This is a genomic window from Geodermatophilus sp. SYSU D00815, assembly GCF_054050035.1.
Genome location: NZ_JBJGYO010000005.1, coordinates 109,901 through 223,020 on the forward strand (window position 1 = coordinate 109,901; position 113,120 = coordinate 223,020).

General features: G+C 75.5%; 106 protein-coding genes, 1 pseudogene and 1 riboswitch (2 of these 108 running past the window's edge). Of the genes and pseudogenes, 49 read left to right on the forward strand and 58 right to left on the reverse strand.

The annotated features are described in order from the left end of the window. Both ACI78S_RS07910 and ACI78S_RS07915 read right to left on the reverse strand, forming a co-directional pair. Positions 1-197, reverse strand: partial view of a TFIIB-type zinc ribbon-containing protein gene (locus ACI78S_RS07910; protein WP_456971919.1) — the 5' portion only. Its footprint begins 190 nt before the window's first position; 197 of the gene's 387 nt are visible here — the first part of the coding sequence; the start codon lies at positions 195-197; its stop codon lies beyond the left edge, outside the window. Positions 198-580: 383 nt separating this feature from the next. Continuing rightward, positions 581-5,233, reverse strand: coding sequence for a cation-translocating P-type ATPase (locus ACI78S_RS07915; protein WP_456971921.1), 4,653 nt, complete (start codon positions 5,231-5,233; stop codon positions 581-583). Positions 5,234-5,365: 132 nt separating this feature from the next. Here ACI78S_RS07915 and ACI78S_RS07920 point away from each other — a divergent pair, with 132 nt between their 5' ends. Then, positions 5,366-8,080, forward strand: coding sequence for an ATP-binding protein (locus tag ACI78S_RS07920; RefSeq protein ID WP_456971923.1), 2,715 nt, complete (start codon positions 5,366-5,368; stop codon positions 8,078-8,080). Here the strand turns inward: ACI78S_RS07920 and ACI78S_RS07925 are convergent. Beyond that, positions 8,068-8,898 carry a MaoC/PaaZ C-terminal domain-containing protein gene (locus ACI78S_RS07925; protein ID WP_456971925.1) on the reverse strand — a complete coding sequence of 277 codons (831 nt, stop codon included), beginning with the start codon at positions 8,896-8,898 and terminating at the stop codon, positions 8,068-8,070. The two genes, ACI78S_RS07920 and ACI78S_RS07925, sit on opposite strands and share 13 nt — an antisense overlap. Next, positions 8,895-9,137: a PIG-L deacetylase family protein gene (locus ACI78S_RS07930; RefSeq protein WP_456971927.1), complete on the reverse strand. Its 243-nt coding sequence runs from the start codon at positions 9,135-9,137 to the stop codon at positions 8,895-8,897. Before ACI78S_RS07930 ends, ACI78S_RS07925 begins: the two co-directional genes overlap by 4 nt. Before the next feature lie 137 nt (positions 9,138-9,274). On the opposite strand from ACI78S_RS07930, the gene ACI78S_RS07935 reads away from it, so the two are divergent. The 4 genes from ACI78S_RS07935 (at position 9,275) to ACI78S_RS07950 (ending at position 12,766) form a co-directional block, all read left to right on the forward strand. Next, a complete protein-coding gene (locus ACI78S_RS07935; RefSeq protein WP_456971929.1) occupies positions 9,275-9,847 on the forward strand; it encodes an OsmC family protein in 573 nt (190 codons plus the stop codon). 63 nt (positions 9,848-9,910) lie between these two features. Beyond that, a complete protein-coding gene (locus ACI78S_RS07940) occupies positions 9,911-11,170 on the forward strand; it encodes a flavin-containing monooxygenase (RefSeq protein ID WP_456971931.1) in 1,260 nt (419 codons plus the stop codon). Next, complete coding sequence (locus tag ACI78S_RS07945; protein WP_456971933.1) at positions 11,167-12,333, forward strand: FAD-dependent oxidoreductase; 1,167 nt, start codon at positions 11,167-11,169, stop codon at positions 12,331-12,333. Before ACI78S_RS07940 ends, ACI78S_RS07945 begins: the two co-directional genes overlap by 4 nt. A gap of 142 nt (positions 12,334-12,475) precedes the next feature. Beyond that, a complete protein-coding gene (locus ACI78S_RS07950; RefSeq protein WP_456971935.1) occupies positions 12,476-12,766 on the forward strand; it encodes a hypothetical protein in 291 nt (96 codons plus the stop codon). Here ACI78S_RS07950 and ACI78S_RS07955 read toward each other — a convergent pair whose 3' ends face one another. Beyond that, complete coding sequence (locus ACI78S_RS07955) at positions 12,767-13,195, reverse strand: ester cyclase (RefSeq protein WP_456971937.1); 429 nt, start codon at positions 13,193-13,195, stop codon at positions 12,767-12,769. It abuts the gene before it with no gap. Between the two features lie 182 nt (positions 13,196-13,377). On the opposite strand from ACI78S_RS07955, the gene zwf reads away from it, so the two are divergent. Beyond that, positions 13,378-14,865, forward strand: coding sequence for a glucose-6-phosphate dehydrogenase (gene zwf, locus ACI78S_RS07960; RefSeq protein WP_456971939.1), 1,488 nt, complete (start codon positions 13,378-13,380; stop codon positions 14,863-14,865). 12 nt (positions 14,866-14,877) lie between these two features. On the opposite strand, the gene ACI78S_RS07965 is transcribed toward zwf, so the two are convergent. Further along, complete coding sequence (locus ACI78S_RS07965; protein ID WP_456971941.1) at positions 14,878-15,324, reverse strand: winged helix-turn-helix transcriptional regulator; 447 nt, start codon at positions 15,322-15,324, stop codon at positions 14,878-14,880. A gap of 83 nt (positions 15,325-15,407) precedes the next feature. Between ACI78S_RS07965 and ACI78S_RS07970 the strand changes: the two genes are divergently transcribed. Both ACI78S_RS07970 and ACI78S_RS07975 read left to right on the forward strand, forming a co-directional pair. Continuing rightward, on the forward strand, positions 15,408-15,908 hold the full coding sequence (locus ACI78S_RS07970) for an N-acetyltransferase family protein (RefSeq protein ID WP_456971943.1): 501 nt from the start codon (positions 15,408-15,410) through the stop codon (positions 15,906-15,908). Positions 15,909-15,928: 20 nt separating this feature from the next. Further along, positions 15,929-16,072 carry a hypothetical protein gene (locus ACI78S_RS07975; protein ID WP_456971945.1) on the forward strand — a complete coding sequence of 48 codons (144 nt, stop codon included), beginning with the start codon at positions 15,929-15,931 and terminating at the stop codon, positions 16,070-16,072. A 62-nt stretch (positions 16,073-16,134) separates the two neighbouring features. On the opposite strand, the gene ACI78S_RS07980 is transcribed toward ACI78S_RS07975, so the two are convergent. Next, on the reverse strand, positions 16,135-17,553 hold the full coding sequence (locus ACI78S_RS07980; RefSeq protein ID WP_456971947.1) for a pyridoxal phosphate-dependent decarboxylase family protein: 1,419 nt from the start codon (positions 17,551-17,553) through the stop codon (positions 16,135-16,137). Positions 17,554-17,657: 104 nt separating this feature from the next. Between ACI78S_RS07980 and ACI78S_RS07985 the strand changes: the two genes are divergently transcribed. From ACI78S_RS07985 to ACI78S_RS07995, 3 genes are all read left to right on the forward strand, one after another. Continuing rightward, positions 17,658-18,401, forward strand: a complete 744-nt coding sequence (locus ACI78S_RS07985; RefSeq protein ID WP_456971949.1) for a Clp protease N-terminal domain-containing protein — start codon at positions 17,658-17,660, stop codon at positions 18,399-18,401. A 24-nt stretch (positions 18,402-18,425) separates the two neighbouring features. Further along, complete coding sequence (gene pdxY / locus ACI78S_RS07990) at positions 18,426-19,277, forward strand: pyridoxal kinase PdxY (RefSeq protein ID WP_456971951.1); 852 nt, start codon at positions 18,426-18,428, stop codon at positions 19,275-19,277. Positions 19,278-19,360: 83 nt separating this feature from the next. Next, positions 19,361-19,573, forward strand: coding sequence for a hypothetical protein (locus ACI78S_RS07995; RefSeq protein ID WP_456971953.1), 213 nt, complete (start codon positions 19,361-19,363; stop codon positions 19,571-19,573). Positions 19,574-19,626: 53 nt separating this feature from the next. Here the strand turns inward: ACI78S_RS07995 and ACI78S_RS08000 are convergent, their stop codons facing one another. Both ACI78S_RS08000 and ACI78S_RS08005 read right to left on the reverse strand, forming a co-directional pair. Further along, positions 19,627-20,079, reverse strand: coding sequence for a DUF5709 domain-containing protein (locus ACI78S_RS08000; RefSeq protein ID WP_456971955.1), 453 nt, complete (start codon positions 20,077-20,079; stop codon positions 19,627-19,629). Positions 20,080-20,116: 37 nt separating this feature from the next. Then, complete coding sequence (locus ACI78S_RS08005) at positions 20,117-20,401, reverse strand: DUF1905 domain-containing protein (protein WP_456971957.1); 285 nt, start codon at positions 20,399-20,401, stop codon at positions 20,117-20,119. A gap of 131 nt (positions 20,402-20,532) precedes the next feature. On the opposite strand from ACI78S_RS08005, the gene pgi reads away from it, so the two are divergent. From pgi to ACI78S_RS08030, 5 genes are all read left to right on the forward strand, one after another. Next, entirely contained in the window at positions 20,533-22,164 is a 1,632-nt protein-coding gene (pgi, locus tag ACI78S_RS08010) for a glucose-6-phosphate isomerase (RefSeq protein WP_456971959.1), read from the forward strand. A 228-nt stretch (positions 22,165-22,392) separates the two neighbouring features. Further along, positions 22,393-22,908 (forward strand): hypothetical protein, encoded by a 516-nt coding sequence (locus tag ACI78S_RS08015; protein ID WP_456971961.1) that lies wholly within the window; start codon positions 22,393-22,395, stop codon positions 22,906-22,908. A gap of 101 nt (positions 22,909-23,009) precedes the next feature. Further along, positions 23,010-24,464, forward strand: coding sequence for a selenium-binding protein SBP56-related protein (locus tag ACI78S_RS08020; protein ID WP_456971963.1), 1,455 nt, complete (start codon positions 23,010-23,012; stop codon positions 24,462-24,464). A gap of 80 nt (positions 24,465-24,544) precedes the next feature. Next, positions 24,545-25,381 (forward strand): VOC family protein, encoded by an 837-nt coding sequence (locus ACI78S_RS08025; RefSeq protein ID WP_456971965.1) that lies wholly within the window; start codon positions 24,545-24,547, stop codon positions 25,379-25,381. A 6-nt stretch (positions 25,382-25,387) separates the two neighbouring features. Then, positions 25,388-26,188: a hypothetical protein gene (locus tag ACI78S_RS08030; protein ID WP_456971967.1), complete on the forward strand. Its 801-nt coding sequence runs from the start codon at positions 25,388-25,390 to the stop codon at positions 26,186-26,188. A 15-nt stretch (positions 26,189-26,203) separates the two neighbouring features. On the opposite strand, the gene ACI78S_RS08035 is transcribed toward ACI78S_RS08030, so the two are convergent. Beyond that, complete coding sequence (locus ACI78S_RS08035; protein ID WP_456971969.1) at positions 26,204-26,545, reverse strand: hypothetical protein; 342 nt, start codon at positions 26,543-26,545, stop codon at positions 26,204-26,206. A 29-nt stretch (positions 26,546-26,574) separates the two neighbouring features. Between ACI78S_RS08035 and ACI78S_RS08040 the strand changes: the two genes are divergently transcribed. Continuing rightward, positions 26,575-26,955: a nuclear transport factor 2 family protein gene (locus tag ACI78S_RS08040; RefSeq protein WP_456971971.1), complete on the forward strand. Its 381-nt coding sequence runs from the start codon at positions 26,575-26,577 to the stop codon at positions 26,953-26,955. A 48-nt stretch (positions 26,956-27,003) separates the two neighbouring features. Then, positions 27,004-27,993 carry an LppW family protein gene (locus ACI78S_RS08045; RefSeq protein ID WP_456971973.1) on the forward strand — a complete coding sequence of 330 codons (990 nt, stop codon included), beginning with the start codon at positions 27,004-27,006 and terminating at the stop codon, positions 27,991-27,993. A 201-nt stretch (positions 27,994-28,194) separates the two neighbouring features. Here the strand turns inward: ACI78S_RS08045 and ACI78S_RS08050 are convergent, their stop codons facing one another. Next, positions 28,195-29,370, reverse strand: coding sequence for a cysteine--tRNA ligase (locus ACI78S_RS08050; RefSeq protein ID WP_456971975.1), 1,176 nt, complete (start codon positions 29,368-29,370; stop codon positions 28,195-28,197). A 79-nt stretch (positions 29,371-29,449) separates the two neighbouring features. Between ACI78S_RS08050 and ACI78S_RS08055 the strand changes: the two genes are divergently transcribed. Further along, positions 29,450-30,121: a hypothetical protein gene (locus ACI78S_RS08055; RefSeq protein ID WP_456971977.1), complete on the forward strand. Its 672-nt coding sequence runs from the start codon at positions 29,450-29,452 to the stop codon at positions 30,119-30,121. 93 nt (positions 30,122-30,214) lie between these two features. Here ACI78S_RS08055 and ACI78S_RS08060 read toward each other — a convergent pair whose 3' ends face one another. Continuing rightward, entirely contained in the window at positions 30,215-31,882 is a 1,668-nt protein-coding gene (locus ACI78S_RS08060; RefSeq protein WP_456971979.1) for a CocE/NonD family hydrolase, read from the reverse strand. Between the two features lie 66 nt (positions 31,883-31,948). Here ACI78S_RS08060 and ACI78S_RS08065 point away from each other — a divergent pair, with 66 nt between their 5' ends. Then, positions 31,949-32,218, forward strand: a complete 270-nt coding sequence (locus ACI78S_RS08065) for a YciI-like protein (protein WP_456971981.1) — start codon at positions 31,949-31,951, stop codon at positions 32,216-32,218. Between the two features lie 21 nt (positions 32,219-32,239). Here the strand turns inward: ACI78S_RS08065 and ACI78S_RS08070 are convergent, their stop codons facing one another. Further along, entirely contained in the window at positions 32,240-33,169 is a 930-nt protein-coding gene (locus ACI78S_RS08070; protein WP_456971983.1) for a LysR family transcriptional regulator, read from the reverse strand. Between the two features lie 106 nt (positions 33,170-33,275). On the opposite strand from ACI78S_RS08070, the gene ACI78S_RS08075 reads away from it, so the two are divergent. From ACI78S_RS08075 to ACI78S_RS08115, 9 genes are all read left to right on the forward strand, one after another. Further along, the gene (locus ACI78S_RS08075) at positions 33,276-34,286 is read left to right on the forward strand and encodes a cyclase family protein (RefSeq protein WP_456971985.1); all 1,011 of its coding nucleotides are present in this window, start codon (positions 33,276-33,278) and stop codon (positions 34,284-34,286) included. An 8-nt stretch (positions 34,287-34,294) separates the two neighbouring features. Next, a complete protein-coding gene (locus ACI78S_RS08080) occupies positions 34,295-35,425 on the forward strand; it encodes an FAD-dependent oxidoreductase (protein WP_456971987.1) in 1,131 nt (376 codons plus the stop codon). A gap of 92 nt (positions 35,426-35,517) precedes the next feature. Then, the gene (locus ACI78S_RS08085; protein ID WP_456971989.1) at positions 35,518-36,456 is read left to right on the forward strand and encodes a VOC family protein; all 939 of its coding nucleotides are present in this window, start codon (positions 35,518-35,520) and stop codon (positions 36,454-36,456) included. Then, positions 36,456-37,424, forward strand: a complete 969-nt coding sequence (locus tag ACI78S_RS08090; RefSeq protein ID WP_456971991.1) for a fumarylacetoacetate hydrolase family protein — start codon at positions 36,456-36,458, stop codon at positions 37,422-37,424. The genes ACI78S_RS08085 and ACI78S_RS08090 overlap by 1 nt, the downstream gene beginning before the upstream one ends. 74 nt (positions 37,425-37,498) lie before the next feature. Then, the gene (locus ACI78S_RS08095; protein ID WP_456971993.1) at positions 37,499-38,245 is read left to right on the forward strand and encodes an SDR family NAD(P)-dependent oxidoreductase; all 747 of its coding nucleotides are present in this window, start codon (positions 37,499-37,501) and stop codon (positions 38,243-38,245) included. Between the two features lie 18 nt (positions 38,246-38,263). Further along, on the forward strand, positions 38,264-39,436 hold the full coding sequence (locus tag ACI78S_RS08100) for an alpha/beta hydrolase family protein (RefSeq protein ID WP_456971995.1): 1,173 nt from the start codon (positions 38,264-38,266) through the stop codon (positions 39,434-39,436). Between the two features lie 85 nt (positions 39,437-39,521). Beyond that, entirely contained in the window at positions 39,522-39,914 is a 393-nt protein-coding gene (locus ACI78S_RS08105) for a VOC family protein (RefSeq protein WP_456972221.1), read from the forward strand. A 189-nt stretch (positions 39,915-40,103) separates the two neighbouring features. Beyond that, positions 40,104-40,811 (forward strand): hypothetical protein, encoded by a 708-nt coding sequence (locus tag ACI78S_RS08110; RefSeq protein WP_456971997.1) that lies wholly within the window; start codon positions 40,104-40,106, stop codon positions 40,809-40,811. A gap of 83 nt (positions 40,812-40,894) precedes the next feature. Further along, a complete protein-coding gene (locus tag ACI78S_RS08115; RefSeq protein ID WP_456971999.1) occupies positions 40,895-41,956 on the forward strand; it encodes a hypothetical protein in 1,062 nt (353 codons plus the stop codon). Between the two features lie 87 nt (positions 41,957-42,043). Here ACI78S_RS08115 and ACI78S_RS08120 read toward each other — a convergent pair whose 3' ends face one another. From ACI78S_RS08120 to ACI78S_RS08275, 32 genes are all read right to left on the reverse strand, one after another. Beyond that, positions 42,044-43,156 (reverse strand): FAD-dependent monooxygenase, encoded by a 1,113-nt coding sequence (locus tag ACI78S_RS08120; RefSeq protein ID WP_456972001.1) that lies wholly within the window; start codon positions 43,154-43,156, stop codon positions 42,044-42,046. Next, on the reverse strand, positions 43,153-43,929 hold the full coding sequence (locus ACI78S_RS08125; protein WP_456972003.1) for an alpha/beta hydrolase fold domain-containing protein: 777 nt from the start codon (positions 43,927-43,929) through the stop codon (positions 43,153-43,155). The genes ACI78S_RS08120 and ACI78S_RS08125 overlap by 4 nt, the downstream gene beginning before the upstream one ends. A gap of 33 nt (positions 43,930-43,962) precedes the next feature. Next, positions 43,963-45,231 (reverse strand): ROK family protein, encoded by a 1,269-nt coding sequence (locus tag ACI78S_RS08130; protein WP_456972005.1) that lies wholly within the window; start codon positions 45,229-45,231, stop codon positions 43,963-43,965. Positions 45,232-45,241: 10 nt separating this feature from the next. Then, positions 45,242-46,159 carry a ThuA domain-containing protein gene (locus ACI78S_RS08135; RefSeq protein ID WP_456972007.1) on the reverse strand — a complete coding sequence of 306 codons (918 nt, stop codon included), beginning with the start codon at positions 46,157-46,159 and terminating at the stop codon, positions 45,242-45,244. Then, positions 46,156-46,932: a TIM barrel protein gene (locus tag ACI78S_RS08140; protein ID WP_456972009.1), complete on the reverse strand. Its 777-nt coding sequence runs from the start codon at positions 46,930-46,932 to the stop codon at positions 46,156-46,158. The genes ACI78S_RS08135 and ACI78S_RS08140 overlap by 4 nt, the downstream gene beginning before the upstream one ends. A 2-nt stretch (positions 46,933-46,934) precedes the next feature. Beyond that, positions 46,935-47,987: a sugar phosphate isomerase/epimerase family protein gene (locus ACI78S_RS08145; protein WP_456972011.1), complete on the reverse strand. Its 1,053-nt coding sequence runs from the start codon at positions 47,985-47,987 to the stop codon at positions 46,935-46,937. Further along, positions 47,984-48,397: a C-glycoside deglycosidase beta subunit domain-containing protein gene (locus tag ACI78S_RS08150; protein ID WP_456972013.1), complete on the reverse strand. Its 414-nt coding sequence runs from the start codon at positions 48,395-48,397 to the stop codon at positions 47,984-47,986. The genes ACI78S_RS08145 and ACI78S_RS08150 overlap by 4 nt, the downstream gene beginning before the upstream one ends. Beyond that, positions 48,397-49,284, reverse strand: coding sequence for a ThuA domain-containing protein (locus tag ACI78S_RS08155; protein WP_456972015.1), 888 nt, complete (start codon positions 49,282-49,284; stop codon positions 48,397-48,399). Before ACI78S_RS08155 ends, ACI78S_RS08150 begins: the two co-directional genes overlap by 1 nt. After that, a complete protein-coding gene (locus tag ACI78S_RS08160) occupies positions 49,277-50,293 on the reverse strand; it encodes a sugar phosphate isomerase/epimerase family protein (protein WP_456972017.1) in 1,017 nt (338 codons plus the stop codon). Before ACI78S_RS08160 ends, ACI78S_RS08155 begins: the two co-directional genes overlap by 8 nt. Then, a complete protein-coding gene (locus tag ACI78S_RS08165; protein ID WP_456972019.1) occupies positions 50,290-51,237 on the reverse strand; it encodes a sugar phosphate isomerase/epimerase family protein in 948 nt (315 codons plus the stop codon). The genes ACI78S_RS08160 and ACI78S_RS08165 overlap by 4 nt, the downstream gene beginning before the upstream one ends. Next, positions 51,234-52,205, reverse strand: coding sequence for a sugar phosphate isomerase/epimerase family protein (locus ACI78S_RS08170; protein ID WP_456972021.1), 972 nt, complete (start codon positions 52,203-52,205; stop codon positions 51,234-51,236). The genes ACI78S_RS08165 and ACI78S_RS08170 overlap by 4 nt, the downstream gene beginning before the upstream one ends. Next, a complete protein-coding gene (locus ACI78S_RS08175; RefSeq protein ID WP_456972023.1) occupies positions 52,202-53,170 on the reverse strand; it encodes a sugar phosphate isomerase/epimerase family protein in 969 nt (322 codons plus the stop codon). Before ACI78S_RS08175 ends, ACI78S_RS08170 begins: the two co-directional genes overlap by 4 nt. 100 nt (positions 53,171-53,270) lie before the next feature. Beyond that, positions 53,271-54,674 (reverse strand): MFS transporter, encoded by a 1,404-nt coding sequence (locus ACI78S_RS08180; protein WP_456972025.1) that lies wholly within the window; start codon positions 54,672-54,674, stop codon positions 53,271-53,273. Beyond that, positions 54,675-55,457, reverse strand: a complete 783-nt coding sequence (locus tag ACI78S_RS08185; RefSeq protein WP_456972027.1) for a nuclear transport factor 2 family protein — start codon at positions 55,455-55,457, stop codon at positions 54,675-54,677. A gap of 117 nt (positions 55,458-55,574) precedes the next feature. Next, entirely contained in the window at positions 55,575-56,870 is a 1,296-nt protein-coding gene (locus tag ACI78S_RS08190; RefSeq protein WP_456972029.1) for a C-glycoside deglycosidase beta subunit domain-containing protein, read from the reverse strand. A gap of 2 nt (positions 56,871-56,872) precedes the next feature. Then, a complete protein-coding gene (locus ACI78S_RS08195; protein ID WP_456972031.1) occupies positions 56,873-58,381 on the reverse strand; it encodes a GMC oxidoreductase in 1,509 nt (502 codons plus the stop codon). After that, a complete protein-coding gene (locus tag ACI78S_RS08200; RefSeq protein WP_456972033.1) occupies positions 58,378-59,883 on the reverse strand; it encodes a GMC oxidoreductase in 1,506 nt (501 codons plus the stop codon). The genes ACI78S_RS08195 and ACI78S_RS08200 overlap by 4 nt, the downstream gene beginning before the upstream one ends. After that, positions 59,880-60,908 carry a sugar phosphate isomerase/epimerase family protein gene (locus ACI78S_RS08205; protein ID WP_456972035.1) on the reverse strand — a complete coding sequence of 343 codons (1,029 nt, stop codon included), beginning with the start codon at positions 60,906-60,908 and terminating at the stop codon, positions 59,880-59,882. Before ACI78S_RS08205 ends, ACI78S_RS08200 begins: the two co-directional genes overlap by 4 nt. Continuing rightward, the gene (locus tag ACI78S_RS08210) at positions 60,905-61,315 is read right to left on the reverse strand and encodes a C-glycoside deglycosidase beta subunit domain-containing protein (protein WP_456972037.1); all 411 of its coding nucleotides are present in this window, start codon (positions 61,313-61,315) and stop codon (positions 60,905-60,907) included. The genes ACI78S_RS08205 and ACI78S_RS08210 overlap by 4 nt, the downstream gene beginning before the upstream one ends. A gap of 12 nt (positions 61,316-61,327) precedes the next feature. Then, entirely contained in the window at positions 61,328-61,714 is a 387-nt protein-coding gene (locus ACI78S_RS08215) for a C-glycoside deglycosidase beta subunit domain-containing protein (protein ID WP_456972039.1), read from the reverse strand. Next, positions 61,714-62,718 carry a sugar phosphate isomerase/epimerase family protein gene (locus ACI78S_RS08220; protein ID WP_456972041.1) on the reverse strand — a complete coding sequence of 335 codons (1,005 nt, stop codon included), beginning with the start codon at positions 62,716-62,718 and terminating at the stop codon, positions 61,714-61,716. Before ACI78S_RS08220 ends, ACI78S_RS08215 begins: the two co-directional genes overlap by 1 nt. A 10-nt stretch (positions 62,719-62,728) precedes the next feature. Next, positions 62,729-63,940 (reverse strand): ABC transporter ATP-binding protein, encoded by a 1,212-nt coding sequence (locus tag ACI78S_RS08225; RefSeq protein WP_456972043.1) that lies wholly within the window; start codon positions 63,938-63,940, stop codon positions 62,729-62,731. Between the two features lie 9 nt (positions 63,941-63,949). Continuing rightward, positions 63,950-64,828 (reverse strand): redoxin domain-containing protein, encoded by an 879-nt coding sequence (locus ACI78S_RS08230; protein WP_456972045.1) that lies wholly within the window; start codon positions 64,826-64,828, stop codon positions 63,950-63,952. A 13-nt stretch (positions 64,829-64,841) separates the two neighbouring features. Next, the gene (locus ACI78S_RS08235; protein WP_456972047.1) at positions 64,842-65,225 is read right to left on the reverse strand and encodes a hypothetical protein; all 384 of its coding nucleotides are present in this window, start codon (positions 65,223-65,225) and stop codon (positions 64,842-64,844) included. Then, complete coding sequence (locus ACI78S_RS08240) at positions 65,222-66,214, reverse strand: hypothetical protein (RefSeq protein ID WP_456972049.1); 993 nt, start codon at positions 66,212-66,214, stop codon at positions 65,222-65,224. The genes ACI78S_RS08235 and ACI78S_RS08240 overlap by 4 nt, the downstream gene beginning before the upstream one ends. A 1-nt stretch (position 66,215) precedes the next feature. Continuing rightward, entirely contained in the window at positions 66,216-67,292 is a 1,077-nt protein-coding gene (locus tag ACI78S_RS08245; RefSeq protein WP_456972051.1) for a Gfo/Idh/MocA family protein, read from the reverse strand. A 191-nt stretch (positions 67,293-67,483) separates the two neighbouring features. Beyond that, a complete protein-coding gene (locus tag ACI78S_RS08250; RefSeq protein WP_456972053.1) occupies positions 67,484-68,317 on the reverse strand; it encodes a carbohydrate ABC transporter permease in 834 nt (277 codons plus the stop codon). Between the two features lie 29 nt (positions 68,318-68,346). Then, entirely contained in the window at positions 68,347-69,288 is a 942-nt protein-coding gene (locus ACI78S_RS08255; RefSeq protein WP_456972055.1) for a carbohydrate ABC transporter permease, read from the reverse strand. A 43-nt stretch (positions 69,289-69,331) separates the two neighbouring features. Next, positions 69,332-70,636 (reverse strand): ABC transporter substrate-binding protein, encoded by a 1,305-nt coding sequence (locus ACI78S_RS08260; RefSeq protein WP_456972057.1) that lies wholly within the window; start codon positions 70,634-70,636, stop codon positions 69,332-69,334. 218 nt (positions 70,637-70,854) lie between these two features. Further along, on the reverse strand, positions 70,855-72,123 hold the full coding sequence (locus ACI78S_RS08265) for an ROK family transcriptional regulator (protein ID WP_456972059.1): 1,269 nt from the start codon (positions 72,121-72,123) through the stop codon (positions 70,855-70,857). Positions 72,124-72,222: 99 nt separating this feature from the next. Beyond that, positions 72,223-73,458, reverse strand: a complete 1,236-nt coding sequence (locus ACI78S_RS08270; RefSeq protein ID WP_456972061.1) for an ROK family transcriptional regulator — start codon at positions 73,456-73,458, stop codon at positions 72,223-72,225. 54 nt (positions 73,459-73,512) lie between these two features. Continuing rightward, entirely contained in the window at positions 73,513-74,973 is a 1,461-nt protein-coding gene (locus tag ACI78S_RS08275; protein WP_456972063.1) for an MFS transporter, read from the reverse strand. Between the two features lie 81 nt (positions 74,974-75,054). Between ACI78S_RS08275 and ACI78S_RS08280 the strand changes: the two genes are divergently transcribed. From ACI78S_RS08280 to ACI78S_RS08290, 3 genes are read left to right on the forward strand one after another with little or no spacing between them, the layout of a single operon-like run. Continuing rightward, positions 75,055-75,639, forward strand: a complete 585-nt coding sequence (locus tag ACI78S_RS08280; RefSeq protein WP_456972065.1) for a sugar O-acetyltransferase — start codon at positions 75,055-75,057, stop codon at positions 75,637-75,639. Further along, on the forward strand, positions 75,636-76,187 hold the full coding sequence (locus ACI78S_RS08285; RefSeq protein ID WP_456972067.1) for a TetR/AcrR family transcriptional regulator: 552 nt from the start codon (positions 75,636-75,638) through the stop codon (positions 76,185-76,187). The genes ACI78S_RS08280 and ACI78S_RS08285 overlap by 4 nt, the downstream gene beginning before the upstream one ends. 25 nt (positions 76,188-76,212) lie before the next feature. After that, positions 76,213-77,406 (forward strand): MFS transporter, encoded by a 1,194-nt coding sequence (locus ACI78S_RS08290; protein ID WP_456972069.1) that lies wholly within the window; start codon positions 76,213-76,215, stop codon positions 77,404-77,406. A gap of 87 nt (positions 77,407-77,493) precedes the next feature. Here the strand turns inward: ACI78S_RS08290 and ACI78S_RS08295 are convergent, their stop codons facing one another. Further along, positions 77,494-79,119, reverse strand: a complete 1,626-nt coding sequence (locus ACI78S_RS08295) for an MDR family MFS transporter (protein WP_456972071.1) — start codon at positions 79,117-79,119, stop codon at positions 77,494-77,496. Then, positions 79,116-79,586 (reverse strand): MarR family winged helix-turn-helix transcriptional regulator, encoded by a 471-nt coding sequence (locus tag ACI78S_RS08300; RefSeq protein ID WP_456972073.1) that lies wholly within the window; start codon positions 79,584-79,586, stop codon positions 79,116-79,118. Before ACI78S_RS08300 ends, ACI78S_RS08295 begins: the two co-directional genes overlap by 4 nt. Positions 79,587-79,694: 108 nt before the next feature. Between ACI78S_RS08300 and ACI78S_RS08305 the strand changes: the two genes are divergently transcribed. Beyond that, positions 79,695-80,303, forward strand: coding sequence for a TetR/AcrR family transcriptional regulator (locus ACI78S_RS08305; RefSeq protein ID WP_456972075.1), 609 nt, complete (start codon positions 79,695-79,697; stop codon positions 80,301-80,303). 233 nt (positions 80,304-80,536) lie between these two features. After that, a riboswitch (cyclic di-AMP (ydaO/yuaA leader) is annotated at positions 80,537-80,699 on the forward strand. 309 nt (positions 80,700-81,008) lie between these two features. Beyond that, the gene (locus ACI78S_RS08310) at positions 81,009-81,647 is read left to right on the forward strand and encodes a hypothetical protein (RefSeq protein WP_456972077.1); all 639 of its coding nucleotides are present in this window, start codon (positions 81,009-81,011) and stop codon (positions 81,645-81,647) included. 223 nt (positions 81,648-81,870) lie between these two features. Here ACI78S_RS08310 and xylB read toward each other — a convergent pair whose 3' ends face one another. Together xylB and xylA are read right to left on the reverse strand one after the other, a co-directional pair. Next, positions 81,871-83,295, reverse strand: coding sequence for a xylulokinase (gene xylB / locus ACI78S_RS08315; protein WP_456972079.1), 1,425 nt, complete (start codon positions 83,293-83,295; stop codon positions 81,871-81,873). A 2-nt stretch (positions 83,296-83,297) separates the two neighbouring features. Next, on the reverse strand, positions 83,298-84,464 hold the full coding sequence (gene xylA / locus ACI78S_RS08320) for a xylose isomerase (protein WP_456972081.1): 1,167 nt from the start codon (positions 84,462-84,464) through the stop codon (positions 83,298-83,300). Positions 84,465-84,541: 77 nt separating this feature from the next. On the opposite strand from xylA, the gene ACI78S_RS08325 reads away from it, so the two are divergent. Continuing rightward, positions 84,542-85,774, forward strand: a complete 1,233-nt coding sequence (locus ACI78S_RS08325) for an ROK family protein (protein ID WP_456972083.1) — start codon at positions 84,542-84,544, stop codon at positions 85,772-85,774. Between the two features lie 188 nt (positions 85,775-85,962). On the opposite strand, the gene ACI78S_RS08330 is transcribed toward ACI78S_RS08325, so the two are convergent. Then, positions 85,963-86,322: an MmcQ/YjbR family DNA-binding protein gene (locus ACI78S_RS08330; protein ID WP_456972085.1), complete on the reverse strand. Its 360-nt coding sequence runs from the start codon at positions 86,320-86,322 to the stop codon at positions 85,963-85,965. A gap of 244 nt (positions 86,323-86,566) precedes the next feature. On the opposite strand from ACI78S_RS08330, the gene ACI78S_RS08335 reads away from it, so the two are divergent. Then, positions 86,567-87,832, forward strand: coding sequence for an MFS transporter (locus ACI78S_RS08335; protein WP_456972087.1), 1,266 nt, complete (start codon positions 86,567-86,569; stop codon positions 87,830-87,832). A 3-nt stretch (positions 87,833-87,835) separates the two neighbouring features. Here the strand turns inward: ACI78S_RS08335 and ACI78S_RS08340 are convergent, their stop codons facing one another. Continuing rightward, positions 87,836-88,627, reverse strand: coding sequence for an IclR family transcriptional regulator (locus ACI78S_RS08340; RefSeq protein ID WP_456972089.1), 792 nt, complete (start codon positions 88,625-88,627; stop codon positions 87,836-87,838). 176 nt (positions 88,628-88,803) lie between these two features. Between ACI78S_RS08340 and ACI78S_RS08345 the strand changes: the two genes are divergently transcribed. From ACI78S_RS08345 to ACI78S_RS08385, 9 genes are all read left to right on the forward strand, one after another. Then, positions 88,804-90,477, forward strand: a complete 1,674-nt coding sequence (locus ACI78S_RS08345) for a phytoene desaturase family protein (protein WP_456972091.1) — start codon at positions 88,804-88,806, stop codon at positions 90,475-90,477. Further along, complete coding sequence (locus tag ACI78S_RS08350; protein ID WP_456972093.1) at positions 90,474-91,214, forward strand: SDR family NAD(P)-dependent oxidoreductase; 741 nt, start codon at positions 90,474-90,476, stop codon at positions 91,212-91,214. The genes ACI78S_RS08345 and ACI78S_RS08350 overlap by 4 nt, the downstream gene beginning before the upstream one ends. A 43-nt stretch (positions 91,215-91,257) precedes the next feature. Continuing rightward, on the forward strand, positions 91,258-93,123 hold the full coding sequence (locus tag ACI78S_RS08355; protein WP_456972095.1) for a PEP-utilizing enzyme: 1,866 nt from the start codon (positions 91,258-91,260) through the stop codon (positions 93,121-93,123). A gap of 73 nt (positions 93,124-93,196) precedes the next feature. After that, positions 93,197-94,261, forward strand: a complete 1,065-nt coding sequence (locus tag ACI78S_RS08360; RefSeq protein ID WP_456972097.1) for a PEP/pyruvate-binding domain-containing protein — start codon at positions 93,197-93,199, stop codon at positions 94,259-94,261. Next, complete coding sequence (gene accB, locus ACI78S_RS08365) at positions 94,258-94,749, forward strand: acetyl-CoA carboxylase biotin carboxyl carrier protein (RefSeq protein WP_456972099.1); 492 nt, start codon at positions 94,258-94,260, stop codon at positions 94,747-94,749. Before ACI78S_RS08360 ends, accB begins: the two co-directional genes overlap by 4 nt. Beyond that, complete coding sequence (locus ACI78S_RS08370; RefSeq protein ID WP_456972101.1) at positions 94,746-96,095, forward strand: acetyl-CoA carboxylase biotin carboxylase subunit; 1,350 nt, start codon at positions 94,746-94,748, stop codon at positions 96,093-96,095. Before accB ends, ACI78S_RS08370 begins: the two co-directional genes overlap by 4 nt. Further along, the gene (locus ACI78S_RS08375) at positions 96,092-97,600 is read left to right on the forward strand and encodes a biotin carboxyl carrier protein (protein WP_456972103.1); all 1,509 of its coding nucleotides are present in this window, start codon (positions 96,092-96,094) and stop codon (positions 97,598-97,600) included. Before ACI78S_RS08370 ends, ACI78S_RS08375 begins: the two co-directional genes overlap by 4 nt. Beyond that, on the forward strand, positions 97,597-98,475 hold the full coding sequence (locus tag ACI78S_RS08380) for an HAD-IIA family hydrolase (protein WP_456972105.1): 879 nt from the start codon (positions 97,597-97,599) through the stop codon (positions 98,473-98,475). The genes ACI78S_RS08375 and ACI78S_RS08380 overlap by 4 nt, the downstream gene beginning before the upstream one ends. Beyond that, a complete protein-coding gene (locus tag ACI78S_RS08385) occupies positions 98,472-100,442 on the forward strand; it encodes an acetoacetate--CoA ligase (RefSeq protein ID WP_456972107.1) in 1,971 nt (656 codons plus the stop codon). Before ACI78S_RS08380 ends, ACI78S_RS08385 begins: the two co-directional genes overlap by 4 nt. Before the next feature lie 135 nt (positions 100,443-100,577). Here the strand turns inward: ACI78S_RS08385 and ACI78S_RS08390 are convergent, their stop codons facing one another. Further along, positions 100,578-101,228, reverse strand: a complete 651-nt coding sequence (locus ACI78S_RS08390) for an HAD-IA family hydrolase (protein ID WP_456972109.1) — start codon at positions 101,226-101,228, stop codon at positions 100,578-100,580. 120 nt (positions 101,229-101,348) lie between these two features. Between ACI78S_RS08390 and ACI78S_RS08395 the strand changes: the two genes are divergently transcribed. Beyond that, positions 101,349-101,948 carry a TetR/AcrR family transcriptional regulator gene (locus ACI78S_RS08395; protein WP_456972111.1) on the forward strand — a complete coding sequence of 200 codons (600 nt, stop codon included), beginning with the start codon at positions 101,349-101,351 and terminating at the stop codon, positions 101,946-101,948. 72 nt (positions 101,949-102,020) lie between these two features. After that, positions 102,021-103,700, forward strand: coding sequence for an MDR family MFS transporter (locus tag ACI78S_RS08400; protein ID WP_456972113.1), 1,680 nt, complete (start codon positions 102,021-102,023; stop codon positions 103,698-103,700). Between the two features lie 55 nt (positions 103,701-103,755). Here ACI78S_RS08400 and ACI78S_RS08405 read toward each other — a convergent pair whose 3' ends face one another. After that, entirely contained in the window at positions 103,756-105,972 is a 2,217-nt protein-coding gene (locus ACI78S_RS08405; RefSeq protein WP_456972115.1) for a SpoIIE family protein phosphatase, read from the reverse strand. 11 nt (positions 105,973-105,983) lie between these two features. Next, positions 105,984-106,334: an STAS domain-containing protein gene (locus ACI78S_RS08410; RefSeq protein ID WP_456972117.1), complete on the reverse strand. Its 351-nt coding sequence runs from the start codon at positions 106,332-106,334 to the stop codon at positions 105,984-105,986. A gap of 51 nt (positions 106,335-106,385) precedes the next feature. Here ACI78S_RS08410 and ACI78S_RS08415 point away from each other — a divergent pair. Then, positions 106,386-106,775: pseudogene (locus ACI78S_RS08415) on the forward strand (ATP-binding protein); the annotation flags it as partial. Positions 106,776-106,819: 44 nt separating this feature from the next. Here the strand turns inward: ACI78S_RS08415 and ACI78S_RS08420 are convergent. After that, a complete protein-coding gene (locus ACI78S_RS08420) occupies positions 106,820-107,404 on the reverse strand; it encodes a DUF1349 domain-containing protein (RefSeq protein WP_456972119.1) in 585 nt (194 codons plus the stop codon). Positions 107,405-107,554: 150 nt separating this feature from the next. Here ACI78S_RS08420 and ACI78S_RS08425 point away from each other — a divergent pair, with 150 nt between their 5' ends. Beyond that, a complete protein-coding gene (locus tag ACI78S_RS08425) occupies positions 107,555-107,800 on the forward strand; it encodes a hypothetical protein (protein WP_456972121.1) in 246 nt (81 codons plus the stop codon). A 26-nt stretch (positions 107,801-107,826) separates the two neighbouring features. On the opposite strand, the gene ACI78S_RS08430 is transcribed toward ACI78S_RS08425, so the two are convergent. The 3 genes in view from ACI78S_RS08430 to ACI78S_RS08440 are tightly spaced (at most 37 nt apart) and all read right to left on the reverse strand, a layout consistent with a single transcriptional unit that may run on beyond the window. Then, positions 107,827-110,442 carry a family 78 glycoside hydrolase catalytic domain gene (locus ACI78S_RS08430; RefSeq protein ID WP_456972123.1) on the reverse strand — a complete coding sequence of 872 codons (2,616 nt, stop codon included), beginning with the start codon at positions 110,440-110,442 and terminating at the stop codon, positions 107,827-107,829. A 37-nt stretch (positions 110,443-110,479) separates the two neighbouring features. Then, positions 110,480-111,397: an alpha/beta hydrolase fold domain-containing protein gene (locus ACI78S_RS08435; protein ID WP_456972125.1), complete on the reverse strand. Its 918-nt coding sequence runs from the start codon at positions 111,395-111,397 to the stop codon at positions 110,480-110,482. After that, on the reverse strand, positions 111,394-113,120 hold the 3' portion of the coding sequence (locus ACI78S_RS08440) for a family 78 glycoside hydrolase catalytic domain (RefSeq protein WP_456972127.1). The gene runs 928 nt beyond the window's last position; 1,727 of the gene's 2,655 nt are visible here — the last part of the coding sequence; its start codon lies beyond the right edge, outside the window; it ends in the stop codon at positions 111,394-111,396. Before ACI78S_RS08440 ends, ACI78S_RS08435 begins: the two co-directional genes overlap by 4 nt.

Sequence of the window (113,120 nt, forward strand, 5' to 3'; positions counted from 1 at the left end):
TGCTCCGACGAGGAGTGCGACGAGGAGTGCGCGGACGACGGGTCCTTGCCGTGCCAGGCGTTCTCGGCGTCGATCAGCCGCTCGAGCTCACCGCGGTCGAGGAAGATCCCGCGGCAGTCGGCGCACTGGTCGACGTGGACGCCGTTGCGCTCGTAGGTGCGCATCGGGCCGTGGCACTTCGGACAGGTGAGATCCATGCCGCCTGAACGCCCGGGCTCCCCGCTCGGGTTCCGGGCCGTCGGGCGCCCCGGGCCGGGAACCGCGCGTAGCGGCCCCGGCCGGTGGCCTCGCGTGCGCAGCGAGATCGGCGATCTCGTGGCCTTCCAGGGCTGGAAGGCCACGAGAGCGCAGAAGTCGAAGCCGATCGAGCGGTCGCACCCGGGGCCGCGGGCTTTCGCGCGTGCGTCCCGATGCCCCGCGGCCGGCCGGCGGCCGGCGACCGTGACGCGTCCTGGACGGCCTGCGCTGGTGCGCGGCCGGGGAGCGGCCGTCGCGCGGACACGCACGGGTGCGCATCCCACGTCGTGGTCACCGCATCGCTGCGCACGAGGGCGCTGGCACCGACCGGTGCACGCGCCGGTCAGTCGCCGCGGCCGAGGTCGTCGTCGACGGCGGTCTCGCCGGAGGTGCGCCCGCCGCCGGCGTGGCGGACGTCGCGCTCCTGCTCCTCGGTGCCCTCGGCGCGGTCGGGCGTCGGCTCGGGCTCGGTCACGTCGTCTCCTCCCCTCGCACGCCTGCGGTGCAGCAGGGCCGGCACCACCTCGGCGCCGGCGGTCCCGGCCGCCGCCCAGCCGAGGACGACGGCCCAGGACAGCGGGTCCAGCGGCGTGCAGCCGAAGAACCGGGACAGGCCCGGCGTCTGCACGACGACGCCGAGGACGGCCAGCGACCCGGCCGCCGTGGCCAGCACCAGCGGGCTGCGCCGGCCCATCCACGCCGTCTGCCCCAGCTGGGTGGCGATGAGGGCGGCCAGGCCCATGGTGCCGGCCCGCCCGCGCAGCCCGGTGAGCCGGCCGACCGCCCAGGCACCGGTCGCGCCGGCGGTGGTGGCGGCGCCGCGCACCAGCACGATCCGGCGCAGCTCCGCGGTGAAGTCGCGGTGCGGCCCGGCGCGCAGCACCGCCGCCAGCGGGTGCCCGGCCAGCGGCCCCTCGCCGTCGTCCTCGGCCGCCGTGCGCGGCGAGGCGACCGCCACCGCCAGCGCGGGGAACATGTCGGTGAGCAGGTTGACCAGCAGCAGCTGCCGGGTGTTCAGCGGCGCCCGGCCCCCGAATGCGGTGCCGAGCACCGTGAACGACACCTCGCCGGCGTTGCCCCCGACCAGCACCGAGACCGCGTCGCGCACGCGCGACCACATGGCCCGGCCCTCGGCGATCGCGTCGACCAGCCGGGTGAGGTCGAGGTCGGTGAGCACCAGGTCGGCGGCGGTGCGCGCGGCCGGGGACTCGGCGCCGGAGACGCCCACCCCGACGTCGGCCAGCCGGATCGCCGCCGCGTCGTTCACCCCGTCGCCGGTCATGGCCAGGGTCGCCCCGGTGCGGCGCAGCGCGCTCACGAGCAGCACCTTCTGCTCCGGGGACAGGCGGGCGAAGACGGCGGCCTCCTGCACCATCCGCGTCCGCTCGGCCTCCGACGCGCGGGCCAGCCGGCCGCCGGTCACCACCCGGTCGGCGTCGGGGATGCCGGCCTGCGCGGCGATCGCGCTCGCCGTCTCCGGGTGGTCGCCGGTGGCCACCAGCACCCGCACCCCGGCGGCCTGCAGCTGCTCGATGGCCGCGACCGAGGAGTCGCGCAGGGTGTCGGCGAGCGCGACCAGCCCGCGCAGCGTGAGCCCGTCGACCGCCTCCTGCAGGTCCTCGGGCTCGCCGTCGAGCTCCCGGTCGGCGACCGCGAGCACCCGCAGCCCCTCGGCCGCCAGGCCCTGCACCCGGTCGCGGACCTCGTCGGCCGCGCCGCAGCGGCGCAGCACCACCTCGGGCGCGCCCTTCACCACCAGCCGGCCGTCGCGCAGCGCCGCGGAGAACCCGCGCCCCGCGGCGAACGGCAGGCTCGCGGTGGGCTCGTCGGACGGCAGGACGCCGCGGTCGCGGGCGGCCTCGAGCACGGCGCGGTCGGTCTCGTGCGCGGCGTCGTCGCCGTTGCCCATGCCGGCGGCGGCCAACCGCAGCAGGCCCTCCTCGTCGAGCCCGTCGCACGGCACCAGCCGCGTGACGGCGAGCCGGTTCTCGGTGAGCGTGCCGGTCTTGTCGAAGCAGACCGTGTCCACCCGGCCCAGCGCCTCCAGCACCCGGGCGCTGCGTACCACGGCGCCGCGCCGCGACAGCCGCTGGGCGGCGGCCTGCTGCGCCACGGTCGCGACCAGCGGCAGCCCCTCCGGGACGGCGGCCACGGCGACGGCGACCCCGTCGCGGACGGCGGCCCGCAGCGGCCGGCGCCACAGCACCCCGAGCGCGGTGACCGCGGCCCCACCGGCCAGGGTCAGCGGCAGCACCTTGCGGGTCAGCTCGCCGAGCCGGGCCTGCACGCCCGCGGGCGGAGCGGCCGCGCCGGCCGCGCGCGAGGCCCGGCCCGCCTGGGTGGCCTGGCCGACGGCCACCACCACCGCCCGGCCGGAGCCGGCGACGACGGTCGTGCCGTCGAAGAGCATGCAGGTGCGGTCGCCCACCTCGGCGCCCGGCGTCGCGGGGACCGACTTGGCGACGGCGAGCGACTCGCCGGTCAGGTTGGACTCGTCGACCTCGAGGTCGGCGGCCTCCAGCAGGCGGGCGTCGGCGGCCAGGACGTCGCCGGCCTCGACCCGCAGCACGTCGCCCACCCGCACCGCGCTGCCGGGCACCTCCTCGGTGCCGCCGTCGGTCTCCCGGCGCACGCAGACGTCCTGCTCCAGCAGCAGCGACTCCAGCGTGCTCTCCGCGCGCAGCCGCTGCAGCCCGCTGACCAGCGCGTTGGCCACGGTCACGCTGCCGACCAGGACGGCGTCGGTGGCCTCGCCGAGCAGCGCCGTGGCCGCGGCGCCGGTGCCCAGCACGGGCGTGAGCGGGTCGCTGAGCTCGGCGGCGACCGTGCGGGCGTAGCGCAGCGGGGTGCGCAGCGCCGGCCGCGCGGCCAGCCGGCGCAGCGGCTGCGGCACGGTCGAGCGGTGCTCCTCCCGCCGGTCCGGCAGGTCGGCGAGGCGGCGCCGCACGTCGTCGGGGTCGAGCGCGTGCCACGGCGTGTGCACGCCGGCCGGGGGCGGCGGGCGGTGCGCCACCCGCGCCGCCGTCCAGGTGCCGGCGGCCATGGTGAGCGCGGTCGCCGACTTGCCCGGGGTGGTCGCCTTGCGCTGGCCGTAGGCCGCGCTGCCGACCGCGGCGAGCAGGGCGCCCAGCACGTTGCCGGTGAGCGCGCTCTCGACCGCGCGCCGGCTCACCGCGCGGGCATCCGCGGTGGCGGCGACCAGGTGGCAGGCGTCGACCAGGCCGGGGCCGGTCACCAGGTCTGCGCCCCAGGCCGGGGCCCGCCCCGGGCGCACCGGCGCGACGGCGACGTCGGCGGCGAGCAGCGCCGGCCCGTCGGCGGCCGAGACCAGCAGCACCCCGCGCCCGTCGGCCTGCGCCCGGCGCACCGTCTCCACCAGCGGCTCGTCGGCGTCGGCGACCTCGTCGGCCATGCCCGCGATCTCCCGGGTGCCGGCGTGCGCGCCGAGCACCAGCCGGGAGCCGGCCCGCCCGGCCGCGGTGAGCAGCGCCTCGGCGTGCGGGTCGAGCTCAGGGGCGACGGTCACCTCACCGATCCGCCGGCGGCCCTCCAGCAGCGAGCGGCGCTCGCCGCCGGGCAGGTCGGCGGCGCGCGGCGGGCCGAGCCGCAGCGCCCGCCCGTCCGCGATCGCGGCGTCGTCGGTCCCGAGCAGCCGGGTCGCGGCCGTCCAGACCGCCGCGTCGTCCCACCCATCGGCCTCGGCGGTCGCCTCCAGGACGACCGGCGGGCCGGTGCACAGGGCGTCGCCGTCGACGACGACGGTGTCGACGCGGTCGAGCCGGCGGTAGGCCGAGCCGTCCATCGGCAGCACGCCGCGGCGGCACATGAGCAGGTCCAGGGTCGCGGCGAACGACTCCCGGCCCTGGGTCGCGGCCTTCGGGGTGAGCGCCTTCATCAGGTCGGCCGACCGGCCGGGCCGCCGGGTGAGCGGCACCAGCGCCAGCGCGGCGACCAGCTCCGTGGGACCGAGCCGGGCCCGGTACCGCTCGATCGGCCCGGGCGGCAGCGGGCGGGGGCGCTGGCCCGGCGCGGGCACCTCGCCGTCGTCGGCCGGCTCGGGCCCGGGGCCGCACAGCTCGTGCTCGCGGCGCCGCCACACCTGCCGGCGGGCGCGCATCTCCAGCGCCTCCTGCACGGCGGCGGCCGCGTTCAGCGCCGGCACGGTCGGGCTCTGGGTCATGGCGTGCAGCAGCGCGCTGGTGCCGGTGAAGACGAGGTCGGTGCCGATGGGCCCGATGCGGTCGCTCAGCCGGGTCTTGATCCACTCCTGGCTGTCGAGCAGCGCCACGGCCAGCGTGGCGTGCCGGGTCAGCGCCGGCACGGGCAGCCGCTTGGCCGCCGTGGCCACGGCGAGGGCGGCGAGGTCGACCGCCGCGCTGACCCAGGCGGCCAGCACCGGCTCGAGGTCGGCCGGGTGGTCCTCGCGCAGCGGGTACAGCCGCGTCGCCCCGCGCGCCTGCTCGACCGCGGTGACCACCTCGACGACGTCGCCGACGCCCACCCGGCGCTCGTCGACGGCCACCAGCACCCGCCCGGCGACCTCGTTGACGGTGGCCCAGGAGACCCCGTCGAGCCGCTCGAGCGCCTGGCGCAGCGAGCGGCGGACCTGCGGCGCCTCCTCGGCCGCCGGCGCGCACAGCTCGACCTGCACGTGGCCGCGGTCGGCCCACACGCGGGGGGTGTGCCGGGCCGTGGGCGGCTCCACCATCGCCCTGGCCGCGTCGACGAGCGAGTGCACGTGCCCGTCGGGCATGGGGTCGGCTCCGGTGAGCACGGTGCCGACGGCGCGGGTGGCCGACTCGGCGACCGCGCGGGCGGTCTCGACCGAGCCGAACGTCAGGCGGGCGGCGGTGCGGACGCCGGCCCGCGCGGTGTCGCCGACCAGCCCGGCGGTGACGACGGCGGGAGCCAGCGCGAGCGCGGCGCCGCCCGAGGCCAGCCCGGCCGCCGCCCGCAGCATGCCGCGGGCGGGAGCGAGGCGGCCCAGCAGTGCCATCGGCGTCCCCCCGAACGATCGTGCGCCGACCGTACGCCCGATCGGGTTCCGCCACCGGGTGGGACGGCCTCTTTACCGGTCCCTGCGCACGCGGCAGGGTGCACCCGTCGGGGACAGCCACCGGGAGGCGCGATGCGGGTCGCCGTCCGCCTGCTCGGCGGGTTCGACGTCGTGGTCGACGGCCGCCCGGTGCCCGCCGAGGACTGGCGCCGCCGCTCCGCCGCCGCGCTGGTCAAGCTGCTCGCCCTCGCGCCGGGGCACCGGCTGCGCCGGGAGCAGGTGCTCGACGCGCTGTGGCCCGACCTGCTGGTGGACGAGGCCCTGCCGCGGCTGCACAAGGCCGCGCACTACGCCCGGGGGGCGCTCGGCGCGCGCGACTCCGTCGTCCTGGCCGACGACGCCGTCGCGCTCTTCCCCGCCGCGGAGGTCACCGTCGACGTCGAGGAGTTCGAGCGGGCCGCCGACGCCGGGGCGGCGCTCGGGCACTGGCGCGGGGAGCTGCTCCCCGACGACCCCTACGAGCCGTGGACCGGGGAGGCCCGGGCCCGGCTGCGGCTGCGGCACCTCGAGCTGCTGCGGGCGGCCGGGCGGTGGGGCGAGCTCGCCGCCGCCGACCCGCTCGACGAGGAGGCCGCGCTGCAGGTCGCGCGCGAGCACGTGGCCGCCGGCCGCCGGTCCGACGCGCTGCGCCGGCTGGAGCACCTCGACCGGACCCTGCGGCGGGAGCTCGGCACCGCGCCCGGCCCGGCCGCCGCGGCGTTGCGGGCGCAGGCCCTGCGGCTGCCCGCCGAGGGCGGACCGCGGCCGGCGCGGGGCACGCCGGTGCCGCTGCCCGCGACGCCGACGGTCGGGCGCGACGCCGACCGCGCCCGCGTGCTGCGCCTGCTCGAGTCCGCCCGGGTCGTCACGCTCGTCGGCCCGGGCGGCGTGGGCAAGACCCGGCTGGCCACCGAGGTGGCCCTGGAGCGCACCCGGGCGACCGGCGTCCCCGCCGCCTTCGTCGACCTCACCCGGGTGCGCGACCCGGGTGAGGTCGCCGACCTGGTCGCCGGGGCGCTGGGGCTGCACGTCGGGACGGCGGGCGATCCCGAGCGGGCGCTGGCCGAGGTGCTGCGCCGGCGGGAGCTGCTGGTCGTGCTGGACAACTTCGAGCACGTGACGCCCGCCGCTCCCCTGGTCGGCCGGCTGGCCGCGGCGGCGCCGGGCGTGCGCTTCCTGTGCACCAGCCGGGCGCGGCTGCAGATCGCCGGCGAGCGCCTGCACGACGTCGCCCCGCTCGCGGTGGCCGGGGACGCCGACGCCCCGGCCGTCGCCCTCTTCGAGCAGGCCGCGGCCGCCGTCGACCCCGGCTTCGACCTGGCCGCGCACCTGCCGGAGGTGGTGGCGATCTGCCGGCAGGTGGACGGGCTGCCGCTGGCCATCGAGCTCGCGGCCGGGCACGTGCGCACCCTCACCCCGGCGCTGCTGCGGGCCCGGCTGGGCGCCCGGCTCGGCTCGCCGGACGGGGCACCGCGGGACAGCCCGGCCCGCCAGCGCACCATCCCGGCGACGATCGACTGGAGCCTGCAGCTGCTCGGCCCGGCCGAGCGCGAGCTGTTCGCCGCGCTGGGCGTCTTCGCCGGTCCCGTCCCGGTGGAGGCCGTGGAGCAGGTCTGCGCCGGCGTCGCCCCCGACCCGCTCGTGTCGCTGGGCCGGCTGGTCGACCAGAGCCTGGTGCGGCGCGGCACCGGCCCCGACGGCGCGCCGCGCTTCCGGCTGCTCGAGCTGCTCCGCGAGCGCGCCCGGGAGCTGCTGCCGGGGCCGGCCGCCGCCGAGCTGCGCGCCCGCCGCGCCGCCTGGGTGGCCGACACCCTGGAGGAGCTCGACGCGCACCGGTGGACCGCGCCCGACGCGTGGCTGGACCGCATCGGCGAGCTGATGCCCGAGATCCGCGCCGCGCAGGCCGACACCACCGCGCGCGGCGACCTGCGCACCGCCGCCCGCATCGCCGGGCAGCTGGGCACGTACTGGCACCGGGAGGGGCGGCACGCCGAGGGCCGCCCCTGGGTCGGCGCCCTGCTCGCGGCCGCCGACCGGCTCGACGCGCCGCTGGTGGCCCGCCTGCAGGTCGCCTCGGGCTTCCTCTGGTGGACCGTCGACGTCCTGCGTGCCCGCACGCACCTGGCCGCGGCGGCCGAGCTGTTCCGCGGCCTCGGGCCGGACCGCTACCTCGCCTACGCGCTGGGCCTCACCGCCGTCACCTTCATCGGCGACGGCGCCGCGTACCCCGACGCCCTGCGGCAGGTGGACGAGAGCATCGCGCTGGCCCGGCGGGTCGGCGAGGGCGGGCTCACCGCCCAGGTCCTGTGCATCCGCGGCGAGCTGACCCGGGTGCACGGCGACGACGACGCGGCCCGGGCCGCCTACGAGGAGGCGCTGGAGCTGAGCACCGAGGTCGGCGACGGCATCCTGCAGAGCATGCTGCTGGGCAACCTCGGCTACCTGGCCGAGCACCGCGGGGACCCCGCGACGGCGCTCGCGCTGCACCGCCGGGCGGTGCACCTGTCCTGGTCCACCGGGCGGCGCCTGGTCGCGGCGTGGTTGCTGGGCGAGGCGGCCGGGCCGGAGGCCGCGCTGGGCCGGGTGGGCCGGGGCGCGGTGCTCGTCGGCGCCGCCGACGCGGCGCTGCGCGAGCTGGGCACCGACCGCGCCCCCGGCGACCGGCCCGAGCACCAGCGGGTGGTGCGGACGCTGCGCGCCGCCCTCGGCGACGCCGGCTTCGAGCGGGCGGCCGCGGAGGGGGCGCGGCTGTCGCTCGACGAGGCGGTGGAGCTGGCGCTGACCGAGCCGGCGGCTCAGCCGGCCTGAGCCGCGGCCGCCACCACCGGGTCGCGCCGCACGACCGCGGTCCCGTCCAGGACCACGAGGCCGTCCTGGTTCGCGATCGTCGTGGCCGGCGTGCAGACCGGCTCGTCCGCCCGCGCGCCGGTCACCTCGGCCGTCGCGGTGAGCACCTCGCCGGGCCGCACGGCCGCGCGGAAGCTCCGGTGCACGGCGAGGAGGACGCTGCCCGGGCCGGGCAGGTCCTCCGCCACGAGCGCGTCGAGCAGGCCGCTGGTCACCCCGCCCTGGACGACGATCCCGCCGAACCGCGACCGCGTCGCGAGCTCCGGGTCGTGGTGCACCGGGTCGCGGTCGCCGGCGAGCCCGGTGGACAGCTCGATGTCGCGGGCGGTGCGCCACCACTCGCGGTAGACCTCCTCGCCGACCCGCGCGATCAACCCGGCCGTCTGCGACCGGTGCGCCCGCAGCGCGGCCAGCTTGCGGTCCAGCAGCCGGCCGGAGAGGACGGCCACGTGCTCCGGGTCGGCCGCAGGCGCCGGCGGGCCGGTCATCCAGACGCCGGTCGCGGCGCACAGCGGGCCCCAGCGGTCCAGCCACCCCGCGGTGAGCGCCGCCCACCACAGGCGCGCGCCGGTGCCGGCGACCGCGCGCGTGGTCCACGCCGACACGGCGCGGTGGTCGGGGTGCCCGGTCAGGCCGTCGGGGCCGAAGGTGAGCACCAGGTCGGGGCGGACGTCGCCGACGACGGCCGCGACGGCGGCGGCCCCCGCCTCCTCGGGCACGTCGGCCAGGTGCCCGTCGCGCAGCGGCCGGCCGGCGCGCAGCCAGCGGTGCTCCGTCACGCCGACGGCGGCCAGGCTCGCGGCCAGCGGTGCTCCGTCACGCCGACGGCGGCCAGGCTCGCGGCCAGCTCCCGGGCGCGCACGACGTCGCCCGCCGGGTCGTCGAGCCCGCCCTCGCCGCGGGTGGCGGTGGCCACGACCACCCGGTCCCCGGTGGCCACGGCGGCGGCGAGGAGGCCGGCGGACAGGTAGGCCTCGTCGTCGGGGTGGGCCCAGACCCCCAGCACGGTGCGTGCCATGCCCCGACCGTGCGGCGCGCGCCTTCCGCCGGCCTTCCGCGGCGCCGCGACCGCCGCCCGACGGCGGAAGGCCGGGGGAAGGCCGGCTCCCTAGCGTCCGCGGCGTCCTGCACCGCCCTGACGAAGGAGCACCCGCCATGACCTCGACCGTGAGCCGGCCGGCCCGCAACGGCGTCGACGTCCCCACCCTGTTCGCCACGCTCGACGCCGTCCGCGGAGCGCCGCAGCTGGCCGACTTCCAGTTCCGCGCGACCAACACCTGGGTCCGCGGCACCCACAGCCGCAGCACGATCCAGGGCTTCCACGGCGCCGGCCAGGAGGACACCAGCCGCACCGAGCCCTTCACCTTCGACGCCGACCACCCGGCGGTGCTGGTGGGGACCAACCGGGGACCGACGCCGGTGGAGTTCCTGCTGCACGCCGTCGCCGCCTGCCTGACCGCCGGCCTGGCCAACATCGCCTCCGCCCGCGGCATCGACCTGACCCGGGTCGAGTCCTCCGTCGAGGGCGACATCGACCTGCTCGGCATCCTGGGCCTCGACGAGTCGGTCCGGAACGGCTACTCGCAGATCCGGGTGCACGTCACCGTCGAGGGCGACGCCTCGCCCGAGCAGCTGGCCGAGCTCGTCGAGCAGTCCCGCCGGCGCTCGGCGGTCTTCGACGTCCTGCGCAACGGCACCGACGTCCGCGTCGACGTCACCACCCCCTGAGATCCCGCGGGCGGCCCGCCCCCTGCCCCGGGCGGGCCGCCGCCACCCTCCTGGAGCCCCGTCATGACCTCCGTCCCCGTCGCCGTCCTCGGCGCCGGCCAGGCCGGCCTCGCGGTCAGCCGCCTGCTCACCGACGCCGGCGTCGACCACGTCGTCCTCGACCGCGGCCGGCCGGCCGAGCGCTGGCGCACCCGCCCGTGGGCGTCGCTGCGGCTGCTCACCCCCAACTGGATGAGCCGGCTGCCCGGCTGGTCCTACCGCGGCGACGACCCCTCCGGCTTCCTGCGGGCTCGGGAGGTCGTCTCCTACCTGGCCGGCTACGCCGCGTCCTTCGACGCGCCCGTGGTGAGCGGCGCCGAGCTCGAGTCGGTGCGCCCGGGCGCCGGCGGCTACGCCGTCGCCACCACCGCCGGTGCCTGGACCGCCCGCGCGGTCGTCGTCGCGACCGGCTGGTGCGACCGGCCCGCGGTGCCCTCCCTCGCGGCCGGCCTCGACGGCCGCGTCGCCCAGGAGACGGCGGCCACCTACGTCGACCCCGGTGCGCTGCCCGACGGCGGCGTCCTGGTGGTCGGGGCCTCCGCCTCCGGGGTGCAGCTGGCCGACGAGCTGGCCGCCGCGGGACGCCGCGTGCTCCTCGCCGTCGGCTCGCACACCCGCCTGCCGCGCACCCACCGCGGGATGGACGTCCTGTGGTGGCTGTCGTCGGCGGGGCTGCTCGACCGGCGGGTGCGGGTGCGGGTGCGCCCGGCCCCCGGCCCGGCGGAGTCGTCGCTGCAGCTGGCCGGCCGGCCCGACCGGCGCGACGTGGACCTGCCCTCGCTGCAGTCCCGCGGGGTGGAGCTGGCCGGCCGGCTGGTCGCCGCGGACGGCACCCGCGTCACGTTCGCCGACGACCTGGCGGCCACGACGGCCGCGGCCGACGAGCGGCTGGCCCGCCTGCTGCGGCGCGTCGACGCCTACGCGCACGCCGTCGGCCTCGACGACGAGGTCGACCCGGCGCCGTCCGGCCTCCCCACCGCCCGGGTGGACGCCGCCCCGCGGTCGCTCGACCTCGCCGCGGCCGGCATCGGCTCGGTGGTCTGGGCGACCGGCTACCGCCGCGCCTACCCCTGGCTGCACGTGCCGGTGCTCGACACCGCGGGCGAGATCCGCCACCTCGCCGGCGCGACGGCCGCACCCGGCCTGCACGTCGTCGGCACGCCCCGGCAGACCCGGCGCACCTCCACCTTCCTCGACGGCGTGCGGCACGACGCCGCGCTGGTCGTCGGCCGGGTCCTCGACGAGCTGGGCGCCGCCCGGCCGGCCCTGGAGCCGGCGGCATGAGCGCCCCCTGGGACGCCGTCGTCGTCGGCGCGCGGGTCGCCGGCGCGTCCACGGCCATGCTGCTGGCCCGCGCGGGGCTGCGGGTGCTCTGCGTCGACCGCGCCCGCGCCGGCAGCGACACCGTCTCGACCCACGCCCTGATGCGCGCGGGCGTGCTGCAGCTGGACCGCTGGGGCTTGCTCGACGCCGTCCGGGCGGCCGGCACCCCGCCGGTGCGCCGGGTCGTCTTCTCCTACGGCGACGAGCGGGTGACCGTCTCGCTGCGGCCGGGCCCGGGGTTCGACGCCCTGTACGCGCCGCGGCGGACGGTGCTCGACCCGCTGCTCGCCGACGCCGCCGCCCGCGCCGGGGCCACCGTCCGCCACGGCACGCCGGTCACCGGGCTGCTGCGCGGGTCCGACGGCCGGGTCACCGGTGTCGCGGTGCGGACGCGGGACGGCGGGGTCCGCGAGGAGCGGGCGCCGCTGGTCATCGGCGCCGACGGCCGCTCCTCCCTGGTGGCGGCGGGGGTGCGCGCGGCGACGCGGTACGCGGGCCGGGCCGCCACCGAGGTGCTCTACGGCTACTTCGCGGGGATGCCCGCGGAGGGCTACGAGTGGCTGTACCGGCCGGGGGCCAGCGCCGGGGCCATCCCGACCGACGACGGGCTCACCTGCGTCTTCGCCGGTGGCGCGCCCGCCACCGTGCAGCCGCTGGTGCGCGCCCGCGGGCCGCAGGAGGCGCTGCGCGCGCTGGCCGCGGCCGCCCCGCTCGGCCCGGTGCTGGCGGCCGCCCGGCCGGTCGGCGCCGTGCGGCACGTCCGCGGCACGCCCGCGCACCTGCGGGTGCCGTACGGCCCGGGCTGGGCGCTGGTCGGGGACGCCGGCTGCTGGAAGGACCCGCTGTCGACCCACGGCATGTCCGCGGCGCTGCGGGACGCCGAGCTGCTCGCCCGCGCGGTGCTGAGCGCGCCCCGGCCCGGGCGGGCGCAGCAGGAGGCGCTGGCCGGGTACGCCGCCGTCCGGGACGCCCTCACGCTGCCCGTGCTGCGCGTGGTCGAGCGCATCGCCGCCCACGACTGGGACCTCCGAGAGGTCCGCGGCCTGCTCCGGGCGATGGCCTCGGCGATGGCCGAGGAGGTGGAGCTGCTCGAGGGGCTCCACCCCGTCGCCGGAGCGGTCTAGGGTCCGCCGCCAGGGGTGGTCGCATGGGCGCCCGCGAGATCCGGGTGCAGCTCCTCGGCGGCTTCCGCACCGACGACGCCGAGGCCGCCCTGGCCGTGGTCGACCGGGCCGAGGCCACCCTGGGGCCGAACCGCGACGACCAGTGCTCCTTCCGCGCGATCATGCTGGCCGCGCCGGCCGCGCGGGCGCGTGCCGCCGGGGCGACCTCGAGGGCGCCCGCCGCTGGGCCGCGGTCGCCGAGGCGGGCGTCGCCCTCTGGGAGGGCACCGCCTGGGCGGCCGCGCTGGTCGAGGTGCACGCCGCCGTGGCGCGAGCCGAGGGCCGGGTCATCGAGGCCGACCGCCTCTACGCCTCCGCCGCGGCGCTGTTCGACACCGCCGGCCAGCCGTTCGACGCCGCCCGCTGCCGCGCCCCGCTCGCGCCGGTCCCCTAGCTAGGCCGACGACAGCCGGACGGCGCCGAGGGCGGCCAGCGCGCCCAGCTCGTCGGCGGCCATCCAGATCGCGCTGATCCGACCGTCGCGCAGCGACAGGAGGTCGATCGCCCGCAGCTCCAGATGCCGTCCGGTGGGGGCCAGCACGCCGGCGGCGGTGGCCAGCGGCCCCACCTGGCGGCCGCTGAGCCGGAAGGCCACGGCGACCTTGCCGTCGGCCTGGGCGACGTCCAGCACCGTGCGCTCGGGCTGGTCGAACACCGCCTGCAGCGCCCGCGCCCGCCGGACGAGGTCGCCCGCCGACAACGCCACCCCGTTCACCTGCACCGGGTCGGTGTAGACGGCGCGGAACGCGTCCTGCGCGGCGTCCTCGTCGTCCGGGAGCGGGTCGGTCCACAGGCGCAGCAGCCGGTCGACGTCGAAGGCCATGGGTCATCCTGCCCGTCCGCAGCAGGCTCCGACAGGGTGACCGCGCGGGTGGGAGGCGCGCCGCCAGAGCTGGCCGCCGGAGCGCGGCCACGACCGGCGCCACCGTCGTCCCGGGAGGGCGGCGCGCCGTCCCGGCGCCGGAGAGCTCCCGCTGCCGGGCCGGCTCGGGGCAGACTCCGGCCGTGCCCACCGAGCTCGAACGTCGTTCCCCGCCCTGCGTCCTCGTCATCTTCGGCGCGTCCGGGGACCTGACCGCCCGCAAGCTGCTCCCGGCGCTCGAGCGGCTGGCCGCCTACGGCGCCCTGCCGCCCGAGGTGGCGCTGGTCGGGGTGGCCCGCACGCCGATGACCGACGAGCAGTTCGCCGCGTACTGCCGCGAGAAGGTCGGCGCCACCGACAACCCGCGCTGGACCGGGCTGCTGGCCGGCGCGCGGTACGTGCACGGCGGCTACGACGACCCGGCCACCTTCGCCCGGCTCGCGGAGGTGCTCGGCGAGTGCGACCGCGCGGTCGGGACGGCGGGCAACCGGGTCCACTACTTCTCCACGCCGCCCCGGCTGTTCGGGCCGATCGCCCTCGGCCTCGGCAAGGCGGGGCTGTCGGTCCCCGACGGCGAGGCGTTCGTGCGGGCGGTCATCGAGAAGCCGTTCGGCTGGGACGAGGAGAGCGCCCGCGACCTCTACGCCGAGCTGTCCACCGCCTTCACCGAGGAGCAGATCTTCCGGATCGACCACTACCTGGCCAAGGAGACGGTGCAGAACCTGCTGGCGCTGCGCTTCGCCAACTCGATCTTCGAGCCGATCTGGAACCGCACCTGGGTGGACAACGTGCAGATCACCGTCGCCGAGACCCTGGGGGTCGGCGAGCGCGGCGGCTTCTACGAGACCACCGGCGCGATGCGCGACATCGTGCAGAACCACGTGCTGCAGGTGCTCTCGCTGTTCCTCATGGAGCCGCCGACGTCCTTCCACCCCGAGGCCATCCGCGACGAGAAGGTGAAGCTGCTGCGGGCGATCCGGCCGCTGGAGTCGGAGGCCGACATCGCGGCCCGCGCCGTGCGCGGCCAGTACACCCGCGGCGGCACCCGCGAGGAGCTCATGCCCGGCTACCGCGAGGAGCCGGGCGTCGACCCGCTGAGCTCGACCGAGACGTTCGTGGCGCTGCGGCTCGAGGTGGCCAACTGGCGGTGGAACGAGGTGCCGGTCTACGTGCGCACGGGCAAGCGGCTGCCGGCCCGGGTCACCGAGGTGGCGATGGAGTTCCACCGGCCGCCGCAGCTGCCGCTGTTCCCGGGCACGCAGGGCGACCTCGAGCCAGACGCCCTGATCGTGCGGGTGCAGCCCGACGAGGGGCTGTCGCTGCGCTTCGGGGCGAAGGTGCCCGGCCACGCCTTCCGGGTGCAGAAGGCCTCGATGGACTTCTCCTACGAGAGCTTCGAGCAGCAGTCGATCGACGCCTACGAGCGGGTCATCCTCGACGCGCTGATCGGCGACCCGACGCTGTTCATCCGCGCCGACGAGGTCAGCCGCTCGTGGAAGATCGTCGACCCGGTGCTGCAGTACTGGAGCGGCGACCCGCACCCGATCCCGCTCTACCAGGCCGCGACGTGGGGGCCGACCGAGGCGACGACGCTGATCAGCCGGGAGGGCCGCCGCTGGCGCTCCTTGTGACCGTCGCCCGCGTCAGCTGCGCGGCTGCGGGGTGACGTCGCGGGCGCTGTCGAGGGCGTGCCCGTCCTCGCAGGTGAGCGCGAGGTGCACGGGCGCGCCGCAGTCGCGGTGCCGCAGCTCCATCATCCCGGGCCCGTCGTCGAGCCAGCGGTCGCCCCACTCCATGAGCGCGACCAGCGTCGGGTAGAGGTCGATCCCCTTGCGGGTCAGGCGGTACTCGTGGCGCTGCCGCTCGCCCTCGGCCTGGTACGGCACGCGCTTGAGGATGCCCTGGTCGACCAGGGTGGCCAGCCGGTCGGTGAGGACGGCCCGGGGCGCGCCGAGGATGCGCTGGAAGTCGGCGAACCGGCGCACGCCGAGGAACGCCTCGCGCAGCACCAGCAGGCTCCACTTCTCGCCGACGACGGCCAGGGTCCCGGCGACCGAGCACCGGGAGCGGTCCAGCAGCAGCTCGCTCACGGCCCCAGCATAGAACCCCTGAGTTCACTTGACGAACCTCGAACGGAGGAGCAGAGTTCGTCCCACGAACTCAGGAGGTCCCGATGGACATCGCGGTGGCGACCCGGCCCGTGCGGCCCGACGACCTGCCGGCGTTCCTCCGCCTCTGGCCGCGGCTGTCGGCGGAGACCCGGTACCGGCGCTTCCACGCGCCGGTGCGCCGCTTCCCGATGGCGTTCGTCCGCCACCTCGTGCAGGTCGACCACGACGCCCGCGAGGCCGTGGTCGCCGTGGTCGGTGGCGAGGTGGTGGGCGTGGCCCGCTACGACCGCTCCCCCACCGACCCCTCGTCGGCGGAGTTCGCCGTCGTCGTGGAGGACGCGTGGCAGGGCGCGGGGCTGGGCCGGCAGCTGCTGCGCGACCTGACCGAGCTCGCCGCCCGCCGCGGCGTGCGCGAGCTGACCGCCACCGTGCAGGCCGACAACGACCGGATGCTGCGCCTGATCCGCCGGCTGCTCCCCGGCGCCGCCCTCGACGAGGACGACGGCGTCTACACGGTGCGCAGCCGCATCGACTCCCCCGCGCCGGCCGTCGCGGCCGGCTGACCACCCGAGAGGAACCCGCCATGTCCCGCCTGCACGACCGCCTGACCCGGGCCCGCGCCACCCGCCGCATGCTCCGCGACGAGCGCGCGCTGCGCCGGCTCATCGCCGACGCGCCCACGCTCGAGTCGGCGCACGAGATCACGTCCCTGCTCACCCGCCGCTGAGTTCGGCAGCGGGTCCCCCGTCGATCACGGCGCCGGGACCACGTCCCGGGCCCCCGCGGTGGTCACGGCGCCATGATCACGGGGACGTCCCCGCCGCGGACCGCGCGCCACGCGCCGGCGATCGCGGCCACCGACCGGTCGACGTCGTCCTCGGTCGTCGTCGCGTTGGAGACCGAGACGCGCATGAGCCGGGTGCCGCGCCAGGTGGTCGCCCCGGTCCAGCACTCCCCCGACCGCTGGACGGCGGCGACCACCGCGTCGGTGGCCGAACCGTCGGCCCCGAACCGGACGAGCACCTGGTTGAGGACGACGTCGTTCACGACCGTGACCCCGTCGAGCGACGAGAGCGCCTCGGCGAACCGGCGCGCGAGCGCGCAGCACCGCTCGACGACGCCGGCGACCCCGGTGCGCCCCAGCTCGCGCAGCGCCGCCCAGGTGGCGAAGCCGCGGGCCCGCCGCGAGGACTCCGGCACGAAGTCAGCAGGGTGCCGGACGGCGCCCTCGCCCTGGCCGGTGAGGTAGGGGGCGGTGAACCACATCGCCGCCCGGTGCGCGGCCGGGTCGGCGCAGAAGGCGTAGCCGCTGTCGTAGGGCACGTTGAGCCACTTGTGGCCGTCGGTGCCCCACGAGTCGGCGCCCTCGACGCCGGCGACGAGGTGCCGGGTCGCCGGGCTCGCCGCGGCCCACAGGCCGAAGGCGCCGTCCACGTGCACCCAGGCCCGGTGCCGGCGCGCCACCTCGACGGCGGCGGCGAGGTCGTCGCAGGCGCCGGTGCTCACGTTGCCCGCCTGCAGGGCCACCACCGTCGGCCCCGCGGGCAGCTCGGCGAGGGCACGCGCCAGCGCGGCGACGTCGATCCGCCCCTGGGCGTCGGCGGCCACGGGCACGACCGCGCGGGTGCCGAGCCCGAGCAACCGCAGCGACCGGTCGAGGGTGACGTGCCGCTCCACCGAGGCCACGACGCGCACCGGCGGGGCGCCGGCCAGGCCGTCGCGCTCGACGTCCCAGCCGGCGTCGGCCAGCACGCGGTGCCGCGCGGCGGCGAGCCCGACCGTGTTGGCGCCCTGCGCGCCGGTGACGAAGCCGACCGACACCGCGGGGGGCAGCCCGAGCAGCTCGGCGAGCCACGCCCCGGCGACCTCCTCGACCACCGCGGCCGCCGGCGAGCTCACCGCGTTGAACGCCGGCTGGTCCCAGGCGGCGGCGAGCATGTCGGCCGCGGTCGCGGCGGGCAGCGCGCCGCCGATCACGAAGCCGAAGAACCGCGGCCCCGCCGTCGCGACCAGTCCCGGCTCGACGGCCGCCACGAGCTCACCGACGACGTCGGCCGGGTCGCACGGCTCGTCGGCCAGCCGCCCCAGCGCCGACCGGACGACGGCGGCGGCCTCCTCCGGGGGCGCCACCCGGGTGTCGCCGAGGCCGGCCCGGTAGGCCGCGGCGTGCTCCGCCACAGCGGCGAACAGTGCGCGCAGGTCCGTCACCCCGCGCAGGCTGCCACGGCGGGGGCCGGCGCTCCAGGGGCTGGACGATGCACGTCGTCAACCGGTGGTTGACGACGCATCCGCGTCAACCTACGGTTGACGGCATGACCGACCCCACGCCGCTGTCCCAGTCCGTCCGCCTCGACGACCTGATCGCCACCATCACCCGGGCCCACCAGGACCCGCTCGAGCAGCTCACCGACGCCGTCCTGCTGGCCGACCACATCGGAGAGGTCGCCGACGCGCTCATCGGCCACTTCGTCGACCGCGCCCGCCGCACCGGCGCCTCGTGGACCGAGATCGGCGCGAGCATGGGCGTGACCAAGCAGGCCGCCCAGAAGCGGTTCGTGCAGCGCGCGGGCGACCGGACCGCGGCGCTCGACCCCAGCGCGGGCTTCGGGCGGTTCACCCCGCGCGCCCGCAACGTCGTCGTCACCGCGCAGGACGAGGCCAGGGCGCGCCACCACGACCGGATCACCGTCGGGCACCTGGTGCTCGGGCTGCTGGCCGAGCCCGAAGGTCTGGCGGCGAAGGCGATCGCCGCGCAGGGGCTCTCGGCCGAGCGGGTCCGCGAGGTGGCGGAGAGGACGCTCGGCCCGGCGGTGGCGGAGGTGCCGGAGATGGTGCCGTTCGACGACCACGCCAAGTCGGTGCTCGAGGGCACGTTCCGCGAGGCGCTGCGCCTGGGGCACAACTACATCGGCACGGAGCACGTCCTGCTGGCCCTGCTCGACGCCGAGGACGGCACCGGCGTGCTCGCCGGGCTGGGCATGGACCGCGGCCGCGCCGAGGCCGACGTCACGGCGGCCCTGGCGGCCATCGGGAAGGGCACCTCGCCGCAGGGGTAGCGGCGTGTGCCACCGTGTCGGGCCGTGACCGCCGTCATCTCCATCCAGTCGCACGTCGCCTACGGCCACGTGGGCAACTCCTCGGCCGTGTTCCCGCTGCAGCGCCTCGGTATCGAGGTGTGGCCGGTGCACACCGTCCAGTTCTCCAACCACACCGGCTACGGCGAGTGGCGCGGGCGGGTGTTCGACGGCCAGGCGGTCGAGGAGGTCGTCGAGGGCATCGCCGACCGCGGCGTGCTGGGCACCTGCGACGCCGTCCTCTCCGGCTACCTCGGCTCGGCCGACATCGGGCACGCCGTCGTCCAGACGGTGCAGAGGGTGCGCGCCGCCAACCCCGCCGCGGTCTACTGCTGCGACCCGGTGATCGGCGACGTCGGTCGCGGGGTGTTCGTGCGGCCGGGCATCGAGGAGCTGCTCCGGGAGGTGGCCGTGCCGGCCGCCGACCTGGTCACGCCCAACCACTTCGAGCTCGACCTGCTCTCGGGGACGACGACGCGCACGCTGGCCGAGGTCAAGGACGCCGTCGCCGCCGTGCAGGCGCTGGGGCCGCGCGTCGTGCTCACCACGTCGCTGGTCACCGACGACACGCCCGACGACGCCGTCGACCTGCTGGCGTCGGAGGGGGGCCGGCACTTCCGGGTCCGCACGCCGCGGCTCGGCGTCTCGGTCAACGGCGCCGGCGACGCGATCGCGGCGCTGTTCCTGGCCTCCTGGCTGGCCACCCGCTCGGCCCCGGACGCGCTGGGCCGCGCGGCGGCGTCGGTGTTCGGGCTGCTGGCCCGCACCGAGGCGGCCGGGTCGCGGGAGATCCTGCTCGTGGCCGCGCAGGACGAGTTCGTCGCGCCGTCGCGCACCTTCGACGTGCGGGAGGTCTAGCGCCGCGCGGCCGGGGTAGGGACCAGTCCGACGGGCCGCCGGTCGAACAAGCGCGCCGGGCGCCCCCCTCTCCGGAAGTGCCCATGTCCTCTCGAACTGACCACGTCGCCGACCTCGACCGGCGCATCGTCGCCGCCTACACCGAGCTCAACGTCGCCCGCGCGCGCTTCTACCTCGATCCCTGCGGCGAGGTGGTGACGGCGTGCGAGGCGGCCGAGGCCACGGTGAACGAACTGCTCGAGCAGCGCTTCGCGCTCACCACCCCCACACCGTCGACCCGCCTGCAGGCCGCCTGACCCCTCGCGGGGCCGCGACCCCCCGGCAGGGGCGTCGCGACCCCGCACGGGGTTCAGGGCCGGTCGTCGTCGCCGACGACGTGCACGGCGGCCTCCTCCGCGGACGCCCCGGCGCCGTCGATGCCCTCGTCCTCGGCCCACAGCTCGGACTCGGTGTCGCCGTAGCCGTCGTCGCCCGCGGACAGCCGGCCCGCGCGGTCGCCGCCCACCTCGTCGTCGCGCAGCTCGCCGTCGGTGCCGACGACGTCGCCGAGACCGTCGTCGAACCCGTCGTCCTCGGCCGCGCGGTCGGGCAGCTCGCGCGCGAGCCGGCCGTCGAGGCTCTCCCCCGCCTCCTCCTCCGCCTCGGTCATGCCGAAGTCGGTCGAGGCGACCGGGGTGTCGCGCGGCGAGTACCCGCGGTCGAGCACGTCGCCGTAGCCGTCGTCCTCCAGCACGTCCTCGGGCTCGAGCAGCCCGGAGGCCTCCTGCGCGTCGGTCTCGTCGTCGCCGCGGTAGCCGCCCATGCCCGTCCCTCCCCGGCCGCCCCGGGGCGGGACGGCGTCAGCCGATGCGCTCGGACAGGTGCACCGTCACCGTGTCCCCCGGCTCCTTGCCGATCGCGCGCCGCACATCGTTGCGCACCGGGAGCTTGTGCGTGCCGTCGCCCAGCGCCATGAAGGAGCTGGCGAACGGGTGCCCGTCGACGGTGCCGCGCACCTTGACCAGGCCGCGGGTGCCGAAGAACTCCGCCGAGCCGTCCATCTGCACGTAGGTCCAGCCGCCCCTGCTCGGGCTCCGGAGGAGCACCGCGCGGAAGGTGGTGTCCAGCGGTCCGCTCGTGGCCATGGTCGTCGTCCTCTCGTCGCGTGCCTGCATCCGGCTGGACCGTGGGGGGCACCGGAACTCATCGCACCCCGGTGGCCGGTCCACCCCCCGGTGCGCAAGGCTGACCACCAGGAACGCGAGACGGAGGAAGCATGCGGATCAGCGAGACCCCGGAGTGGCGGGCACTGGCGGAGCACCACGGGCAGATCCGGGACCGCCACCTCCGGGAGCTGTTCGCCGAGGACCCCGGCCGCGGCACCGCGCTGACCGCCCGCGCCGGCGACCTGACGCTGGACTACTCGAAGAACCGGCTGACCGCCGAGACGGTCCGGCTGCTCGGCGCGCTGGCCGACCGGGCCGGGCTGCGCGAGCGGACCGAGGCCATGTTCGGCGGCGAGCACGTCAACACCACCGAGGACCGCGCCGTCCTGCACGTGGCGCTGCGCGACCCGGCGACGGGCGGGCTGACCGTCGACGGGCAGGACGTGCGCGCCGACGTGCACGAGGTGCTCGGGCGGATGGCCGGCTTCGCGGACCGGGTGCGCGGCGGCGAGTGGACCGGCCACACCGGCGAGCGGATCCGTGCCGTGGTCAACATCGGCATCGGCGGCTCCGACCTGGGCCCGGCGATGGCCTACCAGGCGCTGCGCGACTACTCCGACCGGTCGCTGACCTTCCGGTTCGTCTCCAACATCGACCCGACCGACCTCGCCGAGGCCACCCGCGACCTCGACCCCGCCACCACGCTGTTCGTCGTCGCCTCGAAGACGTTCACCACCCAGGAGACGCTGACCAACGCGCGCGAGGCCCGCCGCTGGCTGGTCGAGGGGCTGGGCGGCGACGAGAAGGCCGTCGCCAAGCACTTCGTCGCCGTCTCCACCAACGCGGCCAAGGTCGCCGAGTTCGGCATCGACACCGAGAACATGTTCGGGTTCTGGGACTGGGTCGGCGGGCGCTACTCCTTCACCTCGGCGATCGGCCTGTCGCTCATGGTGGCGATCGGCCCGGAGCGGTACCGCGAGCTGCTCGACGGGTTCCACACCGTGGACGAGCACTTCCGCACCGCGCCGTGGGAGGAGAACCTGCCGGCGCTGCTCGGGCTGATCAGCGTCTGGTACGTGGACTTCTTCGGGACCCAGAGCCAGGCGGTGCTGCCCTACTCGCAGTACCTGGCCCGCTTCCCGGCCTACCTGCAGCAGCTGTGCATGGAGTCCAACGGCAAGTCGGTCGTGCTCGACGGCTCCCCGGTGGACGTCGCCACCGGGGAGATCGTCTGGGGCGAGCCGGGCACCAACGGCCAGCACGCCTTCTACCAGCTGCTGCACCAGGGGACCGTGCTGGTGCCGGCCGACTTCATCGGCTTCGCCCAGCCCAACCACGACCTGGACGGGATGCACGACCTGTTCCTGTCCAACTTCCTCGCCCAGCCGCGAGCGCTGGCGTTCGGCCGCACGGCCGAGGAGGTGGCGGCGGAGGGGACGGCGGAGGCGGTCGTGCCGCACCGGGTCATGCCGGGCAACCGGCCGTCGAACGCGATCGTCGCGCCGAAGCTGACGCCGTCCACGCTGGGGCAGCTCGTGGCCGCCTACGAGCACCGCGTCTTCACCCAGGGCGTGGTGTGGGGCATCAACAGCTTCGACCAGTGGGGCGTCGAGCTCGGCAAGGTCATGGCCAACCAGCTCGCGCCGAAGCTGCAGAGCGGGCAGGCGCCCGAGTACGACTCCGACCCGTCGACGAACGCGCTGGTGAAGTACCTGCGCGAGCACCGGGGCCGCCCCGCCTGATCCACACGCGGTGACCACCTCCGGCGCAGCCCCGCGGTGGCTGCTGCCGGCGGGGCGGACCGTCGCGGTGGTGGGGGCACCGCCCGGTGCCCGCGCACGGGACCTACGACCCTGCCGCCCGCGGTCGATCACCGGCACCGTAGGCGCCGTCGGGATGGACGACGACCCGCCGGCGCAGCCGGGCCGACCACCCGCACCCCACCCGCCGCACCCCCGTGGAGGTCGCGCATGCCCGCTGCCGTGGTGGCCGAGCACACCGGGCGGATCGAACCCAACGTCGTCATCGACCGCGCCCCCATCGACAGCCTCCCCATCGAGAACACCGCCGTCGACACCGCCCCCGTCGACACCGCCCCCGTCGACACCGCCCCCCTGGCGACCTTCCCGCGCAGGATCCGCGGCCACGGCGCCGACGGGCTGCCGTGGGAGCTGCTCACCAGCCGCACCGGCGTCGAGGTCGTGTCCCGCGCCGGGCGGTTCGCCGAGGCCCAGGTCAGCGACGAGGCCGAGCGGGTCGTCCTCGACTTCCGGTCGGAGGCGCCGGGGGTGCCCGGCGACGTCGCCGCCCGCCTCGTCGAGCAGGCCTTCGCCCACCCGGCGGTGCGCACCCACCGGCCGGTCCTGGTCGCCCTGCCGCGCGGGGAGAGCGCCGTGCTCGCCCAGGTGCTGGCGCGCACCGACGGCGGCTGCCGGGTGGCCGGCGTGACGTGCCTGGTCGAGGGGCGGGTCCGCGCCACGCGCTGAGCCGGCCGAGGCGACCGACGCCGTGGACCGCCGCACCCTCTCCCTACTGACTTGATCGGGAAGATTGCATCCGCGCCGCACCAGGCCCGAGGAGAGCCGCGATGAGCGAGCACCACCACCGGCACCACCACGGCGGCCAGGAGGACCACACGACCGACCCGACCTTCTACCGCACCCCCGCCGACGCGATCGCGGCGCCGACCGAGCAGCTGGCGTACGTCGTCGCCTTCGACCGCGCCGGGGAGAAGCCGGACGCGCTGACCGTGGTCGACACCGACCCGGGGTCGGACACCTACGGGCGGATCGTGGGCTGGGTCGACCTCGACCACACGATCGGCGACGAGCTGCACCACTTCGGCTGGAACGCCTGCTCCAGCGCGCTCAAGCACGAGGGTCACGACATGGGCCCGGACGGGCTCCAGCGCCGGTACCTGCTGCTGCCCGGGCTGCGCAGCTCCAACGTCCACGTCTACGACACCCACCCGGATCCCCGCTCACCGGTGCTGCACAAGATGATCGAGGCGAAGGAGCTCGCCGAGAAGGCCGGCTACTCCCGGCCGCACACGCTGCACTGCGGTCCGGACGGCGTCTTCCTCACGTGCCTGGGCGGTGCCGACGGCGACGAGGGGCCCGGCGGCATCGCGCTGCTCGACCACAGCACCTTCGACGTGCTGCGGGCGTGGGAGACCGACCGCGGGCCGCAGTACCTGGCCTACGACGCCTGGTGGCACCTCAACCAGAACGTGCTGGTCTCCAGCGAGTGGGGCACGCCGTCGATGGTCGAGAACGGGCTGGTGCCGGAGAAGCTGCTGGCCGGCGAGTACGGCCACAAGCTGCACTTCTGGGACCTCGCCGCGGGCCGGCACCTGCAGGAGGTCGACCTCGGCGCGGAGCACCAGATGGTGCTGGAGCTGCGGCCGTCGCACGACCCCGAGGCCACCTGGGGTTTCGTCGGCGTCGTCGTCTCCACCGCCGACCTGTCGGCGTCGGTGTGGCGCTGGTTCCGCGACGGCGACGAGTGGAAGGCGGAGAAGGTCATCACCATCCCGGCGGAGCCGGCCGACCCCGCCGACCTGCCACCGGCGCTGGCACCGTTCGGCGCGGTGCCGCCGCTGGTCACCGACATCGACCTCTCCGTCGACGACCGGATGCTCTACGTGTCCTGCTGGGGCACCGGCGAGCTCAAGCAGTTCGACGTCTCCGACCCCGCGCACCCGCGCGAGGTCGGCTCGGTGCACCTCGGCGGCGTCGTCCGCAGGACGCCGCACCCCACGGTGCCCGACCTGGCGCTGGCCGGCGGGCCGCAGATGGTCGAGGTGAGCCGGGACGGGCGGCGCGTCTACGTCACGAACTCGCTGTACGGGGCCTGGGACGACCAGTTCTTCCCCTCCGGTGTCGGGTCGTGGATGGCCAAGGTCGACACCGACCCGGCCACCGGCGGGCTGGCCCTCGACGAGCGGTTCTTCCCGCACGGCGACGACTGGCGCGGCCTGCGCCCGCACCAGACGCGGCTGCAGGGCGGCGACGCCTCGAGCGACTCGTACTGCTACCGCTGACCGGGGGCGGCCCGTCCCGCTGCCCCGGAGATGCGGGGCCGGCGCCCGAAACCGTCGGTGGCCGTGGTTAGCGTCGCGGCATGACCGGCCCGAGGACGTATCCGCACGGGGTGACGTGCTGGATCGACAGCGAGCAGCCCGACCTCGAGGCGGCGCGCGCCTTCTACGCCGGGCTGTTCGGCTGGACGCTCACCGACGCGGTGCCGCCGGGCGCGCCCGGGTCGTACCTGGTCGCCACGCTCGACGGGCAGGACGTCGCCGCGCTCGCGCCCGCGACGGACGGCCGGCCGCCCGCCTGGAACACCTACGTCGCCGTGGACGACGCCGACGCGACGGCCGCGCAGGTCCAGACCACCGGCGGCATGGTCGCCGTCCCGCCGGAGGACGCCGGGCCCGGTGGCCGGACGGCGGTGTGCCTGGACCCGCTGGGCGCGGAGTTCCGGCTCTGGCAGGCCCGCCGCCGGCCCGGCGCGCAGCTGACCAACGTGCCGGGCACCTGGAACTTCAGCGACCTGCACACGCCCGACCGCACGACGGCGATGGCGTTCTACCGGCCGCTGTTCGGCTGGCTCGACGTCGACATGGAGATGGACGCGGGCACGATGATCCGGGTGCCCGGCTACGGCGACCACCTGGCCGCGACCGTCGACCCGGGCATCCACGATCGGCAGGCCTCCGCGCCGGCCGGGTTCGCCGACGTGATCGGCGGGCTGCTCGTCGTCGGCCCTGACGAGCCCGCGCGCTGGCACGTCACCTTCACGGTGGCCGACCGCGACGACAGCGCCGCCACCGCCGAGCGCCTCGGCGGCACCGTCCTCGGCACCGACGAGAGCCCCTGGACGCGCACGGCGCTGGTCCGCGACCCGCAGGGCGCGGAGTTCACCGTCAGCCAGTTCACGCCGCCGGACGGGTGGTGAGCGCCGGTGCTGCTGTGGGCGGTCACCGACGGCGCCGCGGGCACCCACGCGGTCACCGCGCCCGAGGACGCCGCCGACGCCCGGCGGGTGCGCGCGCACTACGCCGGCGCCTTCTGGTGCGCCACCGAGGCCGGCGGCTGCGGCCGGCGGCTGCAGCTCGTCGCCCCCGACGAGGAGCGGCCGCGGTTCCACCACGTCGAGGAGGTGGCGTGCCGCTTCGCCGGGGCCGGTCCCGCGGCCGGCCCCGCCTACGAGCACCTGCGCTACCAGCGCGCGCTCACCCGGTGGCTCGCCGGGCAGGGCCACCAGGCGCTCGTCGGCAAGGCGCGCGGCGCCGACGGCCGCACCGATCTCTCCGTCGTCGTCCCCGAGCTCGGCTGCGCCGTCCAGGTGCAGCTGACCCCGCTGCCCGACACCGCCTGGCGGGAGCGCGACGACCGGCTCCGCGCCCGGTTCCGGCACGTCACCTGGCTGCACGGCCCGGACGCCTCCGCCGCCGCGGCGGCGGAGGTCTCCGTGCACGGGTTCGCGCTCACGCTCCGCCGGCACAACCGCGATCTCGCGCTCGGTGTCCGCGACGCCGACGAGCAGACCCGCTGGGTGCGGCTCGCCGCCTGCCGGCTGACCGCCGACGGCGTCGCGGTGCCCGGCCTCGACGAGGCCCGCGCGCTGCACGCCCGGCGCCGGCGCGAGCGCCAGGAGGCCGCCCGCCGCGCGGCTCGCATCGCCACCGGGCGCGCGCGCAGCGGCAGCCGCGGCGCGCCGTCGTGGCCGCCGTCGCCGGCCCAGCTGCCGTTCCCGGCGTGAGCGGCCGGCCCGACGTCAGGGGCTCGTCGTCAGGGCCTCGACGAACCGCCGGCAGGTCTCGGCGTCGTCGAGCGCGGTGTAGCGCAGCGTCCGGCCCGCGACGCGCAGCAGCACCTGCGGCCGCCGCCCCTCGCGCAGCGTCGCACCGTCGATGTCGCTCAGCGGCACGGAGGCGATGGCCGGGTCGCCCAGCAGCTTGGGCTCGGCCAGCCAGAGGCGGCCGTCGCTGACCGCGAAGACGGCGGCGCCGCTCATCCCGCGCCAGCGGCCCGGGGTCGCCCGCAGCGTCGCCTGCGGCTGCCGGCCCTCCATCGCCAGCCGGCCGACGAGGAATGCGCTGGCGGCGTCGGCTCCCATCACGCCCTCCAGCCTGCATGATCGGGCGCGTGACCGACGACACCGATGTCAAGGCCGTGCTGGCCGCCGAGGACCGCCGCTACCAGGCGATGCTCGACGCCGATCTCGCCACGCTCGACGAGCTGTGCGCCGACGAGCTCAGCTACGCCCACTCCAGCGGGGTGCGCGACACCAAGGCCGAGTACTTCGAGAAGATCCGCAGCGGCTACTACGTCTACCACCGCGTCGACCACCCGGTGGAGCGGGTGGCGGTGGTCGGGGACACCGCGATCGTGGTGGGGCGGATGACCGCCGACATCCACGCCGGCGGCGTCGCGAAGACGATCGACAACCTCGCCCTGGCGGTCTGGTCACGCACGGTGAGCGGGTGGCGGCTCCTCGCCTACGCCCCGACGTCGCTGCCGGGCTGAGGGCCGGTAGTTGATCCGTCATGCACCGATCGGGCGCACCATGGACGCATGGGCCCCGGCCGCCGGACGTCGGGCCGGCGGGTGCGGCGGGGGCTCGTGGTCCTGCCCGCCGCCTCGCTGGCCGCCACCGTGCTGCTCGGCTCCGCCGACGGCGGCCTCGGCACCACGGCCGCGACCGCGCCGCTGACCCCGCCCGCCGCCGAGGAGCCGCTCCGGCCGGCGGCGGTCACCGCGTCGGCCACGGCGGCCGAGCAGCGGGTCGCCCCGCCACCGCCGCCCGTGCCGCCCGCCGTTCCGGTGGACGCGCCGGCGGTCCTCGGCCAGGTGCAGGCCGCGGCCGGTGCGGCCGGCGGCACGGTCACCGTCGTCGTCGTGGACGCCTACCAGCGGCAGCTGCTCGCCGGCCCGGACGCCACCCGGCCGGCGCTCACCGCCTCGCTGGTCAAGCTGCTCGTGGTCGCCGAGCTGCTGGCCCGCCAGGGCGGCAACCCGCCGCCGGAGGACCGCGCGCTCATGGAGCGCGCCTCGACCTCCTCCGACGACGCCGCGATGAGCACGCTCTGGGTCCGCCACGACGGCCCCGGCCTGATCGCGGCCGCCACGGCGCGGCTGGGGCTGACCGGCACCGCGCCGCCGGGCCGCACCGGCCAGTGGGGCGAGTCGCTGATGAGCGCGGCCGACGTCGCCACCTTCCTGTCCCGCATCGCCCAGGCGTACGGCACCGGCATCGCCGACACCCTCACCGGCTGGCTGCGGGCGGCCACGCCGACCGCGGCCGACGGCTTCGACCAGCGCTTCGGCCTCCTGTCGCCGGCTTCGGCCGCGGCCGGTCCGGTCGCGGCCAAGCAGGGGTGGATGTGCTGCGTCGGCGGGCGCCGGCAGCTGCACTCGGCCGGGCTGCTGCCCGACGGCCGCGCGGTCGTCCTGCTCGGCGACTTCCCGGCGGGCACGTCGTGGCGGGCGGCGGCCGCGGCCCTCGACGCCGCCGCGGCGGCGGTCGTCGCCGGCACCGCCGGCCAGCCGCCGCAGGCCGGCTGATCCCCGGCCGAGGGCGCGCACGCGCGGCGGCTCGCTGCGGTGATCATGGCGCCGCGACCGCCGCCGGCGTGCCGGGCGTGGTTCCCGCGCCGTGATCGGTCCGTCCACGGGCGCGGGGCACCGCCCGCGGACGGGCTTTCGGTACCGAAAGCCCGTCCGCGCGCCCCCTCCTCCGCCACATCCCCCTGGCGTGGCGGGAGCTCAGCCGAGGGCGAGCAGGCGCAGCGCGGTGCGGGCGGCGGCGCCGCCGTCCTCCTCCGCGACGGCGAGCGCGCGCGGGACGTCGAGGTCGTCGAGCAGCGCGGCGAGGACGGCGTCCGCGCCGGTCTCCCCACCCCGGCCGGCCGCCGCGTACAGCCGCTCCAGCCGGGCCGCCGCGGCGTCGAGCCGGGCCGGCTCGAAGTCCCACGCGGCGCCGTGGGGGCGGTCGAGCAGGAGCAGGCGGATCGCCGCGGCCGGGTGCTGCTCGAGCAGGTCGGCCACCAGGGTGAGGTTGCCGGTGGACTTGGCCATCTTCGCGCCGTCCTTGCGGACCGCCCCGACGTGGAGCTGCCGGCGGGCGAACGGCGCCACCGACGACGCCGCCTCGACCATCGCCGCCTGGTAGGCGTGGTGCGGGAAGGCGAGGTCCTCCCCGCCGACGAGCACGTCGAGCGAGAGGCCCAGCGTGGCGGCGGCCATCGCGGCGCACTCGGCGTGCCAGCCGGGCCGCCCCCAGCCCCACGGGCTCGGCCAGGCCGGGTCGGCCTCCCCGGACGGCCGCCAGACCGGCACGTCGAACGGGTCGTCCTTGCGCGGGTCGTCGGGGTCGTCGCCGAACTCGCGCGCGAGGGCGAGGGCGCGCTCGCGCGGCAGCCCGGAGCGCCCGGCGACGGCGGCGCCGCGGAACCACACGGTGCCCTCGCGCTCGTAGGCCGCGCCCGCCGCGAGCAGCGCGACGGCGAGGCGCTGCACGTGCGGCACGTGGTGGCGGGCCCGCGGTGCGTGCGTCGGCCGGTGCACCCGCAGCGCCTGCATGTCGCGCTCGAACAGGAACTCCTGGCTGAGCGCGAACTCGTCGTAGTGCCGGCCCCGGGCGTCGGCGGCCCGGGTCAGCACGTCGTCGACGTCGGTGACGTTGCGGCTGGTCACCACGTCGGCGCCGCCCGCACCGAGGACGGCGGCGAGCAGGTCCGCCCAGACGAAGGTGGCCGCGTGGCCGAGGTGGGTGACGTCGTAGGGGGTGATGCCGCAGGTGTAGACGCGCGCCGTCCCGAGCACCGGCAGCGGGGCGCCGGCCAGCCGCAGCGCCGTCGTCGGCACGGTCGGTTCCCCCGGGTCGGTCACCCGGCCCGCCGAACCCACGATCCCGGACGAGGGCACCATCCGCGCAGCCACGCCCCCATCCTGCCGGGGACACACCGACCGGTGACGTCCGCCCCTGGTCGGAACCGGACGGTACCGGTAACACTGGTCCATGACCGCCGCGGCCGAGCCCCCGTCGCTGCTGCTGCACACCGTGGAGAACCTCGCGGAGTTCCACCGCGAGCACGAGAAGTTCTACGCCGCCGCCCCGCGCGAGCAGGCCGTCGTCCTCCAGCGCCACGCCGGCACCCTGCACGGCGTGGCCGACCGCACCGCCGCCGAGCTCGACGGCGTGCTCTTCCTCGAGGGGCAGGGCGCGCCGCCGGGCCTGGCCGCGCTTCGCCGGGAGGTGCGCACGCTCGGGGTCGAGGACGTCGCCACCGGCGAGTGGATGACCAAGGCGATGCAGGCCGCCTGGACCACCGCGGCGACGCTGCTGGACATCACCCCACTCGACGACCTGCTCGGCGAGCGGCACCGGATCATCGCCAACGACTGGCAGGCCGCCGGCGCGACCGTGGTCGCCGGCCGGCTGCTCGAGCGGGCGGCCGACGTCCTCGACCGCCTCGACCCGGCCGCGGACGGCGCCACGCCGGCGGCCGCGCGCACGCCCCGGCTGCTGCACTCCGCGGCCGAGCTCATCGCCCGGGCCGCCGACCTGCTCTCGGAGTCCGCCGGGCTGGTGCAGGACAACGAGCGCCGCTGGCGGGTCTTCCACGACCGGGTGGCGGCGCTGCTGGTGGTGCCCCCGCCCGTGGAGCCGTCGGCGGCGGACGTCTCCTGACCGCGCTCCCGCCGGTCCCGCGCGGCGTCGAGGCGGTCGAGCAGCTCGCCGGCCGCCGCCTCGTTCACGGCGTGGGCCGGCCTGCCGGCCCGGCTACCCCGTGACCGGCAGGAGCAGCCGGGAGGCGCCGGAGCCGAGGGTGAGCGTGCGGTGGGACGGCCGCATCGACCTGCCGGTGGCCGGGTCCTCGCCGGTGCCGAGGTTGCGCGCCCAGCGCGGCAGCGAGCCGCCGGCGACCTGCAGGCGCAGCCGCGAGCCGGCGCCGAACCGGTGCGCCAGCGCGTCGAGCTCCAGCCGGACGGTGCCGCTCGCCGCGGCCGGGTCCAGCCGGCGGAAGCCGTCGCCGACATTGCGCGAGCGGCCCCTCGCGTCGACCTCGCACAGCCGCACGAACAGGTCGGCGTGCGGGTTGTCGGTCGTGTGCGCGAGCTCCACGACCGGCACGCCGGCGACCTCGAGCGGCTCGGTCAGCACCGGCCCGGTGAAGGTGACGACGTCGTCCCGGGCCTCCAGCCGTGCCTGGTCGACCGAGCCGCTGCCCGCCCCCAGCAGCCGGCCGCCGACGGTGGGCGTGGGGTCGGCCGGGTCGTAGGTGAACGTGGCCGGCGCGGCGTCGGCCGCCGGCGGCCGGTCGCCGAGACCGCCGCCGGGCTGCAGGTACACGGTCCGCTCCCGCGCGGCCGGCGGCCAGGAGGACAGGTGCCGCCACTCCCCCGCCCCGGTCACGTGCAGGTGCACCGGCGCGGGACGGCGGCGGGTGCCCGTGCCGGCGAGGTGCTCGGCCAGCCAGTCGAGCGTCTCCCGCGTGACCAGCGACCCGCCCTTGGTGAGCACCTCGGTGTGCGTCCAGGGCCCGACGGTGAGGGCCACGTCGAGGCCCCGCTTGGCCAGGCGGGCGTACTGCTCCAGCGTCTGCTCGAGGAAGAGGTCCTGCCAGCCGCCGACGAGCAGCACCGGCACACGCACCCGGTCGAGGGCGGCAGTCAGCCGCATCGGCGTCCAGTGCGGGTGGTCGGCGGCGGTGTGCGCCACCCAGTCGCGGTACCAGGGCGCGCCCCCGGCGAGCACCCGCTCCCCGGCCTCGAGCAGCGGCACGTCGCGCAGGGCGGCCCGCAGCCGGCGCGGCGCCGTCGCCTGCCGGAGGACGCCGCGCAGCGCGCCGCCGTCCTCCTGGTGGGCGACCATGTCGCTCCAGCCGAGGAAGTCGTCGAGCTTGAACGACCCGGCGCCGTGCACGCTGGCGTGGAAGTCGTGGGGACCGACCAGCACGACCGCGGCGGCGAGCTCGGGCGGCGGGTCGGTCATCAGCGCCCACTGGGTGAAGCCCAGGTAGGACAGGCCGAGGGTGGCGAACCGGCCGCCGAACCAGGGCTGCTTCCGCAGCCAGGCGACGGTGTCGGCGCCGTCGGCGATCTCGTGCTGCATCGGCTCGAAGCCGGTGCCGGAGCCGAACGTGCCCCGGACGCTCTGCAGGACGACGTGGTAGCCGCGCTCGGCGTAGAGCCGGGCGAACCCGAGCGGCCAGACGCCCGTGCGGCCGTACGGCCCGCGCACCAGCACGGTGCCCCGGGCCGGCCCGGTGGGCGCGTAGTGGTCAGCGAGGAGCTCGACGCCGTCGCGCATCGGCACCCGGACGCCGTGCGCGACGGTGTAGCCGCCGGTCGGTGGCGGGAGCCGCAGCGCCCGGCCGAGCGCCCGGTCGACGAGCCGTCCGGGGCGGCTGCGGGGCCGGGCGTGGGCGGTGGGCGGGGTTGCGGTCACGGGCGGCGTCTCCTCGGGGTGCGGCGGTGCACTCCGCGCATCCTGGCCCAGTGGCATCGTGAGCCGGTGCACCTGGTCCTGGAGTACGCCCTCGTCGACGACTACCTGGAGCGCCGGGCGGCGCTGCGCGAGGAGCACCTGGCCCTCGCGCGGGCCGCGCACGAGCGCGGCGAGCTGCTGCTCGCCGGCGCCCTGCCCGACCCCTTCGATCGGGCCCTGCTGGTCTGGACGGCGCCGCGGGAGGTCGTGGAGCGCTTCGTCGCCGAGGACCCCTACGTGCGGCACGGCCTGGTGACGGGCTGGACGATCCGCGACTGGAACGTCGTCGTCGGCTGACCCCGGCGCCATCAGCGGCAGCTATACCGCGGCGTTCGCCTCGCCCACCGCCTGCCGCGCCGCCCGGCTGACGAGGTCGCGCAGGTAGGCGTGCTCGGGGTCGTCGTCGAACACCGGGTGCCACCACATGGCCTCGACGAGCGGGCCGACCTCGACCGGCGGCGGCAGCGCGCGGATGCCGGTGTTGAGCGGCAGCTGCTCGACCAGCCGGCGCTGCAGCAGCGCGATCCGGTCGCTGCCGGCGACCAGCCCAGGGACGGTCAGGAAGTTCTCGGTGATCACCTGCACCCGCGGCTCGATGCCGCGCATGCGCATCTGGCGCTCGGCGGGCGTCGCCGCCGTCGGCCCGTGGAAGGTGACCACCCAGGGCAGGGTCTCCAGGTGCTCGAGGTCGAGCCCCTCGTCGACGACCGGGTTGTCGGCGGCCACCACGCAGACCCACTCGTCGCGGTACAGGTCGCGGTGCGACAGGCCGGTGACGAATCCGTGCGGCAGCACCAGCAGGTCGGTGGTGAGCATGACCTGGTCGGCGCGGTCGACCGCCGACGGCGTGTTCGCCGCCAGCCGCAGCCGCGCGTTCGGCGCCTCCTCGGCCAGCAGCTCGGCCACCGTGTCGCCCAGGACGGCGACCCAGTAGTCGCTCACCAGGAACGTGAACTCCCGGGTGGAGGACGCCGGGTCGAACTCCGGCTGCGCGGTGAAGACCCGCTCCACCCCGGAGAGCGCGATCCGGGTCAGCTGCTTGAGCTGCACGGCGAGCGGGGTGAGCCGGTACTCGTTGCCGACGCGGGTGAGCAGGTCGTCGCCGAAGTGCCGGCGCAGCCGCGCCAGCGACGCCGACAGCGCCGGCTGCGACAGGCCCATCTGCGCCGCCGCCCGGGTGACGCTGCGCTGCTGGAGCAGGGCGTCGAGGGAGACGAGCAGGTTCAGGTCCAGGCTCGCCAGGTTCACGCCGACACGCTATCGACGCCGTTGATGGGTGTCATCAGACATCTCGTCTTCCCAACCCGTTCGGGAGACCCGACTGTGGTGTGCGTCGCTTCGAGGAGGATCCGACGTGCCACCGCACAGCCCCATCACCCCCGCCGATCTCGACCGCTCCGACCCGGAGGGGGCGATCGCGGCCGCCGCCAAGCGCTGCTCCAACTGGGGCCGCTGGGGCGACGACGACGTGCTCGGCACGCTGAACTTCCTCGACGAGGCCAAGCGCCTGGAGGGCGCCCGGCTGGTCCGCCGCGGCGCGAGCTTCTCGCTGTCGCTGCGCTTCGACATGGACGGCCCGCAGAAGGGCTGGCGGCGGCGCACCAACCCGGTGCACACGATGCTCGACACCGGCACCGACGCCGAGCGCGGCGTGCAGGGCTTCCCGCACGGGATCGGCGGCGCCGACGACGTCATCGCGATGCCGCTGCAGGCCTCGACCCAGTGGGACGGCCTCGGCCACATCTTCGACCACGGCATGGCCTGGAACGGCCGCCGCGCCGGCGACGTCGTCACCAGCGACGGCGACAAGGTGACCGGCATCGAGACCACCGCCGCGCTGTTCGCCGGCCGCGGCGTGCTGCTCGACGTCGGTCGGGCGATCGGCGACGACGGGGAGCTGCCCGACGGCTTCGCCATCACCACCGAGCACCTCGAGGCCACCATCGCCGCGCAGGGCGGGTCGGCCCGGGTCGGCCGCGGCGACCTGCTGCTGGTGCGCACCGGCCGGCTCACCCGCGCCCGCCGCGACCTCGCCGAGGGCCGCGGCTGGGGCGACTACGCCGGTGGCGCCGCGCCGGGCCTGTCGTTCACCACCGCCGACTGGCTGCACGGCACCGAGATCGCCGGCGTCGCCACCGACACCTGGGGCTTCGAGGTGCGGCCCAACGAGTTCGACGCCGCCTTCCAGCCGCTGCACCAGGTCGCCATCCCGAACATCGGCCTGTTCATCGGCGAGATGTGGGACCTCGACGCGCTGGCCGCCGACTGCGCGGCCGACGGCGTGTGGGACTTCTTCCTCACCGCCGCCCCCCTGCCCGTGACCGGCGCCGTCGGCGCCCCCGTCAACCCGATCGCCGTCAAGTAGGAGCTCCCGTGCCCGCCGTCAACACCGTCCTCGTGGTCGGCGCCGGCCTCGCCGGCGCCGGCACCGCCATCCACCTCGCCTCCCGCGGGGTCGCCGTCGACCTGGTCGAGATCAAGCCCGAGGTCACCGCCCTCGGCTCGGGCATCACGCTGCAGGGCAACGCGCTGCGCGAGCTGCGCTCGCTGGGCGTGTGGGAGCAGGTGCAGGCCGCCGGTTACGCCTTCGACGTCACCGGCATCCGCGCGCCCGACCCGAACGGCACCGTGGTCGCCGAGATCCCCGACGCCAAGACCGGCGGCCCCGACCTGCCCGCCGTCATGGGCATGCCGCGCCCGGAGCTGGCCCGGATCCTCGCCGACCGGGCCGCGGAGGTCGGCGTCAAGGTGCGGTTCGGCACCACCTTCACCGAGCTGACGCAGGACGAGACCGGCGTCGACGTCACCTTCTCCGACGGCTCGACCGGCCGCTACGACCTGGTGGTCGGCGCCGACGGCATCCGCTCGTGGACCCGCCGGGCGCTGGGCATCAACCTGGAGACCAGGTCGGTCGGCATGGGCATCTGGCGCGCCTTCGGGCCCCGCCCGGCCGGCGTCACGCGCACCGACCTCTACTACGGCGGGCCGTCGTTCATCGCCGGCTACTGCCCCACCGGCGAGGACTCGCTCTACGCCTACATCGTCGAGGCCGCCCAGGACCGCAGCGCCCTCTCCCCCGAGGAGCAGCTGGCCACGATGAAGGAGCTCTCGCAGGCCTACCACGGCCCGTGGGACGAGATCCGCGAGACACTCACCGACCCGAGCCGGGTCAACTACACGTGGTTCGAGACCCACGTGCTCGACGTGCCGTGGAACCGCGGCCGCGTGGTGCTCATCGGCGACGCCGCGCACACCTGCCCGCCCACCATCGCCCAGGGCGGGGCCATGGCCCTGGAGGACGCCGTCGTCCTCGCCGAGCTGCTCACCGAGCGCGACGCGCTCGACCAGGACCTGTGGGACGCCTTCCACGCCCGCCGGTTCGAGCGCGCCAAGACCGTCGTCGACGCGTCCAACCAGCTCTGCCAGTGGCAGCTCGAGCACGTCCAGGGCGACATCCCGGGCCTCATGCGGTCGATCGCCATGCTCACCGCCCAGCCCGCGTAAGACCCCCCGCCCAGCCAGATCGGCGATCTGGTCGCCATGTGCGTCCGGAGACGACCACATCGCCGATCTCGCGCAGAGCCCAAGGAACAGAGATGACCCAGCGCCTGATCACCCACCTGCGGCACGTCGACCTGGCCGTGCCCGACCTGCGCAAGCAGGAGGACTTCTTCACCAACACCTGGGGCCTCAAGGCCGAGCACAGCGACTCGGGCCTGACCTTCCTCGCCGCCGAGGGCAGCCCGGAGCAGTACGTCGTCCGGCTGCGCGAGTCGGCCGACAAGCGGATCGACCTGATCTCCTTCGGCGCCGCGAACGCCGCCGACGTCGACACCCTGGCCGCGCGGATGGCGTCCGAGGGCGTGCAGCTGGTGCACGAGCCCAAGGACCTGCAGACCCCCGGCGGCGGCTACGGCTTCCGGTTCTTCGACAACGAGGGCCGCACCGTCGAGGTCAGCTCCGACGTCGCCGTCCGGCAGCACCGCAAGATCGAGGAGGGCGAGTCGATCCCGGTCCGCCTCTCGCACGTGGTGATCAACTCGGCCAACCCCGAGCAGACCGTCGCCTTCTACGAGAAGCACTTCGGGTTCGCGCTCTCCGACACCCTGATGCACCCGCGGATGGGCAACATGATGTGGTTCATGCGGACCAACGCCTGGCACCACTCCATGGCGGTCGCCCGCTGCCCGCACCCCTCGCTGCACCACGCCTCGTTCGAGATGCGCGGGATCGACGAGTACATGCGCGGCACCGGCCGGCTGCTGCGCGCCGGCGTCGAGAAGATCTGGGGCCCCGGCCGGCACATGGCCGGCAACAACACCTTCAGCTACTTCCTCGACCCGCACGGCAACACCGTCGAGTACACGACGGAGCTGGAGGAGGTCGACGAGGACACCTGGCACCCGCACGTCTACGACTTCACCCAGCCCGAGGTCTCCGACCAGTGGGGCACGGCCAACGCGATGAACGAGTTCGTCGCGCAGAAGTCGTTCAACGACCCGGACAAGGGCCTGTTCGTGGCCCCTCCGGTCTGATGCGGTTCGCCACCTGGGAGGACGGCGGGATCGTCACCGCCGGCGTCGTCGGCGAGCACGGGCTGCACGCCCTGCCCGCCGACGTCGCGGTGCTCGACCTCGTGCGCGCGGGGCTGCCGGCCGCGCTCGACGCGGGGACGGCGGCGTTCTCGGCGCCGCCGGTCCCCCTCGACGAGGTGCGGCTGCTGCCGCCGCTGCAGCCGCCCACCGTGCGCGACTTCGTCGCGTTCGAGGAGCACGTCGAGGGCGTGCGCAAGGCGATCGACGGGCAGGCCGGCGTGGTCGCCGAGTGGTACCAGGCGCCGACGTTCTACTTCACCAACCCGTACGCGCTCATCGGCGCGCACGACGACGTCGCGGTCCCGCCGGGCTCCCAGCGGTTCGACTTCGAGCTCGAGGTCGCCGTGGTGGTCGGGCGGGACGGGACGTCGCTCACGCCCGAGGCCGCCCGCGACCACGTGTTCGGCTACACGATCCTCAACGACTGGTCGGCCCGCGACCTGCAGGCCCGGGAGATGAAGGTCAACCTCGGCCCGGCCAAGGGCAAGGACTCCGCCACCACCCTCGGGCCGTGGCTGGTCACCGCCGACGAGCTGGAGCCGTACCGCGACGACGAGGGCTTCCTCGCGCTCGACATGCGGGTCAGCGTGAACGACGTCGAGATCGGCCAGGACCTGCTGTCGAACATGGGCTGGCCGTTCGAGGACCTCGTCTCCTACGCCTCCCGCGGCACCTGGGTGCGCGCCGGCGACGTGCTGGGCTCGGGCACCTGCGGCAACGGCGGCTGCCTGGCCGAGCTGTGGGGCACCCGCGGCGAGGCGGCCCCTCCCCCGCTGCAGCCGGGCGACGTCGTGGAGATGACCGTCGAGGGCATCGGCACCGTCCGCAACCGCGTCGTGCCCGGCGTGGAGCTCCCGCCGGTGCGCCCCGCGCGTCCCCGGCCGCGGGCCCGCAAGCGCCTGTCGTGAGCGGACAGGGGCGTGAGCATCGCGGCGAGGGACGCGAGGAGCGGAGCGCCCCGCGGGAGCGGACGGATGACGTCGTGAGCCGGCTCGGGGGGAAGGTCGTCGTCGTCACCGGCGCCGGGCAGGGCCAGGGGGCGGCCGAGGCGCGGCTGCTCGCGGCCGACGGCGCCACGGTGGTCGCCTGCGACCTCCGGCCCGAGCCGGCCGAGGAGCTGCCGGGGGTGACCTACCGGCAGCTCGACGTCACCGACGCCGCCGGGTGGACGGCGCTGGCCGAGGACCTGCGGGCGCGACACGGCGCCGTGCACGGGCTGGTCGCCAACGCCGGCGTCACCTGGCGGGCGCGGCTGACCGAGCTCGACCCCGCCGACCTGGCCCGGGTGTCGGAGGTCAACGTCACCGGCACGCTGCTCGGCATCCAGGCGCTCACCCCGCTGATGACCGGCGGCGGGTCGATCGTCGTCGTCGGCTCGGTGGCGGCGCTGACCGGCCACTACCCGGTGGCCTACACCGCGTCGAAGTGGGCGCTGCGCGGGCTGGCCAAGGCGGCCTGCCTGGAGCTGGGCCCGCGCCGCATCCGGGTCAACACCGTGCACCCCGGCTACATCGAGACGCCGATGACCGCCTCGGCCGCCCCGGCGTTCCGCGCCGCCAACGTCGCCGAGACCCCGCTCGGCCGCACCGGCACCGTCGACGAGGTCGCCCCGCTGGTCGCCTTCCTGATCAGCGACGACGCCTCGTTCATCACCGGCGCCGAGATCCCCGTCGACGGCGGGATGACCGCCCACGGCGGCGTGAAGTCCCTCAGCGACGCCCTGCGCTGACACCCGAAAGGAAAGCACGTGTTCGAGTACTTCCCCACCGGCCCGTACACCTACAACCTCAGCGTCGTCGCGACGCTGAACTCCGGTGGGCTGATCGACGAGGTCGACCGGGCCTGCCGGCCGATCCGCGAGGCCGCCGCCGGCGGCGAGGACGCCGGGACGCCGGCCTTCCTCGCGGCCTGGACCAAGCTGACCGACCAGCTCGTCGGCCAGGCCGAGGAGGCGGAGAAGGCCGGGCACACCCGCACCGCCGGGCAGCTGTGGTTCCGCGCCAGCAACTACCTGGCCCAGGCCGAGCGCATGCTGGCCCACTCCGACCCGAACCGGATCCCCACCTACAAGCGGCTGCTGGAGCTGGCCCAGAAGGCATTCGACACCCACAGCCCGTCGGTGTCCCGGGTCGCGATCCCCTACGAGGGCACCACGCTGCCGGCCTACTTCTCCGCCGCCCCCGGGGACGGGCCCAAGCCGGTCATCGTCCTGGTCAACGGGCTGGACTCCACCAAGGAGCACATGTACAGCTCCGACCACTGGGAGGAGCTCGCCGCCCGCGGCATCTCCTGCCTGATGCTCGACCAGCCCGGCACGGGCGAGGCGCTGCGGCTGCAGGGTCTGACCGCCCGCATCGACACCGAGGCCTGGGCCGGCGCCGCGGTGGACTACCTCGAGACCCGTGACGACGTCGACGCGAGCCGGATCGGCATCGTCGGCTGGTCGCTCGGCGGCTACTACGCCCCCCGCGCCGCCGCCTTCGAGAAGCGGCTGGCGCTGTGCGTGGCCTGGGGCGCCAACCACAACTGGGGCGCGGTGCAGCGCCGCCGCCGGGAGCGCGAGGGCGAGCGCCCGGTCCCCCACTACTGGGAGCACGTGCTCTGGGTGTGGGGCCAGGAGGGCGACGAGAACCACCTCGACGCGTTCCTCGACTTCGCCGACGGCGTCCACCTCGACGGCGTCGTCGAGAACATCACCGTGCCGTTCCTCATCGCGCACGGCGCCAACGACCGGCAGATCCCGCTGGAGTACGCGCACCGCTCCTACGAGCAGGCCGTCCACTCGCCCAAGCGCGAGCTGCGGGTGTTCACCCCGGAGGAGGGCGCGACCGAGCACATCGGCCTCGACCACCTGCCCCACGTGAGCACCTTCATCGCCGACTGGGTGGCCGACACCTTCGCGGAGCTGCAGCGCGCCTGAGACCGACGCCGCGCCCGGCAGTGCCGGGGGCCCCGGGCGCGGCGTCGTCTCGAACTCCCGGCGGACAAGGAGCACGAGCGTGCGGATGATCTTCGTGAACCTGCCCGTGCAGGACCTCGCCGCGGCGCGGGAGTTCTACACCGGCCTCGGCTTCGGCGTGCACGAGCGCTTCTCCGACGTGGGCAGCGCCGCTGTCACGGTCGACGAGGGCATCGTGGTCATGCTGCACACCCGCGACCGCTTCGCCGAGCTGGTGCCGGGCGCGGTCGGCGACCCGGGTGAGGCGACCACCGTCGTCCACCGGCTGACCGCCGACAGCCGCGAGGAGGTCGACGAGCTGGTCGGCAAGGCACTCGCCGCCGGCGGCCGCCCGTGGCGGCCGGCGCAGGACGGCGAGTCGTCCTACACCGGCAGCTTCGCCGACCCCGACGGCCACGCCTGGGAGGTCAGCTGGCTCGACCAGCTGCACACCATCTGAGCCGCGGGGGGCAGCCGGCGGCGCACCGGCGCCCCGGACGGGAGGGGCGGAGGCCCCGCACATGACCCGGCGTGACGACCCGCGGAGGGATCCACCCCATCGGGTGGCCGGATCCGGACTGCGGAGCGCTGGAACCCTTCCTACGCTGACCGTGACCGACCAGCCACGGAGCGTGGAGGGGGGGTGCCCATGGCCGACGTCCCGCGCTGGCTCGGCCGCGCCCTGCTCCTCGGCGCCCTCGCGGTCGGGTTCTGGCTGGCCGGCACCGCGTCCGCGTCGGCAGAGGAACGCCCGGCCGAGCCGCTGACCGCGCTGCTCGAGGCGCCGCTCGCCGTGATCCCCGACGTCGTCGCCGTGGCGGACCCCGCCGTCCTCGAGCCGGCCGCCGAGGTGCTGCCTCCTGCCGTCGGGGAGCCCGTGTCGGCGCTCTCCCGGGCGCTGGTCACCGTCCCGGGCGTGCTCGTCGAGCGGCTCGAGCCGGCGGTGCCGCCACTGCCCGCGGTCCCCGTCGTGGTGCCGGCGACCCCGGTCGCGGCCGGGCCGGTCGTTCCGGAGGCGACCACCCCGGGTACGGCCGCCCCGCTCCCGGCGCCGGGCGTCGAGGCGCCCTGGCCGCAGCCGGCGCCCCGCGCCGCCGCCCCCGCGCCGGCCGACGGTGCGCTCGCGGGCGCCGTCGCCGACGCCGCTCCCCCGAGCCCGTCGCCGGGCGCGGCGGTCCCCGTCCCCGCGCCCGGCGACGGCTCGCGCACGACGTCCTCCGGCGGCTCGGACACCGGCCCCGCCGCCGTCCCGGGCGCCGTGGCCGACGTCCCCGCGCCGACCGGTGCCGACCGGCCGGATGCGGCGCCCGGCAGCGCCCGCGGCGTCGTCGTCGACCCCTCCTTCTCCCCCGACTGAGCGGCGCCCGGCCGGCCACGCGGCCGGCACGGCGCATCCGCCGGTCCCCGCGGACCGGTCCACTCAGTCCTGGAGGAGAAGTCATGAACGCATGGGTGCGGCGGGGCCTGCGGACGGCCCTGCTCGCCGGGGGCCTGCTGGCCGCCGGCACCGGGGTCGCGGCGGCCGACGAGAACGACGTCGCCGCCGAGGCCGCCGGGGCGATCGCCACCGTCCCCGTCGCCGACGGGGCCGTCCTCGACGTCCCGCTGCTGGCGGGGACGGGCGGCGACCTCGACGTCGCCGGGCTGCTGGAGGTCCGGGAGGCCACCGCGTCGCCCGATCCGGACGGCGACCTGGCGGCCACCGTCCCGGTGCACACCGCGGGCGCCGACCGCGGCACCGCCACCACCGTGTCGACCCCGCTGGTGCGCGGCGACGCCACGGGACCGCGGCAGGACGCCGTCGTGCTGCCGGTCAGCGCCGAGGCCGGCGCGCCGACCACCGTCACGCTGCCCGACCGGCCGGGCGACGGCGAGGAGCACCGGGAGCAGCTGCTCCTCCTCCCCCTCGACCTGCTGCCCGGGTTCGGGGAGGACGACCTGCCCGGCACCACCGTCGACCTCGACCTGGCCGACCTCCTCGGGTCGGACGGCGGTGCGGTGATCGGCGTCCCGGTGAACGAGGGCCACGACGGTCGTCCGGGCGACGGCCTGGTGCGGGTCACGCTGCCGTTCCCGGGCCACGGCCACGGGGACGGGTCGGGGCCCGGTCACGGTCCCTCGCCCGTTCCCGGTCACGCCCCGGGAAGCGGCTCCGGCACGGGGACCGACGGCGGGGACCGTGCGCCGCGGAGCCCCGGTTCGCCCGGCGCCGGGGCGCGGACGCACGGCGGCGGGCTGCTCTGCACCGACCCGGTGGGCGTCCCGGCCGCTCCGAGCGGTGCGCCGGCCGGTGGCGCGGTCCCGGCGACCGGACCGTCGGGCGGCGGCACCGGCGGTACCCGGGGCGACGCGTGCGGCATCGGCACCGCGTCGGCGGGCCGGCCGGCACCGGCGTCCGAGCGGTCGCCGAGCGGCCTGCCGGCGGCGGTGGGCCTGCTGGTCCTCGGCGCCGTCCTGGTGCTGGCGACGGCCGGCCGCGGACAGCGGGCGCGGCGCGGCTGACCCGCCGCGGGTCGCCCGGCCGGTACCGCCGGCCGGGCGACCCGGTCCTCCCGAGGAGCGACGCCGACCCTGCGGGGGCCCGTGGGGTCAGTACGGCGCGGCCAGTGCTCCCAGGGTGCGACCGGTCAGCTGCCCGGGGGCCGCGGGGTCGGCCGGCGGGTCCTGCTCCCACTCCCCCAGCCGGACCGAGGCGTCGACGACGAGCCTGCAGCGCTCGAACCGCCGCTCGCCGAAACGCTGCAGCACACCGTGGACGTCGTCGTCCGCGGCGAGCATCGCGGCCAGGACGACGGAGTCCTCGATCGCCATGCCGACGCCGTAGGCGATGTGCGGGGTGGTCGTGTGGACGGCGTCCCCGATCAGCACGCAGCGCCCGCGCGACCACGGCAGCGGCACGAGCAGCGCCTGCAGCGAGCGCAGGTCGACGTCGCCGGCGAGCGCCTCGGCGACGGCCGGCACGTGGCCGCCGAACGGGGCGAGCTGCTCGCGCAGCGCCGCGAGCAGCCGCTCCCGCGGCGGTCGCTCGGCCCCGGTGTCGGTCTGCAGCATCCACAGGTAGAGCGCGTCGTCGGCGATCGGGACCAGACCGACCTTGCCCAGCCGCGGACCGCCGTCGAGCATCGAGTAGCGGTCGACCTGCGGCGGCCGCGGGGCCGCGGCGCGCCAGATGAGCTGGCCGGTCCGACGGGGTTCCGGCGCGTCCGGGAGGACCAGCGGGCGGGTGCGGGAGTGCAGCCCGTCCGCGCCGATCACGACGTCGAAGGACTCCGTGGAGCCGTCGGAGAGCCGGGCACCGACCCGGTCGCCGGAGTCGGTCAGCGCGGTGGCCGTCGTCCCGAGGCGCAGCTCGGCCCCCGACGTCCGGACGGCGTCGAGCAGGACCTCGGCGAGGTGAGCTCGAGAGATCGCCACCATCGCGGGCTTTTCCTCGACCAGGGACGGCGGCGCGAGCACGTGCCGGACGGCGCCCCGGGCGTCGCAGACGTCGATCTCGCGGTGCACGTAGCCGCGCTCGGCGCAGGCCTCCACCAGGCCGAGCGAGTCCAGCGCGCGCAGCGGCGAGTTCTGCAGCATGAGGCCGACGCCGGCCGGCCGGACCTCGGGCTCGACCTCCACGACGACGACGTCGACGCCGCGGCGGGCCAGCGCCACCGCCGCGGTGCACCCGGCCGGGCCCGCGCCGATCACCAGCGCCCTCACGCCGCACCGCCGAGGTGCGCCCGCAGGAAGGCGGCGACGAGGCCGAGCGTGCGGGGCGCGTCGAACGCCGGGTCCTCGTGGCTGGCGCCGCCGACGAGCACGAGCGTCGAGTCCGCCCCCGCGTCGACCAGCGCCTCGTGGAGCACCGTCGACTGCACGGTCGGCACGAGTCGGTCGCGGTCGCCGTGCATGACCAGGAACGGCGGCGCCCCGGCGTGGGCGAGCCAGCGCGGGCTGGCCGCCCGCGCCGCAGCGGGGTCGGCCAGCACGTCCGCGACGCCGAGCAGCTCCCCCTCGAAGTCCGGCAGGAACCGGGGCTCCAGCGGTGGTCGCAGCGCGGCCCGCAGCAGGTCGGTCGTCGCGAACCAGGTGACGACGGCGGCCACCGGCGTCGGCGGGGTGAGCGCCGCCAGGGCGGCGAGGTGGCCCCCGGCCGAGGCGCCCCACAGCGCGATCCGCGAGCCGTCGGCGCCGTGCTCGGCGGCGTGCTGCTGCAGCCACGTGACGGCCGCACGCACGTCCTCCTGCTGCGCCGGGTGCGGCGCCTCGGTGGACGGCCGGTAGTCCACCGACGCCACGGCGAAGCCGTGGGCGGCCAGGCCGCGCAGCCGCTCGGGGTGGTCCGACCGCGAGCCGAACTTCCAGCTGCCGCCGTGCAGGTGCACGACCACCGGGGGCGGCGCGGCGGTCTCGGGCACGTGCAGGTCGAGGGCGAGGGGACGGTCGCCGCGGACCGCGTACACGATCCCGGGCGTGGTGGTGACGGCTGGCACGGCGGGCGGCTCCTCGGGCGGGTGGACGGGGGCTCAGGCTGCGCGCTGCAGCAGGTCCGCGGCGCCGACCGGGCTGCCGTCGGCCAGCCAGATCTGCAGCGCGGCGGGGCGCAGGAGGTTGTCGGCGGCGAGCAGCGCGGCGCCGGTGACGCCCTCGGTGGGGTCGAGGGACGCGGTGCGGATGGTCAGGTCCCGCGCGGCGAGCTCGATCGTGCCGTCGAGCACCGCGGCCCGGAACTCGTCGACGAACAGCGGACCGGTCCGCAGCACGCCGCCACCCAGGACGAGCGTGCCCGGGTTGGCGAAGTTGACGACGCCGGCGATCGCCGTCCCGGTGACCCGCGCCGCGCGGCTCACCGCCGCGCGCACCACCTCGTCGCCGGCGGCCGTGGCGGCGCCGATGTCCTCGCCGGTGATCCGGCCGGCGCGGGCCAGGCGCTCGGCGAGCACGGGGCTGCGGCCGGCGCGGGCCTCCTCGGTGAGCGCGGCGACGAGCGCCCAGCCGGCGGCCACCGCCTCCAGGCACCCGGTCTTGCCGCAGCGGCAGCGCGCCAGCGGGTCGTCGGTCACCCGCACGTGCCCGATGTCGCCGGCCGCGCCGCTGTCGCCGCGGTGCAGCCGGCCGCCGGTCACCAGCCCGCTGCCGATACCGGTGGCCACCTTGACGTAGAGCAGGTCGCGGCGCTCCCGCGGCACGCCGCGTTCCCACTCGCCGAGCGCCCGGAGGTTGACCTCGTTGTCCACCCACACCGGCACCCCGCGCCGCGCGGCGAACCACGACCGCACGTCGAAGCCGGCCCAGCCCGGGATGGCCGGCGGGACGACGACGCGGCCGTGGGGGTAGTCCATCGGCCCGGGCAACCCGAGGGACACCGCCCAGACGGGCGCCCCGTCGTCCACCCGGCGCAGCAGCTCCCCGAACGCCTCGTCCACGGCGCGCAGGACCCGCTCCGGCCCGTCCTGCACGTCGATCGCGCGGAACCCCGCGGCCAGCGCCCGGCCGTCGAGGTCGGTGACGGCGGCGTGCAGGGACACCTCGCCGAGCGCCGCCACGAGCAGGCGGCCGGCCTCGGTGCGGAAGCGCACCGCCCGCGACGGCCGGCCGCGCTGGCCCGACGGGACGGCGTCGACCTCGGCGAGCACCCCGAGGTCGACGCCCTCGCGCAGCCGGTCGTTGACGGCGGTGCGGCCGAGGCCGGTGACCGCCTCGAGCTCGGGGCGGGTGACCGCGGTGCCGGCCCGCACCAGGTCGACGATCCGCGCCAGGACGAGGACGTCGCGGGCGGAGGGCTGCGGCTGCACCGGCGCGGGCCTAGTGCCGGGCGGCCGCTGCGGCGGCCGGGACGGCCCGGTCGAAGCGGGAGGTGTCGCCGGCGTAGTAGGGCCAGACCCGCCACCGCGCCGCGCCGGCGCGCTCGGGCGGGCCGAGGGTCACCTCGCCGGTGGCCGCCCACTCCACGCCGCGGACGAGCAGCGTCATGAACGGCAGCCTGCGGAAGGTGTCCCAGTCGTGCCCCAGGGTCACGCAGAAGCTGCGCCCGGCGCCCCACTCGTTCACCCAGGCCAGCGGCTGGTCGGTGTTCATGCCGGGCAGCGCGTCGAGCCCACCGGGCGGGATGACCACCGGCGTGTGCGCGTTCGGCCAGCCCGCGCGGCGGTAGCTGTCGACGTCGTCGAAGACGGTCAGCAGCACCTGCGCCGACGGGTCCATCCGCGCACCGGTCAGGACGTCGTCGTTGACCACCGACCACTGCGGCTCGAGGCCCTGGGTGACGGGGTGCCGCGGCTGCGCCGTCCGCACCACCACCTCGCCCTGCGGCCGGGGCCGCAGCCCGGTCTCGCGGGACAGGGTCGCCCCGCGCATCCGGTCGAACTCCTCGGGCCAGCCCCACTCCGGCTCCTGCACCGACGAGCCGTGGAACCAGACCATGCCGCGGCCCTTGTCCCGCACGAACCGCAGCAGCGCCTGCTCGGTCGTCGGGCCGAAGCCCTCCGCGATCGAGTGGTAGTCGTCCCGCCCCTCGTACATGACCAGGACGACGTCGAAGCGGTCGAGCAGCTCGTCGCCGATGCCGCGGAACTCCTCGAGCACCCGCACCCGGAACCGGCCGGTGGACTCCAGCAGCGTCGTCAGCAGGTGCGTGTGGTGGCGGAAGCTGCGGAACTCGTTGTCGTGCTCGACGGTGACCCGGCCGGTGGCCAGCAGGACGTCGATCTTGCCGGGCGTCACGCGTCCGCCGCGACCGAGCGGATGAACCGCACCGACTCCTCCGACTCGACCGTCGGGAAGTACTCCAGGCCGATCGGGCCGTCGTAGCCGGAGGCCCGCAGGACGGCGAGCTGCGCCGCCCAGTCGACCGTGCCGCTGCCCGGCTCGCCGCGGCCGGGCACGTCGGCGAGCTGCACGTACTTCACGAGGCCGGCCGCGTTCGCCAGCTCGGTCGCCGGGTCCTCGCCCTGCGCGATCGAGTGGTAGAGGTCGTAGAGGATGCCGAACGAGGGGTCGTCCACGGCCCGGGCGACGACGACGGCGTCCTCGGTGCGGTCGGTGAGCGCCCCCGGGTGGTCGACCCGGCTGTTCACCGGCTCGAGGACGAACTCGACGCCGGAGCCGCGGTGCCGCGCGACCGCCTCGCGGAACATGTCCGTGATGATCTGGAGGTTCTTGGTCCGGTTCATCCCCGGGAAGCCCACACCCGAGGCGAGCACGATCCGGGGGCACCCGAGGAGCTCCGCGTGCTCGACGGCGACGGCCAGCCCCTCGTGGAACGGGGCGAGGTCGGTGCCCGGGAAGGTGTAGCCCATCCGCGGGCCGGCGAGCAGCGAGGTCAGCTGCACGCCCGTGTCGGCGAGCGCCTTGCCCAGCGAGTCGAGGTCCTTGTCGGTGGAGAACCACATCTCGACGGCGTCGAAGCCCGCCGCCGCGGCGGCGCGGACCCGGTCACCGGCGTCCGCGCCGGCTTCCTTGAAGAGCAGTTCGATGTTGGCGGACAGCTGGTACACGATCAGGCCTCCTGGGCGAGCGCGGCCGTGATCGACCGGCGGATGAGGGCGTGCTGCTTGCGGACGAGGTCGACGGGGTCGGCCTCGTCGAGGTCGGCGAAGGCGTGGCCCTCCCACTCGCTGGAGAAGAAGCCGCCGTAGCCGCCGCGGACGAACTCGCGGACGATCGCCGGGTAGTCGATGGCCGGCTCGTCGCCGTTCTCGTCGATGTCGTAGAACTTCGCGTGCACGTGCACGATCTGCGGCATGATGTCGGCCCACTCGGCGGGGTCGACGTGGCCGTGCATGTTGAACGCCAGCCGGGCGAACGAGCCCAGCGACTCCGGGGCGATCCCGCGGGAGCGCAGGTACTCGACGAACTCGCCGTGCCGGGCGTTGATGTCGGCGTCGGTCGCCCAGATCTCCTGCAGCCGGTCCAGCTCCGCGGGCCCGAGCCCCATCTTCCCGAGCTTGCGCAGGATGGTCGGCGACATGGCGTGCATCGTGGCGCTGAAGTCGGCGACGAAGCCCAGCCGCGGCGAGCCGATCTCCTCGTAGGTCTCGCGGATCTCGAGCACCTTGGGCGAGTTGGGCCCGAGCGGGGCGTGCAGCTCCCAGCCCATCGTCAGGTCGAGCTCCTCGGCCACCGGCAGCAGCCGGCGGATGAGCTCGGGCTTGGCGCTCTGGATCCGCACCAGCGGGAAGCCGAGGGCGTGCGCGCTGCGGAACTGGGTGACGGTGAACTCGTACTCCTCGTCCGGGGTCATGTCCCGGTCGCGGCGGCGGCCCATGTCGAGGTTGCAGCCGAACGAGCTCGGCACGAAGCCGTGCCGGTCGAAGGCGTCCCGCCAGGCGCGCACGAACTCGGGCGTCACCTCGGGGTAGGTGCGGATCGTCTGCGAGGCGACGATCTCGATGCCCGGGCCGATGCCCGCGTCGTCGACGACGTCGAGCAGCCCGGCCAGGTCGTACCGGCCGGCCGCCCACTCGCTGGTCAGCGAGTAGAGCGTGAGGCCGAGCGTGATGGCGCTGCCCTCGACGGCGGGGGCGGCGACGGGTGCGGTCTGCGTGGTCATCGGGCAGCTCCTGCGTGCGCGACCAGCGTGCGCCGGTCGCTGGCGTGGTTGGTGACGTAGACCTGCGGGGCGATCTGCATGTAGGGCAGCCGCAGGTCGACCGTCACCTCGACGTCGACCTCGGCGCCCGCGGCCGGCGGCTGGTCCATCGGCACGACCACCACGAGGCGGTCCTGGATGAACCAGAGCACGTCCCACTGCTCGGCCAGCTCGTCGACCCGGAAGGTCCGCTCCCCCAGCTCCACCCGGAGGTCCTCGGCCGGGATGCTGCGCCCCTCCACCGACACCTCGAGGGAGCTGACGCTCGACAGCCACAGGCTGCGGTACCAGGGCACGGTCAGCGCGATGCCCAGCCCCTCGGGCCTGCGGACGAGGCTGTCGTCGGACAGGACGGTGTCGCCGGTGGCCATCAGAGGCTCGCCTTCCGTTGCTCGTACATGTCGCGGACCATCGGTTCGAGGGTGGTGGGCCACCAGTCGCCGCCGGGCACCGGCTCGCCGAAGCCCTCGGGCAGGTCGAGCGTCACCTCGCCGGTGGCGGCCCACTCGCAGCCGCGGGCGAACAGGCCGCGGAACGAGGGGTGCGACACCGCCTCGGGGCCGTGGCCGATGCCGCTGGCGAACACGCGTCCCTCGCCGTAGCGGTTGGTCCAGACGAGGGCGTGCTCCTCGCCCATGCCCGGCAGCGCGTTCCACTGCGCCGGCACCTGGGTGTAGCGCAGCGGGTTGTCCCAGCCGGTGACCAGCACCTCGACGTCGGCACCGGGCGCCCACTGGAGGTTGACGTACAGGTCGTCGTCGTAGTGCGGCACGAACTCCGGCATCCCCGCGGTGATCGGGTGGCCGGGGGCGACGACGTGCAGCCGGAAGTCGTCGATGGGTGCTCGGCGGCTGCAGTGCTCGCGCATGACACCGCCGGCCATCGCCTCGAAGTCGTCCTCCCAGCCGGCGCCCATCTGCAGCGAGGCGTGGTAGACGACGACGCCCTTCCCGCCGGCGACGAAGTCGTAGAGCGCCTGCTCGGTGCCCGTGCCCCAGCGCTTCTCGGGCGCGTGACCCCACGGCTCGAACCGGCCGAAGTAGTTGAGGACGACGAGGTCGTACCCCTCCAGCGTCCCCGGTCCGGCGCCGCGGAACTCCTCGGTGATGCGGACGTCGAACAGCCCGGTCCCCTCGAGGAGCTCCTTCAGCATGGGGGAGACGGTCCGCCAGTCGTGGTGGATGTCGGTGTGCCCGGTGACGATCAGCGCCTTCAGCTCGTCGCCGCCGCCGAGCACGCGCCGGCCGATGTCAGGCACGGGCGGTCTCCCTCTCCAGGATCGGGCGCAGCTCGCGCTGCACGAGGTAGCCGGCCAGCAGGGCGCTGGCGGCGGGGTGCGGGCTCTGGTCGCTCTCGACGACGATCCAGCCGGAGTAGCCGGCGTCCCGCAGCGCGCGGGTGACCGCCGGGAAGTCGACGAGCCCCCCGTCGGCGCCGGGCTCGGCGAACCAGCGCGGCACCTCGCGGGCGCCGCCCCGCACGCGCACCGTCCAGTGCGCGTGCGGCTGCAGGTACTCCTCGTCGTCGTCGACGGCGAGCGCGTCCTTGAACTGGACGTGCCGGACGCGCTCGCCGTACCGCTCGATCACGCTGACCGGGTCGATGCCCCCGACGGTCAGCTCACCGGTGTCGAGGGCCAGCCCCACCAGTGCCGCATCCGTGCGGTCCAGGAGGCGGTCCACGTGGTCGCGGCGCAGCGCGGAGAGGAAGTCGACGTGCAGGGCGAGGCGTACGCCGTGCTCCGCCGTCGCCCGCCCGACCGTCTCCCAGCACGCGGCGACCCGGCCGAGCGCGTCGTCGTCCAGGGGCTCCACGTCCCCGGCACCGGGGACCGGACGGACGAGCAGCACCGAGCCGCCCAGCTCGGCGAGCGCTCCGCCGAGCCAGCTCGCCTTCGCGACCATCTCCGGGACGTCGTCGGCGGACAGCGGTGAGAGCGGGCCGGTCAGGTGCTCCATCGACCGCTCCGCCGGGTCCCAGTACCAGCTGGACACCGCGTCGATCGCGCAGCCGAGCAGGAAGTCCCGGAAGCCGGCCAGGGAGCCGAAGTTGGCGGCGAGCTGCTGGGGGTTGCCCAGCGGCTCCCAGCGGCCGGTGCCGTAGGTCAGCTCGACGCCCTCGAACCCGGCGATCGACATCGTCTTCAGCGCCCGCTCGTGCTGCTCGCGGCGGACGAAGTCGTCGAACTGGGGCTTCCACTGGTTGATCGCGTACGCCCAGCGGATGCCGGTGCCGTGCTCACCCGGTGAGCTCGCGAGCTCGTTCACCTGTAGATCTCCTCGAGGACGTTCTTCGCGTACCAGCGGGAGATCGCGGTGCTCTCGGAGTAGTCGCCGCCCTCCTTGTTGGCCTTGTCGTGCTCGACGGAGATCCAGCCGGTGTAGCCGTGGTCGCGGACGGCGGCCATCAACGCCCGGAAGTCGACCAGGCCCTCGGGCGTGCCCATCTCGTAGAACCACTTGCCGGTGGTGGGCGCCATGATCTCCGAGTCCGGCCGGTGCCGGTGGTCGTCGCCGGTGGCGACGTCCCTGGTGTCCTTGAAGTGGAAGCCCGTCACCCGGTCGGCGTGCCGGCGGTAGAGCGCCACCGGGTCCACGCCGGCGATGCAGTGCTGCGCGGTGTCGACGAACAGGTGCACGTACCGGGGGTCGGTGTACGAGTAGAAGGTCTCGATGTCCGGCTCGCTCTGGATCCCGCAGAAGAACTCGTGGTGGCAGGTCAGCTGCACGCCGTGGCTCGCGGTGATCTCCCCGACCTTGTTCCACAGCTCGGCGGTGTGCTTGAGCTTGTCCTCGGTGATCGGCTCCATGTCGTAGTACAAGGTCGCCGGCATCACGATGATGTTGTCGAGCCGGATCTCCGACCAGCGGCCCATCGTCACGCGGAAGTCCTCGAGGATGTTCTCGTGCGTCTCGGGGATGTGCGGGGCGTAGTTCCGGACGTCGTAGTCGGCGGCGTGGAACGTGTTGACGATCCGCTCCAAGCCGTGGTCGGTCACCATCTCCTGGTACTTCGCCGGGCCGCCGTAGTCGCCGTAGATCTGCCAGATCCGGAAGTCGAAGGTGTCGATCGCGTCGAAGCCGACGGCCTTCACCTGCTTGAGGAAGGCCGACATCGTCTTCACCGAGTGCCACTGGTCGACCGGCCCGGCCGGCCCGTTGCTGCGCCAGTGGTCCATGTAGGACCACTTGATCTTCCGCTCGGCGCTCACTTCGCGATCCCCAGCTCGTGCTGCAGGTACCAGCTGTTGAGCATCGCCAGCTCGGCCGGGTTGCCGCCGTGGTCGCTCTCGACGACGACCCAGCCCGGGTAGCCGTGCTCGCGCAGCGCGGTCACGAAGCCCTTGACGTCGACCAGCCCGCCCTCGGTGCCGAGCTCGAAGAACCAGCGCTCGATCCGCCGTCCGGCCCCGCCCTTGAGCATGGTCGACTCCGCACCCGGCATCCGGTACTCCTCGCCGGTGTCGGCGTAGCGGGTGTCCTTGAGGTGCACGTGGGTGACCCGCTCGGCGTTCTCCCGGTAGAAGGCGACCGGGTCGATGCCGCCGACGGTGAGCTCGGCGGTGTCGAGGGCGAACCCGACGGTCGCCGGGTCGGTGGCGGCGAGCAGTCCGCGCAGCTCGTCGGCCGTGTGCACGGCGCCCAGGCAGTCGTAGTGCAGGGCGAGCCCGAGGCCGGCGGCGGAGGTCAGCTCGCCGACACGGTTCCACACCTCGCCGACGAGCTTGATGCCGTCGGCGTCCAGCGGCGGGCTCATCCAGGCCGAGCCGACCGGGCGGACGACGAGCTGCTCGGCGCCCACGCCGGCCAGGAAGTCGACGAACGGGCGGGCCCACTCGACGATCGCGTCGTGGTCGTCCGGGTTCGCCGTCGACCGGAAGGCGTAGCCCTCCTCCTCCTCGGCGGGGGCCTGAGGGTCCCAGAACATGCTCGAGACGCCCCGCACCTTCGCCCGGCGCAGGAAGTCCAGGAAGCCGGCGTGGCTGCCGTGGTTGAGCAGGATGACCTCGGGCCGGGCGATGTTGTCCCAGCGGCCGGTGCCCGACGCGAGCTCGACGTGGTCGAACCCGCAGGCCGAGACGGTCTTCAGCGCCCGCTGCTGGTCCTCGTGGCGGACGAAGACGTCGAGCCGGAAGTTCCACTGGTTGAGCGCGTACGACCAGCGCAGCGTGTCCCTCATCGCGCGACCCCCAGCTCCGCCTCGGCCTCCGCCTGCGCTTCGGCGAGCACGTTGTCGATGTACCACTTGGCGACTGCGGTGGCCTCGGCGTAGCTGCCGCCGCCGAGCTCTGCCTTGTCGTGCTCGACGGTCAGCCAGCCGTCGTAGCCCGAGCGCACGATCTCCTTCATCAGCGTCGGGAAGTCGACCAGCCCGCCCTCCCCCATCTCGTAGAACCAGCGGGTTACCTGCGGCGCCATCAGCTCGGGGTCCGGCGGGGTGCGGTAGGCCTCGTGCTCGTCGACGTCCTTCGTGTCCTTGAAGTGGAAGCCGGTGCACCGGTCGCGGTAGTCGCGGAACATCTGGACCGGGTCGACGCCGGCGATCGTGTGCTGCGCGGTGTCGCAGAAGAAGTGGACGTACTCCGGGTCGGTGTAGCGGAAGAACGTGTCGAGCTGCTCGCGGGTGCGGATCGCGCCCCAGAACTCGAAGTGGCACGTGGTCTTCATGCCGTGCTCGAGGGTGAGCTTCCCGACCCGGTTCCACAGATCGGCGACGACCTTGATCGTGTCGTCGGTGACCGGCTCGGTCTGGTGGTAGGTGGAGGTCGGCATGACGATGAAGTTCTCGACGCCGGTCAGCCCCTCGCACATGCGCAGCGTGTTCGTGCAGTCGGCGACGATCCGGTCGTGCGTCTCGCGGACGTGCGGCGCCGTGTACCTCGTCGCGGACGGGTAGGCGGAGAAGATCCCGGTGATCTTCTCGAACCCGTTGTCCTGCAGGAACCGCTCGAAGCCCGTCACCGAGCCGTACATGCCGGCCAGCGCGTGCAGGTAGAAGAAGAAGGTGTCGAACCCGGTGAAGCCGAGCGCCGACAGCTGCTTGACGTACCGATCCATGTAGGCGCGGTTGAACGACGGGGGCTGCGGCCCCTGCGGCGTCTCCGTCACCCAGTGGTCCATGTAGGACCACTTCGTCCACACCACGTGGCGATCCCCTCGGTCGAGCGATTTATGCATGTTCTGTGCAGAAACATCCTGGCGGTTCGTGACCGCCGGCACAAACAGTTCCGGCCGATGCGCCCCATCAACGCCGGTGATGCCCGGTGGCGGGCAGCGCGAAGGCCGCCAGGAACGCGGCGAGCTGGAGGCCGGCGCCGACCAGCAGGCCCACGGCGAAGCCGTCGGTCGGCTCCCCCGCAGCCGAGCTGGCGACGGCCACCAGGGCCGCCAGGCCGACGGCACCGCCCACCTGGCGTGACGTCGACAGCAGGCCCGACGCGAGCCCGGCCCGCCCCGGGCCGAGCCCGGTCGTGGCGGTGACGGTGAGCGGGAGCCCCGCGGCGCCGAAGCCCGCCATGGCCAGCGTCATCGGCACCACGACGTCCCACCAGTAGGAACCGCCGCCGTCGATGCGCGCCAGCCAGACCAGCGCCCCGGCGGCGAGCAGCGTGCCGAGCTGGAACAGCCGGCGCGGCCCGAGCCGCTCGATCGCCCGCGAGGACAGCCGGGCGCCGAGCGCGATCCCGACCGCGCCGGGCGCCAGCACGAGGCCGGCCGTGAGCGGGTCCAGTCCCAGCACCTGCTGCAGGTACAGCACCAGGAAGAACATCATGGCCGGCAGCACCCCGCCGGTGAGCGCGGTCAGGGAGTTGGCCACGGTCACCGGACGGACCCGGAGGACCGACAGCGGGACGACGGGCTCCGCCGCCCGCCGTTCGGCTACGACGAACAGCGCACCGAGCAGGAGCGCACCGGCCAGGCAGGCCAGGGCCGGGCCGGAGGTCCAGCCGCGCTCCTCGCCCAGGATCACCGCCGAGACCAGCAGCGCGGTGGCGGCGGTGACCGACACCGACCCGGGCAGGTCCAGCCGCCCGCGCGTGTGGTCCGGCGACCGGCCGGTCAGCGCCCAGGCCGCGACGACCGCCAGCACCGCGCCCAGCGGGACGTTGACGAACAGCACCCAGCGCCAGCTCAGCAACCCGGTCAGCAGGCCGCCGATGACCCCGCCCAGCGCGCTGCCCGAGGCCGCCGCCGCCGTGAGCAGGCTCAGGGCCCGGGCCCGCGCCCGCGGGTCGGCGAACCCGGTCGTGACGAGGCTCAGCGTCGTCGGCACGAGCACCGCTCCCCCGAGCCCCTGCACGAAACGGGCGGCGACCAGCTGCCAGCCCTCCTGGGCCAGGCCGCCGGCCAGGCTGGCGACGGCGAACAGCAGCAGCCCGCCGAGGAAGGCGCGCTTGCGGCCGAACAGGTCGCCGAGCCGCCCGCCGAGCAGCAGGAAGCCGGCGAAGGTGAGCGTGTAGCTGCTCACCACCCACTGCAGACCCGTGGGCGAGAGCCCGAGGCTCTCCTGCATCGGGGGCAGCGCGACGTTGACGATCGAGGTGTCGAGGACGGCGATGAACTGCGCGGCGCATGCGATCGCCAGCAGCACGCCGGGCCGCCGCGGCGGCGCCTGGACGGGCGCCGCCGCGGGATCGGTGACCTTCATCTAGCGGAAGGTGTCCTCGAACTCGGTGTAGGGCTTCGGCGGCTCGGGGTCGAGCGTCTGGGCCCGGTCGTTGGCGTACGGGTGGTACTCCGTCGTCGTCACCGGCTCGTCGACCGGCGGGAGGAACACCGGGACGCCGTCGTCGCCGAACCACGCCAGCTGCGAGTCGTGGCTCTCCTGGTTGTCCTTGGCGAAGGAGATCCAGTCGCGGTTGAACGGGGCGCGGGCCACCTCGTAGCAGCGGAAGTGCCAGATCCGCCACTCACCGTCCTGCTTGACGAAGTCGACGCCGTACTTGCACCAGACCCAGTGCGCCCAGACCGGCTTGCCGTCGACGTCGCCGCCGGAGAACACCCACGGCGGGACGCCCTGGGCCACCTCCGGGTCCATGAGGCCGGACTCGAGGCCGGCCATGATCCAGATGCCCTTGGCGGTCTGCCCGTCGGCGCCGACCTCGACCACCGGCGTGGTCGTGTAGTGGAACAGCAGCTTGCCGATCGGCCTGGGCCGGCCGCGGTGGTAGGCGGTGACCGACTCGTAGGTCGTGTAGACCCCGACGTTGTTGTAGCGCGACCAGATGTCCGGCGTCCCGGGCTTCACCCAGAGCTCGTCGATGATCCGCTGGTCCTCGTAGGCGTTGTGGTAGTGCATGTACCGGTTGAAGACGTTCTCGACCGCGCCGCGGTCCTGCGCGCGGGTGGCGGTCAGCTCGGCGGCGGCGAGCCGCTCCTCCAGTGCCGCGAGGCGCTGCTCGAGCGCCTGGGTCTCCTCGATCGTGGTCATGCGGGGTTCCTGCTCCTCTGCTGGGTGGACGGGGCGGGCTCACGAGGAGCCGGCGGTCCGCGGAAGGGCCGGGGCGTGATCAGCCGGCAGGACGGGGGCACGCGTCCGTCGTCCCCGTCAGGCCTGCCCCTGCAGCGAGCGCAGCAGGGCGTGCTGGCGGCGCACCTGGTCGCGGCCGCGGTACGGCTCCCGCCGGCCCTCGTACTCGCTGGACAGCCACCCGCTCCAGCCCGCGTTCTCCAGCGTCGGGACGATGTCGCCCCACGGGACGTGCAGGTCGTGCAGGTCGTCGTCGATCTCGAAGAACTTGGCCTGGATGAAGTGGGTGTGCGGCAGCACCTCCACCAGGTCGGCCATGGGCACCCGCAGCGGGCGCAGCGGCGGCGGCACGTCGTCCTCGTCGTCGGTGCCCAGCGCCTCCGCGTTCTCGCGGACGGCGGCCGTCTGGAAGATGCCGGTGTCGATGAGCAGCTTGAAGTGCTCGGTGCCGGTCTTCTCGATGAAGTCGACGTAGCCCTGGGTCACCGGGTGCTTGATCGGCGTCGGCGAGTGGATCTCCGGGCAGATGACGACGTCGAGCTCCGCGGCGAGGTCGAGCGAGCGCTCGACGACCTGCTCCCAGATCGGGTGCGGGTCCAGGTCCCAGGAGGTGACGCCGAACTTGGGCCGCACCGAGGTGAACCCGAGCTGCTTCGCCAGCCGCAGGTCCAGCTGCAGCTGCTCGGCGCCCTCCTCGGCGGACAGGTCGCGGCCGTGGAAGCGGGTGGTGTCGACCCACGAGCCGAAGTTGGTCGGCGTCAGGCCGTACCTCTCGACCAGCCGGTGCCAGCCGTCGACCCAGGCGGGGTCCGGCGAGGGGTAGTTCGGCAGGTTGCCCTCGCCGAGGATCTCGATGCCGGTGGCGCCGAGGTCGGCGATGTCGGCGAAGACGTCCTCCAGCGTCATCGAGGTGTAGATGTCGCCGGTGTAGCTGTAGGTCGAGACGCCGTACTTCAGGCCGCCCTCCGGCGCCGGCGGCACGATCACGCCCGACCCCGTGGCGGAGAACTCCGACCGGGCGATCAGCGGCGGGAAGTAGGAGCGCCGCAGGTAGACCGTCACCTCGAGGTGGTGCACGCCCACCGACAGGCCGCCCGGCTTCGGCACGGTGATGGTGGCCGGCTCGTCGAGCTGCCAGCGCGCGTCGGTCGAGGCCCGCAGCTCGTCGAGGGTGAAGGTGCGGCCCTGCAGCGTCCACAGCGGCACGTGGTCGGGGATGCGCTCGCCGTCGACGACGACCTCGACGCCGTCGAGCAGGCTGGCGGGGCCGCCGCGGTAGTTGGGGTTGCGCAGCCGGAACGAGAAGCCGGTGACCCGGCCGTCCTCGACGACGTTGCGGAAGCCCCGCCCCTGGATGATCGGGAACTCGAGCACGGTCACTCCCCTTCGCGGAGTTCGGTGGCCAGCGCCGTGGCCCCGCGGACGGCGAGGGCGACGCTGGTGAGGGTGGGGTTCATCGAGTTGGCGGTCGGGATGAGCCCGTTGCCGGCGAGCACGAGGCCGGGCACGCCCCAGACCCGCGACCACGGGTCGCAGACGCTGGTGCCGTCGTCGGCCGCGCCCATGCGGACGGTGCCCATGTAGTGCAGCGAGCTGCCGGCGGGCATGACCTTGGGCATGCCGTCGACGAACTCGCCGAGCGCGGCGGCCGCGCGGGCCTGGTGCTTGCGCGCCCGCTCGAAGTCGGCCTCCTCCAGCTCCGTGAGCTCGTAGGCGATCCGGATGCCGGGCAGCCCGTTCTCGTCGGGCTGGTCGTCGTCGAAGGTGAGCCGGTCCTCCGGCCGCGGGCGCTTGCGGATGCCCCAGCCCATGCCGACGTAGCCGCCCGGGTTGTCGCGGAACCGGCTGCCCTCCGGCAGCGGGGCCGGGCAGACCGGGCTGAACATCATCTGGGCGGAGTAGGGGTGCCGCTCCTCGTCGAACGGGATCGCCACGATGGCCCGGATCGGGTCGACCGCGGCGCCCGGGTCCTGCTCGGGCAGCACGTCCGGCCGCACCGCGACGACGCCGAACAGCAGCGGGTGCTCGGTGAGGTACCGCCCGAGCGCCTCCGGCCGGATGCCGGAGGCCCACAGCAGCTGCGGGGTGCGCAGGGCGTCGGCGGCCAGGACGACGACGTCGGCCCGGACCTCCTCCTCCGCGCCGGTCCGCTGGTCGCGCAGGACGGCGCCGACGGCCCGGTCGCCGTCGCGGAGCACCCGGACGCACAGCGTCTCCGGCCGCAGGGTGAACCGGTCGGCGTGCGCACCCTCGGCCAGCGGGCCCAGGACGACGTCGGTGCCGCTCCACCGCAGCGAGCCGTCGGCCCGGGGGTCGGCGGCCACCGGCAGCGGTCGGACCGTGATGCCGTCGGGGGCGAACTCGTCGCGGATCCGCCGCAGGATCGCCGCGGCCTGCGGGGAGCCGTCGAACGACGGCCGGTGCACGTGCAGCAGCGCCTCGGCGGCGACGACGTGCTGCTCCCACTCCGCGTCGTCGATGAACGGCACCTTCTCCGGGCCGGTGGGCCGCGGCGTGGCGCACGTCCAGTGCACGCCCTGCCCGCCGACGCAGGTGGCGCCGGCGGCGGCCGGCATGCCGGCCGAGCCCTCGGCGGCCCGGCCGATCAGGTGGGTCCCCTGGCGGGCGGTGATCGTGCCCTCCACGACGACGCCGCCGGGGATGCCGGACACGCCGCTCTCGGTGGCCCGGCCCTGGGACGCCAGCCGCGCGGCGGCCTGCTCGTCCGGGTCGGGGACGTTCTTCACGTTCATCCCGGGCGGGGTGGTGACGACGGGGCCGGCCTCCACCATGAGCACTGACACGTCGGGCACCTGCTCGAGGAGCAGCCGGGCGTAGGTGGCGCCGGTCGGCCCGCTGCCGACGATCAGGACGCGGGGGGTCATGCGGAGGCCTCCTGGGGGACGGCGCCGAGCTCGCGGACGAGCGCGCGGGCGGTGAGGACGCCGAGCGCGACGGCGGTGAGGGTGGGGTTGCACGCGGTGGCGGTCGGGATGACGTTGTTGCCGCCGACGTAGAGGTTCGCCGTCCCCCAGACCCGGCCGGTGGGGTCGCAGACGCTCGTGCCGTCGTCGGCCGCGCCCATGCGGGTGGTGCCGAGGTAGTGCAGCGAGCTGCCGGCCGGCATGACGAACGGGTCGCCGAGGGGGCGGCCGAGCGCCCGGGCGGCCTCGGCGATCTGGGCCTTGGCGGCGGCGATCGACGCCTCGTCGGCGGCGCTGAGGGCGTAGTCGATCCGGATCGCCGGCAGGCCGTGCTCGTCGGCGGCGTCCTCGTCGAACCAGACCCGGTTGTCGGGCGAGAGCTCCTTCTTGCAGAACCAGCCGAGGCCGACGACCTGGCCGGGGCGCACCGTGACGCCCGGGTCGAGCGGCACCGGCGAGGCGTCCATCTGCATGACCTGGCCGTGGAACGGGCGGTCGGCGGCGTAGGGCACCCAGGAGACGCCGGAGACGGGCACGATCGCGCCGCCGCCGGGCGCCGCCGAGGCGGTCACCGGGAGGTCGGCGTCGACCGGGGCGTCGGCGGGCACGAACTCCTCGGCCAGCACCGACGCCGCCATGATCTGCGGGTGCTCGGTCAGGTACCGGCCGAGGGCCTCGGGGCGGACGCCGGAGGCCCAGAGCAGCTGCGGGGTGCGGAAGGCGTCGGCCGCCACCACCACGGCCCGCGCGGCGACGGTCGACCGCTCCCCCGTGGCGAGGTCGACGACCTCGACGCCCGTGACGCGGTCGCCGTCGAGGACCACCCGGCGGGCCAGCGTGCCGGCCCGCAGCTCGACCTCCGGCCGCTGCCAGAGGTCGCCGGCGATGATGGCCGGGCCGGTCCAGTGCAGCGCGCCGTCCTCCCCCACGGTCACCGCGACGGGCATCGCGCCCACCGGGCGCCGGCCCGGCCGGTCGAAGAGCTCGCCGAGCACCTTCTGCACGGCGCCGATCAGCGGGGCCCGGTCGAAGGCGTGGGTGGTGACCGCGAGCAGTTCCTCGGCGCGGGTCAGCGCCTCGTCGAGGACGGCGGGCTCGACGCAGCCGGGCACCTCGTCGTCGACCGGGCGCGGGCAGGCGGCGGTCCAGTGCGCGCCCATCCCGCCGACGTTGGTCGACATGGCCGCGTTGGGCATGCTCTCCGCGCCGACCAGCACGGTGCCCGGCCGCGCGGGGGTGCCGCCGGGCAGCGGGGGCGCCGCGGGGGTCAGCTCCGCCAGCGCGGCGTCGCGCGCGTCGACGTCGGCGATGTTCTTGACGTGCCCGCCGGCCACCTCGCCCACGACGCCGCCGGCCTCGAGCACCAGCACCCGCAGCGCGGCGTCGGCGTCGGCCAGCTCGCGGGCCACCGCCGTCCCGACCGGTCCGGACCCGACGACGACGACGTCGTACGTCCCGCTCATCGCGCCACCGCCGGCTGCGCTGCGAGCAGGCGCTGGAGCATGTCGTGCTGGGCGCGGACCTGGTCGAAGGCGTTGTGCCGGTCGCTGTAGGCGTGCGCCTCGTACTCGCTGGAGATGAAGCCGGTGTAGCCCTGCTCGACCAGCACGCGGGCGACCGCCGGCCAGTCGATGGACGGGTCGGTGAGCCCGTCCGGACCCTCCTCGATCCCGTAGAACTTGCCGTGCACGTGCACGACGTGCGGGAAGAAGTCGGCCCACCGCTCGGGCGCCATGCGCCCGTGCATGGTGAACAGCATCTTGAGGTTGCCCACCTGCGCCGGGGTTGCGCCGGCCTCGGCGGCGCGGCGCTCCAGCTCGGGGAACTTCTCCGCGGTCGGGCCGGGCTCGGCCCACAGCTGCTCGGTGAGCGCGGTGAGCTCCGGGGCGATGCCGGCGGCGCGGTGCGCGTCGTGCACGGCGCCGGGGACCGCCCGCATGGACGAGCTCATGTCGGGGATGAAGCCCAGCCACGGGGTGTCCAGCCGGGTGAACAGCTCCTCGAGCGCCGCCACCGGGGGCGCCTCGATGGTCAGCGGGGCGTGGATCTCCACGCCGACCTTGACCCCGAGCTCCTCGGCCAGCGGCAGCAGCCGCTCCAGGGTCGCCGGGCTCGTCTCGACCCCGACGCGGGTGACCGGGAAGCCCAGCGCCGCGGCGCCGCGCACCTGGACGGCGACGTACTCGTAGGACTCCTCGTCGCTCAGCAGCCGGCCCGGGTAGAGGCCGAGGTCGTTGTTGATCGCCAGGCACGACGGGGTCAGCCCGGAGCCCTCGATCACGCCGCGGACCTCGCGGACCTGCTCGTCGGACGGCCGCGGCCAGCCGCGCAGCGACTGGAAGGCGACCATCTCCAGGCCCGGCCCGAGGTCGCGGGCGGCCACCTCGGCGACCAGGGAGGCGAGGTCGCGGCCGGGCTTGCGCTGCTCGAGGGTGAGGGAGAACAGGGTGGTGCCCAGGCGCGGCAGGCCGGGCGCGGTGTCGGTCACGGTCGGGCTCCCGCGGCGGTGAGGGTCTTGTCGGTGGCGCTGGGCGCCACCAGCGGCACCCGGTCGGGGCCGGTGAGGATGTAGGGGATCGACAGGCCCAGCAGCAGCTGCACGCGGTGCTCGCGGCCGGGCGAGGTCGGCACCTGCGTGTGCAGCACCACCGGGTCGGTGGTGAACCAGTACTCGTCGCCCTTCCCGGCCAGCTCGGCGAAGTCGTACCGGTGCCCGTTGACCGTCACCGCCAGGCTCGCCGGGTCGATCCGCTCCCCGTCGACGGTCAGGTCGACGCGCGCGAGCGAGGGCAGCGGCAGCGCCCGGTACCAGTGCGAGTAGACGGCGATGTCCAGGCCGTCGGGGGTGGCGGTGAGCGAGTCGGCGCGCACCACCTGGTCGTCCAGGGGTCCCATCAGGAGTTCCTCTCAGGTGGCGAGCGTGAGCCGCTTGGTGTCGCGGCCGCCGCCGGGCACGGGCATGTAGGAGATGCGCAGGCGGACGACGACGGTGACGTCGTGCTCGCCGGGCGCGAGGGGCTCGTCGGTCTCGAAGGACAGCTGCGCCCGCTCCCCCATCTCCCAGCGGTCGTCGGTGACGGTGGGCAGCTCGGCGAAGGTGTAGGTGGTGCCGTGCACCGTGAAGGTGGTGCGCGCGGCAGGGACCGGCCGGCCGTCGAGGACGAGCTCGACGGCCTCGACCATCGACAGGGTGAGGCCGCGGTAGTACGGCATCCGGACCTCGACGACGCCGCCGGTGCGGCCGTCGTCCAGGGCGCGGAAGCCCTCCTCGCAGACGATGTACTTGTCGAACATCAGGCGTCGTCTCCCAGGAGTCGCGCGAACATCGCGTGCTGGCGGCGGACCTGCTCCACGGAGTCCACGGGGAAGGCGTCCTGGATGTGCCGGTTGCCCTCGTACTCGCTGGACAGGTAGCCGTCGAAGCCGCCCTCGACCAGCACCGGGACGATCTCGTCGTAGGGGATCGAGTACTCGTACTCCCGCCCTGTCGACTCATCGAGGGCCATCTCGTAGAACTTCGCCTGGATGTGCCCGATGAGGGGCATGTGCTCGAGCATCGCCTTGGGCTCGGACCAGATGTAGTGCGTCGACTGCCGGGCCAGCCCGAAGTCGACCGGGCCGCCGCCGCGGTAGTTGACGATGTCGGCCAGCGCGTGGGTGTCGCCGTGGTCGTCGTAGGTCTTCACGATCAGGTCGACCAGTTCCGGCTTGGCGCCGTCGCGCAGCGCCCGCTCGGCGACCACCCGCGGGAAGCGCTCCACGTAGGTGCCCATGTCGGGCATCAGGCCCAGCGCCGGCGAACCGGTCCGGTGCATCACCTCGAGGTGCTGCAGGATCCACGGGTGCTCGTAGTGGAAGGGCGCGTGCACCTCCAGCAGCAGCCGCACGCCGGCGTCCTCGGCGTACGGGGCCGCGGCCGCCATGACCTCGGGCGGGGTGTTGATGATCGCGCGGACCACCTTCGCCCCCAGCCGGACGGCGATGTCGACGTCCCGGCGCACCGAGGCGACCTGCTCCTCGAGGGTCAGCCACCGGTCGGGGTGCAGCTTGGTGTCGAGGAAGAGGTCGGTGGCGACCGGCGTCGCCCCGTAGGTCTCCATCCAGCCGAACCACGAGTCGAGGAACTCGTCGGAGACGTGCGGGAAACCCGGGATCATCTGCTCGGGGATGATCTCGATGCCCCGCGCGCCGAAGGCCGCGGCCTCGCGGATGCAGTCCTCGACCGACATCGTGCGGAGGAAGTACTCCTCCTGGAACGAGTAGAGGCTGACGCCCCGCTTGACGCCGTGCGCGCTCATGCCGTCCCCCTCAGGCGGTGGCCGCGGCGAGCCGCGGCGTCGTCGGGGCCAGGGCCTGCCCGGTGGCCGGGTCGAAGAAGTGCAGGGCCGACGGCGGGACGGCGAACTGCGCGCGGGTGCCCTCGCGGACCCCGGTCCAGCCGTTGAGCCGGGCGAGGACCACGCTGCCCGTGCCCAGCCGGCGCAGGTCCTCGGCGGCGGCCGCGTCGATGTCTGCGGCGATCTCGACCGTGGCGTCGTTGACCACGGGCTCGGCGTCGATGCGCAGGTGCACGAGCTTCTCCGGCGGGATGTTCTCGACCACCTCGACGTCGGCGGCCAGGCGCGGCCAGCTCGGATCGGCGTCGGCGGCGTCGCGCAGCGCCTCGGGCCGGAAGCCGAGGGCGACCGGGGTGGCGTCGGCGCCGGCCAGCTCGGGGGCGAGCGTCCCGGCCGGCAGCGCCAGCCGCTGGGAGCCGACGACCAGCTCGCGGCCGCCCACCACGGTGGCCGAGACGACGTTCATCGGCGGCGAGCCGATGAACTCGGCGACGAACAGGTTGGCCGGCGCGTCGTAGAGCTCGTCGGGCGTGCCCAGCTGCTGCAGCACGCCCTTGCGCAGCACGGCGATGCGGTCGCCCATCGTCATCGCCTCGACCTGGTCGTGGGTGACGTAGAGCGTGGTGACGCCGTACTCGCGCTGCAGGCCGCGGATCTCGGCGCGCATCTGGCCGCGCAGCTTGGCGTCGAGGTTGGACAGCGGCTCGTCCATGAGGAAGGCCTGCGGGGTGCGGACGATGGCCCGGCCCATCGCCACGCGCTGCCGCTGGCCGCCCGAGAGCGCCTTGGGCTTGCGGTGCAGCAGCTCGGTGAGGCCGAGGGCCTCGGCCGCGCGCTCGACGCGGTTCCTCGTCTCATCCTTCGGCACGCCGGCGCAGGTCAGCGGGAAGGCGATGTTGTCGCGCACCGACATGTGCGGGTAGAGCGCGTAGCTCTGGAAGACCATCGCGATGTCGCGCTGCGAGGGGTGCACGTCGGTGACGTCGCGGTCGCCGATCAGCAGCCGGCCCCCGGAGATCTCCTCCAGGCCGGCGGCCATGCGCAGCGCCGTCGTCTTGCCGCAGCCGGACGGGCCGACCAGCACGAGGAACTCGCCGTCGGCGACGGCCAGGTCGAACTCGGAGACGGCCTGGGTGCCGTCCGGGTACCGCTTGGTGATGCGGTCGAAGGTGATCGATGCCATGGGAGCTCCTCAGACGGTGTGCTTGCGGAAGTCGACCCAGCCCGGGAGCTCCCAGGGCCGGACCAGCGCCTCGCGCAGGCGGGTGGCCAGGTCGGCGGCGTCGGGCAGCGGGGCGCTGCGGCCGTCGCCGCGGGTGTAGACGCGGCAGGTGAGCGCCGACGGCGCGTCGGACGGGAAGAGGTCGCGCCCGCCCACCCGGAACGTGGGCGACCCCGGGAAGCCGAGCGCCTGCGCCTCGTCCCGGGTGCGGACCTCGCGGCGGACGACGTGCACCTCTCCCCTGCCGAGCTCGGCGAGGGTCTTCTCGAGCAGCTCGGCCGCCTGCCCGTGCGTCGGGCAGCCCTCCCACCAGAGCAGCTCGACCCGCCACTTGACCGAGCAGCCCGCCGGCGGGGTGCTCGGCCGGGCCACGTCGCGGCCGGCGAGGACGTCGTCGAGGGCCTCGCGCACCCACGCGGCGCGCTGCGCCGGGTCGTCGTGGTCGCCGTCCGGCGCGCCGTGGTAGCGGACGACGCCGGTGCGGTCGACGACGAACACCTCGGGCGTGGCCGTGGCGCCGTAGGCGCGCGCGGCCGACTGCTCGGCGTCGCGGAGGAACGGCCCGGCCAGCTCGCCGGCGGCGATCCGCGCCCGCATGCCGTCGACGCCGTCCTCGGGGTGGTCGGCCTCGTCGTTGCTCACGACCTGGAGCACGGCGACGTCGCGGCCGGCGTAGTCGCGGGCGAGGTCCTGGACGCGGTCGTGCCAGGCCCGGGCGTAGGGGCAGCCGTTGGCGGTGAAGACGACCACGGTCGCCGCGTGCGCGCCGGGCTCGAGCCGGTGGACGGCGCCGTCCGGGTCGGGCAGCGCGAGCGGCGGGGCGGGGTCGCCGACGGCGAGACGGGTCATCGGACACGGCCTTTCATCGGACACGGCCTTCCGTTCGGACGGTCGCGCGCTGCACGAGCGGCACGCCGGGGGCCTGCTGGATGTAGGGGATGCGGACGGCGAGGTCGACCTCCACCGCGGAGTGGTCACCGGTGGCCGCCGGGGCGTCGAGCACGACGTCGAGGGCGTCGCGCAGGTCCCACCAGGCGTCCGAGCCCGCCGCGGCGGCGACCGGCCCGGCGAAGCCGCCGGTGGCGACCTGCCGGACGGCGACCGGGGCGCCGTCGACCCGCACCTCGACCGACTCCAGGCAGGACAGCGGCAGCGAGCGGTACCAGGGCAGGTGCAGGGCGAGGCCCAGCCGGCCGTCGCGGGCCGCGAGCGCGTCGGGGCGCAGGGTCCCCTCGGTCATCGTCACGCGGTCACCGCCGTCCTCTCGTGCAGCTCGCGCAGCAGGGCGACGTGCGCGGCGGTGAGGGCGACGGCGTCGACGTCGGCGCGGTCGAGCAGCTCGTGGCCACCCCACTCGCTGACCAGGGCGCCGTCGTAGCCCACCGCGTCGAGGGCGGCCAGCCACGCGCCGTGCGGCTCGCGCACCGACTCGACGTCGGGGTCCCAGTACTTGGCGTGCGCGTGCCGGACGAGCGGCAGGGCGTCCTGCCAGGCGGCCACGGTCGACCGGCCGCAGCGGCCCAGCACGCCGGCCACGAGGGTGGTCAGCTCCGCCTGCCGAGGGTGCCCGGCGACGGCGCCGAGCGCGGCGCCGATGCGCGGGCCGATCGGGCCGTCGGCCGCCCAGGCGCGGTGCACGGCCGCGACGCCGTCCTCGTCCAGGCCGAGCCGGCGCAGCGCGGTGCCGAGGGCGGCCGGCAGCGCCGGGGTGGTCAGGCTGGCGTCGATCGTCAGCCCCAGGTAGGGGGTACCGGTCGCGGCCTGCAGCTCGGCGAGCTCGGTGACGGCGGGGGCGTCGGGCGGGGTGCTCCCCTGCACCTCGAAGGTGAGGACCACGCCGAGCCGCTCCGCCTCGGCGGCGACCCGGCGCAGCAGGCCGCTGTCCATGCCGAGGGTCGCCCGCACGACGGGGAAGCCGAGCCGGGCAGCGGCGGCCAGCTGCGGGGCGATGTCGTCGAACGCCTCGTCGGCGGTCATCGGCCGGCCGGGACGGCGGTGGGTGTCGGTGTAGACGGCGAGCGCGACCGGCACGAGGCCCAGCCGGTCGACCGCGTCGCGGAAGGCCCGCTCGTCGTCCCCCGGCACGGCCGGGAAGCCGCGCCACGCCTGGTGCCCGATCACCTCGACCGCCGGCCCGGCCCCGGCGGCGGCGAGCCGCTCGAGCAGCGGCACCAGCTCGGCACCGGCCCGGAACTCCGGCGTCAGCGAGAACAGCGTCGTCCCCAGCAGCGCCATGTCAGGCGACCTCGACCCAGCTGCTGGTGCGCGAGGACTCGAGGACGGCCGCGGTGATCCGGGCGGCGCGCAGGCCGTCGGCGAAGGTGGGCAGCCCGTCGGGGGCGTCGCCGGCGAGCGCGGCGTACGTGTCGGCGACGAAGGCGTCGAAGCAGTCCTGGTACCCCTGCGGGTGCCCGGACGGGACCGTGGCGTAGCGGGCGGCGGCCGGGTGCTCGCTGGTGCCCCGCAGCAGCTGGCGGTTGACCTCGCGGCCGCCGATCCACAGCGACTCGGGGTTCTCCTGGTCGAAGCACAGCGACTCGGTCGCGCCGTCGACGGAGAACCACAGCCGGTTCTTCCGCCCGGGGCTGATCTGGCTGACCGTGAGGTTGCCGAAGGCGCCCCGGTCGGTCTCGAACAGCACGACCGCGGCGTCCTCCGTCTGCACGGGGCGTCCGCCGCGCTCGGGCACCGCGGTGATGGTGCGCGCCGCGAGCCGGGTGATGCGGTGGCCGGAGACGAACTCGACCAGGTCGCACCAGTGCACGCCGATGTCGGCGAAGGCCCGGGACGCGCCGCCGGCCGCGGCGTCCACCCGCCAGTTGTCGTCGGCGTCCTCGGCGAGCCAGTCCTGCAGGTAGGAGCCGTGCAGCAGGCGCACCGGGCCGGCGGTGCCGTCGGCGACGCGGGCGCGGGCCTCGCGGACCGTCGGGTAGAAGCGGTAGACGAACGGCACCGTGGCGGTCACGCCCGCCTCGGCGGCCAGCGCCACCAGCGTCTCGGCCTCGGCCGGGTCCACGGCCAGCGGCTTCTCGCAGACCACGTGCTTGCCGGCGGCGATCGCCGCCCGCACCAGCGGCGCGTGGGTGGCGTTCGGGGTGCAGACGTGCACGACGTCGACGTCGTCGGCGGCGAGGAGCTCCTCGACCGTGTCGGCGGTGTACTCGGCCCCGATCCGCTGCGCGCCCTCGCGCGACGACTCCGGCGACGAGCCGACGATCCGGGAGACCACTCCCCCGCCGCGACGGATGGCGCGGGCGTGGACCGTGCCCATGAACCCGACACCGACGATGCCGGCCCGGACGCGATCGGCCATGGGAACCCCCTGGGTCAGGTGCGGTGAGGCACCGCGTGACTGCGGACACATACTTCTGCCGACGGTCGGAGAAAGTCAACCGACAGCGGGAACAAGGCTCGTGATGGGCGGCATCGACGGGCGTGATACGGCCGTGAGCGGGCAGCCCTCAGCAACCGAAGTGGCCATTTCGGTTGCTTGGGTAGCGGGTGCTACTTGATGCCGCCGGCGAAGCCCTGGATGAACCGCTTCTGGGCGAAGAGGTAGAAGGCGAGGATCGGGACCATCGAGATGATCACGATGGCGAAGATCTTGTTCCACGCCGAGACCAGCGAGCCGACGTAGTAGTACATCGACACCGGCAGCGTCTGGTTGTCCGAGCCGCCCAGGAAGATGAGCGACGAGAAGAAGTCGTTCCAGACGATGAGGCCGGTCAGGATGGCCACGGTCCCCGTCGCCGGCGCCATCAGCGGCAGCACCACCCGGAAGAACACGCGCCCGGGTCCGGCCCCGTCCAGCGCCGCGGCCTCCTCGTAGTCGCGCGGGAGGTTGCGGAAGAACCCGGCGTAGAGGAAGACGGCCAGCGGCATCAGGGTGCCGACGTAGAGGATGATCATCCCCCACATCGAGCCGACCAGCCCGAGCTGCCGGGCGCCGATGTAGAGCGGGATCAGGCCGAGCTGGGTGGGCAGGATGATCGCCACGAGGAAGAGGTAGAAGGCCACCGTGCCCCAGCGGCGGGTGGTCCGGGCGAGCACGTACGCGGCGAGCGAGCCGAACGCGACCAGGCCGATGATGCTGCCGACGGTGATCACGACGCTGTGCATCAGCGCGAGCAGGATGTTGTTGTCCCCGCCCTCGGTGAGCACCTCCACGAAGTTCTCGACGGTCGGGCGGCTCGGGGGTGCGGAGGTGCTCGTCGAGAGGAGTTCCTCGCTCGGCTTGAGCGCGGTGGCGACCAGGAAGTAGAACGGCAGCAGGGTCAGCAGGGCGACGACCCAGACGATCCCCTCGCGCAGGGCGGTGACCTTGGTGTAGCGGAACATCGGGCTGTTCTCCTTGGGGTCGGCGCCCGTTACGAACGGTCCTTGGTGGCCACCTGCTGCAGCACCGAGAAGACGAGCATGATCAGGGTCAGGAGGAGCGCGAGGGCGGCGCCGAAACCGAAGTTGCTCAGCGCGAACGTCTCCTTGTAGACCTGCGTCGCCAGGGTCTCCGTGGCGCCGGCGGGACCGCCGCCGGTCAGGGCGAGCACCTGGTCGAAGACCCGCAGGCCCTGGATGAGCATCAGGGTCGAGGCGATGGCGATCGACGGGCGGATCGACGGCACGGTGATGTGCCGGAAGCGTCGCCAGCTGCCGGCCCCGTCCAGGGCGGCCGCCTCCTCGATCTCCGGCGGGACCGTGGCCAGACCGGCGAGGTAGATGACCATGACCATGCCGGTGGTCTGCCAGGCCATGACCACCAGCACGCACCACAGCGCCAGCGTCGGATCGGCCAGCCACGTCTTCGGCTCCATGCCGAACCAGCCGAGGACGCCGTTGAGCGGGCCCTTGAAGTCGAAGATGAACTTCCAGACGTAGGACACCGCGAGCGGGCTGAGCACGACCGGCAGGAAGAACAGCGCCCGCAGGAGGTAGCGGGTCTTGAGGGTGCGGTTCAGCGCCAGCGCCAGCAGCAGGCCCACCACGTTGGTGATGATCAGGAAGCCGAACGCCAGGAAGAGGGTGTTCTCGAGCGACCCGATCAGCGCCGGGTCGTCGAAGATCCGCTGGAAGTTGTCCAGCCCGACGAAGTCGAACTCGCCGATCCCGGTCCAGTCGGTGAACGCGTAGAAGGCGCCGCCGGCGGTGGCGATGTAGTGGATCAGCAGCACCATGGCGATGGCGGGCAGCGCCCACCACCACCGGCCGTAGGAGATGAGCGGCCGGCCGCGCCGGGGGCGGGAGGAGGTCCCGCCCCCGGCGGCCGTGGTGCCCTCTCGGACGACGGGGCCGGTCGGAATCGTGGCAGTCATCGTTCGTCCCTTGGATCGGTCCGAGAGCTTCGCGGCTCCGGTCTTACTGGTCCCAGGCCTGGTCGACCGACTCGAGCACGGACTGGACGTCACCCTGCCCGGCGATCAGGCCCTGGACGCCCGTGGCCAGCGCGTCGTACACGGCGGGGTTGGGCCAGGCCAGGTTGGGCAGCGGCGCGTAGTCACCGGCCTCCAGCAGCTCCCGCACCGGCTCGTACACCGGGTTGAGGTTCTCGTCCACGCCGGTGATCGAGACACCGCCCTGGATCTCGGTGAAGGTCGCGGCGTTCTCCGGCTCGGCCACCCAGGCCAGGAACTCCCGGGCCGCCTCCTTCTGGGCGTCCTCGGCGTCGGCGTTGATGCTCAGCGCGTAGTTGGAGCTGGCGAGCAGGTACGGGTCGCCGCCGTCGGCCGGCGGGAACGCCTGGATGTTGAGCTCCAGGCCCGGCGTCGCGTTCATCAGCTCGTTGGCCGAGGACCCGGGCAGGAACCCGCCGAGCGCGGTGCCCTGGGTGATGCCCTGCGTGATGGTGTCGAAGCCACCACCGGCAGCGCCCTCCTGGAAGCAGCCGCCGTCGTTCATGTCGACGATCGCCTGCAGCGTCTCCTGCCAGCCCTCGGTGTCGGCGAAGCTGACGTCGCCGGCCGCCCGCTGGTCGTTCCAGTCCGGCGTCTCGGCGTACACCCGCGTCGCGGAGATGGCCATCGCCATCAGCCCCGGGTTGGGCGGCACGGAGCCGGCGATGACGAACATGCTCTTGCCCTCGTCGGCGAGCGGCCCGCAGGCGTCGAGCAGGGCGTCGAAGTCGGCCGGGACGTCGACCCCGGCGTCCGAGGCGGCGCCCGCGTTCCAGGTCATGCCGACCGGGATCAGGTTGGTGGGCTGGGCGTACACCTCCCCGTCGATGCCGTAGAGGGACTCGCTGCCCTCCGGCACGAGGGCGGCCGACTCCTCCCCGAGCGGCTCGATGTACCCGGCCTCGGCCAGCGGGAGCACCGCGTTCGCGTTGCCGGAGCCGGGCGAGAACATCATCACGTCCGGCGCGTTGCCGCCCTGCAGCTGGGTCCGGATCGTCAGCCCGTAGCTGTCCGGGGGCAGGCCCTGCGTCTCGATCTGGACGCCGGTCTCCTCGGAGTACTGCTCGGCGAGGACCACCCACGGGTTCTCGGCGCCACCGCTCGCGTTCTCGAACGCGAAGGTGAAGCTGTCGGCCGCGCCGCCGGCGTCGCCGCCGGAACCGCCGTCGTCGTCACCGCCGCCGCACGCCGCGAGCGTCAGAGCGCTGATCGTGGGCACGGCGACGAGGACGCCGAAGCGGCGGAGCCTCCCGTGACCTTGCTGGGTCATGTGGATCCCTTTCGAACGGACCGGCGACCGTGCCGGTTCGAGGGTGGTGGGGCCTCGGACGCCGCCCCCGGGAGGGTGGCGGCGATCACCGTGATGGCAACCACATACTTCTGCCTGTAAACGGAGGAAGTCAACGGCTCGGGAACCTAACAGTGCTGATGCCCGGCATCAGCCGTGGTGATGGGTTCGACGGCGGTTCCCCCGCCGCCGACGCCCCGTCAGGCCGCGGCACCGCGGGCGGACAGCGCCACCTCGGGGTGGCCGGCCGGGGTGGCGTGCGGCAGCCACAGCGGGAGCCGCTCCGGGGAGAAGACGGCGTCCAGGACGAGGTGGACGGCGCCGGCGAGCCCGGCGGCCTCCCCCAGCAGCGAGGGCTCGATGCGCAGGGTCCGCGTGGCCAGCGGCAGCGACCGCCGGTAGACCGACTCCCGGATCGCGGCGAGGACGTGGTCCCCGGCGTGCGCGACCCCGCCGCCGAGCACGACCAGGCCGGGGTTGTAGAAGCTGACCAGGGTCGCCAGGGTGGCGCCGACGAGCCGCCCGGCCCGGGCCAGCATCGTGCGGGCCGCGGGGTCGCCGCGGTCGGCGGCGCGCGTCACGTCGGCGGCGGTGAGCGATCCGGTCGACGCGAGCACCTCCGCCATCACCGGGCTGCCGCCGGACTCGGCCAGCCGCCGCCCGTCCCGGGCCAGGGCCGCGCCCCCGGCGACCGCCTCCAGGCAGCCGACGTTGCCGCAGCGGCAGATGACGTTGTCGGCCTCGGCGACGGCGACGTGCCCGATGTCCCCGGCGCAGCCGTTGACGCCGCGGTGCAGCCGCCCGCCGGAGACCAGGCCGGCGCCGATGCCGGTGCCGATCTTGACGTACAGGACGTCGCCGCTCTCCGCGGCCGCCGGGTTGGTCCGCAGCTCGCCGAGGGCGAGCAGGTTCACGTCGTTGTCCACCCACACCGGCGCCGCGAAGCGGCGGGACAGCCGAGCGCGGATCGGGTAGCCGTCCCAGCCGGGCATGATCGGTGGTGCCACCGGCAGCCCGGTGGCGAACTCGACCGGTCCGGGGACCCCGATGCCGACGCCCCACAGCGGCGGCCGGGCCGGCAGCCGCCCCAGCAGCTGCTCGACGAGCTCCTCGACGCGGCCGAGGACGACGTCGGGGCCGTCGGCGATGTCGATCGTCTCCGCGGTGCGCACCAGGACGGTGCCGGCGAGGTCGGCCAGGCCGACCACCATGCCGGTGGCGCCGATGTCGGCGCCGGCCACGACGCCGGCCTCGGTGCGCAACCGCAGCCGGCGCGGCGCGCGCCCACCGGTCGACGGGCCCAGGCCGTCCTGGACCACGAGCCCCGCGGCCTCCAGCTCGGCCACCCGCTGGGCGACGACGCTGCGCCCGAGGCCGACCTGCTGGACCAGCTGCGGCTGGGTGATCCCGTCGCGCGAGCGGACGGCATCGAGGACGGCGACCAGGCCGTCGAGGCGTTCAGCGGGCATCGCGGCGCTCCGGGACCGGGGGCGTGTGCGCGCTCACAGTTCCGAGACTAACGGCTTCCGCCGCTGTCCGACAGAAGTTGCCGCCAGTTGCGTCGGAAGTCAGGCCGAAAGGCCCGGCTCGGCATCCAGCAGCGTCGGCAGGTGGTCGCGCGAGAAGAGCTCGTCGAGCGCGAACTGCACCGCGCCCGTGACACCGGCGATGTCCTGGTCGACGGCCGACGGCTCGATCCGCAGGTCGCGGGTCGCCGCCGGCAGCGAGCGGCGGTAGATCTCCTCGCGGATCGCGGCGAGCACGTGGGCACGCGCCCGTGCGATGCCGCCGCCGACCACCACCAGGTCGGGGTTGAAGACGTTGACCAGCGTCGCGAGGCTGCCGCCGAGCACGACCGCCGAGCGGTTGAGCAGCGCGCGGGCCGCCGGCTCCCCCTTCGCCGCCGCCTGGGTCACGTCGAGCGGACGGACGGTCCCGGTCGAGCCGAGGACGGCGGCCAGGTGCGGGCTCTGCCCCGTCTGGGCGAGCAGCCGGCCGTCGCGGACCAGCGCCCCGCCGCCGGCGACCGCCTCCAGGCAGCCGACGTTGCCGCAGCGGCAGACGACGTCCCCCGCCTCGGGGACCGGGACGTGCCCGATCGCCCCGGCCAGGCCGTGCGAACCGCGGTAGATGCGGCCGTCGACCACCACCGCGGCGCCGATGGCGTGCCCGCCGCCGAGGTAGACCATGTGCCGCGAGGCCGCGGCGACCGGGTTGACCCGCCGCTCCCCCAGGGCGCTGAGGTTGACCCGGTTGTCCAGCCACACCGGCGCCGACCAGCGCGCGCTCAGGCGGTCGCGGGTCGGGAACCGGGTCCACTCCGGCATCGTCGGCAGGGTGGCCGGCTCGCCGCTGGAGTACGCGACGGGGCCCGGCATGCCCACGCCCACCGACCACAGGCTCCCCGCCGAGCCGGTCTCCTCGACGATCTCGTCGGCCAGGCGCTCGACGTGCGGGACGACGACCGCCGGGCCGTCGGCGACGTCGATCTCCTCCTGCCGGGTCGTCAGCAGGTTGCCCGCCAGGTCGGCCACGCCCACGACCAGCTCGTTGGTCGCGATGTCGACGCCCAGGACCCGCCCGGCCTCCTTGCGCAGCCGCAGCCGGCGCGGCGCGCGCCCACCGGTGGAGGGACCGAGCCCGTCGGAGGCGACCAGGCCGGCCGACTCCAGCTCGGCGACCCGCTGGGCCACCACGCTGCGCCCGAGGCCGACCCGCTCGACCAGCACGGGCTGGGTGATGCCCTCCTCGGCCCGGACGGCGTCCAGGACGGCGGCCAGCCCGGTGAACCGCTCACTCGGCATGGAGGGACCTCACAGGCCGATTCTCCCGCAGCGGCCGCCCCGGGCAAGGCCTGGTCACCCCGCGGAGCGGTGCACCCGGCGGTCGACGACGACGTCCACCACGGCCAGCCCCAGCGCGGCGACGACGAAGGCCGTCGCCACGACCATGCCGTGCGCGAAGGCGTCGGCGAAGTCGCCCCCGGTCGCGGCCACCCGGGCGAAGAACAGCGACCCGACCGCGGCGATGCCCACCGCCGCGCCGATCCGCTGCCCCACCTGGAGCAGCCCGCCCGCGGTGCCGGCGCGCTCGACCGGCACCTGCGACAGCGTGAGGGCCTGGTTGGGCGAGATGACCAGCCCGGCGCCGAGGCCGCCGAGCAGCAGCGGGACGAGGGTGGCCCAGCCGGTGCCGTCCTCCGGCACGAGGTGGACGGCGAGCAGCGCGCCGCCGAAGCCGACGGCGACGAGCAGGAGCCCGGCCGCGACGAGCACGCGCCCGAAGCGGTGCACCACCCGCCCGCCGAGCGCCGCGGTCGCCGCCGAGCCGACGGCGAACGGCGTGATCGCCAGCCCCGCCTCGAGCGCGCTGTAGCCGAGCCCGGTCTGCAGGTAGAGCGTGAAGACGAAGAACAGCGGGGTGAACCCGGCGAAGAACAGGGTGACCAGCGAGCTGCCGAACGAGAACGACCGCAACCGGAACAGCGCCAGGTCGACCAGGGGCTCCTTGCCGCGCCGCGTGTAGCGCACCTCCCACAGCACGAACGCCGCGAGCAGCGCGACCGCCGCCGGCACCAGCAGCCACTTCGCCGCGCCCTCCCACTGCCGCTCCTGCACCAGCGGCAGCAGCAGCGCGACGACGCCGGCGCCGAGCAGCACCACGCCGAGAGGGTCGTAGTCGTGCCGCTGCCGCTCCCCCCGGTCCGGCCCCGGCAGCAGCCGCCAGGCCAGCGGGATGGCGGCCAGGCCGATCGGGACGTTGATGAAGAAGACCCAGCGCCAGCCGTGGTCGGCGCCGAACGCGGCGATCAGCGCGCCGCCCAGCAGCGGCCCGACCGCGGTGGAGACGCCGACCACCGAGCCGAACAGGCCGAACGCCTTCCCGCGCTCCGGGCCGCGGAACAGCTGCTGGATCAGCGCGCTGATCTGCGGGGTGAGCAGCCCGCCGGCGAGGCCCTGCGCCAGCCGGGCGACCACCAGGGCCGGGCTGGTGGGCGCCAGGCCGCAGGCCAGCGAGGCGAGGCCGAACAGGGCCAGCGCCGCGACGAACATCGTCCGCCGGCCGCGGACGTCGCCGATCCGCCCGGCCGGCACCAGGAGCAGGCCGAAGGTGAGCGCGTAGCCGGAGACCACCCACTGCAGCTCGCTCTCCGACGCCCGCAGCCCCTCGCGGATCGACGGCAGCGCCACGTTCACGATCGAGACGTCGAGCAGCACCATGAAGCCGCCGACCAGGCAGACCGCCAGCGCCCTCCACCGCCGCGGGTCGGGTCGCTGCTCCGCCGTCCGCTCGACCGGCGGCTGCTGGGTCCGTGTCACCGTCGCGCCCTACCCGACGTTGCACAGCGCAACCGATCACCGATGCGTACGGTCGTTCCTATAATCGGTACGCTCGTCCGCATGGCCGCCCCGACCGATGCCGACGACACCCGCACGATGCGCGAGCGCATGCTCGCCGGCGACCCGTACATCGCCGACGACCCCGAGATCGCCGAGGCGAGCGCCCGGGCGCTGGACCTCGCCGCCGCCTACAACGGCACCTCGGTGCGCCAGCGCCCGCTGCGCCGGCGGCTGCTCGAGGAGCTGCTCGGCGCGATCGGCGAGGGCACCGAGATCCGGCCACCGCTCCAGGTCGACCTCGGCGGCAACATCCGCTTCGGCGCCCGCTGCTTCGCCAACTTCGGCCTGGTGGCCCTCGACGTCGCGCCGATCACGGTCGGCGACGACGTGCAGATCGGCCCGAACGTCCAGCTGCTCACCCCCACCCACCCGGTGGCGCCGGAGCCGCGGCGGGCCAAGTGGGAGGCGGCGGAGTCGATCACCATCGGCGACAACGTCTGGCTCGGCGGCGGCGTGATCGTGCTGCCCGGCGTGACGATCGGCGAGAACACCGTCGTGGGCGCGGGGTCGGTGGTGACCAGGGACCTGCCGGCGAACGTGGTCGCCGTCGGCAACCCGGCCCGCGTCGTCCGCACGATCGGGTGACCGAGGCCCGCCGGGCCCGCCGGTACGACCCGGGGCGGCGCGACCGGCTGGTCGACGTCGCCCTGGAGGTGATCGCCGAGCAGGGGGTCGCGGCCGCCTCGCACCGGGCGATCGCCCGCGCCGCCGACGTCCCGCTGGGGTCGCTGACCTACCACTTCGGGTCGCTGACCGAGCTGCTGGCGGCGGCGTTCACCCGGCACGTCGACGTCGTGGCGGCCCGCTTCGACGAGCGCATGCGCGCCGCGCCGGACCGGGACGCCGCGTTCGAGTCGCTGGTCGAGCACGTCGCCGGCGACCTGCTGGGCTCGCAGCGCGAGCTCGTGCTGGCCGTCGAGCTCTACGTCGCCGCGGCCCGCGACCCGGCGCTGCGCGCGGTCACCCAGGACTGGATGTCGCGCAGCCGCCGCAGCCTCGAGCGCCACCTCGACCCGGTGACCGCCCGGGAGGTCGACGCCCTGGTGGAGGGGCTGGTGCTGCACAGCGCCCTGTCCACCGACCCGATGACCCCCGACCAGATCCGCTCCGCCCTCTCGCGGCTCTACCGCTGAGCCCGACCGCTCCCCTGGACCCGCCATGACTGCCGCTCCCCCGACGGTCGACGCGCGCCTGCGCCGCGCCCGCGCCGCCGTCGCCGGCTGCTTCTTCCTCAACGCCGTCTTCTACGCCGGCCTCGTCCCCAGGCTGCCGGAGGTCAAGGACCAGCTGGGGCTCAGCGCCACCGCCCTCGGCACCGCGCTGGCCGCCCTGCCGCTGGGCGCGCTGCTCGCCGGGCTGTCCTCGGCGGCGCTCATCCGCCGGTTCGGCTCCGGCCGGGTCGCCTCCGGCGGCCTCGTGCTCCTCGGCGCAGCCGTGTGGACGACGGCGGTGGCCCCCGGCTGGTTCGGCCTGGCCGCCGCGCTGCTCGTCGTCGGCGCCCTGGACGCGGTCGTCGACGTGGCGCAGAACGCGCACGGGCTGCGGGTGCAGCGGCTCTACGGCCGGTCGATCCTCAACGCGTTCCACGGCATCTGGAGCATCGGGGCGGTGGCCGGCGGCCTGCTCGGCGCGGCCGCGGCAGGGCTGGGGGTGCCGCTGACCGCCCACCTCGGCGGGGCCGCCGTCGTCTTCGGCGCGCTCGCCGTCGCCGCCTCCCGCGCGGTGCTGCCCGGCGGCGACGAGCCCGAGGTGGCCGCCGGGGAGCGGCCGCGGGAGCGCCCGCGCCGGCGGGCCGCCGTCCCGGCGCTGGCCGTGCTCGGCGTGCTCGCCGCCTGCGGCGCGTTCGTCGAGGACGCCGGCGCCTCGTGGAGCGCGCTGTACCTGCGCACCGACCTGGCCGCCGGCGCGGCAACCGCGGGCCTGGGCTTCGTGGCGCTGTCGGTGGCGATGACCGTCGGGCGGCTGGCCGGCGACCGCGTCGTCGACCGGTTCGGCCAGCGCCGGGTGGCGCGGGCCGGCGGCGCCGTCACTGCGGTCGGCATGGGGCTGGCCCTGGCGCTGCCCTCGGTGCCCACCGCGCTGGGCGGGTTCGCGCTGGCCGGCCTCGGCGTCGCCACGCTCGTCCCGGCCGTCTACCAGGCCGCCGACGAGCTGCCCGGCCTGCCGCACGGCGTGGGCCTGACGGTGATCAACTGGCTGCTGCGGATCGGCTTCCTCGTCTCCCCGCCGCTGATCGGCGCCGTCGCCGACGCCACCGGCCTGCGGGTCGCCCTCCTCGCGGTCGTGCTCGCCGGGCTCGGCGCGCTCCTCCTCGGCCGGGCGCTGCCGCGCCGGGCCGCGCGCGGGGGCTGACGCCGGAAGGCACTCCGTGCACGGCCGCGCGGCGTGCCGCCGCGTGCCCCGTGCACGGAGTGCCTCCTCGACGGGCGGCGGTGGCCGTCAGCGGCGGTCCGCCGGCTCCGGCGTCGTCGCGTCGAGGGCAGGGGCGCCGTCGACCGCGTCGGCCGCGACCGCGGCCGCGCGCGCGGGATCGGGCAGGTCGAGGCTGGTGCGCAGCCGGACCGGCCGGAGCAGGACGGCGGCGACGATGCCGAGCACCGCGATCGCGGCCGAGATCCAGAAGATGTGGCCGGTGGCGTCGCCGTAGGCCGCCCGCACGACGTCCTGCACGACCGGCGGCAGCGAGGCCAGGTCGAGGCTGGCGCCGCCGGAGTCGCCCGAGGCCGGGATGCCCGCCGCGGCCAGGTCGGTCGTGATCTGCTCGGACACCCGCCGGGCGAGGACGGCGCCGAGCACCGAGACGCCGATCGTGCCGCCGAGCGAGCGGAAGAACGCCACCGACGAGCTGGCCGCGCCGATGTCCTTGAGCGCGACGGTGTTCTGCACCGCGAGCACCAGGTTCTGCATCACCATGCCGACGCCCACGCCGACCAGGAACATCGCGACGCCGACGAGGACCAGCGACGTCTCGTGGTCGATGACGCCCAGCAGCGCGAAGCCGGCGACCAGCACGACCGAGCCGATCACGATGTAGGGCTTGATCTTCCCGGTCCGGGTGATCAGCCGGCCGACGACGATCGAGGACAGCAGGACGCCGGCCATCATCGGGATGGTGAGCAGGCCGGCCTCGGTGGGGCTGTAGCCGCGGCCGATCTGGAAGTACTGGCCGAGGAAGACCGCGCCGCCGAACATCGCCATGCCCACGGCGAGGCTGCCGAGGATGGCCAGCGCCGTCGTCCGCTCCCGGACGATGTCCAGCGGCACGATCGGCTCGTCCGCGCGCTTCTCCACCCAGACGGCCGCGGCGAGCGTCAGCAGCGAGGCCCCGACCAGGACGAACGTCTGCCACGAGAGCCAGGCGAAGGAGTCGTCGACGAAGGAGATCCAGACGAGCAGCACGCTGACGCCGGCGGCGATGAGGGTTGCGCCGAGGTAGTCGATCGTCACGTTCTCGCGCTTGAACACCGGCAGCTCGAGGGTCAGCTGCAGCAGCACCAGGGCCAGGACGGCGAACGGGACGCCGACGTAGAAGCACCAGCGCCAGCCCAGCCACGAGGTGTCGACGATGACGCCGCCGAGCAGCGGGCCGCCGACGGTGGCCAGCGCCATGACGCCGCCGAGGTAGCCGTTGTACCGGCCCCGCTCGCGCGGCGGGATCATCGCCGCGATCGCCACCTGCACCAGCGCCTGCAGGCCGCCGACGCCGAGGCCCTGCACCGCGCGGGCGGCGATGAGCTGGCCGGCGCTCTGGCTCAGCCCGGCCGCCGCGGAGGCCAGCACGAAGACGACGATGGCCACCTGGATCAGCAGCTTCTTGCTGAACAGGTCGGCGAGCTTGCCCCAGATCGGCGTGCTGGCCGTGGCGGTGAGCAGGGTGGCCGTGACCACCCAGGTGTACTGGGTCTGCGACCCGTCCAGCGCCCCGATGATCTGCGGGAGGGCGATGGAGACGACCGTGCTGGAGAGCAGCGCGACGAAGAGCACCAGCAGCAGGCCGCTGAGCGCCTCGAGCGTCTGCCGGTGCGTCATCGGCGTCGCCTCGGTCGTGGGGGTGGGTGCGCTCATCGCGCGGCCTCCAGGGTGGTGTCGTGGGCGGTGAGGGAGCGGTCGACGTCACGGGTGAAGCGGTCGAGCGCGGCGACCAGCGCCCCGATCTCGGCCGGCGTCCAGCCGGCGAGCGCCCGGTCGAGCAGCTCGCCGTACCAGCGGTTGGCGTCGGCGAGGGCGCTGCGCCCGGCGTCGGTGAGCACGAGGACGCTGGCCCGGCCGTCGGACGGGTCGGCCCGCCGCTCGACCAGCCCGTTGCCCACGAGCTGGGCGACGGCGCGGCTGACCGTCGAGGGGTCGAGCGCGGTCCGGGCGGCGAGCTCGCGGGCGTGGCAGCCGTCGGCGAACTCGTCGACGTGGGTGAGGATCGGCAGCAGCCCGGCCGGCAGGACGCTGCCGGCGCCGGGGCGCCGCTGCTTCATCAGGCGGGTGACGCGCAGCAGGTCGCGCAACCCGAGCGCCAGGCCGCGCGTGTCCGCGTCCACGACCGTCCCCCTCCGCAGAATGGTTGCGTCATGCAATCTGTACCGTAAGTGCGCGTTGCGCAAGTTTTCCCATTGAGAAGTGAGTCACCGCGCCGTAGCGTCGGGCGGGTGGAGGACGTCACCACGGGGCTGCGGGAGCGCAAGAAGGCGGCGACCCGCCAGGCGCTGCACGAGGCGGCGCTGCGGCTGACCGCCGAGCACGGGCCGGAGGCGGTGACCGTGGAGGCCATCGCCGACGCCGCCGGCGTCTCCCGGCGGACGTTCTCGAACTACTTCTCCGGCAAGGAGGAGGCGCTCTTCCACGGCGACGCCGAGCGGCTGCGCCGGCTGCTGGAGCTCGTGCGCGCGCAGCCCGCCGACGAGCTGCCGTGGACGGCGCTCACCCGCGCCGCGGTGCGGCTGACCGCCGAGGCCGACCCCGACCCGGCCTGGCTGGCGCTGCGCCGGCGGGTGCGCCGCTCCCCCGGCCTCGTGCCGCACCAGGTGGCCGCGTACACCGCCATCGAGGACGAGCTGGCCGCCGAGGTCTCCGGGCGCCTGACCGGCCCCGACGCCGCGCTGCGGGGCCGCGTGCTGGCGGCCACCTTCCTGACCACGGTGCGCGTCGCGACCGCGCACTGGCTCGACGCGCCGGACGGTCCGCTGCCCGACGCGGTGCGCGCGGTGCTCGCGCTGGCGACGCCGGCCGACCAGCAGGTGCCGACCCCGAGCGCCTGAGCCGGCCGGGTCCGCGGCCCGCCGGCGTCGGAGCGCACGGTGCGGTCCCGAGAAATTTTCTCGGCGCCCGCGTGTCCCCGGCCCTGCGGCCTTGACCAGTACGGGGACCGGATCCCCGGCGGGCGGCACCGGACGGATCCGCCCGGATCGCGTCCCCCTCCGATTGTCGCTCACCGGGGACGGTCCTACGGTCGGTGCGTCCGGCCGGTCGTCTCGTCCCCGCCGGGGAGCCCGACCGGATGCCGCCGAATCGTGCCCGCCGCGGTGGGCCCGAACCGGGGACCCGTGTCCTCAGTGGGGTGAGTCCCGCCGGCCGAGCCTGGCTCGGACCGGCGGGTAGGGCGCCTCCCCGCCCGAACCCGTCAGCTAACCCGGTAGGCGACCACGGGAGAACGGAGAACCCACCGCACGGTGCGCCCACGGGCCCTTCCCGCGCCCGCGAGCAACCGCCGCCGGCAGTGCCGCGGCGTCTCGCTGCGCACCTGAGCCGGCACAGCGACCGCACCGCACCCGTGGCTGGGACCCACCCAGCGTCGTACCGGACCGCGCGCCGCCCGTGGGGGCGGTGGGCGCGCCGGTGGGTGTCGTGCGCCCGGGAGCTGGACCGGCCGTCACCAGCCTTCGCGCGAAGGCGCACACCCGCACGCGTCGCCCCGAGGTCCGCGCCGACGGGCGACCGGCGACCCTCACCAGGAGCACACCTCCATGGACATCAGGACCGATCACCTCAGCCCCCGATCCCGCCGCGAGACCGGGAGGCTCCCCGCCGTCCGGCGCCGGGCGCTGCGGAGCCTCCTCGCCTGCACCCTGGCCCTCGCCTTCACCATGGCAGGGCAGTCGGTCGCCCAGGCCGACCGTCACCGGGGCGACCGGGGAGGCGACGGCCAGTGGGGCGGCCGGTCGGGAGGCTGGTCGCAGGAGGCCACCCCTGCTCCGGCCCCGGCCCCGGCGCCGCCGCCCGCGGCCGCGCCGGCTGCGGTCGCTGCAACCGGCCTCTCCGGCGCGCCGACCGCCAGCTCCACCGCCTACAGCGCCTGGGCTCCCCACGTCCGGCCGGTGGTCGCCGAGGTCGCCCAGCAGCACGGGGTGACGACCGTGCTCACCCGCCCCGGCCACTCCCCCACCCAGCAGCTCGCGGCCGACTTCATGGTCTACGGCGACCGGGCCAAGGGTGACGCGGTGGCCGCCTACGTGATCGCCAACGCGGCCCGGATGAAGGTCGAGTACGTGATCTGGCAGCAGCGGATCCACGTCGTCGGTGGCTCCGGGTGGCGGGCCATGGCAGACCGAGGCTCCCCCACCGCCAACCACATGGACCACGTGCACGTGGCCTTCCGGCGCTGATCTGCCCGGAGGCCGGCATCCCCGAGAGGGAGGAGGACCACACGGCCCCGGCGCGGGGACTTCACGACCACGCCGGGGCCGGTTCGCGCACCCCTGTGCCCCGGACGGGAGGGGCCGAAACCCGCGCGCCCGACGTCTGGCGGGCGGGGCGCACCCGAGAGCACGCCCCGGGGCCCCGCCCGCCGACAGCATGCGGCGTGCGGAACGGTTCCGCAACAGATGTCTAGGACGTCTGCCGCGCCGCCGTGAGCTCCCGGACCTCGGCGTACCGCTCGCGCACGAACGGCACCGGATCGGACTCGTGCACCTCGGTGCCCGGCGCCGGCCACTGCGGCGGGGTGCTCCCGCCGGCCAGCACCCAGGCCGCCTGCCGCGCCGCGCCGTCGGCGACGTACTCCGACGCCGGGGGCACGAGCACCGGCACGCCCAGGACGGCGGGGGCGATCCGGCGCACCGCCTCCGACTGCGCGCCACCGCCGATGAGGAACACCCGGCGCACCGGCGTGCCGCCGGCGGCGACGGCGTCCAGCCCGTCGGCGAGCCCGCAGAGCAACCCCTCGACCGCGGCCCGCGCCAGGTGCGCGCGGTCGGCGGTCGCCTGGGTCAGCCCGTGCAGCGCGCCGGTGGCGTCGGGCCGGTTCGGCGTCCGCTCCCCCTCCAGGTAGGGCACGAGCACGAGCCCGCCCGCGCCGGGCGGCGCCGACAGCGCCAGCCGGGACAGCTCGGCGTGGTCGACACCGAGCAGGCGGGCGGTGGCGTCGAGGACCTGGGCGGCGTTGAGCGTGGCGATCAGCGGCAGGAAGTGGCCGGTGGCGTCGGCGAACCCGGCCACCGTGCCGCTGGGGTCGGCCACCGGCTCGGTCGTCACCATGTCGACGACGCCGGAGGTGCCGATCGAGCAGACGACGTCGCCCGGTTCGGCCGCGAGCCCCAGCGCCGCGGCGGCGTTGTCGCCGGAGCCCGGCCCCAGCACGGCGCCGCCGGTGGTCGTGCCGGCCCGCTCCGCCGGGCCGAGCACCCGTGGCACGCCCGCGCGCCGGCCCAGCCCCTGCTCGAGCAGGTCGAGCCGGTACTCGCCCGTCGCCGCCGACCAGTAGCCGGTGCCGCTGGCGTCGCCGCGGTCGGTGACCAGCGCGTCGAGCGACGGCGCGCCGGCCAGCCGCCAGGTGAGCCAGTCGTGCGGCAGGCAGACGGCGGCGGTGCGGGCGGCGTTCGCCGGCTCCTCGCTGGCCAGCCAGCGCAGCTTGGTCACGGTGAACGAGGCGACCGGGACCACCCCGACGGCGTCGGCCCACGCCTTGCGGCCGGCCGCGCCCCCGCCGAGCTCCTCGATCAGGTCGGCGGCGGCCCCGGCGGAGCGGGTGTCGTTCCACAGCAGCGCGGGGCGGACGACCTCGCCGTCCTCGTCGAGGCAGACCATGCCGTGCTGCTGGCCGCCGACGGCGACCGCCGCCACGTCGTCGAGCCCGCCGGCCTCGTCGAGCGCCGCGCGGAGCGCGCCCTCCCACGCCGCCGGGTGCACCTCGGTGCCCGGCGGGTGGGGGGCGCGCCCCTCGCGGACCAGCGCGCCGCTCGCCGCGTCGCGGACGACGACCTTGCACGCCTGGGTCGAGGAGTCGACCCCGGCGACGAGCGTGCGTGCCGCCATGGTCAGCGGGCGCCGGTCAGGTGCTCCACCGCCAGCTGCGAAAGGCGGACGGCGCCGGCGCCGCGGGCGGCCGCCGCGTCGACGTCGAACTCCTCGAACGCCGAGCGGTCGGCGAGCAGGTCCTCGTAGGTCTCGCCCTCGGCCAGGGACGGCTGCGCCAGCTCCGGCACGCGCGCGGCGGCGAGCGCCTCCTGCACCTCGGGGTCGGCGCGGAAGGCGGCCGCCCGCTCCTTGAGGATCAGGTAGGTGCGCATGTTCGCCGCCGCCGAGCGCCACACGCCGTCGAGGTCCTCGGTGCGCAGCGGCTTGTAGTCGAAGTGCCGCGGGCCGTCGTAGCCGGCGGTCTCCAGCAGGTCGACGGTGGCGAACGCCGAGAGCAGGTCGCCGTGGCCGAACACGAGGTCCTGGTCGTACTTGATCCCGTGCTGGCCGTTGAGGTCGATGTGGAAGAGCTTGCCCTGCCACAGCGCCTGGGCGATGCCGTGCGTGTAGTTCAGCCCGGCCATCTGCTCGTGGCCGACCTCGGGGTTGAGGCCGACGAGGTCGGCGTGCTGGAGCGTGGAGATGAAGCCCAGCGCGTGGCCGATGGTCGGCAGGAAGATGTCGCCGCGGGGCTCGTTGGGCTTGGGCTCCAGGGCGAAGCGCAGGCCGTAGCCGCGGTCGATCGAGTACTGGGCGAGGGTGTCGATGCCCTCGCGGTAGCGGTCCAGCGCGGCTCGCAGGTCCTTGGCGCTGTCGACCTCGGCGCCCTCGCGGCCGCCCCAGAGGACGTAGACCTGCGCGCCCAGCTCGGCGGCGAGGTCCATGTTGCGCATGACCTTGCGCAGCGCGTACCGGCGGATGTCGCGGTCGTTGGCGGTGAGCGCGCCCTCCTTGAACACCGGGTGGGTGAACAGGTTCGTCGTCGCCATCGGCACGACGATCCCGGTCTCCTCCAGGGCGGCCCGGAACCGCTTGATGTGGTTCTCCCGGGCGGCGTCGTCGCTGCCGAACGGGATCAGGTCGTCGTCGTGGAAGGTGACGCCGTAGGCGCCGAGCTCGGCCAGCTTGTGCACCGTCTCGACCGGGTCGATGGCCGGGCGGGTCGCGTCGCCGAACGGGTCGCGGGCCTGCCAGCCGACGGTCCACAGACCGAAGGAGAACTTGTCGTCGCGGGTGGGGGTGGTCATGCGGGGCTCCTCCGGGCGGGCGAGGGGGTTTTGTTTCGCTCTGGAACATAATCCACGTCACACGTAGTCTCAAGTGCGTGACGGAGCAGTTGTCGCGCCGGTCGTCGCCGCGGGCGGCCAACCTGGGCGTCGTCCTGCGCACCGTCTGCGCCGCGGCCGGGCCGCTGTCGCGCGCCGACGTCGCCGCGGCCACCGGGACGACCCGCGCCACCGCCTCCCGGCTGGTCGACGAGCTGCTCGCCGCGGGCCTGCTCGACGAGGGCGAGCGCATCGCCCCGCTCCGGCGCGGCCGCCCGGCCACCCCCCTGCTCCCGGGCTCGTCGTTCGCCGCGCTCGGGCTGCAGGTGGACGCCGGGCTGCTGGCCGCGCGGGTGCTCGACCTGCGCGGCCGGGTGGTCGCCGAGCGGGTCGAGGACGGCGACTTCGTGGCCAGCGACCCGGTGCCGACCCTGGCGCGGCTGGGCGCGCTGGCGGGCGGGGTGCTGGCCGGGCTGCCGGCCGGCCTGCGGCTGGTGGGCGCCGGCCTCGCGCTGCCCGGCATCGTCGACGCCGACACCGGCGTGCTCCTGCGCGCGCCCAACCTCGGCTGGTCCGACTTGCGGCCGGCCGACCACCTCGCGCTGCCCGCCGGCCTCGCGCTGCCCGACGGCCTCGCCCCGCCGGACGGCCTCGCCCTGCCCGCCGGCCTCGTCCCGGTGCTCGGCAACGAGGCCGACCTCGCGGCCCGCACCGTCGCCGAGTCGGCGCCCGGCCGCGCCGGCGCGCACCGCGACTTCGTCTACCTCTCCGGGCAGATCGGCATCGGTGGCGCGACGGTGCTCGGCGGGCAGGTCATGGCCGGCACGTCCGGCTGGGCCGGGGAGATGGGGCACGTGTGCGTCGACCCCGACGGCCCCGCCTGCCGCTGCGGCTCCACCGGCTGCCTCGAGCAGTACGCGGGCCGGCGGGCGCTGCTCTCGGCCGCCGGGCTGCCCCGTGATGCCGAGCCGCACGACCTCGCCGAGCGGGCGGCCGAGGGCGACCCCGCGGCCGGCCGGGCGCTGGACGACGCGGCGCGGGCGCTCGGGATCGCCCTGGCCGGGGTGGTCAACGTCCTCGACATCCCGACCGTCGTCCTCGGCGGGCACCTCGGCGAGCTCGGCGAGCTGCTCGGCCCCCGGCTGGAGGAGCACCTCGCCCGGCGGGTGCTCTCCGCGCGCTGGCGCCGGCCGCGGGTCGACGCCGTGGTCGCCGCCCCCGCCGCCGGTGCCACGGGGGCCGCGCTGCGCGCGCTCGCCGGGGTGGTGGCCGATCCCGCCGCCTGGACCTGAACCCGGGTTGGCGCACCCCGCCGCTGGGCACCCGCCGACGGTGCTGTTCCTCTTCTCCAGCCGGCTGGGCTGTCTCGGCTCGCTCCTGGTCTCCGCCCTGCTGACCCTGGTGCTCCTGCTGGTCTTCGACGTCATCTGACCGGGCCGGCCCGTCGTGTCGACCGGGCGACCTGTCGCGGGAACGGACGTCAGCCCGGGCCTGTGGGATGGCGGAGGTCGTAGGCGTCGGAGAGCTTCTTGGGGACGACCATGCGCCATGCGTCGACGACGAGCTCGCGGGCTTCGGTCGGGTCCAGTGCGGCGAGCGAGGCATGCACCCAGTGGAAGCGCATGTCCGACGCCGCCGGCATCTGGAACTTCAGCGGATCGCTCAGGACCAGCGACTCGCGCTCCTCTTTGGGGAACGCGAAGCCCATCACGCGCTCGTCCAGGGAGAACGCCACGTAGACGATCTGCTCGACGCGGAACTTCAACCGGCCACGGACGTACACGGGGTACGAGCGCTCCAGTTCGGCGCCCAGGGACCGGACGTCCTCGATCACGGCCATGGCAGGCACTCCGCCGTCGCCGGCCGGCCACGTGTCCCGACGCCGTCCACGACCGACGACATGGTCTCCTCGGTGCTGCCCACCAGGTCCGCTCCTCCCGCGCCGCCCCCACACGGTCGACTGCTCCCGCGAGCCGGACGCATCGGTCGTCGCGTCCACCGGTGCGTCGGACTCGGCGCCGCATGACGCGGCCGGCCTCTTGGCCGGCCTGGCAGCGCACCTGCCCGCACCTACCCTGCAGGGCGTGCGCCGCCCGTCCCCCGGATCGATCTGGCGGGACGGCGACTTCCGCCTCTTCTGGACCGGGCACTCGGTCAGCCAGCTCGGCGCCGCGGTCACGCAGGTCGCGCTGCCGCTGGTGGCGCTGCTGACGCTGGAGGCCTCGGCGGCCGAGGTGGGGCTGCTCCGGGCCGCCGAGTTCCTGCCGTACCTGCTGCTCACCCTGCCGGCCGGCGCGCTGGTCGACCGCGTGCGCCGGCGTCCGCTGATGATCGGCTGCGACCTGTGGCGCGCGGCCTGGCTGCTGCTCGTGCCGCTCACCGCCTGGCTCGGCGGGCTCTCCCTCCCGCTGCTGCTGGCCGTCACCGCGGCCGCCGGTGCGGCCACGGTGCTCTTCGACGTCGCCTACCTGTCGGTGCTGCCGTCGCTGGTCCGGCGGGAGCAGGTGGTCGTGGCCAACGCGGCCCTCGAGACCGCGCGGTCGGCGGCCGGCGTCGCGGGCCCGAGCCTGGCGGGCGTCCTCGTCGGCGTGCTGCGACCGGCCGGGGTGCTGCTCGTCGACGCGGCCAGCTACGTCGTCTCCGCGGTCGCCCTGGCGCTCGTCCGCCGCCCGGAGCCGCGCCCCGAGCCGCGCGACCCGGGCGCCGCTCGGGGGTGGCGGGCGGCCGGGGTGGGCCTGCGGCAGCTGCGCGCCAGCCCGGTGCTGGGCCCGGTGACGGTCCACATGGCCGCGGCCAACCTCGCCGGCACCGCCTTCGAGACCGTGTTCCTCGTCTTCCTGGTCCGCGAGCTCGACCTGGGTGCCGCCGCCGTCGGCCTGGTGCTGGGCCTGGGCAACCTGGGACTGGTGCTGGGCGCGGCCACCAGCGCCCCGTCGGCCCGGCGGCTCGGGATCGGCCCGGTGCTGGTGCTCGGTGCATCCGGGGCGGTCGCCGGTCTGGCCGTCCTGGCGCTGACGCCCGCCGGGCCGGCCGCGGTGCCGCTGCTGGTCGCCGGCCAGGTGCTGTTCACCACGGCGATCCTGTGGTTCAACGTGCAGAGCGTCTCGCTGCGGCAGACCCTCACGCCGTCCGCCGTCCTCGGCCGGGTCAACGCCGCCGTGCGGCTGATCGGCTTCGGCACCATACCCCTGGGTGCCGCGGTGGGCGGGCTCGCCGGGGACCTGCTGGGCCTGCGGGAGACGCTGCTGGTCTGCCTCGTGCTGAGCGCGCTCGCCCTGACGCCGCTCCTCCGGCGGGGGGTGCTCCGGATCCGCACCACGCCGCAGGCGGAGCCGCTGGTCAGGGGCTAGGCCTCAGCCGTCGGCGGCGGCGACCCCGCTCAGCTCGCTGCGCATGTAGTCGGCGCTCACCGAGGCCGACGCCGTCCGCAGGTAGGGCAGGGCGGCGTCCATCCGCGGGCTGGTGAGCGGGGCCAGGACGCCGAGCGCCGCCACCACGCCCTCGTGCCCGTGCACCGGCACCGCCAGCGACGAGACGCCCAGCCGGTGCTCCTGGGCGCTGCGCGCCACCCCGCTGCGGCGGATCTCGTCGAGCTGGCGGGCCAGCACCCGCGGGTCGGCGACCGTGTAGGGCGTGTGCCGGTGCAGGTCGGCGGTCGCCGCGGCGACCAGCTCGTGCCCGGCGTAGGCCAGCAGCGCCTTGCCGACGGCGGTGCAGTGCAGGGGCAGGTGACCGCCCGGGCTGTGCCGGGTGGGGAGCGTGCGGGTGCCGGCGAGGCGCTCGATGACCAGCGCCGACGGCCCGTCGAGCACTGCCAGGTGCACGGTGTGGCCGGTCGCCGCCACCAGGTCCTGCAGGTGCGGCAGCGCCAGCTCGCGCAGCACCGTCGGTGGGGCGAGCAGGCCGAGGCGCCACATCCGCGCGCCGATCTCGTACCGGCCACCGGCGCGGCGCACCAGCAGGCCGCCGTCGACCAGGTCGGCCGCGAGCCGGGAGACCGTGGCCAGGGGCAGGTCGCTGCGCCGCGCCAGCTGCGAGAGGTTGAGCGAGCGGTGGTCGCCGTCGAAGGCGCCGAGCACCGCGGTGGCGCGCAGCGTCACCGACCGGCTGCGCCGCCCCGGCGCACCCCGGCCGCACTCGTCCACCGCACCCTCCCCTCGTCCGGGGCTTTCCGCTGAGCGGGCGGCCCGGGCCGATGCAAGCCTGGCCGACGGCGCCCGCCCAGGAAAGTTCTCACCCAGCGGAAAGGTCCGCTGGCCCTCGCCGTCGGCCGTCCAGCACTGTGCTCCGCGACACACCACCGACCCCCCGGGGAGCCTGCGTGAGCCCGTCCAGCCGCTACGACGCCGTGGTCCTCGGCGGCGGCCACCACTCGACGATCATCGCGTGCTACCTGGCGCGGGCCGGCCTGTCGGTCGGTGTCTTCGAGCGGTCCGGCCGGCTCGGCGGCGCGGCGATCAGCGGCCCGGGCCCGCTGCGCGGCTACACGATGAACCACTACTCGCACTGGACGCGCTTCTACTCCCACCCCGCCTACCGCGAGTTCGACCTGCACGCCGAGGGCCTGCGCTACGAGTTCCCCGAGGGGAACGAGGCGATGGTCTTCGACGACGGCACCGCCTTCGTCGGGTGGTCGGCGTACCGCGTCGTCGACGACCTCGGCACCCAGGTGCCCTGGCCGGAGGGCGTGGCCCGGACCGAGGCCGCGATCCGGGAGTTCTCCGCCGCCGACGCCGACACCTACCTGCGCGTCCACGAGGCGTACACGCAGCGCTGGAAGTCGGCCTTCGGCCGGCAGCGCTTCAGCCCGCCGACGCCCTGGGGCACCCCTGACGCGCTCGAGGAGCTGGTCGAGGACGGCGGGCTGATCGAGCCGGTCCACCTGTTCATGAGCGTGCGCCAGCTGGCCTACGACTTCTTCGAGTCCGACGAGCTGCGCACCTTGTTCATGCGCGCGGCGACGACGTCGACCGGCTGCTACCCCGACGACGTCCCCGGCCTGCAGGGCCTGGTGCACGTGCTGGCGCTGACGCTGTCGCTCGAGCCGGCGGCGATCGCCGTCGGCGGCACGGGCGCGATCACCGAGGCGCTGGTGCGGGCCGGCCGCCGCCGCGGCGTCGAGTACCACACGCACGCGCCGGTGGCGGAGATCCTCACCGACGGCACCCGGGCCACCGGCATCCGGCTGGAGTCCGGCGACACGGTGACGGCGGGCGTCGTGGTCAGCGGCCTCGGCCTGCCGCAGACAGTGCTGCGGCTCCTGCCGTCCGTGGCCCGGCCGCCGCGGGTCGACCACCGGCTGCGCAACGTGCACTTCGACCGCGGCCAGCTGCTGTGGGCCAACGTCGCGGTCCACGAGCTGCCGGACTACGCCCGGTACACCGGCAACCCCGCCGTCGGGCCGCAGCCGCGGCTGTACTGGGGGCCGAAGGACCCCGACTGGCTGGCCACCCGGTACCAGGCCGAGATCATGACGCGCGGCTATTCCAGCCGGGCGTACGCGTTGACCAGCGCCGACACGATCTGGGACCCGGGCCGGGCGCCGGAGGGCGAGCACCTCGTCGGCGTCGAGGAGTTCACCGCCCCGCTGCGGCTGTTCGGCAGCGACGACTGGAAGCGCATCGAGCGCGAGGTGGCCGACCTGCTGGTGGGCGAGTGGCGGCGGTACGCGCCGAACATGACGCCCGACAACATCGCCGGCGTCCGCCTCACCATGCCCCGCGACGTGCTGGCCACCCACCCCGACATGGGGGAGGGCGGCTACAGCCAGGGCAGCACGATCGCCAGCCAGATGGGGCGGTTCCGGCCGATCCCCGAGCTGTCGGGCTACCGCACGCTGCTGCCCAACCTCTACACCTGCTCGTCGTCCATGCACTCCGGCTCCGGGATCGGCCGGGGCAGCAGCCTCAACTGCTGGCGCCGGATCGCCGCCGACCTGGCCGTCGACCCCGACGCCGACCTCCGCCCGGTCGCGGCCGAGCTGGAGAGCGCGTGAGCACGACCGCGGGCCTGGAGGAGCGGCGCATCCTGGTCACCGGCGCCGCGCGCGGCCTCGGCCGCGCGATCACCGAGCACCTGGCCGCCTCCGGCGCGCGGGTGCTCGCCGTCGACGTCGACGCGGACGGGCTCGCCGCCCTCACCGGCGGGAAGGTGCACACCGCCCGCTGCGACGTGAGCGACGAGTCGTCGGTGGCCGCGGCGGTGCGCGAGGCCGAGGGCGTGCTCGGCGGGCTGGACGGCGTCGTGAACAACGCCGCCCTCGTGGCCGTGACCCGGGCGCCCGCCGAGGAGATCCCGGTGGCGGAGTTCGACCGGGTGTTCGCGGTGAACGTCCGCGGGCCGTGGCTGGTGCACCGCGCGTGCGGGCCGCTGCTGGCCGCGGCCGGCGGTGGCAGCGTGGTCAACCTGTCCAGCGAGACGGCGTTCAGCGGCTCCCGCCACCTGTCGCACTACGTGGCGAGCAAGGCCGCCGTCGTCGGGCTGACCCGGGCGCTGGCCCGCGAGGGCGGCCCGGCCGGCATCCGGGTCAACGCCGTCGCCCCCGGGTTCACCGACACCGAGGGCGCCCGCGGCATCGGCGACCCGGCCACCTACGACACCTCCGGGACCCCGCTCGGCCGGGTGGGGACGCCGACCGACGTGGTCGGCGCGGTCGGGTTCCTGCTGTCGGACGCGTCCGCCTTCGTCACCGGCCAGGTGCTGCTGGTCAACGGCGGACGGGTCGTCGCATGACGCACAGCCCCTGCTCCACCCCCTCAGAGCCCGAGGAGAGGCCATGACCACGACCGAACCGCTGCCCACTCCCGAAGCCGCAGCCGCTCCTCGGCGGGGCTTCCCCGATCCGTACGACATCCCCACGCCGGAGGGCGCCGAGGGCTGGCGGGACATGTACCCGTACTTCAACCAGTTCCTCGAGGCCCGCCGCGCCAAGGACTCGCAGCGCACCTGGTTCCGCAACGGCATGCACTTCCCCGAGCCGATGCCGCCGTTCGACATCGTCACGTCCGACAGCGCCTTCATGTCCACCGGCGTGATGAACAGCCGGGTCTTCGCGCTGCCGCCGGCGCTCGGCCTCGACGTCCGCGTGCTCAACGGCTACGTCTACATGAGCGCGAACGGCGTCGAGGACCCCGAGGAGGTCGGCCGCCGGGCGCAGGAGTTCGCCGTCCGGGTGGGGCACTACTACCGGAACTGGCCGCAGCTCTACTCCGCCTGGGAGGACAAGGTCCGCGCGCACATCGCCGCGCTCCAGGCGATCGAGATCCCCGAGCTCGGCGAGTTCGAGCCGGTCGAGCGCGTGCTCGCCGGCCGCGGCGTCACCTCGGCCAACGACCTGCTGGTCGCCTACCAGGCGGTCCTCGCCTCGATCGACGCCGCGTGGAACCTGCACAGCGAGCTGCTCAACATGGGTTACGCCGCGTACCTGAACTTCCTCACGATCTGCCGGTCGCACTTCCCCGAGATCAGCGACCAGTCCGTGGCCAAGATGGTCAGCGGCGTCGACGTCCTGCTGTTCCGCCCGGACGACGAGCTCAAGAAGCTCGCCGCGCTCGGCATCGAGCTCGGGCTGGCCGGCGAGCTCACCTCCGGGGACGGCGCCGCGGCGATCCGTGCCCGGCTCGAGGGCTCCGACCCCGGACGCCGGTGGCTGGCCGCCTACGCCGAGTCGGCCGAACCGTGGTTCCACTTCTCCTACGGCAACGGCTTCTACCACCACCACCGCAGCTGGTCCGACGACCCGACGTTCCCGATGACGATGATCGCGGAGTACGTCGGCCGGCTGCAGGCGGGCGAGGACCTCTCCCGGCCGGTCGAGGCGGTCGCCCGCGAGCGCGACGAGGTGGTCGGGCGCTACCGCGGCCTGATCGAGGACGACGCCGACCGGCAGGCCTTCGACGAGGCGCTGGGCCTGTCCCGCGTGGTCTTCCCGTACGTGGAGAACCACAACTTCTACATCGAGCACTGGTACATGACGGTGTTCTGGAACAAGATGCGCGAGCTGGGGGCGCTGTTCGTCCGGTTCGGCTTCTTCGACCGGGTCGACGACCTGTTCTTCCTTCGCCGCGCCGAGATCGTCGACGCGATCGCCGACCTCCAGATGGCCTGGTGCGGCGGCGGGGAGCCGCTCGGCCCCGACCACTGGCCGGGCGTCGTCGCCGAGCGCCGCCGCATCCACCGCGCGCTGTCGCGGTGGACCGCCCCGCCGGCCCTCGGCCCGGCGCCGGGCGAGATCGTCGAGCCGATGACGATCATGCTCTGGGGCATCACCAGCGAGCAGGTGGAGAAGTGGCTCGCCGCCCAGGAGGGCGGCGACGGCGCGCGCACGCTGTCCGGCTTCGCCGGCTCGCCGGGGGTCGCCGAGGGCCCGGCCCGCGTCGTGCTCAGCCCCGACGAGCTCGACACCCTGGAGGACGGCGAGATCCTGGTCGCGCCGATCACCAGCCCGAGCTGGACCCCGGTCTTCGCCCGCATCAGGGGCGCGGTCAGCGACATCGGCGGGATCATGTGCCACGCCGCGATCGTGTCCCGCGAGTACGGGCTGCCCGCCGTCGTCGGCACGGGCACCGCCACGGCCGCCATCCGCACCGGTCAGCGCATCCGCGTCGACGGCGACACCGGCACCGTCACCATCCTCGACTGACCGCCCGCACCACCCGCCGCCCCGGTCGCCGTCGGCCAGGGGCGGCGGGGCCCCTCCCCCAGGAGCTCCTCCCGTGACATCCCGCTTCACCCGACCACTGGCCGGGCTCCGGCTGACCGACCGGCCGGCCGTCGGCGGCAAGTGCGCCAGCCTCGGCGAGCTGCTCGCCGCCGGCATCGCCGTCCCCGACGGGTTCGCCGTCACCGTCGACGCCTTCGAGCTCTTCCGCGACACCGGCGGGCTGCGCGACCGGCTCAAGGCGGTCGTCCTCGCCGCCGACGCCGCCAGCCCGTCGTCCCTGGAGGCCGCGCAGCGCGAGGCGATCGGCCTGATCGACCGGGCGGAGCTGCCCGCAGACGTGGTCCGGGAGATCCGCGAGGGCTACGCCTCGCTGTGCGCCCGGGCCGGGCGGGACGACCTGCCGGTCGCCGTCCGGTCCTCGGCGGTGGCCGAGGACGGCGACGCGGCGAGCTTCGCCGGGCAGCAGGAGACCTACCTGTGGGTGGTCGGCGCGGACGACGTCGTCGAGCACGTCCGCGCCTGCTGGGCCAGCCTCTACACCCCGCAGGCGATCGCCTACCGCAGCGGGCTCGACGACGACGAGGCCCGCCGCGCGACGCAGATCTCGGTCGGGGTGCAGACCATGGTCGACGCCGCGGTCGCCGGGGTGGCGTTCACCGTCAGCCCGCGCACCGGCGACCGGTCGGTGGTCGCGGTCAACGCCAGCTGGGGCCTCGGCCACGCCGTCGTCTCCGGCGAGGTGACCCCCGACGAGTTCTTCGTGAGCAAGGCCGACTGGTCGGTCACCAGCCGGCGGGTGGCGCACAAGGCGCACCGGTGCCTGCCCGACCCGTCCGGCTCCGGCACGGTCACCGTCGAGGTCCCGCCCGAGCTGCGGGACCGGCCGTGCCTCGACGACGCCACCCTGCGGGAGCTGGCGGAGCTGGCCGTCCGGGTGGAGCGGCACTACGGCTGCCCGCAGGACATCGAGTGGGCGCTGGACCGGCACTCCTCGTCGCTCGTGCTGCTGCAGAGCCGCCCCGAGACGACCTGGAGGACCCGCAAGGCCGAGGCGAGGGCCAAGCAGCCGGCGACCGGCTACCTCGGCATGCTGCACACCCTGGGGAGCCGGCCGTGACGACCGCGGAGAGCGCGCCGGGCTGGGACGACGTCCTCGAGCTGGTGCGCCGGCTGGAGGACAGCGGCTACGCCGACGTCGAGCTGGAGATGCCGGGCGTGTCGCTGCGGGTCTCCCGCTCGGTGCTCCCGCCGCGGACCGGCGCACCGGCGGCGGCGCCCGCCCCCGTGCCCACCGCCGCGGCCGCACCGGCACCCGCCGCACCGCCCCCGGCACCGCCGCCGCCGGCGGAGGAGCACCTCGTCGAGATCCCCGCGCCGGTGCTCGGCGTCTTCTACCGCCGCCCGTCCCCGGACGCGCCCCCGTTCGTCGACGTCGGCGGCGAGGTCGAGCCGCACACGACGGTCGCCATCGTCGAGGTGATGAAGCTGATGAACCAGGTGCCCGCGGGCGTGCGCGGCCGGGTCGTGCGCGTCTGCGCCGAGGAGGGCCAGCTGGTCGAGCACGGGCAGCCGCTGTTCCTGGTCGACCCCCGGACGGCGCCGTGACCACCGTGCTCGTGGCCAACCGCGGCGAGATCGCCGTCCGGGTCGTCGCGGCCTGCCGCCGGCTCGGCCTCTCCCCCGTCGTCGCCGTCAGCGCCGCCGACCGGGACTCGCTGGGCGCCCGCCTCGCCGACCGCGCGGTCTGCATCGGGCCGTCGGCGCCCGCCGGGTCCTACCTGCGCGCCGACCTGCTCGTCCAGGCCGCGCTCGGCGTCGGCGCCGAGGTCCTGCACCCGGGCTACGGCTTCGCCAGCGAGCAGCCGGCGCTGGCCGAGGCCTGCGAGGCGAACGGCGTCGCGTTCGCCGGCCCGCGCGCCGAGACGCTGCGCGCGGTCGGCGACAAGACCTCGGCGCGGGCGGTGGCCGAGAAGGCGGGCGTCCCGGTGGCCCCGGGCGCGGAGGTGCCGGACGAGGCCGCCGCGCTCGCCGCCGCCCGTGAGATCGGCTTCCCCCTGCTGGTCAAGGCGGTGCACGGCGGCGGCGGTCGGGGGATCCACCCGGCACGGGACGACGACGAGCTGCGTCGCGTGCTGCCCCAGGCCGCGGCCGAGGCCCGGGCCGGCTTCGGCGACGACGCGCTCTACGTCGAGCGGTTCTACCCGCGGGCCCGCCACGTCGAGGTGCAGGTGTTCGGCGACGGGGTCGGCGGCTGCGTCGTCCTGGGCGAGCGGGACTGCTCGGTGCAGCGCCGGCACCAGAAGCTGCTCGAGGAGTGCCCGGCCCCCGGGCTGCCGGCCGCCACCCGGGAGCGGCTGCGCACCAGCGCCGCCGACCTGGTGCGCGAGCTGCACTACCGCGGCGCCGGCACCGTGGAGTTCCTCGTCGACACGGAGTCCGACGCCGTCGTGTTCCTCGAGGTGAACGCCCGCATCCAGGTCGAGCACCCGGTCACCGAGGAGGCGTACGGCGTCGACCTGGTGGCCGCCCAGCTGCGGCTGGCCCTCGGCGAGCCGCACGGCCTGCCGGCCGACCTCCCGGAGCCCACCTCCCACGTGCTCGAGTGCCGGCTCAACGCCGAGGACCCGCACGCCGGCTTCCGGCCCAGCCCCGGGCGGGTGACCGCGGTCCGCTTCCCCCGCGGCCCGGGCATCCGGGTGGACACCCACGTGACCGACGGCTACCTGTTCCCGCCGTTCTACGACAGCCTGCTGGCCAAGCTCGTCGTCCGCGCCCACAGCCGGGAGGCGGCGATCGACGCGATGCTGGCCGCGCTCGCCGCGACCGGGATCGACGGCGTCGAGACCACCCGGGCCGTGCACGAGGCGGTGCTCGCGCACCCCGACTTCCGCGCCGGCGGCGTGCCCACGCGGTGGCTGGAGACGATCTGGCCGCCGGAGGTGGCGGCGTGACCGCCCCCCGGAAGCCCGTGCGGCTGGTCGACACCAGCACCCGTGACGGCAACCAGAGCCTGTGGGGTGCCACCGGCCTGACCACCGGCATGGTGGAGGCGCTCGGCCCGGCGCTGGAGCGGGCCGGCTTCGCGGCGCTCGACTTCACGTCCTCCACGCACCTGTCGGTGGGCGTGCGCTGGCACCGCGAGGACCCGTGGGAGCGGATCCGCCGGATGCGTGCCGTCGTCCCGACCACGCCGCTGTCGCTGATCACCACCGGCATGCGGTTCATGTCGTGGGACCGCTCGCCGGAGTCGCTCATGCGGCTGTCGCTGGCCGCGCTGGCGCGGCACGGCATGCGGCGGCTGCAGATCGCGGAGCCGATGAACGACGCCGAGGCCGCCCTCGCCGTCGCCCGGATGGCCAAGGAGGAGGGGCTCGAGCAGGTCGTGGCCGCGGTCACGTTCACCGAGTCGCCGGTGCACACCGACGACCTCTACCGGTCGGCGGCCAAGACGCTGGCCGCCGACCCGGCCGTGGACGCCGTCTACCTCAAGGACCCGGGCGGGCTGCTCACGCTGGAGCGCACCGCCACCCTGGTCCCCGAGCTGCGGGCCGCCGTCGGTGAGCTGCCGCTGGAGCTGCACAGCCACTGCACCACCGGCGTCGCCCCGCAGGTCTACGTGCTCGCCGCGCAGCTGGGCGTCGACGTCCTGCACACCGCGATCGGGGTGCTGGCCAACGGCACCAGCCAGCCGTCGGTCACCCGGCTGGCCGCCAACCTGGCCACCGTCGGCATCGACGTGGACGTCGACCTGGACCCGGTGGCCGAGGCGGAGTCGTTGATCGACCGGATCTGCTCCGAGCAGGGCCTGCCCCCCGGGCGGCCGTCCGAGTACGACCTGAGCTACCACGCGCACCAGGTGCCCGGCGGCATGATGGGCACCCTGCGCCGGCAGCTCGACGAGCTGCGCATCCCGGAGGCGCTGCCGGCCGTCCTCGAGGAGGTCGGCCGGGTCCGCGCCGAGCTCGGCTATCCGATCATGGTCACGCCGTACAGCCAGTTCGTCGGCAGCCAGGCGGTGCTCAACGTCGTCGCGGGGCGCTCCGGCCAGGACCGGTGGTCGCGGCTGCCCGACGAGGTCATCCGCTACGTGCTCGGCCACTTCGGCACGCCGCCCGGGGAGATCGACTCGGAGGTGCGGCAGCGGGTCGCCGACGCGCCGCGCACGCGCGAGCTGGACCGGCCGCTCGCCGAGCCGTCCGCCGACGACCTGCGCAGCCGGGTCACGAGGTCGCTCGGCCGCCCGGCCGACGACGACGAGGTGGTGCTGCGCACGGTGCTGCCCGCCGAGCAGCTCGACGCCGTGGTCAGCCCCGCGCCGCGCTGGCCGGCGCCGCGAGTGACCACGGCGGCCGACTTCGCCACCGCCGTCGCCGAGCTGCCGCGCTGGCGGTCGATCGACGTGACCCTCGGCGACTCGACCGTCTCGCTGCGCCGGCCCGGGGAGGGAGCGCCGTGACCGACACGACCGCCGTCGACACCCGCCTGGCCGAGCGGCTGGCCGCCGTGCGCGGGGTGCTGTTCGACGTGGACGGCTGCCTCGTGCTCTCCGACAGCCCCGGCGGGCACGGCGGCGAGCCGCTGCCGGGGGCCGCGGAGGCCCTGGCGCAGGTGCGCGCGGCCGGGCGCTCGCTCGTCGTCTTCACCAACGCCTCCAGCCAGGTGCCGGCCCAGCTGGCCGCCTCGCTGCGCGGGCTGGGCCTCGCCGTCGCCGACGAGGAGGTGCTCACCCCGTCGGTGGTGGCCGCCGAGGTGGTGCGCGAGCGCTTCGGGTCGCAGCCGGTGCTGGCCTTCGGCGGGCCGGGGCTGCTCGACGTCCTGACCGCCGGCGGGGTCACCCTGGTCGCCCCCGACCGCCCGGCCGACGCGGTGGCCGTGGTCGTGGGCTGGGACACCAACTTCACGCGCGACCGGCTGCAGGCCGCCGCCGACGCGCTGTGGAGCGGTGCCGACCTCCTGGTGTGCAGCGACGCCCGCCGCTTCGCCTCGCGCACGCGGCCGATGGCCGGCGTCGGCGGCTTCATCGCCCAGGGGCTGTCCTACGTCACGCAGCGCGGCTACGAGGTGCTCGGCAAGCCGTCGCCGATCGCCATGGCGGTCGCCGCCCGGCGGCTGGGTGTGCCGGCCGAGGAGGTGCTGGTGGCCGGCGACGACCTCACCCTGGAGGCCCGCATGGCCCGTGCCGCCGGGGCGGTGGCGGTGCTGGTCACGACCGGCATGCACGGCCCGGCGGACGTCGCGGGTGCCCCGCCGGAGGACCGGCCCGACCTCGTGGTCGACGGGCTGCCGCAGCTCATGCGGCTGTGGCGCGCCGCCGACGAGGCGCGGGCGTGACCGTCGAACCGGGGACGGTGCTGTGGACCCCGCCCCGCGACGCGCGGGCGCGGTCCCGCCTCGGCGCCTTCCTCGACCGGGTCGAGCGGCGCACCGGCCGCAACCTGCCCGGCTACGAGGCGGCCTGGCGCTGGTCGGTCGAGGACCTGGAGGGGTTCTGGGCCGAGGTCTGGGACTGGGCCGGCGTCGTCGCGCACACCCCGTACCGGCGGGTCCTCGGACGGCGGGACATGCCGGGAGCGGAGTGGTTCCCCGGCGCGACCCTGAACTACGCCGAGCACGCGCTGCGCCGACCGGAGGGCGAGGTCCGGATCCGGGCGCGCAGCCAGACGCGCGGGCCCTGGGACCTGACCGGCGCCGAGCTCACCGACCTGGTCGGCCGCGCCCAGCAGGGGCTGCTCCGGCTCGGGATCGGGCGCGGCGACCGCGTGGTCGGCTACCTGCCGAACATCCCCGAGGCCGTCGCCGTCCACCTCGCCGCCGCCGGCCTGGGCGCGATCTGGTGCAGCGTCCCGGCGGAGATGGGGCCGCGCAGCGTGCTCGACCGCGTCGGCCAGCTCGACCCGGCGGTGCTGGTCTGCGTCGACGGCTACCGGTGGGGGGCGAAGACCGTCTCCCGCGTGGACGAGGTGCGGCACGTGCGGGCGGCGCTGCCCGGTGTCCGGGTGGTCGGTGTCCCGTACCTCGGCGAGGGCGACCTCGACGCCGACCTGTCCTGGTCGGAGTTCACCGCGACCGCGGCCGCCCCGGTGTTCGAGCCGGTGCCGTTCGACCACCCGCTGGTCGTGCTGTTCTCCAGCGGGACCACCGGGCTGCCGAAGGCGATCGTGCACGGCCACGGCGGGCTGCTGCTGGAGCACGCCAAGGCGCTCGGCCTGCAGATGGACGTCGGCCCGGGCGACACCGGCTTCTGGTACACGACCACCGGCTGGATGGTGTGGAACCTCCTGGTCAGCGGGCTCACCGTGGGCGCGGCGGTCGTCCTCCACGACGGCGACCCCGGCTGGCCGGACCTGTCGACCCAGTGGGCGGTGGCCGCAGAGACGCGGGCGACGCTGTTCGGCACCAGCGCCGGCTACCTCTCCGCCTGCGCCCGCGCCGGGCTCCGGCCGGGTGAGCGCCACGACCTCTCGGCGCTGCGCGAGGTGACCTCCTCGGGGTCGGCGCTCTCGGCTGCCGCGGCGGCATGGGTCTACGACTCCGTCGCCGACGACCTGCTGCTCGCCTCGACCTCCGGCGGCACCGACGTGTGCAGCGGCTTCGTCGGCGGCAGCCCGCTCACCCCGGTGTACGCCGGGGAGATGACCTGCCGCCCGCTCGGCGTCGCCACCGAGGCGTTCGACCCGGAGGGCCGGCCGGTGCGCGGCGTGCCCGGCGAGCTGGTGGTCACCGAGCCCATGCCCTCGATGCCGGTCGGGTTCTGGGGCGACCCCGACGGCGAGCGCTACCGGTCGGCGTACTTCGACGTCTACCCGGGCGTCTGGCGGCACGGCGACTGGCTGGTGCGCACCGAGCGGGACACCTGGGTGATCACCGGGCGCTCGGACGCGACGCTCAACCGCGGCGGCGTCCGCCTGGGCACCGCCGAGTTCTACGGCGTCCTCGACGGCCTGCCCGAGGTGTCGGACAGCCTCGTGGTCCACCTGGAGGACGAGGCGACGGCGCACGGCCGGCTGGTCGTCCTCGTCGTCCCCGCCGCGGACGCCGACGAGGAACGGCTGGCGGAGCTCGTCCGGACGACGCTGCGCCGCGAGCTCTCGCCGCGGCACGTGCCCGACGACGTGGTCGCGGTGCCCGTGCTGCCGCGCAACGGCAACGGCAAGCGGCTGGAGGTTCCGCTCAAACGGGTGCTGCAGGGCGTGCCCGTGGCGGACGCGGTCGACGCCGGCAGCCTGGACCGCCCGGAGGCGTTCACCGCGGCCGTCGCCGCGGTCAGGGAGAGGGTGCTCGGCGGACTGCGCGCGTGACCGGGGACCGTCGTGGTGCTGGGGCGCGACGGTCGGCCGCGGTGACGTCGACCCCGGCTCCGGCCGGCCCGTCGCAGCCGTTCGCCTCCGCGGTGCCGGCGATCCCGCCGCCGGCCGGCACCGGTGCGCGCGCCGTCACCCGCGGAGCACCGCGGACCGGGGCAGCCGCAACCCGGTGCCGTCCCAGGTCAGGCCGCGCAGGTCGCGGACGACGACGCCGGCCTCGCTGCCCAGCGCCCGCTCCCCCACCCCGACCACCGCGGCGCCCGCCGCGCGACCCGCGGCGATACCGGCGCCGCTGTCCTCCAGGACGGCGCAGTCCTCCGGCGGCAGCCCCAGCGCCGAGGCCGCGATCAGGTAGCCGGCGGGGTCGGGCTTGCCGCGGCGCACGTCCTCGGCCGTGACCAGCACCGGCGGCAGCGGCAGCCCCGCGGCGGCCAGCCGGGCGGTCAGCAGCTCCCGGCTCCCCGAGGTGACGACGGCCCACGGCTCGTCCTCGCCGAGCTCGGCCAGCAGCTCGGCCGCGCCCGGGCAGGCGGTCACCGAGGAGGCGTCCTCGAGCTCGAAGCGGTCGATGTCGGCCAGCGCCCGCGGGCGGTCGGCGTGGTCGACCAGCAGCGCGACGGTGTCGGCCGACCGCCGCCCGTGGACCACCGGCAGCACCGCGGCCGGGTCGAGGTCCCAGCGGTGCGCCCACCGCGACCAGGAGACCTCGACGCTGGCATCGGAGTCGACGAGGACGCCGTCGGCGTCGAACAGCAGGCCGCGGCACGGGATCTCGATCATCGCCGACCAGCATCGGGCACCGGGTGCCTTACCGGGCAGCCGCTCCCATTGGCCGGAACGACACGCCGTGCAGTGTCCGCAAACTTGCAGTCGACGCAACTTTGCGCCAGGATGGTTGCCGTGACCACCGGCCTGCGCGAGCGCAAGAAGCTCGCCACCCGCCTCGCGCTGCACGAGGCGGCCCTGCGGCTGGTCGCCGAGCGCGGTCTCGAGCACGTCTCCGTCGACGACATCGCCGAGCGCGCCGACGTCTCCCCGCGCACCTTCTTCAACTACTTCTCGTCCAAGGACGACGCCGTCCTCGGGCTGGACCCCGAGGCCTCGCGGCGGCAGGTCGACGCCTTCCGCGACCGCCCGGCCGGGGAGACGCCGGTGCAGGCGATCCGGGCGGTGCAGCGCGCGCAGGTCGCGGAGATGGCCGCCGAGTCCGAGCTGTGGCCGCTGCGCCTGAAGGTCATCGACGCCTCCCCCGGCCTGGTCGGCCGGCTGGCCGCCGCGTTCGGCGAGTCCGAGCGCGCGCTGGCCGAGGCGATCGCCGAGCGCACCGGCACCCGGGTCGGCGTCGACGTCCACCCCACCCTGCTGGCCGGGGTCGCCGCCGCGGTCATGCGCACCTCGCTGCACCGCTGGTTCACCACCGACTTCACCGCCTCGCTGCCCGACCTCGTCGACGAGGCCTGGGACGCGGTCGCCGCCGGCCTGCCGACGCCGACCGCCTGATCCCCCGCTCCACCCGCACCACCCGGTGCCGCGCGCCCGCGGCACCGGCCAGCTCTACTGAGGAGAACCCTCGTGCAGGCCCCGCTGACCGACAGTCCGCCGCCGATCGTCCTGACCCGGCGCCGGATCAACCTCATCTTCTCGGCGCTGCTCGCCGGCATGCTCATGGCCGCCCTCGACCAGACCATCGTCGCCACGGCTATGCCGACCATCGTCGGCGACCTCGGCGGCGTCTCCCACATGGCCTGGATGACCACCGCCTACCTGCTGGCCACCACGCTGGTCATGCCGGTCTACGGCAAGTTCGGCGACCTCTGGGGCCGGCGCACGCTGTTCCTGGTCGCGATCGGCCTGTTCACGGTCGCCAGCCTCGGCGCGGCGCTGTCGCCCAACTTCACCTGGCTGGTCATCTGGCGCGGCGTCCAGGGACTGGGCGGCGGCGGCCTGATGATCCTGTCGCAGGCGATCATCGCCGACGTCGTCCCCGCCCGGGAGCGCGCGAAGTACATGGGCCCGATCGGCGCCCTGTTCGGCCTCTCCGCCGTCGCCGGGCCGCTGGTCGGCGGCTTCTTCACCGACTCGGCGCTGTTCGGCTGGCAGTGGTGCTTCTGGGTGAACGTGCCGGTCGGCCTGGCCGCGTTCCTCATCGGCTGGTTCGCCCTCACCCTGCCCCGCAAGCGGAGCACGACGCCGCTGGACTACGCCGGCATCGTCGCCCTGTCGGCCACGACGACGTCGTTGATCATGTTCACCGACTTCGGCGGCAGCGACGGCTGGAGCGCCCCGGTGACGCTGTGGTGGATCGCCGCGTTCGTCGTCTCGGCGGTGGCGTTCGTGCTGGTCGAGCGCCGGGCGGTCGAGCCGATCATCCCGCTGTCGCTGTTCGGCAACCGCACCTTCGTGGTGGCCACGGCGCTGGGCATGGCCGTCGGCCTGGGCATGTTCTCGGCGATCGCCTTCATGCCGACGTTCCTGCAGATGAGCTCGGGCCTGTCGGCCGCCAACTCGGGGCTGCTCATGCTGCCCATGACCGCCGGCATCATCCTGACCATCCAGAGCTCGGCGGCGTTCATCCAGCGGACCGGCCGCTACAAGGTCTTCACGATCGCCGGCGCCGCGGTCATCGCGGCCACGATGGTCTGGATGACCACGCTGTCGGGGGCGACCTCGCTGTGGACCATCGGCCTGATGTTCTTCGCGCTCGGCGCCGGCCTCGGCCTGATCATGCAGAACGTCGTCCTGGCCGCGCAGAACGCCGTCCCGGCCGAGCAGATCGGCACCGCCACCTCGACGAACAACTACTTCCGCGAGGTCGGCGCCACCCTGGGCATCGCGCTGTTCGGCACGCTGTTCACCAGCCGGCTGGCCGACAACCTGGTGGGCGCGCTGACCGAGAACGGCGCGCAGGCGGCGCAGGCCGGCATCACCTCGGCCGAGACCCTCACGCCGGCGGCGGTCGACGCGGCCGGCGAGCCGCTGAAGACGGCGATCGTCGACGCGTACGCGAACTCGCTGGCCCCGGTGTTCTGGTACCTCGTGCCGATCCTGCTGGTCGCGGTGGCGCTGGCGTTCCTGCTCAAGGAGATCCCGCTCGCCGAGATCGCCGGCATGGTCGCCCGCGGCGAGGCGGTCGAGTCCGAGGACGAGCTGGCGGCGCTCACCGCCCCGGCCGACGTGGTCGACGAGCCGGTCGTGGTCGAGCGGTCCGACGACCGCGACGACGACCCGCGCGACGCGCCCGTCCCCGCGTAGCCCACCGGTCCGACGGCCGGGGCCCGGGACCACCACGGTCCCCGGCCCCGGCCGTTCACGCTCCGGGGGACAGCGCGATGCCGACCACGGTGACGTCGTCGGCGTCGGGCGGGTCCAGCACCGACACCACGTGGTCGACCAGCTCCTGCGGCGGCGCGGCCGCCGCGGCGCGGGCCGCGGAGCGCAGCGCGGCCATCCCCGCCTCCAGGCCGGCGCCGCGCCGCTCGACCAGTCCGTCGCTGCACAGCAGCAGCCGGTCGTCGGGGGTGAGCCGCACCCGCACCTCGCGGTGGCCGGTCGCCTCGACCAGCCCCAGCGCGGGGCCGCGCTCGTCGTCGAGCCACGCGGCCCCCTCCGGACCGACGCGCAGCACCGGCACGTGCCCGGCGGTGGCCAGCACGGCCTCGCCGGTGGCCGGGTCGAGCTCGGCCACGACGGCGGTGGCCAGCTCCTCGGGCAGCAGCTGGGCGACGAGCGCGTTCAGCGCGTCCAGCGCGGCCGCCGGGCCCTCGTCTCGGACCAGGGAGGCGCGCAGCGCGTGCCGAAGCTGGGCGGTGATCGCCGCGGCCGGCAGGCCGTGCCCGGCCGCGTCGCCGAGCACCACAGACACCCGCCCGCTGGGGAGAGGGACGACGTCGTACCAGTCCCCGCCGACGACGTCGCGGGCGCTGGGCAGGTAGCGGGCGGCGAGGGCCAGCCCGGGCACCTCCGGCGGCTGCGCCAGCAGCAGGGTGCGCTGCAGCGCCGCGGCCAGGCGGTCGTCCTCCTCGGCCCGGTCGAGCCGCGCGGCGCCCAGCTGGGCGGCGAGCTCCCGGGCGGCGGCGACCTCGTGCGGCCGCCACGGCTCGGCGGTGCCGCGGACGATCTCGCTCCACGCGGCGAACGACCGGCGCGGGGACAGCCGCGGGCCGCCGTCGTCGGGGACCACCTCCGAGGTGCGCGGGTCGCCGCCCCAGGTGACCGTGCGCAGCGTCTCGGGCCGGAACCAGGCGAGGAAGTCGCCCCGGCCGCCGCCGACCTCCACGGCGAGCACGCCGCTCGCGGTCGCCGCCAGGTCGGCCGACGCCGGCAGCACGCGCGGCACCCGGTCGGTGACCGCGGCGCCGGCGCCGAGGAGCTCCCGCACCAGCCCGGGGACCCGGTCCGGCGGCGGGGTCGACCCCAGCAGGTGCAGCCGCCCGTCGAGCCGCACCGCCGCGCCGGCCGCGGGCAGCAGGTCCAGCACCGTCGTCGTACCCCCGACGAGGGCGGCGGCCGGGCGGCGCGGGGCCCGGCCCAGCGCGGCCACCAGCCGGGCCTGCCGCTGCGCCACCTCGACCACGCGGTCGCGCTCGCCGCTCTCCGCGGTCGTGCGCAGCAGCAGCGAGGCTGTGCGGCCGAGGAACTCCGCCGCCGTCCGGTCGGCGTAGGACGGCCGGTGCGGCCCGCGGTAGCCGTGGCAGGCGATCAGCCCCCACAACCGGCCGCGGTCGACCAGCGACACCGACATGGAGGCGACCACGCCCATGTTGGCGAGGTACTCGAGGTGCACCGGGGAGACGCTGCGCAGCACGGACCGCGACAGGTCCAGCGGGCCGCCGGTGAGCGGGTTGACCGCCGGCCGCAGCGGCACCGGCGCGTAGCGCGCGTCGGGGATGAGCCGCAGCCAGTTGCGGGTGTACAGCTCGCGGGCCTGGGCGGGGATGTCGCCGGCCGGGTAGTGCAGCCCGAGGAAGGGCTCGAGGTCGTCGCGGCGGCTCTCGGCGACGACCTCGCCGTTCCACTCGGCGTCGAAGCGGTACACCATCACCCGGTCGAAGCCGGTCAGCGCCCGCACGTCGCGGGCCAGGGCGGCGGTGAGCTCGTCGAGCGACCCGCTCTCCGACAGCCGCGCCAGGACGGCGGGCAGCCGCGCGTGCCACTCCGCCGGCGCCCGCTCGGCGCCGGCCAGCGGCTCCCACTCCGCGAGGAGCAGGCCGTCGCGCCGGTGCACGACCAGGTCCGCCTCGCCGCCGGCGACCGTCTGCCGCAGCGGTTCGAGCGCGTCCCCGGCCAGGTCCGCGCGCAGGGCGGCGAGATCGGCGGGGGCGAGCAGCTCGGCCAGCGGCCGGCCGAGCACCTCGGCGCCGAACAGGTCGCCCGCGTTGGCCGAGGCGCTGACCACGGTGAGGTCGGGCTCGGTCAGGGCCAGCAGCACCCCGTGGGGCTGGATCGCGCCCGGCACGGCGATCGGCTCGGCGGCGCAGTGCCGCAGCGCCTCCTCCGTTCCCCGGTCGGACGTCGGGACGCTCATGCCCCGCGACCCTACGGGCGGCTGTCGCGGCCGACGAGGTCGGTGGAGGGCAGCACCGGGACGACGCTGTCGATCGACAGCAGGTCGAACACCAGGCGCACGGGGCGGTTGGTCGGCGGGCACACCACCTGCAGCGCCGCGCCGCTGCGGCCGGCCGCCCGCGCGGCACGGGCGATCTGGCGGGCTCCGCTGGAGTCGATGAACGTCGTCGCCGTGAGGTCGAGGGCCAGCAGCGCGGGCCGCTCCGCGAGGGCGCGCTCGACCTCGTCGGCCAGGCGCGGCGCGGTGAGCACGTCCAGCTCACCGGTCACCTGCAGCACGGGCACCTCGCGTACCGACGTGTGCCGCACGTCGAAGGACACCCGCGCCCCCTCTCGTGGTGAACTGGACGGGTTCCCCGAGGGTAGAGGTACATGATCGTCCGGAGGTGGCCGGCCGTGCGCGTCCAGCTCTCCGTCCACCTCCCGGTGGACCTGCACAGCGTGCCGTTCACCCGTGCGCTGTGCCGCCAGGCGCTGGAGCACCTGCGGGTCGAGGAGCCGGTCGTCGAGCAGCTCGCCCTGGCCCTCAGCGAGGTGTGCGCCAACGCCGTCCGCCACGCGGGCCGGCAGGAGTACGAGGTGCGCGTCGACATCGACGACGCGCGCTGCCGGATCAGCGTGCTCGACGACGGTCCCGGCTTCGACCCCGACGCGGTGCCGCGCCCCACGGCCCCGGCCCTCGACGGCGGTCACGGCCTGGCGCTGGTGCGGGCCCTGGTCGACACCCTCGAGTTCGTCCGCGAGGACGACGGCCGGCACCGCGTGACCTTCGAGAAGGCGCTGCCCCCCGCCGGCGTGCGGCCCGGTCAGTGCAGGGCGGCGTCGGCCGGCCCGGTCACCCAGCGCCGGAAGCGGACCACCAGCCCCGAGCGCGTCGGCGCGCAGCAGTACGGGCCGGCGGCGACCGGGAGCCCCGCGGGGAAGGGCGCCACGCGCACCAGCCGGTAGGGGTCGTCCCCCGCCCGGGCGCGGACGGTGACGGCGTCGCCGGAGCGGCTCGCCCGCACGGTGACCGTCCGGCCCGCCCACTCCGGTACCGGGGCCACCGACCAGTCCGACCGGCCGAGGGTGACCACCGCGCCCACCTGCGGCACGCCGTCGGAGAACTCGACGCCGGCCTTGACCCACGTCTCCGCGCCGGCGCGCAGCACGAGGCCGGCCTGGTCGAACTGCCGGTCGTAGGAGAGGTCGAAGGTGACCTCGACGGCGCCCGGGTCGTCCAGCGGCGCGAGCAGCGCGTGGGCGTCGTCGTGCACGAACCCGTAGGCCGTGTGCCGCCAGGCGTCGCTGCCCTCGGCGGCCGTGACCAGCAGGTCGGGCCCCTCCTCGGTCGCCGCGACCGGCGGCGTCGTCCAGGTGCCCTCGGCCCAGGACCTCGTGCTCGTGCTCACTCGCACCCTCCGCGGGCGATCACGGGGTTCGGGACGGGACACGCCGCCCGCCCGCGGCGCGTCGCCTCCCGAGGTCCATGATCGTCGCAGGTCACCGGCACAGCACGTCCGGGGATCGCGGACCGCGGGGTCCGCGCGCATCGTCGCGGCATGAACGCTGTCCGTTCCCTCGTGGGGACCGTCGGCGTCGTCCTCGCCGTGGTCCTCCTGCTGCTCGGCCTGGTCCTCACCCCGGTCCTGCTCCCCCTGGCCCCGCTGGTGCTGCTCGTCATCGGCGGCTGGAGGTTCTGGCGCCTGAAGCGCAGGGCGGAGCGGGAGGTGGAGCGCGGCCGCCGCCGCCTGCGCCGGACCGGGGAGGAGGTGGCGAAGGGGACCCGCCGCGCCCTCCACGGGTAGGCGCGCGCCCGCGTCGGACGGTGCCGTCAGTCGTGGTCGGGTGGGACGAAGCCCTTCGGCCGCTCCACCGGGACCGGCACGGTGACCGTCCGCTCGAGCACGTGCCGGCCGGAGCCCACCTCGAACGGCGCGCTGCCGTCGGGCAGCGACACCTCGGCGGTGGTGTTCGGCGGCACGGTGAGCTCGAGGGCGAACGCCGAGCCGTCGACGGACCACGACACCGCCGCCGTCCCGTAGGGCGTCTCGTGCGTCGCGGCCGCGGAGGTGATCCCCGGGCCGGGCCGCGGGGCGATCCGCAGTTTCCGGTAGCCGGGCTCGGCGGCGGCCAGGCCGGCGACGGTCCGGTGCAGCCAGTCGGCGACCGCGCCGTAGGCGTAGTGGTTGAACGAGGTCATCTCGCCGGGGTTGATCGACCCGTCGGGGAGCATCGAGTCCCAGCGCTCCCACACCGTCGTCGCACCCATCGTCACCGGGTACAGCCACGACGGGTTCTCCCGCTGCAGCAGCAGCTGGTAGGCGGTGGCCACCTCGTCGGCGTCCACCAGGGCGTCGGTGACGAACGGCGTGCCGAGGAAGCCGGTGCCGATGTGGAACCCGTCGTCGGCCACCTGCTCGGCCAGCAGCCGCCCCGCGTGCTCGCGCTGCGCGGGCAGGAGCAGGTCGCACTCGAGCGCCAGGGCGTAGGCGGTCTGCGCCGGGTAGGCCACCCGGCCGGTCGGGGTGACGTACTCGGCGCGGAACCGCTCCGCGGCCCGCTCGGCCAGGGCGGCGTGCTCGCTGCCGTCGCGGCCCAGCACGGCGGCGGCCTCGGCCATGATCCGCGCCGACCGGGCGAGGTAGGCCGTGGCCACCAGCGGCCACGGGGTGCGGGCGGCCCCGGGCTGGTCCGGCGGCGCGGCCGGGTCCAGCCAGTCGCCGAGCATGAAGGGCACGCCGGCGAAGTCGAGGTCGCTCCCGGCGGCCGAGGCGAAGGCGTCGAGCCAGGCGGTCATCGACGCCCACTGGTCGGCGAGCAGCTGCGCGTCGCCGTGCCGCTGGTACAGCGTCCACGGGACGACGACGGCGGCGTCGCCCCAGCCGGCCTCGGCCTGCACGGGGAACGGGAGCAGCGGGATCCACGGCACGTACAGCGGGACGACGCCGTCCAGGTCCTCCAGCTGCTCGGCGGCGAGGTCGGCCAGCCAGGAGCGCAGCATGCCGGCGGTGTCGTAGAGGAACGCCGCCGTCGGCACGAAGGCCTCCAGGTCGCCGGTCCAGCCGAGCCGCTCGTCGCGCTGCGGGCAGTCGGTGGGGACGTCGACGAAGTTGCCGCGCATGCCCCATGCGACGTTCTCGTGCAGCTTGGTCACGTCCGGGTCGGAGCAGGTGAACGTGCCGGTCGGGCGCAGGTCGGTGTGGACGACGACGGCCTCCAGGTCGGCCGTGGTGAGCTCGCCCGGCCACCCCTCGACCTCGGCGTACCGGAAGCCGTGGAAGGTGAACCGCGGCTCCCAGGTGCGCGGCCCCTCGCCGTCGAGGACGACGACGTCGGTGGCCCGCGCCTTGCGCAGCGGGCGGGTGCCCAGCTCGCCGTCCTCGAGCACCTCCGCGTGCCGCACCGTGATCTCCGTGCCCGCCGGGGCGTCGGGCAGCGCGAACCGGATGCGGCCGACCAGGTTCTGCCCGAAGTCGACGAGCACCTTGCCCGCCGGCGACCGGAAGACCTCGACCGCGGGCAGCACCTGCGTGCGGCGCACGGGTGGGCCGGTGGGGGCGACCAGCGTGGCGACGTCGAGCGCGCCGGTCTCCACGGGGCTCCAGGCGGCGTCGTCGAAGCCGGCCGTCGACCAGCCGGGCAGCTCGCGGCGGGCGTCGAAGGTCTCCCCGCCGTAGAGGCCGGCGCGCGTGGTCGGGGCCGCGGTCGAGCGCCAGGAGCCGTCGGTGCCCACGATCGTCCGCGTGCCGTCGGGGTGCTCGACCTCGAGCTGGGCGAGCAGGCCGGTGCGCTCGCCCCAGTGGCCGCGGCTGCCGGTGAAGCCGATGTAGCCGCGGAACCAGCCGTCGGCCAGCTGGGCGCCGAGCGCGTTGGCGCCCTCGGTGACGAGCGCGGTGACGTCGTAGGTCTGGTAGCGCAGCCGGTGCCGGTAGCTGGTCCAGCCGGGCGCGAGCACGTGGTCGCCGACCGGCCGGCCGTTGAGCTCGGCCTCGTAGACGCCCTGCGCGGTGGCGTAGAGGCGGGCCCGCGCGACCGGCTTGTCGAGCGTGAACCCGCGGCGCAGCAGCAGCACCGGCTCGTCGGCGTCGTCCGGCAGCACGGGCCGGACGAGCTCCGCCGTCCAGTCGGCCGGCGCCAGCAGGCCCGCCTCGACGACGGCGTCCTGGCTCCACGCCGACGGCTCGGCCGCGCCCTCGCCCCACACCCGCACCCGCACGCTGCGCCGCTCGCGGCTGGTCAGCGGCGGGGCGTCCCAGGCGACGAGCACCGACTCGGCCGACTCGACCCGCCCCGACGACCGGTCGCCGATCTCGAGCTCGTAGGCGGCCTGCCGCCAGCCGGGCAGATCGGTCCGCACCACCCAGGACAGGCGCGGCGTCGCCTCGCCGATCCCCAGCGGCTCGCGGTGGTGCTCGACGGTGACCGGCGCGACGGTGACGTCGCTCATGCCCGGCCCCCCATCACCGACATGGCCATCTCGGTGGTCATGACGTCAGGGCCCCCTTCAGGTACTCGACGGACAGGCGGACCAGCGCGTCGACGTCGTCGTGGCCGTCGAAGATGTGCTGCGCACCCTCGACCGGCACGAGGCGGGCCTCGACGCCGGCGGCGGTCAGGGCGGCGTGCAGCGCCTCGCTCTGCGCGTAGGGCACCAGCCAGTCGGCGGTGCCGTGCACGAGGAGGAACGGCGGCGCGTCCGCGGTGACGTGGGTGATCGGGCTGGCATCGGCCAGCGCCGCGCCCTCCAGCCCGCGGGTGAGCTGGTCCTCCGGCGCGACCAGGAGCTCGGGCGGCAGCTTCTCGGCGATGTGCGGCGGCGGGGTGCGGCGCGGCATGGTCGACAGGTCGGAGACGCCGTACCAGTCGACGACGACGTCCACCGCCGACGACGGGCCCACGACGCCGTGCGTGCCCTCCAGGTCGGCGCGGTGCGCGGTCAGGCCGAGCGCGGCGACGATGTGCCCGCCGGCCGACTCCCCCATCGCGCCGATGCGCTCGGTGGAGACGCCCAGCTCGTCGGCGAAGGCCCGCAGGTAGCGGACGGCGGCCTTGGCGTCGTGCAGCTGCGCGGGGAACGGCGCCTCCAGCGCGTGCCGGTAGTCGATCGTGGCGACGGCGAGACCGGCGTCGAGCAGCGCGTCGAAGACCTGGTCCGGCCGGAACGTCTCGGGCAGGATCCGCCGGTCGCCGAACATGAACCCGCCGCCGTGCACCCACACCACCAGCGGCGCCGGGCCCTCGCCGGCCGGCACCCACAGGTCCAGCTGCAGCGGCCGGTAGCCGAAGGCGACGGCGTAGGTCAGCCCGCCGTAGTGCAGCGCGCCGTCGTCGCGGCGGGTCGGCTCGTGCGGCGGCAGGAACCGGGCGGGCCCGGCCCACTCGGTGGTCGTCTCGGCCGTCATCGCGGGCTCGCCTCCAGGGTGCTCGTGTACGTGTGCTCGCCGGGTCCGGCGGTGTCGGTGGTGCCGTCGGGCAGGACCACCTCGGCCTCGGTGCCCGGGGGGACGACGACGTGCAGCGCGAAGCGGTCGCCCTCCAGGGTCCACGCCGACTCGATGCGGCCGTACGGCGACTCGTGCGCCGCCTCGGCACGGGTGAGCCCGCCGCCCGGCCGGGGCCGCACGCGGAAGCGGCGGTAGGCGGGCTCGAGCAGCTCGATGCCGGCGGTGTACCGGTGCAGGAACGAGACGACCGCGCCCTTGGAGTAGTGGTTGAGCGAGTCATGCGGCACGCCGTCGGCGTCCACCCCGTTCCACAGCTCCCACACCGTGGTGGCGCCGCGGTCGACCATCACCAGCCAGCCCGGCTCGGTGTCCTGCAGCAGCAGCTCGTAGGCGACGTCGAGGTGGCCGGTGTCGGCGAGCACGGGCAGCAGGTACGGCGTGGCGAGGAAGCCGGTGCCCAGGTGGGTGTCGGCCTTGCGGACCAGCTCCACCAGCCGCTCGGCCACGACCGGGCGCAGCTCCTCGGGCACGAGGTCGAACGCCAGGACACGCACGTGGGTGGCCTGCGTGTCGGGGGTCAGCCGGCCGTCGGCGTCCAGGTACTCGGCCTGCCAGGCGTCCCGGGCCCGGTCGGCGAGCGTGGCGTAGCGGACGGCGTCGTCGTCCCTGCCGAGCAGCGCGGCGATCCGCGCCACCAGCCGCGCGCTGTGCGCGAGGTACGCCGTCGCGACGTGCCCCTTGTCGCCGGTGCGGAACTCCTCCGACGACGTGCCCAGCTTCTCCCCCGGCTCCAGCCACTCGCCCCAGTGGAAGCCGGTGTCCCACAGGTACTGCTCGTGCGGCGCCGGCTCGGCCGACCGGGCGACGCGGGACGGGTGCCGCTGCTCGCGGGCCGTGCGCTCGGCGCGGCCGAGCCAGCCGACCATCGTCGGCCACATCTCCTCGAGCAGCTGGACGTCGCCGTAGGCGCGGTGGACCTCCCACGGCACGATGACCGCCGCGTCGCCCCAGCCGGAGGAGCCGTTGAGGTGGGCGATCGGTCCCTCGCGGCCCTCGTGCCTGGGGCTGGGGCTGACGTTGGCGATCGTGCCGTCGGGCCACTGGTCGGCGGCGACGTCGCGCAGCCACTTGGTGGAGAAGCCGGCGACGTCGTACAGGAACGCCGCGGTGGGCACGAACAGCTGCCAGTCGCCGGTCCAGCCGTGCCGCTCGCGGTGCGGGCAGTCGGTGGGGATGTCGCAGGCGTTGCCGCGGAAGCTCCACACGGCGGCCTCGTGGAACCGGTCGAGCCGCTCGTCGCTGGAGGAGAACCAGCCGGTGCGGCGCAGGTCGGTGTGCACCACGATCCCGCGGACGTCGTCGGCGGTGAGCTCGCCGGGGTGGCCCTCGATGCGCGCGTAGCGGAAGCCGTGGGTGGTCCGGCGGGGCTCGAACACGTCGCCGGGGACGCCGGCGGAGACGACCGAGTCGACCTGGCCGGCGGGCAGCGGGTGCGGCAGGAACGTCATGTCCGGCTCGAGGTTGGCGACCGTCACGTCGCCGTCGGGGTCGAGCCACTCGCCGTGGGTCAGGGTGAGCTCGGTGCCGGCCGGGCCGAGGTCCGTCAGCCGCAGCCAGCCGTTGATGTTCTGCCCGAGGTCGACGACGTGCGCGCCGCCCGGCAGCCTCGTCACCGAGGCCG

What these genes read in the sequence shown, in the direction of transcription:
- ACI78S_RS07915 (WP_456971921.1), bottom strand. Translation starts at nt 5,233, where the DNA reads ATGGCACTGCTGGGCCGCCTCGCTCCCGCCCGCGGCATGCTGCGGGCG.
- ACI78S_RS07920 (WP_456971923.1), top strand. Translation starts at nt 5,366, where the DNA reads ATGCGGGTCGCCGTCCGCCTGCTCGGCGGGTTCGACGTCGTGGTCGAC.
- ACI78S_RS07930 (WP_456971927.1), bottom strand. Translation starts at nt 9,137, where the DNA reads ATGGCACGCACCGTGCTGGGGGTCTGGGCCCACCCCGACGACGAGGCC.
- ACI78S_RS07935 (WP_456971929.1), top strand. Translation starts at nt 9,275, where the DNA reads ATGACCTCGACCGTGAGCCGGCCGGCCCGCAACGGCGTCGACGTCCCC.
- ACI78S_RS07940 (WP_456971931.1), top strand. Translation starts at nt 9,911, where the DNA reads ATGACCTCCGTCCCCGTCGCCGTCCTCGGCGCCGGCCAGGCCGGCCTC.
- ACI78S_RS07945 (WP_456971933.1), top strand. Translation starts at nt 11,167, where the DNA reads ATGAGCGCCCCCTGGGACGCCGTCGTCGTCGGCGCGCGGGTCGCCGGC.
- ACI78S_RS07955 (WP_456971937.1), bottom strand. Translation starts at nt 13,195, where the DNA reads ATGGCCTTCGACGTCGACCGGCTGCTGCGCCTGTGGACCGACCCGCTC.
- ACI78S_RS07970 (WP_456971943.1), top strand. Translation starts at nt 15,408, where the DNA reads ATGGACATCGCGGTGGCGACCCGGCCCGTGCGGCCCGACGACCTGCCG.
- ACI78S_RS07975 (WP_456971945.1), top strand. Translation starts at nt 15,929, where the DNA reads ATGTCCCGCCTGCACGACCGCCTGACCCGGGCCCGCGCCACCCGCCGC.
- ACI78S_RS07985 (WP_456971949.1), top strand. Translation starts at nt 17,658, where the DNA reads ATGACCGACCCCACGCCGCTGTCCCAGTCCGTCCGCCTCGACGACCTG.
- ACI78S_RS07995 (WP_456971953.1), top strand. Translation starts at nt 19,361, where the DNA reads ATGTCCTCTCGAACTGACCACGTCGCCGACCTCGACCGGCGCATCGTC.
- ACI78S_RS08000 (WP_456971955.1), bottom strand. Translation starts at nt 20,079, where the DNA reads ATGGGCGGCTACCGCGGCGACGACGAGACCGACGCGCAGGAGGCCTCC.
- ACI78S_RS08005 (WP_456971957.1), bottom strand. Translation starts at nt 20,401, where the DNA reads ATGGCCACGAGCGGACCGCTGGACACCACCTTCCGCGCGGTGCTCCTC.
- pgi (WP_456971959.1), top strand. Translation starts at nt 20,533, where the DNA reads ATGCGGATCAGCGAGACCCCGGAGTGGCGGGCACTGGCGGAGCACCAC.
- ACI78S_RS08015 (WP_456971961.1), top strand. Translation starts at nt 22,393, where the DNA reads ATGCCCGCTGCCGTGGTGGCCGAGCACACCGGGCGGATCGAACCCAAC.
- ACI78S_RS08020 (WP_456971963.1), top strand. Translation starts at nt 23,010, where the DNA reads ATGAGCGAGCACCACCACCGGCACCACCACGGCGGCCAGGAGGACCAC.
- ACI78S_RS08025 (WP_456971965.1), top strand. Translation starts at nt 24,545, where the DNA reads ATGACCGGCCCGAGGACGTATCCGCACGGGGTGACGTGCTGGATCGAC.
- ACI78S_RS08035 (WP_456971969.1), bottom strand. Translation starts at nt 26,545, where the DNA reads ATGGGAGCCGACGCCGCCAGCGCATTCCTCGTCGGCCGGCTGGCGATG.
- ACI78S_RS08045 (WP_456971973.1), top strand. Translation starts at nt 27,004, where the DNA reads ATGGGCCCCGGCCGCCGGACGTCGGGCCGGCGGGTGCGGCGGGGGCTC.
- ACI78S_RS08055 (WP_456971977.1), top strand. Translation starts at nt 29,450, where the DNA reads ATGACCGCCGCGGCCGAGCCCCCGTCGCTGCTGCTGCACACCGTGGAG.
- ACI78S_RS08085 (WP_456971989.1), top strand. Translation starts at nt 35,518, where the DNA reads ATGACCCAGCGCCTGATCACCCACCTGCGGCACGTCGACCTGGCCGTG.
- ACI78S_RS08090 (WP_456971991.1), top strand. Translation starts at nt 36,456, where the DNA reads ATGCGGTTCGCCACCTGGGAGGACGGCGGGATCGTCACCGCCGGCGTC.
- ACI78S_RS08105 (WP_456972221.1), top strand. Translation starts at nt 39,522, where the DNA reads ATGATCTTCGTGAACCTGCCCGTGCAGGACCTCGCCGCGGCGCGGGAG.
- ACI78S_RS08110 (WP_456971997.1), top strand. Translation starts at nt 40,104, where the DNA reads ATGGCCGACGTCCCGCGCTGGCTCGGCCGCGCCCTGCTCCTCGGCGCC.
- ACI78S_RS08115 (WP_456971999.1), top strand. Translation starts at nt 40,895, where the DNA reads ATGAACGCATGGGTGCGGCGGGGCCTGCGGACGGCCCTGCTCGCCGGG.
- ACI78S_RS08145 (WP_456972011.1), bottom strand. Translation starts at nt 47,987, where the DNA reads ATGACCACGCAGACCGCACCCGTCGCCGCCCCCGCCGTCGAGGGCAGC.
- ACI78S_RS08150 (WP_456972013.1), bottom strand. Translation starts at nt 48,397, where the DNA reads ATGGCCACCGGCGACACCGTCCTGTCCGACGACAGCCTCGTCCGCAGG.
- ACI78S_RS08170 (WP_456972021.1), bottom strand. Translation starts at nt 52,205, where the DNA reads ATGAGGGACACGCTGCGCTGGTCGTACGCGCTCAACCAGTGGAACTTC.
- ACI78S_RS08180 (WP_456972025.1), bottom strand. Translation starts at nt 54,674, where the DNA reads ATGAAGGTCACCGATCCCGCGGCGGCGCCCGTCCAGGCGCCGCCGCGG.
- ACI78S_RS08185 (WP_456972027.1), bottom strand. Translation starts at nt 55,457, where the DNA reads ATGACCACGATCGAGGAGACCCAGGCGCTCGAGCAGCGCCTCGCGGCA.
- ACI78S_RS08195 (WP_456972031.1), bottom strand. Translation starts at nt 58,381, where the DNA reads ATGACCCCCCGCGTCCTGATCGTCGGCAGCGGGCCGACCGGCGCCACC.
- ACI78S_RS08200 (WP_456972033.1), bottom strand. Translation starts at nt 59,883, where the DNA reads ATGAGCGGGACGTACGACGTCGTCGTCGTCGGGTCCGGACCGGTCGGG.
- ACI78S_RS08210 (WP_456972037.1), bottom strand. Translation starts at nt 61,315, where the DNA reads ATGGGACCCCTGGACGACCAGGTGGTGCGCGCCGACTCGCTCACCGCC.
- ACI78S_RS08215 (WP_456972039.1), bottom strand. Translation starts at nt 61,714, where the DNA reads ATGTTCGACAAGTACATCGTCTGCGAGGAGGGCTTCCGCGCCCTGGAC.
- ACI78S_RS08220 (WP_456972041.1), bottom strand. Translation starts at nt 62,718, where the DNA reads ATGAGCGCGCACGGCGTCAAGCGGGGCGTCAGCCTCTACTCGTTCCAG.
- ACI78S_RS08225 (WP_456972043.1), bottom strand. Translation starts at nt 63,940, where the DNA reads ATGGCATCGATCACCTTCGACCGCATCACCAAGCGGTACCCGGACGGC.
- ACI78S_RS08230 (WP_456972045.1), bottom strand. Translation starts at nt 64,828, where the DNA reads ATGACCCGTCTCGCCGTCGGCGACCCCGCCCCGCCGCTCGCGCTGCCC.
- ACI78S_RS08240 (WP_456972049.1), bottom strand. Translation starts at nt 66,214, where the DNA reads ATGGCGCTGCTGGGGACGACGCTGTTCTCGCTGACGCCGGAGTTCCGG.
- ACI78S_RS08245 (WP_456972051.1), bottom strand. Translation starts at nt 67,292, where the DNA reads ATGGCCGATCGCGTCCGGGCCGGCATCGTCGGTGTCGGGTTCATGGGC.
- ACI78S_RS08250 (WP_456972053.1), bottom strand. Translation starts at nt 68,317, where the DNA reads ATGTTCCGCTACACCAAGGTCACCGCCCTGCGCGAGGGGATCGTCTGG.
- ACI78S_RS08255 (WP_456972055.1), bottom strand. Translation starts at nt 69,288, where the DNA reads ATGACTGCCACGATTCCGACCGGCCCCGTCGTCCGAGAGGGCACCACG.
- ACI78S_RS08260 (WP_456972057.1), bottom strand. Translation starts at nt 70,636, where the DNA reads ATGACCCAGCAAGGTCACGGGAGGCTCCGCCGCTTCGGCGTCCTCGTC.
- ACI78S_RS08265 (WP_456972059.1), bottom strand. Translation starts at nt 72,123, where the DNA reads ATGCCCGCTGAACGCCTCGACGGCCTGGTCGCCGTCCTCGATGCCGTC.
- ACI78S_RS08270 (WP_456972061.1), bottom strand. Translation starts at nt 73,458, where the DNA reads ATGCCGAGTGAGCGGTTCACCGGGCTGGCCGCCGTCCTGGACGCCGTC.
- ACI78S_RS08280 (WP_456972065.1), top strand. Translation starts at nt 75,055, where the DNA reads ATGGCCGCCCCGACCGATGCCGACGACACCCGCACGATGCGCGAGCGC.
- ACI78S_RS08290 (WP_456972069.1), top strand. Translation starts at nt 76,213, where the DNA reads ATGACTGCCGCTCCCCCGACGGTCGACGCGCGCCTGCGCCGCGCCCGC.
- ACI78S_RS08295 (WP_456972071.1), bottom strand. Translation starts at nt 79,119, where the DNA reads ATGAGCGCACCCACCCCCACGACCGAGGCGACGCCGATGACGCACCGG.
- ACI78S_RS08310 (WP_456972077.1), top strand. Translation starts at nt 81,009, where the DNA reads ATGGACATCAGGACCGATCACCTCAGCCCCCGATCCCGCCGCGAGACC.
- xylB (WP_456972079.1), bottom strand. Translation starts at nt 83,295, where the DNA reads ATGGCGGCACGCACGCTCGTCGCCGGGGTCGACTCCTCGACCCAGGCG.
- xylA (WP_456972081.1), bottom strand. Translation starts at nt 84,464, where the DNA reads ATGACCACCCCCACCCGCGACGACAAGTTCTCCTTCGGTCTGTGGACC.
- ACI78S_RS08330 (WP_456972085.1), bottom strand. Translation starts at nt 86,322, where the DNA reads ATGGCCGTGATCGAGGACGTCCGGTCCCTGGGCGCCGAACTGGAGCGC.
- ACI78S_RS08355 (WP_456972095.1), top strand. Translation starts at nt 91,258, where the DNA reads ATGACCACGACCGAACCGCTGCCCACTCCCGAAGCCGCAGCCGCTCCT.
- ACI78S_RS08390 (WP_456972109.1), bottom strand. Translation starts at nt 101,228, where the DNA reads ATGATCGAGATCCCGTGCCGCGGCCTGCTGTTCGACGCCGACGGCGTC.
- ACI78S_RS08405 (WP_456972115.1), bottom strand. Translation starts at nt 105,972, where the DNA reads ATGAGCGTCCCGACGTCCGACCGGGGAACGGAGGAGGCGCTGCGGCAC.
- ACI78S_RS08425 (WP_456972121.1), top strand. Translation starts at nt 107,555, where the DNA reads ATGAACGCTGTCCGTTCCCTCGTGGGGACCGTCGGCGTCGTCCTCGCC.
- ACI78S_RS08430 (WP_456972123.1), bottom strand. Translation starts at nt 110,442, where the DNA reads ATGAGCGACGTCACCGTCGCGCCGGTCACCGTCGAGCACCACCGCGAG.
- ACI78S_RS08435 (WP_456972125.1), bottom strand. Translation starts at nt 111,397, where the DNA reads ATGACGGCCGAGACGACCACCGAGTGGGCCGGGCCCGCCCGGTTCCTG.